This window comes from Delftia sp. BGA-UO-ETr-SB1, from assembly GCF_059567865.1.
Genome location: NZ_JCAQOW010000005.1, coordinates 1 through 111,053, shown reverse-complemented (window position 1 = coordinate 111,053; position 111,053 = coordinate 1). Strand labels below are relative to the sequence as shown.

General features: G+C 66.9%; 103 protein-coding genes and 1 tRNA gene (1 of these 104 running past the window's edge). 51 read left to right on the top strand and 53 right to left on the bottom strand.

Features of this window, described 5'->3' with window-relative positions; translation table 11 throughout:
* The 3 genes in view from phnE to phnX are tightly spaced (at most 54 nt apart) and all read left to right on the top strand, a layout consistent with a single transcriptional unit that may run on beyond the window.
* Positions 1–585: the 3' portion of a phosphonate ABC transporter, permease protein PhnE gene (phnE, locus tag AC57B5_RS10670; protein ID WP_013803443.1), read on the top strand. The gene continues 261 nt to the left of window position 1, outside the view; the window shows 585 of its 846 coding nt (coding positions 262–846); the start codon falls outside the window, past its left edge; its stop codon occupies positions 583–585.
* Between the two features lie 47 nt (positions 586–632).
* The gene (gene psrA, locus AC57B5_RS10665) at positions 633–1,721 is read left to right on the top strand and encodes an iron-containing alcohol dehydrogenase PsrA (protein WP_496399482.1); all 1,089 of its coding nucleotides are present in this window, start codon (positions 633–635) and stop codon (positions 1,719–1,721) included.
* 54 nt (positions 1,722–1,775) lie between these two features.
* Positions 1,776–2,621: a phosphonoacetaldehyde hydrolase gene (phnX, locus tag AC57B5_RS10660; protein ID WP_496399481.1), complete on the top strand. Its 846-nt coding sequence runs from the start codon at positions 1,776–1,778 to the stop codon at positions 2,619–2,621.
* A 145-nt stretch (positions 2,622–2,766) separates the two neighbouring features.
* Here phnX and fghA read toward each other — a convergent pair whose 3' ends face one another.
* Positions 2,767–3,639 carry an S-formylglutathione hydrolase gene (gene fghA / locus AC57B5_RS10655; protein ID WP_063326762.1) on the bottom strand — a complete coding sequence of 291 codons (873 nt, stop codon included), beginning with the start codon at positions 3,637–3,639 and terminating at the stop codon, positions 2,767–2,769.
* 235 nt (positions 3,640–3,874) lie between these two features.
* Positions 3,875–4,984 carry an S-(hydroxymethyl)glutathione dehydrogenase/class III alcohol dehydrogenase gene (locus tag AC57B5_RS10650; protein WP_012204334.1) on the bottom strand — a complete coding sequence of 370 codons (1,110 nt, stop codon included), beginning with the start codon at positions 4,982–4,984 and terminating at the stop codon, positions 3,875–3,877.
* 238 nt (positions 4,985–5,222) lie between these two features.
* Here AC57B5_RS10650 and AC57B5_RS10645 point away from each other — a divergent pair, with 238 nt between their 5' ends.
* Positions 5,223–6,260 (top strand): GlxA family transcriptional regulator, encoded by a 1,038-nt coding sequence (locus tag AC57B5_RS10645; RefSeq protein ID WP_012204335.1) that lies wholly within the window; start codon positions 5,223–5,225, stop codon positions 6,258–6,260.
* 11 nt (positions 6,261–6,271) lie between these two features.
* On the opposite strand, the gene AC57B5_RS10640 is transcribed toward AC57B5_RS10645, so the two are convergent.
* From AC57B5_RS10640 to AC57B5_RS10595, 10 genes are all read right to left on the bottom strand, one after another.
* The gene (locus AC57B5_RS10640) at positions 6,272–7,588 is read right to left on the bottom strand and encodes a DEAD/DEAH box helicase (protein WP_496399480.1); all 1,317 of its coding nucleotides are present in this window, start codon (positions 7,586–7,588) and stop codon (positions 6,272–6,274) included.
* 292 nt (positions 7,589–7,880) lie between these two features.
* On the bottom strand, positions 7,881–8,393 hold the full coding sequence (locus AC57B5_RS10635) for a hypothetical protein (RefSeq protein ID WP_392412876.1): 513 nt from the start codon (positions 8,391–8,393) through the stop codon (positions 7,881–7,883).
* Positions 8,390–9,052, bottom strand: a complete 663-nt coding sequence (locus AC57B5_RS10630; RefSeq protein ID WP_496399479.1) for a peptidoglycan recognition protein family protein — start codon at positions 9,050–9,052, stop codon at positions 8,390–8,392. The genes AC57B5_RS10635 and AC57B5_RS10630 overlap by 4 nt, the downstream gene beginning before the upstream one ends.
* Before the next feature lie 240 nt (positions 9,053–9,292).
* The gene (locus AC57B5_RS10625) at positions 9,293–10,603 is read right to left on the bottom strand and encodes a citrate synthase (protein WP_012204342.1); all 1,311 of its coding nucleotides are present in this window, start codon (positions 10,601–10,603) and stop codon (positions 9,293–9,295) included.
* 25 nt (positions 10,604–10,628) lie between these two features.
* Positions 10,629–10,928, bottom strand: coding sequence for an FAD assembly factor SdhE (locus AC57B5_RS10620; protein WP_012204343.1), 300 nt, complete (start codon positions 10,926–10,928; stop codon positions 10,629–10,631).
* Complete coding sequence (locus tag AC57B5_RS10615) at positions 10,928–11,632, bottom strand: succinate dehydrogenase iron-sulfur subunit (protein WP_012204344.1); 705 nt, start codon at positions 11,630–11,632, stop codon at positions 10,928–10,930. The genes AC57B5_RS10620 and AC57B5_RS10615 overlap by 1 nt, the downstream gene beginning before the upstream one ends.
* A 27-nt stretch (positions 11,633–11,659) precedes the next feature.
* Positions 11,660–13,465: a succinate dehydrogenase flavoprotein subunit gene (sdhA, locus tag AC57B5_RS10610; protein WP_012204345.1), complete on the bottom strand. Its 1,806-nt coding sequence runs from the start codon at positions 13,463–13,465 to the stop codon at positions 11,660–11,662.
* Between the two features lie 33 nt (positions 13,466–13,498).
* On the bottom strand, positions 13,499–13,864 hold the full coding sequence (gene sdhD, locus AC57B5_RS10605) for a succinate dehydrogenase, hydrophobic membrane anchor protein (protein ID WP_141829268.1): 366 nt from the start codon (positions 13,862–13,864) through the stop codon (positions 13,499–13,501).
* A gap of 36 nt (positions 13,865–13,900) precedes the next feature.
* Entirely contained in the window at positions 13,901–14,323 is a 423-nt protein-coding gene (gene sdhC / locus AC57B5_RS10600; RefSeq protein WP_012204347.1) for a succinate dehydrogenase, cytochrome b556 subunit, read from the bottom strand.
* Between the two features lie 134 nt (positions 14,324–14,457).
* A complete protein-coding gene (locus tag AC57B5_RS10595; RefSeq protein WP_012204348.1) occupies positions 14,458–15,246 on the bottom strand; it encodes a GntR family transcriptional regulator in 789 nt (262 codons plus the stop codon).
* A gap of 218 nt (positions 15,247–15,464) precedes the next feature.
* Between AC57B5_RS10595 and AC57B5_RS10590 the strand changes: the two genes are divergently transcribed.
* The 7 genes from AC57B5_RS10590 (at position 15,465) to AC57B5_RS10560 (ending at position 22,269) form a co-directional block, all read left to right on the top strand.
* Positions 15,465–16,451: a malate dehydrogenase gene (locus AC57B5_RS10590; protein WP_013803435.1), complete on the top strand. Its 987-nt coding sequence runs from the start codon at positions 15,465–15,467 to the stop codon at positions 16,449–16,451.
* A gap of 14 nt (positions 16,452–16,465) precedes the next feature.
* A complete protein-coding gene (gene tam, locus AC57B5_RS10585; protein WP_013803434.1) occupies positions 16,466–17,272 on the top strand; it encodes a trans-aconitate 2-methyltransferase in 807 nt (268 codons plus the stop codon).
* Positions 17,269–18,288 carry an HpcH/HpaI aldolase/citrate lyase family protein gene (locus AC57B5_RS10580; protein ID WP_012204351.1) on the top strand — a complete coding sequence of 340 codons (1,020 nt, stop codon included), beginning with the start codon at positions 17,269–17,271 and terminating at the stop codon, positions 18,286–18,288. Before tam ends, AC57B5_RS10580 begins: the two co-directional genes overlap by 4 nt.
* 31 nt (positions 18,289–18,319) lie before the next feature.
* Positions 18,320–18,907 carry a hypothetical protein gene (locus AC57B5_RS10575; RefSeq protein WP_013803433.1) on the top strand — a complete coding sequence of 196 codons (588 nt, stop codon included), beginning with the start codon at positions 18,320–18,322 and terminating at the stop codon, positions 18,905–18,907.
* Positions 18,908–18,970: 63 nt separating this feature from the next.
* Positions 18,971–21,562: a bifunctional aconitate hydratase 2/2-methylisocitrate dehydratase gene (acnB, locus tag AC57B5_RS10570; RefSeq protein ID WP_012204353.1), complete on the top strand. Its 2,592-nt coding sequence runs from the start codon at positions 18,971–18,973 to the stop codon at positions 21,560–21,562.
* 147 nt (positions 21,563–21,709) lie between these two features.
* Positions 21,710–21,961 (top strand): antitoxin, encoded by a 252-nt coding sequence (locus AC57B5_RS10565; RefSeq protein WP_012204354.1) that lies wholly within the window; start codon positions 21,710–21,712, stop codon positions 21,959–21,961.
* Entirely contained in the window at positions 21,958–22,269 is a 312-nt protein-coding gene (locus AC57B5_RS10560; protein WP_183021037.1) for a type II toxin-antitoxin system RelE/ParE family toxin, read from the top strand. Before AC57B5_RS10565 ends, AC57B5_RS10560 begins: the two co-directional genes overlap by 4 nt.
* Before the next feature lie 60 nt (positions 22,270–22,329).
* On the opposite strand, the gene AC57B5_RS10555 is transcribed toward AC57B5_RS10560, so the two are convergent.
* The gene (locus AC57B5_RS10555; RefSeq protein WP_496399478.1) at positions 22,330–23,148 is read right to left on the bottom strand and encodes a helix-turn-helix domain-containing protein; all 819 of its coding nucleotides are present in this window, start codon (positions 23,146–23,148) and stop codon (positions 22,330–22,332) included.
* A 131-nt stretch (positions 23,149–23,279) separates the two neighbouring features.
* On the opposite strand from AC57B5_RS10555, the gene AC57B5_RS10550 reads away from it, so the two are divergent.
* A complete protein-coding gene (locus tag AC57B5_RS10550) occupies positions 23,280–23,702 on the top strand; it encodes a hypothetical protein (protein WP_496399477.1) in 423 nt (140 codons plus the stop codon).
* A 345-nt stretch (positions 23,703–24,047) separates the two neighbouring features.
* Here AC57B5_RS10550 and AC57B5_RS10545 read toward each other — a convergent pair whose 3' ends face one another.
* Positions 24,048–24,320 carry a hypothetical protein gene (locus tag AC57B5_RS10545; RefSeq protein ID WP_496399476.1) on the bottom strand — a complete coding sequence of 91 codons (273 nt, stop codon included), beginning with the start codon at positions 24,318–24,320 and terminating at the stop codon, positions 24,048–24,050.
* Positions 24,321–24,773: 453 nt separating this feature from the next.
* On the opposite strand from AC57B5_RS10545, the gene AC57B5_RS10540 reads away from it, so the two are divergent.
* Together AC57B5_RS10540 and AC57B5_RS10535 are read left to right on the top strand one after the other, a co-directional pair.
* Positions 24,774–25,193 carry a hypothetical protein gene (locus AC57B5_RS10540; RefSeq protein ID WP_496399475.1) on the top strand — a complete coding sequence of 140 codons (420 nt, stop codon included), beginning with the start codon at positions 24,774–24,776 and terminating at the stop codon, positions 25,191–25,193.
* 177 nt (positions 25,194–25,370) lie between these two features.
* The gene (locus AC57B5_RS10535; protein ID WP_496399474.1) at positions 25,371–28,247 is read left to right on the top strand and encodes an aconitate hydratase; all 2,877 of its coding nucleotides are present in this window, start codon (positions 25,371–25,373) and stop codon (positions 28,245–28,247) included.
* A gap of 142 nt (positions 28,248–28,389) precedes the next feature.
* On the opposite strand, the gene AC57B5_RS10530 is transcribed toward AC57B5_RS10535, so the two are convergent.
* On the bottom strand, positions 28,390–29,289 hold the full coding sequence (locus AC57B5_RS10530) for a LysR substrate-binding domain-containing protein (RefSeq protein WP_496399473.1): 900 nt from the start codon (positions 29,287–29,289) through the stop codon (positions 28,390–28,392).
* A gap of 136 nt (positions 29,290–29,425) precedes the next feature.
* Between AC57B5_RS10530 and AC57B5_RS10525 the strand changes: the two genes are divergently transcribed.
* The 3 genes from AC57B5_RS10525 (at position 29,426) to AC57B5_RS10515 (ending at position 33,344) form a co-directional block, all read left to right on the top strand.
* Positions 29,426–31,129, top strand: coding sequence for an acyl-CoA dehydrogenase family protein (locus tag AC57B5_RS10525; RefSeq protein ID WP_099734246.1), 1,704 nt, complete (start codon positions 29,426–29,428; stop codon positions 31,127–31,129).
* Positions 31,130–31,204: 75 nt separating this feature from the next.
* Positions 31,205–32,209 carry a tripartite tricarboxylate transporter substrate-binding protein gene (locus AC57B5_RS10520; RefSeq protein ID WP_492805706.1) on the top strand — a complete coding sequence of 335 codons (1,005 nt, stop codon included), beginning with the start codon at positions 31,205–31,207 and terminating at the stop codon, positions 32,207–32,209.
* Positions 32,210–32,222: 13 nt separating this feature from the next.
* Positions 32,223–33,344, top strand: a complete 1,122-nt coding sequence (locus AC57B5_RS10515; protein ID WP_034391511.1) for a CaiB/BaiF CoA transferase family protein — start codon at positions 32,223–32,225, stop codon at positions 33,342–33,344.
* A gap of 7 nt (positions 33,345–33,351) precedes the next feature.
* On the opposite strand, the gene AC57B5_RS10510 is transcribed toward AC57B5_RS10515, so the two are convergent.
* Positions 33,352–35,007 (bottom strand): GDYXXLXY domain-containing protein, encoded by a 1,656-nt coding sequence (locus tag AC57B5_RS10510; RefSeq protein WP_454709379.1) that lies wholly within the window; start codon positions 35,005–35,007, stop codon positions 33,352–33,354.
* A complete protein-coding gene (locus AC57B5_RS10505) occupies positions 35,004–35,975 on the bottom strand; it encodes a DUF2157 domain-containing protein (protein ID WP_034398293.1) in 972 nt (323 codons plus the stop codon). The genes AC57B5_RS10510 and AC57B5_RS10505 overlap by 4 nt, the downstream gene beginning before the upstream one ends.
* A gap of 271 nt (positions 35,976–36,246) precedes the next feature.
* Here AC57B5_RS10505 and AC57B5_RS10500 point away from each other — a divergent pair, with 271 nt between their 5' ends.
* The 4 genes from AC57B5_RS10500 (at position 36,247) to AC57B5_RS10485 (ending at position 41,552) form a co-directional block, all read left to right on the top strand.
* The gene (locus AC57B5_RS10500; RefSeq protein ID WP_012204368.1) at positions 36,247–36,780 is read left to right on the top strand and encodes a hypothetical protein; all 534 of its coding nucleotides are present in this window, start codon (positions 36,247–36,249) and stop codon (positions 36,778–36,780) included.
* A gap of 136 nt (positions 36,781–36,916) precedes the next feature.
* A complete protein-coding gene (gene ccoG / locus AC57B5_RS10495) occupies positions 36,917–38,386 on the top strand; it encodes a cytochrome c oxidase accessory protein CcoG (RefSeq protein WP_333905942.1) in 1,470 nt (489 codons plus the stop codon).
* Positions 38,387–38,631: 245 nt separating this feature from the next.
* A complete protein-coding gene (gene ilvD, locus AC57B5_RS10490) occupies positions 38,632–40,479 on the top strand; it encodes a dihydroxy-acid dehydratase (RefSeq protein WP_496399472.1) in 1,848 nt (615 codons plus the stop codon).
* A gap of 80 nt (positions 40,480–40,559) precedes the next feature.
* Positions 40,560–41,552, top strand: coding sequence for a Bug family tripartite tricarboxylate transporter substrate binding protein (locus AC57B5_RS10485; RefSeq protein ID WP_012204371.1), 993 nt, complete (start codon positions 40,560–40,562; stop codon positions 41,550–41,552).
* Positions 41,553–41,770: 218 nt separating this feature from the next.
* On the opposite strand, the gene AC57B5_RS10480 is transcribed toward AC57B5_RS10485, so the two are convergent.
* The 4 genes from AC57B5_RS10480 to trhP all read right to left on the bottom strand — a co-directional run bounded on the left by AC57B5_RS10480 (position 41,771) and on the right by trhP (position 48,040).
* A complete protein-coding gene (locus AC57B5_RS10480; protein WP_496399471.1) occupies positions 41,771–43,933 on the bottom strand; it encodes a TonB-dependent receptor family protein in 2,163 nt (720 codons plus the stop codon).
* Between the two features lie 248 nt (positions 43,934–44,181).
* Positions 44,182–45,627 (bottom strand): aminotransferase-like domain-containing protein, encoded by a 1,446-nt coding sequence (locus AC57B5_RS10475; RefSeq protein ID WP_198822151.1) that lies wholly within the window; start codon positions 45,625–45,627, stop codon positions 44,182–44,184.
* Positions 45,628–45,659: 32 nt separating this feature from the next.
* Positions 45,660–46,529, bottom strand: coding sequence for a plasmid replication/partition related protein (locus AC57B5_RS10470; protein ID WP_374618755.1), 870 nt, complete (start codon positions 46,527–46,529; stop codon positions 45,660–45,662).
* Positions 46,530–46,651: 122 nt separating this feature from the next.
* A complete protein-coding gene (trhP, locus tag AC57B5_RS10465; RefSeq protein ID WP_071954802.1) occupies positions 46,652–48,040 on the bottom strand; it encodes a prephenate-dependent tRNA uridine(34) hydroxylase TrhP in 1,389 nt (462 codons plus the stop codon).
* 256 nt (positions 48,041–48,296) lie between these two features.
* Between trhP and AC57B5_RS10460 the strand changes: the two genes are divergently transcribed.
* Positions 48,297–48,908, top strand: coding sequence for a hypothetical protein (locus AC57B5_RS10460; protein ID WP_496399470.1), 612 nt, complete (start codon positions 48,297–48,299; stop codon positions 48,906–48,908).
* A gap of 48 nt (positions 48,909–48,956) precedes the next feature.
* On the opposite strand, the gene AC57B5_RS10455 is transcribed toward AC57B5_RS10460, so the two are convergent.
* On the bottom strand, positions 48,957–49,862 hold the full coding sequence (locus tag AC57B5_RS10455; RefSeq protein WP_496399469.1) for a LysR family transcriptional regulator: 906 nt from the start codon (positions 49,860–49,862) through the stop codon (positions 48,957–48,959).
* Between the two features lie 144 nt (positions 49,863–50,006).
* Between AC57B5_RS10455 and AC57B5_RS10450 the strand changes: the two genes are divergently transcribed.
* Positions 50,007–50,777: a sulfite exporter TauE/SafE family protein gene (locus AC57B5_RS10450; protein ID WP_454710460.1), complete on the top strand. Its 771-nt coding sequence runs from the start codon at positions 50,007–50,009 to the stop codon at positions 50,775–50,777.
* A 10-nt stretch (positions 50,778–50,787) separates the two neighbouring features.
* On the opposite strand, the gene prfH is transcribed toward AC57B5_RS10450, so the two are convergent.
* From prfH to AC57B5_RS10395, 11 genes are all read right to left on the bottom strand, one after another.
* Positions 50,788–51,387 (bottom strand): peptide chain release factor H, encoded by a 600-nt coding sequence (prfH, locus tag AC57B5_RS10445; RefSeq protein ID WP_012204378.1) that lies wholly within the window; start codon positions 51,385–51,387, stop codon positions 50,788–50,790.
* Positions 51,378–52,532: an RNA ligase RtcB family protein gene (locus AC57B5_RS10440; RefSeq protein ID WP_454709374.1), complete on the bottom strand. Its 1,155-nt coding sequence runs from the start codon at positions 52,530–52,532 to the stop codon at positions 51,378–51,380. Before AC57B5_RS10440 ends, prfH begins: the two co-directional genes overlap by 10 nt.
* Positions 52,533–52,929: 397 nt before the next feature.
* The gene (tolA, locus tag AC57B5_RS10435) at positions 52,930–54,024 is read right to left on the bottom strand and encodes a cell envelope integrity protein TolA (protein ID WP_454709373.1); all 1,095 of its coding nucleotides are present in this window, start codon (positions 54,022–54,024) and stop codon (positions 52,930–52,932) included.
* A 24-nt stretch (positions 54,025–54,048) separates the two neighbouring features.
* Complete coding sequence (locus tag AC57B5_RS10430; protein WP_047218593.1) at positions 54,049–54,474, bottom strand: ExbD/TolR family protein; 426 nt, start codon at positions 54,472–54,474, stop codon at positions 54,049–54,051.
* Positions 54,475–54,504: 30 nt separating this feature from the next.
* Positions 54,505–55,209 (bottom strand): protein TolQ, encoded by a 705-nt coding sequence (gene tolQ, locus AC57B5_RS10425; protein WP_012204382.1) that lies wholly within the window; start codon positions 55,207–55,209, stop codon positions 54,505–54,507.
* Positions 55,206–55,622: a tol-pal system-associated acyl-CoA thioesterase gene (gene ybgC, locus AC57B5_RS10420; RefSeq protein WP_016450455.1), complete on the bottom strand. Its 417-nt coding sequence runs from the start codon at positions 55,620–55,622 to the stop codon at positions 55,206–55,208. Before ybgC ends, tolQ begins: the two co-directional genes overlap by 4 nt.
* 12 nt (positions 55,623–55,634) lie before the next feature.
* Positions 55,635–56,819, bottom strand: a complete 1,185-nt coding sequence (locus AC57B5_RS10415; RefSeq protein ID WP_034391536.1) for a pyridoxal phosphate-dependent aminotransferase — start codon at positions 56,817–56,819, stop codon at positions 55,635–55,637.
* A 104-nt stretch (positions 56,820–56,923) separates the two neighbouring features.
* Positions 56,924–57,562, bottom strand: a complete 639-nt coding sequence (nusB, locus tag AC57B5_RS10410) for a transcription antitermination factor NusB (protein WP_447916362.1) — start codon at positions 57,560–57,562, stop codon at positions 56,924–56,926.
* Positions 57,559–58,029, bottom strand: coding sequence for a 6,7-dimethyl-8-ribityllumazine synthase (gene ribH, locus AC57B5_RS10405; RefSeq protein ID WP_012204386.1), 471 nt, complete (start codon positions 58,027–58,029; stop codon positions 57,559–57,561). The genes nusB and ribH overlap by 4 nt, the downstream gene beginning before the upstream one ends.
* 3 nt (positions 58,030–58,032) lie before the next feature.
* Positions 58,033–59,154 (bottom strand): bifunctional 3,4-dihydroxy-2-butanone-4-phosphate synthase/GTP cyclohydrolase II, encoded by a 1,122-nt coding sequence (gene ribBA, locus AC57B5_RS10400; protein WP_013803408.1) that lies wholly within the window; start codon positions 59,152–59,154, stop codon positions 58,033–58,035.
* A gap of 212 nt (positions 59,155–59,366) precedes the next feature.
* Positions 59,367–59,681, bottom strand: coding sequence for a 2Fe-2S iron-sulfur cluster-binding protein (locus tag AC57B5_RS10395; RefSeq protein ID WP_099752085.1), 315 nt, complete (start codon positions 59,679–59,681; stop codon positions 59,367–59,369).
* Positions 59,682–59,833: 152 nt separating this feature from the next.
* On the opposite strand from AC57B5_RS10395, the gene AC57B5_RS10390 reads away from it, so the two are divergent.
* From AC57B5_RS10390 to gshA, 5 genes are all read left to right on the top strand, one after another.
* The gene (locus tag AC57B5_RS10390; protein ID WP_496399468.1) at positions 59,834–60,265 is read left to right on the top strand and encodes a hypothetical protein; all 432 of its coding nucleotides are present in this window, start codon (positions 59,834–59,836) and stop codon (positions 60,263–60,265) included.
* Between the two features lie 179 nt (positions 60,266–60,444).
* Positions 60,445–60,591, top strand: coding sequence for a hypothetical protein (locus tag AC57B5_RS10385; protein ID WP_496399467.1), 147 nt, complete (start codon positions 60,445–60,447; stop codon positions 60,589–60,591).
* A gap of 870 nt (positions 60,592–61,461) precedes the next feature.
* Entirely contained in the window at positions 61,462–61,977 is a 516-nt protein-coding gene (locus tag AC57B5_RS10380) for a CC0125/CC1285 family lipoprotein (protein ID WP_486703752.1), read from the top strand.
* 1,037 nt (positions 61,978–63,014) lie between these two features.
* Positions 63,015–63,923: an SDR family NAD(P)-dependent oxidoreductase gene (locus AC57B5_RS10375; protein ID WP_013803405.1), complete on the top strand. Its 909-nt coding sequence runs from the start codon at positions 63,015–63,017 to the stop codon at positions 63,921–63,923.
* 270 nt (positions 63,924–64,193) lie between these two features.
* Positions 64,194–65,723, top strand: a complete 1,530-nt coding sequence (gene gshA / locus AC57B5_RS10370; RefSeq protein ID WP_034391539.1) for a glutamate--cysteine ligase — start codon at positions 64,194–64,196, stop codon at positions 65,721–65,723.
* 7 nt (positions 65,724–65,730) lie between these two features.
* Here the strand turns inward: gshA and AC57B5_RS10365 are convergent, their stop codons facing one another.
* Together AC57B5_RS10365 and AC57B5_RS10360 are read right to left on the bottom strand one after the other, a co-directional pair.
* A complete protein-coding gene (locus tag AC57B5_RS10365) occupies positions 65,731–65,943 on the bottom strand; it encodes an oxidoreductase-like domain-containing protein (RefSeq protein WP_012204391.1) in 213 nt (70 codons plus the stop codon).
* Between the two features lie 2 nt (positions 65,944–65,945).
* Positions 65,946–66,188, bottom strand: a complete 243-nt coding sequence (locus AC57B5_RS10360) for a hypothetical protein (protein ID WP_043823769.1) — start codon at positions 66,186–66,188, stop codon at positions 65,946–65,948.
* Positions 66,189–66,355: 167 nt separating this feature from the next.
* Between AC57B5_RS10360 and ylqF the strand changes: the two genes are divergently transcribed.
* Together ylqF and AC57B5_RS10350 are read left to right on the top strand one after the other, a co-directional pair.
* Positions 66,356–67,309: a ribosome biogenesis GTPase YlqF gene (gene ylqF / locus AC57B5_RS10355; protein WP_496399466.1), complete on the top strand. Its 954-nt coding sequence runs from the start codon at positions 66,356–66,358 to the stop codon at positions 67,307–67,309.
* Between the two features lie 136 nt (positions 67,310–67,445).
* Entirely contained in the window at positions 67,446–69,737 is a 2,292-nt protein-coding gene (locus tag AC57B5_RS10350) for a putative bifunctional diguanylate cyclase/phosphodiesterase (RefSeq protein WP_269197050.1), read from the top strand.
* A gap of 84 nt (positions 69,738–69,821) precedes the next feature.
* On the opposite strand, the gene AC57B5_RS10345 is transcribed toward AC57B5_RS10350, so the two are convergent.
* Positions 69,822–71,018, bottom strand: coding sequence for a M20 aminoacylase family protein (locus tag AC57B5_RS10345; RefSeq protein ID WP_034391543.1), 1,197 nt, complete (start codon positions 71,016–71,018; stop codon positions 69,822–69,824).
* A gap of 244 nt (positions 71,019–71,262) precedes the next feature.
* Between AC57B5_RS10345 and AC57B5_RS10340 the strand changes: the two genes are divergently transcribed.
* Positions 71,263–72,255 (top strand): DHH family phosphoesterase, encoded by a 993-nt coding sequence (locus AC57B5_RS10340; protein ID WP_043823772.1) that lies wholly within the window; start codon positions 71,263–71,265, stop codon positions 72,253–72,255.
* Here AC57B5_RS10340 and AC57B5_RS10335 read toward each other — a convergent pair.
* Positions 72,195–73,064, bottom strand: coding sequence for a pseudouridine synthase (locus tag AC57B5_RS10335; RefSeq protein WP_496399465.1), 870 nt, complete (start codon positions 73,062–73,064; stop codon positions 72,195–72,197). The genes AC57B5_RS10340 and AC57B5_RS10335 overlap by 61 nt on opposite strands.
* A 192-nt stretch (positions 73,065–73,256) precedes the next feature.
* Here AC57B5_RS10335 and AC57B5_RS10330 point away from each other — a divergent pair, with 192 nt between their 5' ends.
* On the top strand, positions 73,257–74,255 hold the full coding sequence (locus AC57B5_RS10330; protein WP_496399464.1) for a diaminopimelate dehydrogenase: 999 nt from the start codon (positions 73,257–73,259) through the stop codon (positions 74,253–74,255).
* Here AC57B5_RS10330 and AC57B5_RS10325 read toward each other — a convergent pair.
* Positions 74,252–75,625, bottom strand: coding sequence for an MFS transporter (locus AC57B5_RS10325; protein ID WP_013803397.1), 1,374 nt, complete (start codon positions 75,623–75,625; stop codon positions 74,252–74,254). The genes AC57B5_RS10330 and AC57B5_RS10325 overlap by 4 nt on opposite strands.
* A gap of 90 nt (positions 75,626–75,715) precedes the next feature.
* On the opposite strand from AC57B5_RS10325, the gene AC57B5_RS10320 reads away from it, so the two are divergent.
* Positions 75,716–76,063 carry a MoaF-related domain-containing protein gene (locus AC57B5_RS10320; protein WP_012204400.1) on the top strand — a complete coding sequence of 116 codons (348 nt, stop codon included), beginning with the start codon at positions 75,716–75,718 and terminating at the stop codon, positions 76,061–76,063.
* Positions 76,064–76,429: 366 nt separating this feature from the next.
* Complete coding sequence (gene cls, locus AC57B5_RS10315; protein WP_496399463.1) at positions 76,430–77,878, top strand: cardiolipin synthase; 1,449 nt, start codon at positions 76,430–76,432, stop codon at positions 77,876–77,878.
* Between the two features lie 61 nt (positions 77,879–77,939).
* On the opposite strand, the gene AC57B5_RS10310 is transcribed toward cls, so the two are convergent.
* Positions 77,940–78,782 carry an META and DUF4377 domain-containing protein gene (locus AC57B5_RS10310; RefSeq protein ID WP_013803395.1) on the bottom strand — a complete coding sequence of 281 codons (843 nt, stop codon included), beginning with the start codon at positions 78,780–78,782 and terminating at the stop codon, positions 77,940–77,942.
* A gap of 332 nt (positions 78,783–79,114) precedes the next feature.
* On the opposite strand from AC57B5_RS10310, the gene AC57B5_RS10305 reads away from it, so the two are divergent.
* Complete coding sequence (locus AC57B5_RS10305; protein WP_013803394.1) at positions 79,115–79,693, top strand: DUF2242 domain-containing protein; 579 nt, start codon at positions 79,115–79,117, stop codon at positions 79,691–79,693.
* A 22-nt stretch (positions 79,694–79,715) separates the two neighbouring features.
* Here the strand turns inward: AC57B5_RS10305 and AC57B5_RS10300 are convergent, their stop codons facing one another.
* From AC57B5_RS10300 to AC57B5_RS10280, 5 genes are all read right to left on the bottom strand, one after another.
* Complete coding sequence (locus tag AC57B5_RS10300) at positions 79,716–80,588, bottom strand: peptidoglycan DD-metalloendopeptidase family protein (protein ID WP_496399462.1); 873 nt, start codon at positions 80,586–80,588, stop codon at positions 79,716–79,718.
* Positions 80,589–80,721: 133 nt separating this feature from the next.
* Positions 80,722–82,953 (bottom strand): DUF3300 domain-containing protein, encoded by a 2,232-nt coding sequence (locus AC57B5_RS10295; RefSeq protein WP_496399461.1) that lies wholly within the window; start codon positions 82,951–82,953, stop codon positions 80,722–80,724.
* A 172-nt stretch (positions 82,954–83,125) separates the two neighbouring features.
* The gene (locus AC57B5_RS10290) at positions 83,126–83,443 is read right to left on the bottom strand and encodes a DUF2322 family protein (RefSeq protein ID WP_013803391.1); all 318 of its coding nucleotides are present in this window, start codon (positions 83,441–83,443) and stop codon (positions 83,126–83,128) included.
* Between the two features lie 91 nt (positions 83,444–83,534).
* Entirely contained in the window at positions 83,535–84,251 is a 717-nt protein-coding gene (locus AC57B5_RS10285) for a class I SAM-dependent methyltransferase (protein ID WP_496399460.1), read from the bottom strand.
* Between the two features lie 129 nt (positions 84,252–84,380).
* Complete coding sequence (locus AC57B5_RS10280; RefSeq protein ID WP_496399459.1) at positions 84,381–86,189, bottom strand: glutamine--tRNA ligase/YqeY domain fusion protein; 1,809 nt, start codon at positions 86,187–86,189, stop codon at positions 84,381–84,383.
* Between the two features lie 230 nt (positions 86,190–86,419).
* Here AC57B5_RS10280 and AC57B5_RS10275 point away from each other — a divergent pair, with 230 nt between their 5' ends.
* From AC57B5_RS10275 to AC57B5_RS10245, 7 genes are all read left to right on the top strand, one after another.
* Positions 86,420–86,785: a hypothetical protein gene (locus AC57B5_RS10275; RefSeq protein WP_154834853.1), complete on the top strand. Its 366-nt coding sequence runs from the start codon at positions 86,420–86,422 to the stop codon at positions 86,783–86,785.
* Positions 86,786–86,915: 130 nt separating this feature from the next.
* Positions 86,916–87,359: a type II 3-dehydroquinate dehydratase gene (aroQ, locus tag AC57B5_RS10270; protein WP_496399458.1), complete on the top strand. Its 444-nt coding sequence runs from the start codon at positions 86,916–86,918 to the stop codon at positions 87,357–87,359.
* Complete coding sequence (locus AC57B5_RS10265; RefSeq protein WP_496399457.1) at positions 87,356–88,240, top strand: alpha/beta fold hydrolase; 885 nt, start codon at positions 87,356–87,358, stop codon at positions 88,238–88,240. The genes aroQ and AC57B5_RS10265 overlap by 4 nt, the downstream gene beginning before the upstream one ends.
* Positions 88,233–88,643 carry an alternative ribosome rescue aminoacyl-tRNA hydrolase ArfB gene (arfB, locus tag AC57B5_RS10260; RefSeq protein ID WP_017405644.1) on the top strand — a complete coding sequence of 137 codons (411 nt, stop codon included), beginning with the start codon at positions 88,233–88,235 and terminating at the stop codon, positions 88,641–88,643. Before AC57B5_RS10265 ends, arfB begins: the two co-directional genes overlap by 8 nt.
* Positions 88,644–88,725: 82 nt before the next feature.
* Entirely contained in the window at positions 88,726–89,664 is a 939-nt protein-coding gene (locus AC57B5_RS10255) for a DODA-type extradiol aromatic ring-opening family dioxygenase (RefSeq protein ID WP_496399456.1), read from the top strand.
* 95 nt (positions 89,665–89,759) lie between these two features.
* Positions 89,760–90,425 (top strand): alpha/beta hydrolase, encoded by a 666-nt coding sequence (locus AC57B5_RS10250; RefSeq protein WP_013803384.1) that lies wholly within the window; start codon positions 89,760–89,762, stop codon positions 90,423–90,425.
* A gap of 191 nt (positions 90,426–90,616) precedes the next feature.
* Positions 90,617–91,537: a DUF3014 domain-containing protein gene (locus tag AC57B5_RS10245; RefSeq protein WP_496399455.1), complete on the top strand. Its 921-nt coding sequence runs from the start codon at positions 90,617–90,619 to the stop codon at positions 91,535–91,537.
* Positions 91,538–91,550: 13 nt separating this feature from the next.
* Here AC57B5_RS10245 and AC57B5_RS10240 read toward each other — a convergent pair whose 3' ends face one another.
* Complete coding sequence (locus AC57B5_RS10240; protein ID WP_012204416.1) at positions 91,551–92,021, bottom strand: Lrp/AsnC family transcriptional regulator; 471 nt, start codon at positions 92,019–92,021, stop codon at positions 91,551–91,553.
* A gap of 104 nt (positions 92,022–92,125) precedes the next feature.
* Between AC57B5_RS10240 and mdeB the strand changes: the two genes are divergently transcribed.
* The gene (gene mdeB / locus AC57B5_RS10235; protein ID WP_496399454.1) at positions 92,126–94,756 is read left to right on the top strand and encodes an alpha-ketoglutarate dehydrogenase; all 2,631 of its coding nucleotides are present in this window, start codon (positions 92,126–92,128) and stop codon (positions 94,754–94,756) included.
* Positions 94,757–95,091: 335 nt separating this feature from the next.
* Positions 95,092–97,272, top strand: coding sequence for a c-type cytochrome (locus AC57B5_RS10230; RefSeq protein ID WP_454709360.1), 2,181 nt, complete (start codon positions 95,092–95,094; stop codon positions 97,270–97,272).
* A gap of 68 nt (positions 97,273–97,340) precedes the next feature.
* Here AC57B5_RS10230 and AC57B5_RS10225 read toward each other — a convergent pair whose 3' ends face one another.
* Both AC57B5_RS10225 and AC57B5_RS10220 read right to left on the bottom strand, forming a co-directional pair.
* Positions 97,341–98,675, bottom strand: coding sequence for a DUF2325 domain-containing protein (locus tag AC57B5_RS10225; protein ID WP_313238418.1), 1,335 nt, complete (start codon positions 98,673–98,675; stop codon positions 97,341–97,343).
* Positions 98,676–98,798: 123 nt separating this feature from the next.
* On the bottom strand, positions 98,799–99,554 hold the full coding sequence (locus AC57B5_RS10220; protein WP_216595204.1) for a sulfite exporter TauE/SafE family protein: 756 nt from the start codon (positions 99,552–99,554) through the stop codon (positions 98,799–98,801).
* 126 nt (positions 99,555–99,680) lie between these two features.
* On the opposite strand from AC57B5_RS10220, the gene AC57B5_RS10215 reads away from it, so the two are divergent.
* Positions 99,681–100,649 carry a LysR family transcriptional regulator gene (locus AC57B5_RS10215; protein ID WP_496399453.1) on the top strand — a complete coding sequence of 323 codons (969 nt, stop codon included), beginning with the start codon at positions 99,681–99,683 and terminating at the stop codon, positions 100,647–100,649.
* On the opposite strand, the gene AC57B5_RS10210 is transcribed toward AC57B5_RS10215, so the two are convergent.
* From AC57B5_RS10210 to AC57B5_RS10190, 5 genes are all read right to left on the bottom strand, one after another.
* Positions 100,640–101,509 (bottom strand): zinc-dependent peptidase, encoded by an 870-nt coding sequence (locus tag AC57B5_RS10210; protein ID WP_492805759.1) that lies wholly within the window; start codon positions 101,507–101,509, stop codon positions 100,640–100,642. The genes AC57B5_RS10215 and AC57B5_RS10210 overlap by 10 nt on opposite strands.
* The gene (locus AC57B5_RS10205) at positions 101,506–102,354 is read right to left on the bottom strand and encodes a UDP-2,3-diacylglucosamine diphosphatase (protein WP_496399452.1); all 849 of its coding nucleotides are present in this window, start codon (positions 102,352–102,354) and stop codon (positions 101,506–101,508) included. The genes AC57B5_RS10210 and AC57B5_RS10205 overlap by 4 nt, the downstream gene beginning before the upstream one ends.
* A gap of 164 nt (positions 102,355–102,518) precedes the next feature.
* Positions 102,519–103,025, bottom strand: coding sequence for a peptidylprolyl isomerase (locus AC57B5_RS10200; RefSeq protein WP_013803376.1), 507 nt, complete (start codon positions 103,023–103,025; stop codon positions 102,519–102,521).
* 57 nt (positions 103,026–103,082) lie between these two features.
* Complete coding sequence (locus tag AC57B5_RS10195; RefSeq protein ID WP_013803375.1) at positions 103,083–103,670, bottom strand: peptidylprolyl isomerase; 588 nt, start codon at positions 103,668–103,670, stop codon at positions 103,083–103,085.
* Positions 103,671–103,814: 144 nt separating this feature from the next.
* Positions 103,815–104,348: a tetratricopeptide repeat protein gene (locus AC57B5_RS10190; protein ID WP_013803374.1), complete on the bottom strand. Its 534-nt coding sequence runs from the start codon at positions 104,346–104,348 to the stop codon at positions 103,815–103,817.
* Between the two features lie 204 nt (positions 104,349–104,552).
* Between AC57B5_RS10190 and cysS the strand changes: the two genes are divergently transcribed.
* The 6 genes from cysS to AC57B5_RS10160 all read left to right on the top strand — a co-directional run bounded on the left by cysS (position 104,553) and on the right by AC57B5_RS10160 (position 110,582).
* Positions 104,553–105,938: a cysteine--tRNA ligase gene (gene cysS / locus AC57B5_RS10185; protein WP_013803373.1), complete on the top strand. Its 1,386-nt coding sequence runs from the start codon at positions 104,553–104,555 to the stop codon at positions 105,936–105,938.
* Between the two features lie 49 nt (positions 105,939–105,987).
* On the top strand, positions 105,988–106,797 hold the full coding sequence (locus AC57B5_RS10180) for a DNA-3-methyladenine glycosylase family protein (RefSeq protein ID WP_034391589.1): 810 nt from the start codon (positions 105,988–105,990) through the stop codon (positions 106,795–106,797).
* A gap of 83 nt (positions 106,798–106,880) precedes the next feature.
* Positions 106,881–107,858, top strand: coding sequence for an acetyl-CoA carboxylase carboxyltransferase subunit alpha (locus tag AC57B5_RS10175; RefSeq protein ID WP_012204428.1), 978 nt, complete (start codon positions 106,881–106,883; stop codon positions 107,856–107,858).
* Positions 107,859–107,984: 126 nt separating this feature from the next.
* On the top strand, positions 107,985–108,992 hold the full coding sequence (gene tilS / locus AC57B5_RS10170) for a tRNA lysidine(34) synthetase TilS (RefSeq protein ID WP_496400101.1): 1,008 nt from the start codon (positions 107,985–107,987) through the stop codon (positions 108,990–108,992).
* Between the two features lie 178 nt (positions 108,993–109,170).
* On the top strand, positions 109,171–110,436 hold the full coding sequence (locus tag AC57B5_RS10165; RefSeq protein ID WP_012204430.1) for an aspartate kinase: 1,266 nt from the start codon (positions 109,171–109,173) through the stop codon (positions 110,434–110,436).
* A gap of 53 nt (positions 110,437–110,489) precedes the next feature.
* Positions 110,490–110,582, top strand: a tRNA-Ser gene (locus AC57B5_RS10160).
* 233 nt (positions 110,583–110,815) lie between these two features.
* Here the strand turns inward: AC57B5_RS10160 and AC57B5_RS10155 are convergent.
* The coding region (locus tag AC57B5_RS10155) for a hypothetical protein (RefSeq protein WP_496399451.1) at positions 110,816–111,053 on the bottom strand (238 nt) is incomplete at its 5' end.

The following is a 111,053-nucleotide window of genomic DNA, read 5'->3' as shown; positions in this document are numbered from 1 at the left end:
ACGGTGCAGATCGCCATCTGGGGCACGCTGCTTTCCGTGGTGCTTGCGCTGCCGCTGTCCTTCATCGCCGCCAGCAACCTGCATGGCTGGCACTGGCTGCGGCGCATCACGCGGCAGTTCCTGAACGTGGTGCGCAGCATCAACGAGCTGATCCTGGCGCTGGTCTTTGTCTCGGCCGTGGGCCTGGGGCCGTTTCCCGGCGTGCTGGCCTTGGCCCTGCATGGCATGGGCATGCTGGGCAAGTTCTTCGCCGAGAGCATCGAAGAGATCGACGACGGCCCGCTGCAGGCCCTGCGCAGCGCAGGCGCCACGCAATTGCAGCTCATCGTCTTCGGCGTGATACCGCAGGCCATCACGGCCTGGATCGCGGTCGTGCTCTACCGCTTCGAGGTCAACCTGCGCTCGGCCACGGTGCTGGGCATGGTGGGCGCGGGCGGGCTGGGGTTCGAGCTGGTCGGCAGCCTCAAGCTGTTCCGCTACCAGGAGACGGCCACCTGCATCGTGGTCATCACCGTGATGGTGATCGCCGCCGATCTCGTCTCCCACTGGCTGCGCCGCCGCATCCAGCAAGGCACCCGCCATTGAGGGCTGCGCTTTACCCGGCGCCCCCGTTTCATTCAAAGGACCGATTTGTGTGGACCTATCACAACCCCGTTGCCATCCATGCCGGCCCCGGCCGCCTGGACCGCCTGCCCGAGCTGCTGGCCGGGCGCGACTGCCTGCTGGTGACGTTTCCCGAGGCCGAATCCCTGGGCCTGGTGCAGCAGCTGCGCCAACGGCTGGGCAGCCAGCTGCGCGGCGTGGTGGACGGCATTGCGCCCAACCCCGATGTGCAGTGGCTGGCCCCGCTGTATGACCGCGTTCATCGCGAATACGCCGAGGTCCCGTGCATCGTGGCCCTGGGCGGCGGCAGCGCCATCGACTCGGCCAAGGCGCTGATGTGCGCCACGCCCACGCGGCGTTTCGGCGAACTGCTGCAGGCCCTGGAGCAGGGGCTGGCCCTGCCGGCCGCAGGCCACAAGGCGCTGATCGCCATTCCCACCACGGCCGGCACGGGCAGCGAGGTCACGCCCTGGGCCACGATCTGGGACCAGGCCGCTGGCCGCAAGCACTCGCTGCACCAGCACTGGACCTGGCCCGAGGCCGCCATCATCGACGCGCAGCTCATGCAAAGCCTGCCGGCCGGCGCCACGCTGGCATCGGGGCTGGATGCGCTGTCGCATGCGCTGGAGTCCATCTGGAACCGGCACCGCAATCCCGTCTCCACCACCTTGGCCGTGGGCGCCGCGCGCCGCACCCTGGCCACGCTGCCCGCGCTGATGCAAGACCTGGGCAGCCTGCCGCTGCGAAGCCGCATGGCCGAGGCTGCCCTGATGGCCGGCCTGGCCTTCTCCAACACCCGCACGGCGCTGGCGCATTCGCTGTCCTACGACATCACGCTGCGCCATGGCGTGGCCCACGGCATTGCCTGCTCGTTCAGCCTGCCGCTGGTGCTGGAGATAGCCCTGGGCGCAGACGACGAGGCCGACGCGGCCCTGCTGTCCATCTTCGATGCCGCCACGGGCGAGCTGGCCGTGCAGCGCCTGCGCAACTTCCTCGAAGGCCTGGGCGTGACCACCGATCCCGCCCACTACGGCGTGCCTGGGGATGAGTGGCAGCAGCTGCTGCAGTCGGCCGCATCCGGCCCGCGCGGGCGCAATTTCATCCGCACGCTGGAATGAACAGGCGCGTACAGCCCTCTTCTGTTTGAACCTCTTTCCTAGTCAAAAAGCACCATGAACCACACCACCGTCTCCACCGCCGCCGCCGATCTGTCGCCGCTGCAGGCCGTCATCTTCGACTGGGCCGGCACCCTGGTCGATTTCGGCTCGCTGGCGCCCACGCAGATCTTTGTCGAGGCCTTTGCCAGCTTCGGCATCACCATCACCCTGGCCCAGGCACGCGGCCCCATGGGCCTGTCCAAGTGGCAGCACATCCACGAGCTGCTGCAGGACGAGGGCATCCGCGCGCAATGGCACAAGGCCTTCGGCCAGCCGCCCGTCGACGCCGACGTGGACGCCATCTACGCCCGCTTCATGCCCATGCAGATCGCCAAGGTCGGTGAGTTTTCGGCACCCATCGAAGGCGCCCCCGAGCTGCTGGGCTGGCTGCGCGCGCAGGGCCTGAAGGTGGGCTCGTGCTCGGGCTATCCGCGTGAAGTCTTGAATCAGTTGCTGCCGCAGGCCGCCGCCAACGGCCTGGCTCCCGACCATGTGGTGGCCGGCGATGAAATGGCCGCAGGCGGCCGCCCCGGCCCCTTCATGGCGCTGGCCAATGTGCTGGCGCTGGGCATCGGCGACGTGCGCGCCTGCGTGAAGGTGGACGACACCGTGCCCGGCATCGAGGAAGGCCGCAACGCCGGCATGTGGACCGTGGCCCTGACCCTGTCCGGCAACGAAGTCGGCTACTCCCCCGCCGAACTGGCCGCCGCCCCCGCCGAAGAAGTGCGCGAACGCATGGCCCGCGCCGAGGCCAAGCTGCGCGCAGCCGGCGCCCACCACGTGATCGCCAGCGTGAAGGACCTGCCGCAGGTACTGGAGCGTATTGCGCAGGACATGCGCGCGGGGCGCATGCCTGGGTGAGACGCGCCCGTTCTATGGTCTTGTGCCCAATCTTGGAAACTGGCGCGACCAAAAAACAGGGACGCCGAGCAAGAGCCGCCTCGCGGCGATGGCGTCGTCCCCCTCCCTTGCGAAGCAAGTAGAGAGGGGGAAGGCGCGTAGCGCCTCAGGGGGTGTTCAGTTGTTCTGCATGATGGCGCAGATGGTCATCAATGAAGCTCTGGATGAAGTAGTAGCCGTGGTCGTAGCCCCCGTGGCGGCGCAGCGTCAGCGGCTGGCCGGCCTGGGCGCAGGCGGCCTCGAAGGCTTCGGGCAGCAGCTGCTTTTCGATCAGGAACTTGTCGGCCAGGCCCTGGTCCACGAGGATGCCGGCCGGGTAGGGCGCCTGGGTCTGCGCGGCCATCAGGCAGCTGGCGTCATGCGCTTCCCAGGCCTTGCGGTCATCGCCCAGGTAGCCTGAGAAGGCTTTCTGGCCCCAGGGGCAGTTGACGGGGTTGGCGATGGGCGCGAAGGCCGACAGGCTCTTGAAGCGGCCCGGATGGCGCAGCGCCAGCGTGAGCGCGCCGTGGCCGCCCATGGAGTGGCCGAAGATGCCCAGCCGCTGCGCGTCGATGGGCAGGCGTGCGGCGATCAGCGGCAGCAGCTCGCCCAGCAGATAGCTTTCCATGCGCCAATGCAGTGCCCAGGGCTTGGTGGTGGCGTCCAGGTAGAAGCCCGCGCCCACGCCGAAGTCCCAGGCATCGGCCTCGCCGGGCAGGCCTGCGCCGCGCGGGCTGGTGTCGGGCGCGATCAGCGCAATGCCCAGCTCGGCTGCCAGGCGCTGGGCGCCGGCCTTGGTCATGAAGGTCTCTTCGGTGCAGGTCAGCCCGGCCAGGTAGAGCACGGCGGGCACCTTCTCGCCGGCCACGGCCTTGGGCGGCAGGAAGACCGAGAACTTCATGTTCAGGCCGATCTCGGCGGAGAAATGCTCGTAGAAACGCTGTGCGCCGCCGAAGCAGGCATGGGCGTTCTTGAGTTCCAGGGGCGGCAGTGCGGACATGGTGTTCCTCAAAAAGAAAAATGCTACGGGCACCTTGGCAAGCGGTGCGTGCAGCATTCAAAGATGGGAGTTGATACGCTATACACGGTCAACGGCCCATGAAACTGGCGCTGCCCAGGCGAGAGGCGCCGAGCAAGAGCCGCCTCGCGGCGGGGGCGCCTAGCCGAGGGCGTCGTCCCCCTCCCTCGCGTAGCGAGTAGAGAGGGGGAAGGCGCGCAGCGCCTCAGGGGGAGCTTCAGTACACGACGACGGAGCGGATGGACTTGCCTTCGTGCATCAGGTCAAAAGCCTCGTTGATCTCCGGCAGGCCCATGGTGTGCGTGACGAAGGGGGCCAGCTGGATCTCGCCGCTCATGGCCTGCTCGACCATGCCGGGCAGCTCGCTGCGGCCCTTGACGCCGCCGAAGGCCGTGCCCAGCCACTTGCGGCCCGTCACCAGCTGGAAGGGGCGTGTGGAGATTTCCTGGCCCGCGCCGGCCACGCCGATGATGACCGACTGGCCCCAGCCGCGGTGCGCGCATTCCAGGGCGGCACGCATCACGTTGACGTTGCCGATGCACTCGAAGCTGTGGTCCACGCCCCAGCCTGTCATCTCGACGATGACCTGCTGGATGGGCTTGTCGAAATCCTTGGGATTCACGCAGTCGGTGGCGCCGAAGGTGCGGGCCAGGTCGAACTTGGAGGGGTTGGTGTCCACGGCGATGATGCGGCCGGCCTTGGCCAGCTTGGCGCCCTGGATCACGGCCAGGCCGATGCCGCCCAGGCCGAACACGGCCACGGTGTCGCCTTCCTGGACCTTGGCGGTGTTCTTGACGGCACCCAGGCCCGTGGTCACGCCGCAGCCCAGCAGGCAGACCTGCTCGGGGTTGGCATCGGGGTGGATCTTGGCCAGAGAGACTTCGGCGACCACGGTGTACTCGCTGAAGGTGGAGCAGCCCATGTAGTGGTAGATGGGCTCGCCGTTGTACGAAAAGCGCGTGGTGCCGTCGGGCATCACGCCCTTGCCCTGGGTGGCGCGCACGGAAACGCACAGGTTGGTCTTGCCGCTCTTGCAGAACAGGCATTCGCCGCATTCGGCGGTGTACAGCGGGATGACGTGGTCGCCGGGCTTGACGCTGGTCACGCCTTCGCCGACCTCGACGACGATGCCCGCGCCTTCATGGCCGAGCACGGCGGGGAAGATGCCTTCCGGGTCGTCGCCCGACAGCGTGAACGCGTCGGTGTGGCAGACGCCGGTGTGGGTGATCTTGATCAGGACCTCGCCCTTCTTCGGGGGGGCCACGTCGATCTCGACGATCTGCAGGGGTTCTCCAGCCTTGAAGGCGACGGCGGCTTTGGATTTCATGGGCGTGTCTTTCTGTCGGGGTGGCTCAGGAACGGCAGTGCGCGCGCTCCGCGAAGCCTTGAATGTAGGCCATGGCCGGGCGGCCCGGCCGCATCATGGCCGCAGCCCCAGGTGATATGTCCGAATCTGAGGGGTGCGGCCGGCTTCGGCCGGGCCTGCTGGCCGTGGGTGCTTGCGTCTTTTCGTATAGTCCGCCCCATTCTTTCCACCCTGACCGCCTCCGAGCCCGCCGTTTCCCATGGACCACCGCCACGCCAGCGCCCACCGCATCGATCTTGTCGTCTACCCCGGCTTCAAGGCGCTGGAGGCCATAGGGCCCATGTCGGTGTTCGACTATGCCAACGTGCACCTGCGCGCGCGCGGCCAGAGCGACGGCTACGAGGTGCGCGTGGTCTCGCAACGGCAAGGGCCCGTGCGCTCGGACACGCTGATGTCGCTGGAGGCCACGCATACGCTGGCCGGGCTGGAGGCTGCAGGCATGGGCTGCACCGTGGTCGTCGTGGGCTCGCGCCATATCGAGCAGGTGCTGGGCGGCTCGGCCGAGCTGGTCGCCTGGCTGGGCCGCGTGGCGCCGCGCGTGCAGCGGCTGATTGCGCTGTGCTCGGGCAGCTTCTTCCTGGCCGAGGCGGGCTTGCTGGACGGCCGGCGCGCGGCCACGCACTGGAGCGTGACGGCGCAACTGGCCCAGCGCCATCCGCGCGTGCAGGTCGATGCCGATGCCATCTACCTGCGCGAGGAAATCCGCGATGGCGCAGGCAGCCGCCAGCTGTGGACCTCGGCCGGCGTGACGGCCGGCATCGACCTGGCCCTGGCCGTGGTGGAGGAGGATTTCGGCCACGCGCTGGCGCTGGAGGTGGCGCGTGACCTGGTCATGTATCTCAAGCGCCCCGGCGGCCAGTCGCAGTTCAGCGTGCCGCTGGCGGCCCAGGCAGCGCAGCACGGCGGCGTGCAGGCCGTGCAGCAGTGGGTGATGGCCCATCTGGCCGAGCCCCTGACCCTTGCTCAGATGGCCGAGCAGGCGCACATGAGTGAGCGGCACCTGCGCCGCGTGTTCCAGCAGGAAACCGGGCAAAGCCCCACGGCCTTTGTGGAGAGCGCGCGGCTGGAGGCGGCCAAGCAACTGCTGGAAAGCCAGGCCCATCTGCCGCTCAAGACCGTGGCCGCGCGCGTGGGCCTGGGCTCGGAGCAGGCGCTGCGCCACCTGTTCGTGCGCCACCTGGGCATTACCCCGGTGGCGTACCGGGATCGCTTTGGCGGGCGCGGCGGCGCGGGCTGAACCGGAAACGCTCAGTTCTTTTTTGCGGTCTCGGCTGCTTCGGCGGCCGCGGCGCGCAGCTTGTCCTTCTTGCTGGGGCGGCGGCCCTTGATGCCGCCGTTGCCGTCCTGCGCCACCGGAGGCGGCGGCACGGGCTCGGTGGGCTCGAAGCCCGGCAACTGCTCCAGTTCAAGGTCCAGCTGGTTGCGCTTGCAGATCAGCGCCCAGTGCGCCTGGTCGGCCGGCGTCACGAAGCTGATGGCCGTGCCGTCCTCGCCCGCGCGGCCCGTGCGGCCGATGCGGTGCACATAGTCGGTGGCCGAGCGCGGCAGGTCGTAGTTGACGACCAGGGGCAGCTGGGTGATGTCGATGCCGCGCGCCGCCAGGTCGGTGGTGATCATCACCTGCCAGCGCTTGGCCTTGAAGTCGGCCAGCGCTTCCTTGCGTGCGCCCTGGCTCAGGTCGCCATGGAAGGCCGTGGCAAAGATGCCGGCCTTGTAGAGCTTTTCAGCCACCAGTTCGGCCGTGTGCCGCGTGGCCACGAAGACCAGGGCACGTTCGAGCGTGACAGGGTCGGTGCCCGCAGCGGTGTCGCCCTGCACCAGCTGGCGCAGCAATTGCGTGCGGCGGGCGCGGTCCACGGCAATGGCGCGCTGGGTGATGCTTTGCGGGCTGGCGGCATCCTGGCCTTCGGCGGCATCGACGCGGGCTTGAACGGGATCGTGCAGCAGGTCCGTGGCCAGCGATTGCACGGCATCGGGATAGGTGGCCGAGAACAGCAGGGTCTGGCGTTGCTTCGGCAGCAGGGCCAGCACGCGCTGCAGCTCGTCCTGGAAGCCCAGGTCCAGCAGGCGGTCGGCCTCGTCCAGCACCAGGTGGCGCACGGCGGACAGGCGCACGGCGTTGTGCTCCACCAGGTCCAGCAGGCGGCCCGGCGTGGCCACCAGGAAATCGGCACTGCCGCGCAGCATCATCATCTGCGGGTTGATGGACACGCCGCCATAGACCACGCCGATGCGCGGCGGCTGCTTGAGCGCGCGGCCCAGGCCGGACAGCGTCTCGCCGACCTGCTGGGCCAGCTCGCGCGTGGGCACCACGATCAGCGTGGTCAGGGTTCGCACAAAGCCGCCCTGGGCACCCTGGGCCTTGCCGCCATCCATCCAGCGCTGCAGCAGCGGCAGCAGGTAGGCGGCCGTCTTGCCCGAGCCCGTGGGCGCACAGGCCCAGAGGTCGCGGCCCGCAAGCACGGGGGCGATGGACTGGGTCTGTATGGGCGTGGGATCGACCAGGCCCAGGTCTTGGAGGCTGGAGACCAGCGCCGGGCTCAGGCCGAGGGAGGCAAAGTTCATGGTGTGCAGGGAGTGGCTGGGGCCGGAACCCCGGCGCAAGAAAGGGCCGGCCACGAGGGCCGGGGGGGCATTGTCGGCGAAACCGCGCCGCTGCGTGAAGCAGGGGGCTTGGCCCCGGCGCTCAGGCCAGGCGGCGCAGCCGGCCAGCAGGTCGTTCACCAGGCCGCCAGCCGTTGCAGCCGGGTCGGTGGAGCGTGCCTGAGCGGCTATCTGGCATCGGCCGCACGAAGCGTTGAGTAAAGCGTCAGAGCCATTGCCAAAACCGGCGCGCAAGAGAAGACCAGACCGTGACTCAAGGCGGGAGCCGGCCCAGCCTCTTCAGCTCCTTGAGCCGCCTTTCCGTGGCGCGGTCCAAGGCGTCTTGCAGCAGGTGCATCTTGCGTTTGTTGCAAGGAGCGCAGTCGTAGTAGCGTGAGGGCACTCCAAGGGGTTCAAGCTTCCTGTTCGCCTCGAAGATTCTGATTCGCCCTGTTGGCTCGATATCCATGACGATGATCTTTCCGCTCTTGAACGTGACGGACGCACCTCCGGAGCATCCGGATCTATCCATGTTTTCTTCGCTGAAATAGGCTTTTTCCGAAATTCGGCGTATATGCTGCAATGCATATCGCACATCCTCCTCGGTCAGGATCACATCGTCGCAATCGAGCCATTTTTTATCCTCCCAAGCGGGGTTGCTTGATGAGGGGGCGAAGATATTGATTTTCTGGATGTTCTTTGCAGAATACCGGGCGTCAGCAGCATGAATCGGCGAGGCCATGACCATCGCTGAAGTTATTGCCCAAAAAAATTGGTGGTACTTCATGGTGTGTTCGCAGGAAGGTTCCAGTTTGCACCTTCTGCTTCGGTCAGATTTTTCCAACTTACCTCGGGATGTTTGAAGACTTCACCGGGCGACAGTTGCATGGAGTCCTGCAGTGCTTCAACAAGCCATGTCAGTGACCGGTTCTGAGCTTGGGTCGGGGCGGGATAGAGGCCGCGCTCTCCTCGCAATCGCTCGGGGGGCAAATCCGCTTCGTTGGAGGAAGGTTTGAACCCCTTCGGCAACTCCGCTCGGCCGACCATCTCGATACCTATGGCCTCCATATTGCTCGGATAGCGTTCTCCAGGAGCCTTCAGCATCTCGATGCGGTGTACCCCTTTTGCCTTCAGTCCTTCATAGTCCCTGGCCTTGCATTTCCCCACAAGCAGGCATCTCGCCTTCAGCGGGCCCACATGGTTGGCACGCTGATAGATGGCCGCAGTCTGGTAGATGGTGCCGTCCTTGTCGATCAGGAAGTGCGCCCCATTGGCCTTCGGGTTCCTGTAGCTGTTGAGCGAAGACTGGGCCGTGTTGGCATCGGTCTGGTGCACGACGATGCCGGTGATGGCGGCGGTCCGCTTTCCTCTCTCGATGGCGGGGCTGCGCGCATTCCTGACGCGCGCATGGATGAGCATTCCGTCCTTGTTGATTTCGACAAGCATGTGAGTCCCGGGGTTGCGTTGAATGGCAGCGGGCATTGCGCTGCGGCTCCATCCCGTTTGAGGGAGGGTCAACGGCCACCTTAAGGTGGATAGGCTCAATCAATGGGCATGCCACGATAGGGAAAATGGTGTTCCTAGGACTGGTGCGGCCTTCTGGAGCGGTGGGCTCGCAAATGAAAAAAGCCCCATGCAAAGGCATGGGGCTTTTGGGGGCCGGGCCGCTGAGGCCCGGACCTGCGATCAGCGCTGGCCGATCGGCTTGACGTCGCGGGACACGGAGCCCGTGAACAGCTGGCGGGGACGGCCGATCTTGTACTCGGGGTCGGCCATCTGCTCGTTGAGCTGGGCGATCCAGCCCACGGTGCGGGCCAGGGCGAAGATGCCGGTGAACAGGTTCACGGGCACGCCGATGGCGCGCTGCACGATGCCGGAGTAGAAGTCCACGTTCGGGTAGAGCTTGCGCTGCACGAAGTAGTCGTCTTCCAGGGCGATCTTCTCGACTTCCTTGGCCAGGGCGAACAGGGGGTCCTTTTCCAGGCCCAGTTCGGCCAGCACTTCATTGCAGGTTTCCTGCATGAGCTTGGCGCGGGGGTCGTAGTTCTTGTAGACGCGGTGGCCGAAGCCCATCAGCTTGACGCCGCTGTTCTTGTCCTTGACCTGTTCCATGAACTCGCCGACCTTGGCAACGCCGCCGTTGGCCTGCAGGTATTCCAGCATGTTCAGGCAGGCTTCGTTGGCGCCGCCGTGGGCAGGGCCCCACAGGCAGGCCACGCCGGCCGAGATGGCGGCGAAGGGGTTGGTGCCCGACGAGCCGCACAGGCGCACGGTGGAGGTGGAGGCGTTTTGCTCGTGGTCTGCGTGCAGGATGAAGATGCGGTCCAGCGCGCGCTCGACCACGGGGTTCACCTTGAACTCCTCGCAGGGGTTGCCGAACATCATGCGCATGAAGTTGCCGGCGTAGCTCAGGTCGTTCTTGGGGTACATGTACGGCGCACCGATGCCGTACTTGTAGGCCATGGAGACCAGCGTGGGCATCTTGGCGATCAGGCGGATCGCGGCGATGTCGCGGTGCTCGGCGTTGTTGATGTCCATGTTGTCGTGGTAGAAGGCCGACATGCCGCCGACCAGACCCGTCAGGACGGCCATGGGGTGGGCGTCACGGCGGAAACCACGCAGGAAGAACTGCATCTGCTCGTTGACCATAGTGTGCTTGGTCACGCGCTCGACGAAGTCGGCCTTCTCGGACTCGTTGGGCAGCTCGCCGTACAGCAGCAGGTAACAGGTCTCGAGGTAGTCGCAGTTCTTGGCCAGCTGCTCGATGGGGTAGCCACGGTACAGCAGCTCGCCCTTGTCGCCATCGATGTAGGTGATGGCGGACTGGCACGAGGCGGTAGAGAGGAAGCCCGGGTCATAGGTGAACATGCCGGTCTGCGCGTACAGCTTGCGGATGTCCACCACGTCGGGACCGACGTTGCCCTGGTAGACGGGCAGCTCGACGCTGGGAGCGCCGTTGCTGAATGACAGCGTTGCTTTGTTGTCTGCGAGTTTCATTTCCAAACTTCCTTCTCTAGATTGCCTAGCCTACTAGCGGGAGAGAACCGGGCTTGCGCTTGCGCACCAGTTCCAGAACTTCCCTGATTTCTTGGGTATCGAGTTCACCTTCAGGCTCCTTGCGGCGCAAGAAGAGGTCCATCAGGTCGTTGTCTGCCAGGTCCATCAAGGCAGACAGACCGCTCGCGTGTCTCCGCGTGAGCTGGTCTCCGTAGGTGGCGAAGAACTGCGCGATGAACAGGTCGTTCTCGACCAGGCCACGCCGGCAGCGCCAGCGCAGCAGGTCTCGCTCGCGTTCGTCGAGCAGAGTATTCGTCATGGTCATCAGATGGCCCGGCGGACCATCAGTTCCTTGATCTTGCCAATGGCCTGCGTGGGGTTCAGGTGCTTGGGGCACACGTCCACGCAGTTCATGATGGTGTGGCAACGGAAGAGGCGGTACGGATCTTCCAGGTTGTCAAGGCGGTCACCCGTGGCCTCGTCGCGGCTGTCCGCGATGAAGCGGTAGGCCTGCAGCAGGCCGGCCGGGCCCACGAACTTGTCGGGGTTCCACCAGAAGCTGGGGCAGCTGGTGGAGCAGCTGGCGCACAGAATGCACTCGTACAGGCCGTTGAGCTCTTCGCGCTCTTCAGGCGACTGCAGGCGTTCCTTGGTGGGAGACGCGAAGCTGTCGTTCTGCAGGTACGGCTTGATCGAGTGGTACTGCTTGAAGAACTGCGTCATGTCCACGATCAGGTCGCGGATCACGGGCAGGCCGGGCAGGGGCTTGAGAACGATGTCGCCCTGCAGGGTCTTCATGTTCGTCAGGCAGGCCAGGCCGTTCTTGCCATTGATGTTCATCGCGTCCGAGCCGCACACGCCTTCGCGGCAGGAGCGGCGGAACGAGATGGAGGGGTCCATCTCCTTGAGCTTGACCAGGGCGTCCAGCAGCATGCGCTCGTGGCCGTCCAGCTCGACCTCGACGGTCTGCATGTAGGGCTTGGCATCCTTGTCCGGGTCGTAGCGGTAGATCTTGAAAGTGCGCTTCATTTGTCTGTTCTCTCGTGGGCTGCTGGATTAGAACGTGCGGACCTTGGGCGGCACGCTGTCCACCGTGAGGGGCTTCAGGTTCACGGGCTTGTAGTCCAGGCTGTTGGTGGCGCTGTACCACAGGGTGTGCTTGAGCCATTCCTTGTCATTGCGGCCCAGCGGGAACTCGGCGTGGTCGGCAGGATGCTCGTAGTCGTACACGGTGTGGGCGCCGCGGCATTCGTGGCGGGCAGCGGCCGAGATCATGGTGGCCTGGGCCACTTCGATCAGGTTGTCCACTTCCAGCGCTTCCATGCGGGCGGTGTTCCAGACCTTGGACTTGTCCTTGAGGGTCACGGAGCCCACGCGTTCGCGGATGGCGTTGATCTTGACTTCGCCTTCGTCCATGCTCTTTTGCGTGCGGAACACGCCGGCATGCTGCTGCATGGTGGCGCGGATGTCGCCAGCCAGGTCCTGGGCGTAGGTGCCTTCCTTGGAGTCGTCGAGCTGGTTCAGGCGCGTGAGCGTGCGCTCGGAGCCATCGGCCGGCACGGCCTTGTGGTCGCCGAAGCCGTTGACGAACTGCACGATGTGCTTGCCGGCCGACTTGCCGAAGACCAGCAGGTCCAGCAGCGAGTTCGTGCCCAGGCGGTTGGCGCCGTGCACCGACACGCAGGAGCATTCGCCCACGGCATAGAGGCCATTGACCACGTTGTTCTGCTGGCCGTCCCACACCACGACCTGGCCGTTGATGTTGGTGGGAATGCCGCCCATCTGGTAGTGGATGGTGGGCACCACGGGAATCGGTTCCTTGGTGATGTCCACGTTGGCGAAGTTGTGGCCGATCTCTTCCACCGAAGGCAGGCGCTTGCGGATGGTGTCTGCACCCAGGTGGTCCAGCTTCATCAGGATGTAGTCCTTGTTGGGACCACAGCCACGGCCTTCCTTGATTTCCTGGTCCATGGAGCGGGACACGAAGTCACGCGGTGCCAGATCCTTCAGCGTGGGAGCGTAGCGCTCCATGAAGCGTTCGCCTTCGCTGTTGAGCAGGATGGCGCCTTCGCCACGGCAGCCTTCGGTCAGCAGCACGCCCGCGCCGGCCACGCCGGTGGGGTGGAACTGCCAGAACTCCATGTCCTGCAGCGGGATGCCTGCGCGTGCAGCCATGCCCAGGCCGTCGCCGGTGTTGATGAAGGCATTGGTCGATGCCTGGAAGATGCGGCCTGCGCCACCCGTGGCCAGCAGCACGGCCTTGGCGTGCAGCTCGTACAGGTCGCCGGTTTCCAGTTCGATGGCGGTCACGCCGACCACGTCGCCCTGGGTGTTGCGGATCAGGTCCAGCGCCATCCACTCCACGAAGAAGTTGGTCTTGGACTTGACGTTCTGCTGGTACAGCGTGTGCAGCATGGCGTGGCCGGTACGGTCGGCCGCGGCGCAGGCGCGCTGCACGGGCTTTTCACCGTAGTTGGCCGTGTGGCCGCCGAAGGGACGCTGGTAGATGGTGCCGTCGGGGTTGCGGTCGAACGGCATGCCGAAGTGTTCCAGCTCGATCACGACGTTGGGCGCTTCGCGGCACATGAACTCGATCGCATCCTGGTCGCCGAGCCAGTCGGAGCCCTTGATGGTGTCGTAGAAGTGGTAGTGCCAGTTGTCCTCGCTCATGTTGCCCAGCGAAGCGGACACGCCGCCTTGCGCAGCCACGGTGTGCGAGCGCGTGGGGAAGACCTTGGACAGTGAGGCCACGGACAGGCCGGCGCGCGACAGTTCCAGCGCGGCACGCAGGCCGGAGCCGCCAGCGCCGACGATGACGACGTCAAACTTGCGCTTGGTGATGTTTGCTTTGGAGTAGCTCATTCTTAACCTTCAATCGTGGAGACCGAGTCTCTATCAGATACGCCACAGGATCTGGATGCCCCAGCCGGCGCAGCCGACGAGCCAGACCAGGGTGAAAACGTTCAGCACCAGGCGCAGGCCCACGGGCTTGACGTAGTCCATACAGATGTCGCGTACGCCGACCCAGACGTGCCAGGCCAGCGAGACGATCACGGCGAAGGTCAGGAACTTCATCCACTGCGGGGCAAAGATGCCGGCCCACAGGTCATAGCCGACGGAGCCGGTGCTGAAGATCAGCTTGGCCAGCAGCACGATGGTGAACAGTGCCATCAGCACGCCGGTGACGCGCTGCACCATCCAGTCGCGGATGCCGTAGTGCGCACCGACCACGGTGCGCTTGGAGCCGTAATTCACGGACATGGTTCTTTTTCCTTATCGTGAGGGAGAGATCGTGAATCAGTACAGGCCGAACAGCTTGGCACCCAGGATCAGGGTCAGGCCAACGCTCAGGACCAGCACCACCAGGGCCGAGGACTTGCCGAACTGCTTGTTGACGGCGTGGTGGTTCACATCCATGAACAGGTGGCGGACGCCGGCGCAAAAGTGGTGCAGGTAGGCCCAGATCAATGCCAGGCACACGAGCTTGAGGAACCATCCGAAGGGACCCGCGAAAACCGAGGTGAAGCCGTCGAAGGAGATCTCCGAAGTCAGCGACATGTCCATCATCCACAGGATGAAAGGCAGCAGGATGAACATCAGCAGGCCGCTGATGCGGTGCAGGATGGACACGATGCCGGCCGGCGGCAACCGGTAGGTGGGGAGGTCCTTGAAGAAGTTGATGTTGCGGAACTCTGGCCGCTTTTTGGCTTGCTCAGTCATGGCAGGGTACTTTCGTGGATGTAACTGCTTCGTAATCGCTCAGGGGCGGCGATGCAAAATTCTATTGCAATGCAATAAAAACAGCTTTGCTGGGAATTGCGTATTTTCGCCCGCTTCTCTGGGGAACGGATCGTTCAGCTCAGCGCGTTGCGGTAGTGATGGGTGTCGGTGCGGTACAGGCCACGGCGTAACTCCATGGGAACATCGTTGTATGTGTAAGCGGTGCGCTCCACGCTCAGCAGAGGCGTGGTGCTGGGGACATCCAGCAGCAGGGCCTGTTCTGCCTCGGGCAGGACGGCGCGGATCTTTTCGTCGGCGCGCACCATGCGCACGCCGTAGTCCAGCTCGAACATGGCGTAGGTGGGGCCCTGGTAGGCGGACATCTGCTCGGCGGTCAGGCCCTTGAAGGCGTGGCCCGGCAGCCAGATGTCTTCCAAAATGGTCGGGATTGCGGAGAACGACAGCACGCGGCGCACATGCATCACGGCGTCGCCGCTGCGCAGCGCCAGGCCGCGCGCCACGTCCGCCGATGCGCGCAGGCGCCGGCAGTCGATGATGCGGCGCTCGGCACGGCCCTCGCCCTGCTGGTCGCCGCCGTCGGGCTGCAGCTTGAGAAAGCGGTACTGCACATGCTGGGCCGCGTGGGTGGCCACGAAGGTGCCCTTGCCCTGGCGGCGCATCACCAGGTTCTCCGCGGCCAGCTCGTCGATGGCCTTGCGCACCGTGCCCTGGCTCACGCGAAAGCGCGCGGCCAGCTCCATCTCGCTGGGAATCAGTTCGCCGGGCCGCCATTCGCCTGCTTCAAGGCTCTGCAGTATCAGTCCCTTGATCTGCTGATACAAAGGGCTGAAGGCCGGGGTCGATGCGCCCGCGCCGATGGTGGGAGCGGCGTTGTCTGAGGCGAGGGGAGGCAGGACTGGCATGGAAAAGTTCGGGGTGGGGAGGCTCCCGGCGACGCAGATGAAAGACTTGGAAACAGACGTCGATCATATCTTATATAAGACATAAGACAAATTGACCGGGCTTCGAAATCGGGAGTACACTTTCGCGTTGTTTGCGGAGCACGGGCTGCTGGTTTCTGACGCTGGTGCGACCTGGCGCCGATAACACCTGATTTTTTCCCCATCCCTGGAGTTTCATCATGAGCAAGAAGCCCGTTCGTGTCGCCGTCACCGGTGCCGCCGGTCAAATTGGTTACGCCCTGCTGTTCCGCATCGCCTCCGGCGAAATGCTGGGTAAGGACCAGCCCGTCATTCTGCAACTGCTGGAGATTCCCGACGAGAAGGCCCAGAACGCGCTCAAGGGCGTGATCATGGAACTCGAAGACTGCGCCTTCCCCCTGCTGGCCGGCATCGAAGCCCACTCCGACCCCCTGCAAGCCTTCAAGGACACCGACTACGCCCTGCTGGTCGGCGCGCGTCCCCGCGGCCCCGGCATGGAACGTGCCGACCTGCTGGCTGCCAACGCACAGATCTTCACGGCCCAGGGCAAGGCGCTGAACGCCGCTGCCTCGCGCAACGTGAAGGTGCTGGTCGTCGGCAACCCCGCCAACACCAACGCCTACATCGCCATGAAGTCGGCTCCGGACCTGCCGGCCAAGAACTTCACGGCCATGCTGCGCCTGGACCACAACCGCGCTGCATCGCAGCTGGCTGCCAAGGCCGGCTTCAAGGTGGGCGACATCCGCAAGCTGACCGTCTGGGGCAACCACTCGCCCACGATGTACGCCGACTACCGCTTCGCTACCGTCAACGGTGAAAGCGTCAAGGCCAAGATCAACGACCAGGCCTGGAACAAGGACGTGTTCCTGCCCACCGTCGGCAAGCGTGGCGCCGCCATCATTGCCGCCCGTGGCCTGTCCTCGGCTGCCTCGGCTGCCAACGCTGCCATCGACCACATGCGCGACTGGGCCCTGGGCTCGGGCGGCGAATGGGTCACCATGGGCGTGCCCTCCAACGGCGAATACGGCATCCCCGCCGGCATCGTCTTCGGCTTCCCGGTCACCACCGAGAACGGCGAGTACAAGATCGTCGAAGGCCTGGAAATCGACGCCTTCTCGCAAGAGTGCATCGACAAGACCCTGGCCGAGCTGCAAGGCGAACAGGACGGCGTCAAGCACCTGCTGTAAGCCGCCGGCAAGCCATGCTCGACTGGAATCCCGCGCTTTACCTGCGTTTCGCCAATGAGCGTACGCGCCCCGCAGCCGAGCTGCTGGCGCGTGTGCCCTTGGCCCAGGCCCGCCATGTGGTGGACCTGGGATGCGGGCCGGGCAATTCCACCGAGCTGCTTGCACAGCGCTATGCCGGTGCCACGATCACCGGCATAGACAACTCCCAGGCGATGCTGGCCACCGCGCGCCAGCATCTGCCTGAGGCCCGCTTCGCGCTGGCCGACATTGCTTCCTGGACGCCCGCCCCCGGCGAGAGCGCTCCCGACCTGATTTATGCCAATGCCTCCCTCCAGTGGGTGGGGGAGCATGAAACGCTGATACCCCGCCTGTTCGCCCAACTGGCGCCAGGGGGCGTGCTGGCGATACAGATGCCCGACAACCGGCAGGAGGCCACGCACCGCGTGATGCGCGAGATCGCCAGCCTGCCCAAGTTTGCCGCCTACATCGGCGACGCCGCCAAGGTGCGTGCCGACATCCTGCCCATCCGCAGCTACTACGACCTGTTGGCCGGCCCGCAGGAGCAGGCCGGCGTCGAGGCCGGCGCCGTCGATGTCTGGCACACCGTCTACCAGCATCCGATGGACTCGGCCGGCGCAATCGTCCAGTGGCTGCGCGGCACCGGCCTCAAGCCCTTCGTCGAGGGCCTGCCCGAAGCCCTGCAGGCCGACTTCCTCACCGAATACGAAAACCGCGTGGACGCCGCCTACGGCGTGCGCGCCGACGGCCGGCGCCTGCTGGCCTTCCCCCGCCTGTTCATCGTCGCCCAGCGCAAGCCATGACCGCCGCCACGTCCACACCCTCTCGCGCACACCCGGCCCAGGTGCTGCTCGATGCGCAGGGCGGTGCCCTGCACCTGCCCGTCTGTGACCACTACAGCGGCGTGGAAGTGCGCATGCGCAAGAGTCTGCAGCTGCAGGCCGAGATGATGGCCGAGTTCGGCACCTGCGTCTTCGACGTCACGCTGGACTGCGAAGATGGCGCCCCCGTGGGCCAGGAGGCGGCCCATGCGCGCCTGGTGGCCTCGCTGGCGCGCGATGCCGCGCCCGGTGCCCGCGTGGCTGCGCGCGTGCATGCCGTGGACCACGCCAGCTTCGCGCAGGACCTGGACATCATCGTCGGCGAGGCCGGCGACCGCCTGTGCCACCTCATGCTGCCCAAGGTTGAAAGCGTGGACGACGTGCTGCTGGCCGAGCGGCATCTGGGTCGCCTGGGCTGCCGCGAACTGCCGCTGCATGTGCTCATCGAGTCGCCCGCCGCCGTGCACCGTGCCTTCGACATTGCCGCGCACCCGCGCGTGCAGAGCATTTCCTTCGGCCTGATGGACTTCGTCTCGGCCCATGGCGGCGCGATTCCTGCCTCGGCCATGGGCTCGGCCGGACAGTTCGACCATCCGCTGGTCGTGCGTGCCAAGCTGGAGATCGCAGCCGCCTGCCACGCGCACGGCAAGGTGCCTTCGCACTGCGTGGTCACCGAGTTCAGGAATCCACAGGCGCTGCAGGCCGCTGCCACACAGGCGTCACGGCGGCTCGGCTATACCCGCATGTGGAGCATCCACCCGGACCAGATCCGTCCCATCCTCGCCGCCTTCGCGCCCCAGGCCGACGAAGTGGCGCAGGCCGCACAAATACTTACCGCCGCCGAGGCCGCCGATTGGGCGCCCGTCAGCGTGGATGGTGTATTACATGACCGGGCGAGCTACCGCTATTTCTGGCAGTTGCTCACACGTGCCCACCAGACCGGCCAGGCGCTGCCCCCACAGGTGCAGCCCTGGTTTGCATCAGAATCACTTGCTTAGCCCACACCGGGAATTTGCAGGAGCCCAACGTATGAAGACAGCTATCGCCTCCATCCTGATCGCAGCCCCCTTGCTGGCCATGGGCCTGGGTGCCAGCGCCGCCGAGCCCGCCACCGCAAAGAAGGCACCGGCCAAGGCCGCTGCCAAGCCTGCGGCCAAGAAGGCCCCCGCCAAGAAGGCCACCACGGCCAAGGCCGCTGCCGGCGCTGCCGCCGTCGGCGGTGCGGCCGCCGTCGCAACTGCTGCCCAACAGCCGCTGTCCGCCGAAGACCTGGCCATTTCCGAGCGCGTGCACACCGGCCGCATCCCCTGCGAGCTGGGCGCCTTCGTCAATGTGACGGCCGACCAGGCCAACCCGGGTTACTTCAACATCGACGGCAAGGGCTTCAAGTACCACATGTCGCCCGTCAAGACCTCGACCGGCACCGTGCGCCTGGAAGACAAGCATGCCGGCGCCGTCTGGCTGCAGATCGCCAACAAATCGATGCTCATGAACCAGAAGGTCGGCCAGCGCCTGGCCGACGAATGCATGAGCCCCGATCAGCTTCAGGTGGCCGAGGCCATCAAGAAGAACCCGCCTCCCAGCCTGCTGGAAGCACCCAAGCCCGCCGGCCAGTAATCCAGGCCCGGACCTGAGCGTCCCGCAAGCAGCCCCACTTTAGAAAACCATGGAGAGAGAATCATGTTGAAAGCCTACCGTGACCACGTGGCCGAACGCGCCGCGCTCGGTATCCCCCCGCTGCCGCTGGAAGCCAAGCAGGTTGCCGAACTGATCGAGCTGATCAAGAACCCGCCCGCTGGCGAGGACGCCTTCCTGCTCGACCTGCTCACGCACCGCGTTCCTCCGGGCGTGGACGATGCCGCCAAGGTCAAGGCCAGCTTCCTGGCAGCCGTGGCCCACGGTGACATCCAGGTGGCTCTCATCTCCAAGGCCAAGGCCACCGAGCTGCTGGGCACCATGGTGGGCGGCTACAACGTGCATCCCCTGATCGAGCTGCTGGACGACGCCGAAGTCGCCGGCGTGGCCGCCGATGCGCTGAAGAAGACGCTGCTGATGTTCGACTTCTTCAACGACGTGGCCACCAAGGCCAAGGCCGGCAACGCCAAGGCCCAGGAAGTCATGAAGAGCTGGGCTGACGCCGAGTGGTTCACCTCGCGCCCCGAAGTGGACAAGAAGATCACCGTCACCGTCTTCAAGGTGCCCGGCGAGACCAACACCGACGACCTGTCGCCCGCGCCCGATGCCTGGAGCCGTCCGGACATCCCGCTGCACTACCTGGCCATGCTCAAGAACACCCGTCCCGACGCGGCCTTCAAGCCCGAGGAAGACGGCAAGCGCGGCCCGATGCAGTTCATCGACGACCTCAAGAAGAAGGGCCACCTGGTCGCCTACGTGGGCGACGTGGTCGGCACCGGCTCCTCGCGCAAGTCGGCCACCAACTCCATCGTCTGGGCCACGGGCCAGGACATCCCCTTCGTGCCCAACAAGCGCTTCGGCGGCGTGACCCTGGGCGGCAAGATCGCTCCCATCTTCTTCAACACGCAGGAAGATTCGGGCTCGCTGCCCATCGAAGTCGATGTCACCAAGCTGGAAATGGGCGACGTCATCGACGTGCTGCCCTATGACGGCAAGCTGGTCAAGAACGGCGAAACCGTGGCCGAGTTCCAGCTCAAGAGCGACGTGCTGTTCGACGAAGTGCGCGCCGGCGGCCGCATCAACCTGATCATCGGCCGTTCGCTGACCGCCAAGGCCCGCGAATTCCTGGGCCTGTCTGCCTCCACCGTGTTCCGCCTGCCCCAGGCGCCCGCTGCTTCGAACGCCGGCTTCACGCTGGCCCAGAAGATGGTCGGCCGCGCCGTCGGCCTGCCGGAAGGCCAGGGCGTGCGCCCCGGTACCTACTGCGAGCCGCGCATGACCACCGTGGGTTCGCAGGACACCACCGGCCCCATGACCCGCGACGAGCTCAAGGACCTGGCCTGCCTGGGCTTCTCGGCCGACATGGTCATGCAGTCCTTCTGCCACACGGCCGCCTACCCCAAGCCCGTGGACGTCAAGACCCACCGCGAGCTGCCTGCCTTCATCAGCAACCGCGGCGGCGTGGCCCTGCGTCCCGGTGACGGCGTGATCCACTCCTGGCTCAACCGCCTGCTGCTGCCCGACACCGTGGGCACGGGCGGTGACTCGCACACGCGCTTCCCCATCGGCATCTCCTTCCCCGCAGGTTCCGGCCTGGTGGCCTTCGGCGCCGCCACGGGCGTGATGCCCCTGGACATGCCCGAGTCCGTGCTCGTGCGCTTCAAGGGCGAAATGCAGCCCGGCGTCACCCTGCGTGACCTCGTGCATGCCATTCCCCTGTACGCCATCAAGGCAGGCGCACTGACCGTGGCCAAGGCCGGCAAGAAGAACATCTTCTCGGGCCGCATCCTGGAAATCGAAGGTCTGCCCGACCTGAAGGTGGAACAGGCCTTCGAGCTGTCCGACGCCTCGGCCGAGCGCTCGGCTGCCGGCTGCACGATCAAGCTCAACCCCGAGCCGATCAAGGAGTACCTGACCTCGAACATCGTTCTGATGAAGAACATGATCGCCGACGGCTACGCCGACGCCAAGACGCTGCAGCGCCGCATCGAGAAGGTCGAAGCCTGGCTGGCCAAGCCCGACCTGCTCGAAGCCGACAAGGACGCCGAATACGCTGCCGTGTTCGAGATCGACCTGGCCGACATCAAGGAACCCATCGTCTGCTGCCCCAACGATCCCGATGACGCCAAGTTCCTGTCCGAAGTGGCCGGCACCAAGATCGATGAAGCCTTCATCGGTTCGTGCATGACCAACATCGGCCACTTCCGCGCAGCAGCCAAGCTGCTGGGCGGCCAGCGCGACATCCCCGTCAAGCTGTGGGTGGCTCCGCCCACCAAGATGGACCAGAACGAGCTGATCAAGGAAGGCCACTACGCCGCCTTCGGCACGGCCGGTGCCCGCACCGAAATGCCGGGCTGCTCGCTGTGCATGGGCAACCAGGCCCAGGTCCGCGAAGGCGCGACGGTGATCTCCACCTCGACCCGCAACTTCCCCAACCGCCTGGGCAAGAACACCAACGTGTTCCTGGGCTCGGCCGAGCTGGCTGCCATCGCATCGCGCCTGGGCAAGCTGCCCACCAAGGAGGAGTACCTCAAGGAAATGGGCGTGATCGATGCCGACAAGTCCAGCGTCTACCGCTACATGAACTTCGACCAGATCGAAGAGTACGCGGACGTGGCCAGGGGCGTGAGCGCCTGAGTCCGGCCTGATCCGGCTCCATGAGCAAAGCCCGCTTCGGCGGGCTTTGTCTTTTGCGATGGGTCTGTCTGGGCATCTGGCATGTCTGCAAGCATGCTTTTGAGCATGTGCTAACGTGGAAACCAAGTGAACCAGTGGAGCCTCGCCATGAGCCGCCTGACCATCGACATGACCCCGCAGCAGCACCAAAGCCTCCAGGCGTCTGCCGCGTTGCAGGGCAAAACGATCGAGCAATACACGCTTGAGCGGCTGTTTCCCGGCGACGCGGATGCCGGTCAGGCGTGGCAGGAACTGGCGGCCGTGCTGGGAGAGCGCATCAATGAAGGACTTGCTGGCAAGGTCTCCGGCAAGAGCATTGGCGAGATTCTTGATGAAGAACTGGGCGAGGGGCGGCGTTGAGACATTACCGGCTCACCGCTGCGGCAGAAGCCGACCTGCGCGGCATCATCCGCCATACGCGCAGGCAATGGGGCGATGAACAGGTAAGGCAATACATCAGTGCATTGGAGCGGGGGATTGCCGGCCTGGTGGCAGGAAAGGCAGGCGTCAAGGACCTCGGCGAAGTCTTCCCCGGCTTGCGCGTGGCCCGTTGCGAACATCACCATGTGTTTTGCCTGCTGCGCGAAGATGCGCCCGCCTTGGTGGTCGCCATACTGCACGAGCGCATGGATTTGATGGCGCGGCTTGCCGACAGGCTCAAGCCTTGAGGCAGTGCACGCTGGAGTCTCCGTTGGAGGCCCGCTTGGGTGGGCTTCCTGCCTTCTGGATCAATTCGCCTTCCTCAACCGCCCCAGCACCTCCTGCGTCTGCGCATCCGCTGGAAAGAACGACTCCACGGCCAGCTCCTGCAGCGTCACATCCACCGGCGTGCCGAAGATGGTGATGGTGCTGATGAAGTTCAGCCGGCCATGGTCGGTGTCCAGCGCGAAGGGCACGGCGATGTGGCTGGCGGGTGCTGCGCCATGCGAGTCCGCTTCATCTTCCTTGAACGGGTAGGCGGCAATCTCGTCGTGCAGCGTCTGCAGCTGCGCATCCGACGTGGCGGCAATCTGCTGCTGCAGGCGGTGCAGCAGATGCGCGCGCCAATGGGCTGCGTTGGCCAGGCGCGGGCCCAGGCCTTCGGGGTGCAGGCTCAGGCGCAGCACATTGACGGGTGGCTCCAGCAGCCAGGGCGCCACGCCGGCCAGCAGCAGCGGCACGATGGCGTTGGCGGCCACCAGGTTCCAGTGCCGGTCCACGGCCAGGGCGGGATTGGGTTCATGGCCCTTGAGCACCAGGTCCACGGCCTGGCGCGCGGCGGCCAGGTCAGGGTGGTCCAGCGGCCGGGCCTGGTACATGGGCGCATAGCCTGCGGCCACCAGCAGGGCATTGCGCTCGCGCAGCGGCACGCCCAGGCGCTCCACCAGGCGCAGCACCATCTCGCGGCTGGGCTGGGCGCGGCCGGTTTCCACATAGCTCAGGTGGCGCGTGGAGATCTCGGCCTCCAGCGCCAGGCCCTGCTGGCTCAGGCGGCGGTGCTGGCGCCAGTGGCGCAGATGGTCGCCGAAGGGCGAGCGCGCGGACGGGGGATGGGCGGTGGAGGTCATGGCCCGCATCGTAGCGGCGGGGCCGGCGTGGCGGCCATGACCTGCGAGGTTATCGACCCTGTGCAGCCTGCGGCGGACCATGCAGTCCATGGCATGCACGGTGTGTGCCTGTTGCTCTCAAGGAGTTCGCCATGTCGATGTTTGCTTCCCCCCGTTTCCTGCCCCGCGTGATGTGGGCCGATGCTGCTTCCTGCGCCGCCTCGGGCGCCTTGCAACTGGTGGCGGGGCAGCCGCTGTCGGATGTGACGGGGTTGCCTCTGGCGCTGCTGCAGTCCACAGGCTGGTTTTTGCTGGGCTATGCGCTGCTGGCTGCGTGGATGGCGGCGCGCTCGCCTGTGCCGCGGCGGTTGATCGGGCTGGTCGTTGTGGGGAATTTGGGGTGGGCTGTGGGCTGTGTTGCGCTGCTGGCGTTTGGTGGGTTGGGGTTGTCTGCCTGGGGGGGGGCGTGGGTGTTGGCTCAGGCGTTGGTGGTTGTGGTGTTGGCTGAGTTGCAGTGGACTGGGTTGCGGCGCACGCGCGATGTGGTTGGCGGTGCGCGTGTTGCCATGTCATGACTACAGCGGGCTTGTTTTTTGACCCTGCCGGGCCGTTGTTTTTCGAGGCCGGGTCTCGGCCCGGCAGCCGACTGCCCTTTCTTGATTCGCCAAGAAAGGTCAGGCCAAAGAAGGCGACCCGGATGCCCGCGACCCCTTCGCTGCGCTGCGGGGCAACCTGCGTCGGGCCGCCTGCGGGGTTCGCCGTGAAACTCACTTTGCGCTGCGCGCTACGTTCAAACAATCACGGCGAGTCAGATCACGAGGCAGTCCTGTCCTTCGGCAGGACTGCAACCCCGCAGGCGGCCCGACGCAGGCGCTGGCATACGGGGAGCTGGTGCGGGCCTTCGCTGCGCTGGGCCCGGTTCAGGGGGCTGTGCTGCTTTTGACGTGGTGGGAGCAGCCCACGGCGACGACTTCGCCGCTGGTTTCGCTGGCCAGCATGTCGGCGCTGTTGCGGATGGTGCGCAGGGCGCTGGCGAGCACGTCCAGGCGGTTGCTGGTCTCGGGCGTTTCCAGCCACAGCAGGGCCATGCGGGAGAGCGCAGAGATTTCGGCACAGCCTTGCTGCACCAGGCGGTCCACCTCGGTCACGACCTGGGTGAAATGCTCGGCGCTTGGTGGGGGGCTTGTTGTCATGGCTCGGCTCTCCTTGCAAAGGTGAGGCGGGCCATCGAGAGGGATGCGATGTACATGGTTCCGTGCTCCTATTCGAGACTGAACCACCAGGCCGGGTTTTCAAGCACAGCAATGGTGGACGGGATGTTGAAAACACGAGAATAGTCGTGCGGGCAGCCTTGCGGTGAGCCCCATCCCGTCCCAAACCGTTCGGATGCAGGCAAGCGCCCACGATCCAAGCAAATCAGACGTGACAAGGCCTCGCTATCGGGGAGGCCGCTCCGCTATTCTTCAAAGGTGTTTTCAAGCACCGGCCCCGTGACAGGGGGCTGGTGCGGATTGTGGCATAGCGACTGGAGTTGCTCCAGCGGGGCTGGCATGACCTGGCAGGTCATGGACTCGGGGGCGGTGGCGGCGGAGCATCGGTGGGGCCGGCTTGCGAGGTGCAGGCCCGGCAATCCACAAGGAGTGCTGATGCCGATGTTTTCCCATGCCCGTTTCCTGCCCCGCACCCTGTGGGCCGACGCCATCTGCTGCGCCGCTGCCGGCGCGGTGCAGCTGGCCTTTGCGCAGCCGCTGGCCGTTGTCACGGGGTTGCCGCAGGCGCTGCTGCTGGGCACGGGGTGCTTCTTGCTGGCCTGGGCCTGCGTGGCTGGCTGGGGCGCGTGCCGCATGCCGCGCAGCAGGCGGCTGGTGGCCATTGCCGTGTTCGGCAACTTCGGCTGGGCCCTGGCGTGCGGCGTGGTGCTGTACAGCGGCGTGCTGGAGCCTGCGCCCGCAGGCTGGGCATGGGTGCTGGGCCAGGCGGCCATCGGCGTGGCGCTGGGCGATCTGCAGTGCGCGGGGTTGTGGCGCAGCAGGGCTTCGCTGGCCGGTTCGATGACAGCCCCGTGAAAGCCTGTCGCTTTTGCCGCGCGGACAGCGTTGTCCGCGTGTGACTATCGCCAATGGACCACAGCATCCGCGGGCACTTCTGGGCACAATGGAAATCAGAGTCTTGGTACATGCCCAGCCGCCCGGAAAAAGGCGGCGCGCATGTGCCTTCCCAGAGTTTCATCCAGGAGTCTCACGATGCGCCACGAATATGAAAACACCCTCAAATCCTTTGCTGCGGCGGGGGGCAAGAAGGGCAAGTTCTTCTCCCTGCCTGAACTGGCAAGGCAATATCCACAGGTCCGGCGATTGCCCGTGTCGCTGCGCATCGTGCTGGAGTCCGTGCTGCGCAACTGCGATGGCAACAAGGTGACGCGCGAGCATGTGGAGCAGCTGGCGAACTGGAAGCCCCAGGCCGAGCGCGTGGACGAGATCCCCTTCGTGGTATCGCGCGTGGTGCTGCAGGATTTCACGGGCGTGCCGCTGCTGGCCGACCTGGCCGCCATGCGCAGCACTGCCGCCAGGCTGGGCAAGAAGCCCAAGTCCATCGAGCCGCTGGTGCCCGTGGACCTGGTGGTGGACCACTCCATCATGGTGGACTACTTCGGCACCAAGAAGGCGCTGGACCTGAACATGAAGCTGGAGTTCCAGCGCAACAAGGAGCGCTACCAGTTCATGAAGTGGGGCATGCAGGCCTTCGACACCTTCGGCGTGGTGCCTCCGGGCTTCGGCATCGTCCACCAGGTGAACCTGGAGTACCTGGCGCGCGGCGTGCACAAGACCAAGGACGGCGTGCACTACCCCGACACCCTGGTGGGCACGGACAGCCACACGACCATGATCAACGGCATCGGCGTGGTGGGCTGGGGCGTGGGCGGCATCGAGGCCGAGGCCGCCATGCTGGGCCAGCCCGTGTACTTCCTCACGCCCGATGTGGTGGGCTTCGAGCTGTCGGGCCAGCTGCGCGAGGGCGTGACGGCCACGGACCTGGTGCTGTCGGTGACCGAGATCCTGCGCCGCGAGAAGGTGGTGGGCAAGTTCGTGGAGTTCTTCGGCGAAGGCACGCGCACCCTGGCGCTGCCCGACCGCGCAACCATCGGCAACATGGCGCCCGAGTACGGCGCCACCATGGGCTTTTTCCCCGTCGATGAAAAAACCATCGACTACTTCAGGGGCACGGGCCGCAGCAAGGCCGAGATCGAGGCCTTCGAGGGCTATTTCCGCGCACAGGAGCTGTTCGGCGTGCCGGCCGCCGGCGAGATCGATTACTCCCATGTGGTGCGCCTGGACCTGGGCACCGTGGCGCCCAGCCTGGCCGGACCCAAGCGCCCGCAGGACCGCATCGAGCTGGGCAATGTGTCGTCCAAGTTCGATGAGCTGTTCAGCGCCCCTGCGGCGCACAACGGGTTCAACCAGCCGATCGAACGGCTGGGCCGGAGCTTTCGCGTAGGCGGTGGCGGCGAGGGCGAGGTGGCGCCCGAGACGCCGGCCCATCCGCCCGGCGCGCAGCGCTCGCTGGCCGAGATGGAGGCCAACAAGCCCAAGCTGGAGGCCGCCCACAGCGAGGCACCGGTCGATGCCCCCACGCCGCCCAAGCGCCTGAGCATCGCCAACGGCGACGTGCTCATTGCCGCCATCACCAGCTGCACCAACACCTCCAACCCCAGCGTGATGCTGGCCGCCGGCCTGCTGGCCAAGAAGGCGGTGAAGGCCGGGCTCACGGTGCAGCCGCACATCAAGACCTCTCTGGCGCCGGGCTCGCGCGTGGTGACCGAGTATTTGACCGAAGCCGGCCTGCTGCCCTACCTGGAAAAGCTGGGCTTTGCGCTGGCCGGCTACGGCTGCACCACCTGCATCGGCAACGCGGGCGACCTCACGCCGGAGCTCAACGAGGCCATCACCAGCAACGACCTGGTCTGCGCGGCCGTGCTGTCGGGCAACCGCAACTTCGAGGCGCGCATCCACCCCAACATCAAGGCCAACTTCCTGGCCAGCCCGCCTCTGGTCGTGGCCTATGCCATTGCCGGCACGGTGCGCCGCGACCTGATGACCGAGCCCGTGGGCCAGGGCAAGAACGGCCGTGACATCTACCTGGGCGACATCTGGCCGACCAGCGAAGAGATCCACGCGCTGATGAAGTACGCCATGAACGGCAAGGCCTTCCGCGAGAACTACGAGAAGGTGCGCTCCGAGCCCGGCAAGCTCTGGGAAAAGATCCACGGCGTGACGGGCGCCACCTATACCTGGCCCGAGAGCACCTACATTGCCGAGCCGCCGTTCTTCGACGGCTTCCGGCTTGAGCTGGAAGCGCCCGCCGCTGGCGCCGAAGGCTCCAACCCCTACGTGGTGCACGGCGCGCGCGTGATGGCGCTGTTCGGCGACTCCATCACCACCGACCACATCTCGCCGGCCGGCTCCATCAAGGAAAGCTCGCCCGCAGGCCAGTGGCTGCTGGCCCACGGCGTGCAAAAGGCCGACTTCAACAGCTACGGCTCGCGGCGCGGCAACCATGAGGTGATGATGCGCGGCACCTTTGCCAACGTGCGCATCAAGAACCTGATGATTCCGGCGCAGGCCGATGGCTCGCGCGAGGAGGGCGGCCTGACGCTGTACCGCGACGGCACGGGCCAGGTCACCAAGATGCCCATCTACGACGCGGCCATGAAGTACCAGGCCGAGGGCCGTGCCACCGTGATCTTCGCGGGCGAGGAATACGGCACGGGATCGAGCCGCGACTGGGCCGCCAAGGGCACGCAGCTGCTGGGCATCAAGGCCGTGGTGGCGCGCAGCTTCGAGCGCATCCACCGTTCCAACCTGGTGGGCATGGGCGTGCTGCCGCTGCAGTTCCTGGGCACGGACAGCTGGCAGACCCTGGGCCTGACTGGCCAGGAGTTCGTGGAAGTGATTCCCGCCGCCGACCTGGCACCGCAAAGCGAGGCCCAGCTGGTGATCACGCGTGCCGATGGCAGCAAGCAGACCGTGGTGGTCAAGCTGCGCATCGACACGCCCATCGAGGTGGACTACTACCGGCACGGCGGCATCCTGCCGTACGTTCTCAGGCAGCTCCTTGAATGAAGTTGGAAACCCCCTGAACCGCTATGCGGCTTCCCCCTGGAAGGGGGACGACACCCTGGCGGCGGGGCTGCCCTTGCTCGGTGTCCCTCGCTTTTGGGCCACGCCAGTTTTGGACATGGTGAACTGAGCAAGGGTGTGGCGTTTATGGCTGTTGTCCCAGCCTGCCCACGCTGTCGCGCAGGTGGGCCAGCAGCGATTCGACCAGGGGCTGCACATGGCCCGGGTGCCACATGGCCTGCATCTGCGACTGCGGGTGCCGGCCCTGGATGGGCACGAAGGCCAGCCCCGGAAAGCCCACGCGCTGCAGGCAGGCCGGAACCAGGGACACGCCCTGACGCAGCGACACCAGGGACAGCACGGACAGCCAGTGCCGCACCTCGTGGTGCAGGTCGGGCGTGAAGCCCTCGCTCTGGCAGATCTGCCAGATCTGCTGGTGGTAGTCGGGCGAGACCTGGCGCGAGAACAGCACCATGCGCTCGCCCGCCAGCTGGCGCACCTGCAGCGTGCGCTGGCCGGCCAGCGCATGGCCTGCGGGCAGGCAGGCCATGAACGGCTCGCTCACCAGGGTGTGTGATTGCAGGCCGGGCGCGGGGCGCGTGGCGTGCAGCAGGCCCAGGTCCAGCCGCTCCTGTTGCAGGGAGGCGATCTGCTCTGCGCTGTTGAGCTCCAGCATGTCGATGCGCACCAGCGGGTGCCGGGCGCGAAAGCTCTCCAGCGCCTCGGGCAGCCCGCGGTAGATGGCCGAACCCACAAAGCCCAGCCGGATGCGGCCCTGCACGCCGTCGGCGATGGCGCGCATGTCCTGGCGCACGCGCTGGGCCTGTTCCATGATGTCCTGGGCCTGCACGCGCAGGTGCTTGCCGGCGGCCGTGAGCCGCACCTCCTTGCTGGTGCGCTCGAACAGCTGGGCGCCCAGCTCTTCCTCCAGCTGGCGGATGGCCACGCTCAGCGGCGGCTGGGAGATGGACAGGCGCTGGGCTGCGCGGCTGAAGTGCAGCTCCTCGGCCAGCACCAGAAAGTACCTCAGTTGTCTCAGCTCCATGGTGTTCTATCCGGTTTGACTATTAATCAATACGTTATCGATATTTGACTCGAATAGGACTGTTTCCAAGAATGGGGGCATCCCCAAGACCCGGAGCCCATGCGCCCGGTCCCGGTTCCCGCACAGGAGACAGACCATGAACCCCGAACCGCAGGCGCTGGCCGCCATGCAGTCTTCCCCCGCCCAGGCTTTCCAGGCCGTGCCCGACCGCCACGGCAGCAACCTGTACACCACCGATTCGCAGTTGCAGCCGCTGCTGGCGCTGTACCTGCCGCCCGAGGTGAACGCGCACCTGCAGCCCCATCTGGAGCGCATGGGCGCCCTGGCCGGCCGCGAGATCGACGAATGGGCGCTGACCGCCGACCGCAACCCGCCCGAGCTGGAGCACCGCGACCGCACGGGGCGCGATGCGCAGCGCATCGTCAAGCACCCGGCCTATGTGGAGATGGAGCGCATTGCCTATGGCGAGTTCGGCCTGGCCGTCATGTCGCACCGCACGGGCGTGCTGGGCTGGGATGGCAAGCTGCCGCCGCTGGCCAAGTACGCGCTGACCTATCTGTTCGTGCAGGCCGAGTTCGGCCTGTGCTGCCCGCTGTCCATGACCGACTCGCTGGCGCGCACGCTGCGCAAGTACGGCGAGCCGGCCCTGGTCGAGAAGTACTGGCCGCGCATGACGCAGCTGCGCTTCGAGGACCAGGCCCAGGGCGCCATGTTCATGACCGAGCAGGCGGCCGGCTCGGACATCTCCAACACCCAGACGCTGGCCCGCCCGGCCGCCGACGGCAGCTGGCGCCTGTCGGGCGACAAGTGGTTCTGCTCCAACCCCGATGCCGACTTCGCCATGGTGCTGGCGCGCGTGGAAGGCGCGCCGGCGGGCATGAAGGGCATCTCGCTGTTCCTGCTGCCGCGCCGGCTGGACGATGGCTCGGCCAACCACTACCGCATCGTGCGCCTCAAGCACAAGCTGGGCACGCGCTCCATGGCCAGCGGCGAGATCGTGCTCGACGGCGCCGTCGCCTACCTGGTGGGCGAGCAGGGCCGGGGCTTCGTGCAGATGGCCGACATGGTGAACAACTCGCGCCTGTCCAACGGCGTGCGCTCGGCCGGGCTGATGCGCCGTGCCGTGGCCGAGGCCGAGTACGTGGCGCGCGAGCGCCGCGCCTTCGGCAAGGCCCTGCAGGACATGCCGCTGATGCAGCGCCAGCTCGACAAGCTGCGCATCTACTCCGAGCAGGCACGCACCATGGTGCTGCAGACGGCCCAGGCGCTGCAGCGCTCGGACGCAGGCGAAGACGGCGCCTACGCGCTGCTGCGCATCCTCACGCCCATGATCAAGTTCCGCGCCTGCCGCGACGCGCGCAAGGTCACGGGCGACGCCATGGAAGTGCGCGGCGGATGCGGCTACATCGAGGAGTGGAGCGACCCGCGCCTGGTGCGCGACTCCCACCTGGGATCGATCTGGGAAGGCACCAGCAACATCGTGGCGCTGGACGTGATCCGCGCCATCAAGCGCGAAGGCTCGCTGCCCGTGCTGCGCGACCACGCGGCCCAGCTGCTGGCCCAGACCGAGGCGGCCACGGACTTCAAGGCCGCGCTGTCGGCCAGCATGGACAAGGCTGCGGCCCTGGCCCTGCGCGCGGCCGAGGAGGGCGGTGACCGCCTGGCGCGCGCCGCCGCCTCGGGCCTGTACCACTGCTTCACGGCCACGGCCATGGCCTGGGAGGCCTCGTGCACACGCAGTGCCGAACGCATGCGCTGGGCGCAGCTGGTGCTGCTGCACCGCGTGCTGCCGCGCGACCCGCTGGCGGCAGGCGACCTGCCCGAAGGCTGGACACGCTGAGCCCATCGACCGCACCGACCCAGAACACACATCCCGTCCACAGGGATGACCGCACAAGTACCGGAGACAAACACCATGCCTTGCACTGACCAGAAGCCGTCCTTCCAGAAACGCCGATTCCTGTGGGCCTGTGCGCTCGCCGCCACCGCCGCGCTGCCGGCCGCCGCACTGGCCGAGCGCTTTCCCGAGCGGCCCATCAGCTTTGTCGTTCCCTTCCCGCCCGGCGGGCCCACGGACGCCATGGCCCGCACGCTGGCGATAGCGCTGACCGAGACGCTGGGCCAGAGCGTGATCGTGGAGAACAAGGCCGGCGCAGGCGGCAACATCGGCGCCGACTTCGTGGCCCGCGCCAGGCCCGACGGCTACACCATCATGTTCGGCACCTCGGGGCCGCTGGCCATCAACAAGCACCTGTACCGCAAGATCAACTACGACCCGCAGACCAGCTTCGCGCCCATCATCCGCGTGGGCCACCTGCCCAACGTGCTGGTGGTCAACCCGGCCACCAAGGCCACCACCGTGCAGGAGCTGATCGCGCAGGACAAGGCCAAACCGGGCAGCCTGGACTATGCGTCCTCGGGCAACGGCGCCTCCTCACACCTGGCCGGCGTGCTGTTCAACAAGATGGCCGGCACCTCGCTGCAGCACATCCCGTACAAGGGCACGGGCCCGGCGCTCAACGACCTGCTGGCGGGGCAGGTGAACATGACCTTCACCGACATCCTCACCGCCATGCCCTACATCAAGGCCGGCAAGTTCAAGGCCATTGGCGTGGCCACGGAAAAGCGCTCCCAGGCCATGCCCGACATCCCCACCATCGCCGAGCAGGGCCTGCCCGGCTACGACGTGAGCGTGTTCTTCGGCGTAGTGGCACCGGCCGGCACGCCGGCCGACCGCATCGAGACGCTGAACGCGGCCTTCCGCAAGGCCCTGAGCAGCGAGCGCATCCGCAAGACCTTTGCCGACCAGGGGCTGGAGCCGGCTTCCGATCTTTCGCCAGCGGGGCTGTCGACCTTCATCGCGCAGGAGGTCACGAAATGGAAGGCCGTGGTCGATGCCTCCGGCGCGAAGCTCGACTGACGAGAGTATCCCCATGAACACAAATCAACGCGCGGGAGCGCTCCAGGGCATCCGTGTCCTCGACCTCTCCCGCATTCTTGGTGGCCCGCTGTGCGGCCAGATCCTGGGCGACCACGGTGCCGACGTGCTCAAGGTGGAGCCGCCGCAGGGCGACGATACGCGCGCCTGGGGGCCGCCGTTCCAGGACGGTGTCTCTTCCTACTACCGGGGCCTGAACCGCAACAAGCGGCTGCAGTTCCTGGACCTGTCCCAGCCCGAAGGCCAGCAGGCCGTGCTGGCGCTGATGGAGCAGGCCGACGTGGTGGTGGAGAACTTCAAGATCGGCACCATGGAGAAATGGGGCATTGGCTGGGAGCAGGTGCGCGAGCGCTTTCCGCGCCTCATCTGGTGCCGCGTCAGCGGCTTCGGCGCCGATGGCCCGTTGGGTGCCTGGCCCGGCTATGACGCGGCCATCCAGGCCATGACGGGGCTGATGAGCGTCAACGGCGAGGCCGGCGGCGATCCGCTGCGCGTGGGCCTGCCGGTGGTGGACATGGTCACGGGCATGAACGGCGTCATCGGCGTGCTGCTGGCGCTGCAGGAGCGCCAGCGCAGCGGCCTGGGCCAGCTGGTCGATGTCTCGCTGTACGACAGCGGCATCTCGCTGCTGCACCCGCATGCGGGCAACTGGTTCATGAGCGGCAGGACGCCGGGGCGCTCGGGCAACGCCCATCCCAACATCTACCCCTACGACAGCTTTGCCACGGGCACCACGCCGGTCTTCCTGGCCGTGGGCAACGACCGCCAGTTCCGCCTGCTGTGCGAGCACCTGGGATGCCCGCAACTGGTGGCCGACGAGCGCTTTGCCACGGCCGGCCAGCGTTCCCACCACCGCGATGCGCTCAAGCCGTTGCTGGAGCAGGCCTTGCAGGCCAGCGACGGCCCCGCGCTGGCCGATGCGCTGATGGCCATCGGCGTGCCCGCCGCGCCCGTGCTGGGCGTGGACGCGGCGCTCAACCACCCGCATACCCTGCACCGCGAGATGGTGGTGGAGATGGAGGGCGGCTACCGGGGCCTGGGCGCGCCCGTCAAGCTCAGCCGCACGCCGGCCAGCTACCGGCATGCGCCGCTGGCCGAGGGCGACAGTTTCGAGTGAGCTGCATTCAGGGCACGATGGGGCGCAGTTGCGCGTCAGCCATGCCCACCAGCAGCGCACGCCCGTCGGGCTCCACGCGGAACTCGCCGTAGCGGGCCTGTTCCCAGCGCTGGCCATCGCCTTCGCGGAAGTACCAGGCATCGGTCACCAGCGTCCACCGGCCGCCGCGCGGGGTGAGTTCAAAGCGCTGCTCGCCCGGCGCCAGCGGCTCGCTGGCCGTGCCGGTGCGCAGCCACTGCACCACGCCCTGCTCATCGAGCTTGCCGATGGCGTAGAGGCGTCCGCTGCGCAGGTTCTCTTTCTCTACGTCCCTGTCCTCGGAAGGCAGGCGGAAGTTCAGGCGCATGTAGTCGCCCTGCATCAGGGAGCGCGGGTCCACGGGCGCCAGTTCCACGAACACCTTGCGGCCCTGGGCGATGGTGCGCTCCTTCTGCGCAATGCCGATATTGGCCACCGCCAGCGTGCAGGCCGCCGTCAGTACCACCAGCCACGGCGCCCAGCGCTGCAGGGGCACGGCGCGCGATGCGGCGGCGGTCTCCGCGCTGCCTGGCAGCGCTGTGGCGCGCGGCCCTGCCCAGGCCAGCAGGCCCAGCAAGGCGCCGCAGCCGGCCAGCACCATGGCTTTGGTGGCCAGTGGCCAGGCCAGCTGGTAGTAGAAGCTGCCCACGATCCAGGCCGCAGCCAGGGCGGCCGCTGCGGCCTGCCGCCAGCGGCCGCTGGTGCCGGTCACCGCCAGCGCCAGCAGGCAGGCGCCCAGCCAGGGCAGGAAGGCACTCAGCACGGCCAGCACCATGGCAGCCACGGCGGCGCGCGGCTGCCGCAGCGTGGGCCATGCGCGCTGGGCGAACCAGGCGGCTGCCAGGGCCAGCACGGCCGAGCCGGCCTGCGTCAGAACGCCCATGGAGATGTTCGGGGCGGCTTCCTGCGCCAGCTCGCCCGCCAGGCCGCCGCCCAGCGCGCCGGCCACCATGAAGCTCCTGCCGGACAGAAAGGCCAGGCCAGCCAGTACCGCCAGCAGCCAGCCCGTGGCAAAGGGCTCCAGCGCCGCCGCCATGCGGGTCTGTGCCGCAGACTGCCCCAGCGCGCGCCACTGGGCTGCCAGCAGCAGCATCCAGAGCAGCAGCGCCGCATGCACGATGACCCAGGTCGGCAGGCCTGCGTACAGGGTGGATGGATCGTTGTCCGGCCAGAGCATGGTGCAAAACAGCAGTGCGCAGGCGGCGCCCAGCAACACGCGCAGCCAGGGCCTTGGAATGGCGGCCGTGCAGGCCAGCGCAATGGCCAGGCCTATCGCGCCCGCAGCCTGCCCCGACAGGTCGCGCGCCAGGCCAAAGCCCAGCAGGCCGGCGCCGGTCAGCATGGCAGGCAGGGCCAGCTGCTCCAGGAAGACGGGCAGCTCCTCGGCGCGCAGCACGGCCACGGCTGCGGCCAGCATCATGGCGCCGATCACATAGGTGCCGGCGCCGCGCTCTATCCAGTCGGACAGGGCAAACGCAAACAGAATCAGCAAGGGCAGAAGGGCCAGCCAGGCGCCCAGCGCCGTGAGCAGCACCACCGCCCAATGGCGGTCGTTGGCGGCAGGGCGGCGGTCCTGCAATGCGGCAGGCGGCAGGATGCCCTGGTCCACGGCCTGGCGCAGCAGGGTGTCGTGTTCGTGGCTCATTGAAGGCCTCCTTCCGCGTTGCGTGACATTCGAAGCACCAGGCTGACCGTGGCCGCCAGCAGGCACGCAGCGCCCAGGCCGACGAGCAGCAGCATGCCCGTGAAGTCCGCCCCCAGTTTTTCCAGCAGCAGATAGACCAGGCCGCACACCAGCAGCACGTTCAGGCCCAGCGCCGCACCGCTGAGCAAAAAGATATCGAAATGCCTGCGCAGGCCCGCCAGCGCCGCCGCGCCTGCCAGCAGCACCAGCCCCAGCGGGTACTGCGGCGCCACCGTGCTGTGGAACAGCCCGCTGATGGCAGTGGAGGTGATCATCGCCAGCGCCAGCGCGCCCGCGCCGCGCAAGGCCCACAGCCCCGCGCCCGTGAAGCGCCGCAGGGCCGGTGCCATGACCGCGGTGACGGCAAGGGCGGCGCCCAGGGCCACGGCATGCACGCCCAGGTCGCGCGACTCCACTTCCCAGAACTGCGGCGTATGGGCCTGCGCCCACAGCGCAATGCCCGTCATGGCAACCACCACCCAGGGCACCCAGACGCCATCGCTGCGCGCCGCCAGGGCCAGCGGCAGGGTCAGCGCTGCCCACAGCGCAAACAGCTGCCAGGGGTCCGCTCCCGTCTGGTAGGTCTGCCCGAAAAAGGCGAACAACGCACCCGTGCCCAGCAGCGCCAGCACCGACAGCGGCACGCGCGCCGCCGCGCGCCATGCCGCGCCAAGACACATCACGAGCACGAAGCCCTGCAGCAGGGCAAAGCGCTGCATGCGGCCCATGCTCTCCCAATTGGCGGCAATCCACAGCACGATGCCCAGCCCGCCCAGCGCCGCGCCCAGCAAGGCCACCACGGGCCACAGGCGGGTTCTGAGCGCAGCCGGTTCCTGCTCGAATCCCGCCAGTGCAAACAGCTGCACGGCGGCCTTGCGGTCCAGGCCATGTTGGCGGACAAGGTCATGCAATAGGGGGCGCAGGTTCATGGTGCGGACGTTCCTTGGCTTGAAGAGTCGGATGCCCGACTGTGCCAGAACCTCGCGTGCATGGATGGCGGCGCAGGACGGCATTCCGGCGAGCCGGGGGAGCCGTGGGAAGATCGCGGCCAGAGTCCTGCCATCCTCTTGCCATTGCTCCTTTGCCCAATCCTGCCGACATGCCTTTCCTGCCTGCCCCTTGCTCCGGTGCGCAAACGCACCAGCACCAGCACCAGCACCAGCACCCGCACCCGCACCCACAACCTGCAGGGCAGGCGCGATGAAGCGCGGCGATGCGCTGGACGGGCAGATCGAGTGGCAGCCGGTCACCCGGCCTGCCGCCATCGCGCTGACGGCCTTTGCCGCCTGGATCATCTGGGGCCACTTCTTCAGCCAGGGGCACTGGCTGCTGCTGCTGGACAACGCCAACCTGGCACTGCACGAAGCCGGGCATCCGCTGGTGGCCCTGTTCTCGCAGCATCTCTCGGTCTACGGCGGCACGCTGTTCCAGCTGCTGTTCCCGGCCCTGTTCATGCGCCATTTCCACAGGCAGGGCCAGCGCACGGGCTGGATTGCCGCGCTGATGTGGCTGGGAGAGAGCCTCATGAACGTGGCCCACTACATGAAGGACGCGCGTGCCCAGGTGCTGCCGCTGGTGGGCGGGGGCGACCATGACTGGACGGAGATCTTCAGCCGCTGGGGCGTGCTCCAGGCCGATGTGCGCATCGGCACGCTGACGGCGCTGCTGGGTCTGTGCCTGGTGCTGTGGGGGCTGCGGCTTGCCGTTGCGGCGCTGCGCTCGCCGCAGGCCTGACCCGCCATCTGATACGGTCGAATCCGCTGCATCTGCTGCTACCGCCGGGGCAGGGCGCTGGGCATAGTCCAGGCAGTCCCCGGCAATTCATGACAAGCCCGCATCAAGGGCGCACCGGCCGGGGCGAGGGCCCCGCATGTCAGAACGACCGAAACCGCTTCCCGATGAAACCGCCGCAGCCCCCCGGCCGCGGCCCGCGCCACGCAAGGTGATTCCCATCACCGACGCCAGCGCGGATTCCCCGCTGTTCGAATCGCGCAGGAAGATCCAGCCGCGCTCCATCACGGGGCGCTTCACCCATTGGCGCTGGGCCATGGTCTGGCTCACGCAGCTGTTCTTCTATGGCATTCCCTGGCTGCAGATCCATGGCCGGCAGGCCCTGCTGTTCGACCTGGAGCAGCGGCGCTTCTACGTCTTCGGCTGGCTGCTGTATCCGCAGGATTTCATCTACCTGGCGGTGCTGCTCATCGTCTCGGCGCTGGCGCTGTTCCTGTTCACCACGGTGGCGGGGCGGCTGTGGTGCGGCTTTTCCTGCCCGCAGACGGTCTACACCGAGCTGTTCATGTGGGTGGAGCGCCGGCTGGAGGGCGACCGCAGCGCGCGGCTGCGGCTGGACGGCAGCGGCTGGGGTGCGGAGAAGATCGCGCGGCGCGGCGGCAAGCATGCGCTGTGGCTGCTGATCTCGCTGTGGACGGGGCTGACCTTCGTCGGCTACTTCGTGCCCATCCGCAGCCTGCTGCCCGAGGTGCTGGCGCTCACCGGCGCATGGCAGATCTTCTGGGTGCTGTTCTATGCGCTGGCCACCTACGGCAACGCGGGCTTCCTGCGCGAACAGGTCTGCAAGCACATGTGCCCCTATGCGCGCTTCCAGAGCGCCATGTTCGACAAGGACACCCTGGTCGTCACCTACGACACCGCACGCGGCGAATCGCGCGGCCCGCGCCACAAGGGGGTGGACTACCGGGCCCAGGGGCTTGGCGACTGCATCGACTGCACGCTGTGCGTGCAGGTCTGCCCGGTGGGCATCGACATACGCGACGGCCTGCAGTACGAATGCATCGGCTGCGGCCTGTGCATCGACGCCTGCAACAGCGTCATGGACCGCATGCATTACCCGCGCGGGCTGATCCGCCTGTCCACGCAGAACGGCGTGGCCCGGGGCTGGCGCCAGAGCGAGCTGGTGCGCCGCATCTTCCGCCCGCGCGTGCTCATCTACGGCACGGCGCTGGTGGCCATCTCCACGGCCATGGTGGCCAGCCTGGCGCTGCGCACGCCGCTGAAGGTGGACGTGGTGCGCGACCGGGGCACGCTGTCGCGCATCGTGGCCGGCGGCCAGATCGAGAACATCTACCGCGTGCAGATCGGCAATGCCACGGAGCAGGACCAGCGCTATGTGCTGTCGGCCTCGGGCATCGAAGGCCTGCGCGTGGCTTCTGAGACCGAGGTGGACGTGGGCGCGGCCCAGGACCGCTGGGTCGTGGTGCGGCTGCAGGCGCCCTATGGCGCGGCCGGCCCTGGCTCGCACGGCGTGGAGATCACGGCCACGGCGGTGGGTGATCCGGCGCTTACCAAGCAGGCGCACAGCACGTTCCTGGTTCCGCGCTGAAGGGCTGGTTGGATGGATTGATTCAGGAGTACAGCGCAGTTGTTGTGCACGATGCCTGGTCCGCTGCAGCGCGGACTGGCATCGGTTTTGAGGCCCCGGAAGTTTGTTCCGGGGCCTTTTTTTCCGTCCATCTGGCGCCGAAGGGCGGCCCCCCAGGCGACTCCCGGGAGACACGATCTGGTGTAAATGCTCATAGGGAAATCCGCAGACCCCGCTATGGTGGGCGGCTGTTTTCCGTCCCGCGTATGAACAAGAAACCTGCCTCCCCCGACAACGTCTTTTCCGAGTCCAGCGCCTCCGCATCGCTGGCCGCCTCCACCACCACAACCAGCACCACCGGCAGCAGCCCGGCAGCGGCCACGCCCACGCCCTTTCGCTCCGCCCTGATCCGCTCCGGCACCATCCGTGCCACCACGCGCAGCTTCCTGCATGCCCTGGGCCAGGACGACGAAGACATGGAGCGCCCGCACATCGGCGTGTTCCACACGGGCGGGGAGATGAGCCCCTGCAACCTCAACCTGCGCGACCAGGCCCAGCATGCCAAGACCGGCATTTATGCCGGGGGCGGTACGCCGCATGAATGCCCGGTGGTGTCGGTCAGCGACGGGCTGACCATGGCGCATTCGGGCATGCGGTTCTCGCTGGTCTCGCGTGAGCTGATCGCCGACAGCGTGGAGGCCTCGGTGCGCGGCCACCAGTGGGATGGCATCTTCGCCATCGGCGCCTGCGACAAGAACCTGCCGGGGCTGATGATGGGCATGGTGCGCTGCAATGTGCCCAGCGTCTTCGTGCATGGCGGCTCGGCCCTGCCGGGGCAGGCGCCCGGCGTGCACGGGCGCGACCTGAACGTGGTCGATACCTACGAGACCATCGGCCAGGTGCTGGCCGGCACCGCCACGGCGCAGGACCTGGAGGCCATGAGCCGCGCCTGCCTGCCCACGGCCGGCGCCTGCGCTGGCCAGTTCACGGCCAACACCATGGGCATGGTGAGCGAGGCGCTGGGCCTGGCGCCCATCGGCTCCAGCATGGTGCCCGCCGTGTTCAGCGAGCGCGCACCGCTGATGCGCCGCGCCGCGCGCCAGCTCATGCAGGCCGTGTGGGCCAGCGCCGAAGGCGGCGGCCCGCTGCCGCGCGACATCATCACGCGCCGGGCGCTGGAGAATGCATGCGCCGTGGTCAGCGCCACGGGCGGATCGACCAATGCCGCCCTGCACCTGCCGGCCATCGCGCACGAGGCCGGCATCCGCTTCCACCTGGACGACGTGGCCGAGATCTTCGCGCGCACGCCGCTGATCGCCGACCTGCGTCCCGGCGGGCGCTTCCTGGCGCGCGATGTGTACTACATCGGCGGCGCCGGCGTGATCCTGCGCACGCTGATGGAGCAGGGCTTTGTCCACGGCGATGCGCTCACCTTCACGGGCCGCACCCTGGCCGAAGAACTGGCCGATGCCGCGCCGCCCGATGGCGAGGTGGTGCGCACGCCCGGCAACCCCATCACGCGCGACGGTGGCCTGACCGTGCTCAAGGGCAATCTCTGCCCCGATGGCGCGCTGCTGAAGACGGCCGGCCTCAAGACCCTGGTGCACCGGGGCCCCGCGCGCGTCTTCGAGTCCGAGGAACAGGCCCAGGCCGCCGTGCAGGCCATGCAGTATGCGGCGGGCGATGTCATCGTCATCCGCAACGAAGGCCCGCGCGGCAGCCCCGGCATGCGCGAGATGCTGGGCATCACCGCGCTGCTGTATGGCCAGGGCATGGGCGACAAGGTGGCCCTGCTGACCGATGGGCGCTTCTCTGGTGCCACGCGCGGCCTGTGCATCGGCTACGCAGGCCCCGAGGCCGCCGACAACGGCCCCATTGCCGCGCTGCGCGACGGCGACCTCATCGCCATCGACGCCCGCGCCGATGCGCGCAGCATCACGGTGGAAATCGGCGAGGCGGAACTGGACGCACGTCTGGAACAATCGGCCGCCGCGCGCCGCCAGGCCCCGCCGCTGGGCGGCGTGCTGGAAAAATACGCGCTCACCGTGCGCCCGGCCCACCAGGGCGCGGTCACGCATTCGGGCCAGGTGGTCTGGCTGCGCGACGACAGTTGAAGCCGCCGGGCTGGCACGCATTTCCCCGCTGTTCCCCCACTGTTTTTTTCAGAGTTTCAATTTCAACCGGAGACATACGCATGAACATCGACCGCCGCCAATGGCTGGGCACCGCTGGAGCGGGTGCGCTGCTGGCCAGCCTGGGCCAGCAGGCCTGGGCGCAGGCCCAGGGCCCCATCGAGACCCTGAACATCATCACCGGCTTCGCGGCCGGAGGCACCTCGGACGCCATCTGCCGCCGCGTGGGCACCAAGCTGTCGGGCTATGCCAAGACCGCCGTGGTGGAAAACCGCACCGGCGCGGGCGGGCAGATCGCCATCAGCTACGTCAAGGGCCGGCCCGCAGACGGCGCCACCCTGCTGCAGACGCCCACGTCCATGCTGTCCATCTACCCGCACATCTACAAGAAGCTGCCCTATGACCCGGTGGCCGACCTGGCGCCGGTCACCGTGGGCTGCATCTTCGACTTCGGCTTCGCCGTCGGCCCCGCCGTGCCCGCCAGCGTGACCACGGTGCCCGAATTCTTCGCCTGGGCCAAGGCCAACCCCGCAGGCGCCAACTTCGGCTCGCCCGCTCCCGGCTCCACCCCGCACTTCATCGGCGCCCTGCTGGGCCAGCATGCCGGCGTGGACTTCAAGCACGCCGGCTACCGCGGCACCCAGCCGGCGCTGCTGGACATGCTGGGCGGCAACGTCTCCGCCGTCTGCGGCCCCGTGGGCGACATGCTGCAGCACCTGGCCGGCGGCAAGATGCGCATCCTGGGCGTCAGCGGCGCCAAGCGCAGCCGCTTCGCACCCCAGGTGCCCACGCTGGTGGAGCAGGGCTACAAGGACATGGCGCACAGCGAATGGTTCGCCTTCTTCGTGCCCGCCAAGACGCCTGCCGAGACCGTGCAGCGCCTGAACGGCCACATGCGCAAGGCCCTGGCCACGCCCGACGTGGTGGACAGCCTGGCCACCTTCGGCCTGGACGCCCAATCCTCCACCCCCGCCGAACTGGCCGCGCTGCTGCAGTCCGAACTCGCCAAATGGGGCCCCATCGTCAAGCGCGTGGGATTCACAGCAGAGGGCTAAAAAGACCAAAACGGGCCGAGCGAAGCGAAGGCCCGCCCCATGCCCACTCCCCGTATGTCAGCGCAGGTTGCCCGCAGCGAAGCGGAGGGTCGCGGACATTCGGGTCGCCTTCTTTGATCTGACCTTTCTTGGCGAATCAAGAAAGGGCAGTCGGCCGCCGGGCCGAGACCCGGCCTCGAAAAACAACCACCCGGCAGGGTCAAAAAAGACCGAAGTATTTAGAACGGCAACGTCCCCTGCAAATACAACGTCCGAGGCATCCCCACATACTTGCCCCCGTTGTTGTCCGTAGACCGCGTGTAGTACCTGCGATCGAACAGATTCTTGACCCCCACGGCCACCCGCAGATTGCTCAGCGACTTGCCAAAGTCATAGCCCGCACGCAGGCCCACGGTCGCAAACCCGGGAATATCACCCAGCCGCCCCGCAGCATCTTCCTGCGTCACATACTGCGTGCCCGACCCCGGAGAGCGCTGCTTCGATTGCGCGGCCAGGTCCGCATTCAGCGTCCACTGCCCCAGCGCATAGCGCGCCCACAGCTGGCCCGTGTGGCGCGAGTACAGCGGCAGGTCGCGCCCCGCGAAATCGCCAGCGCGCGAGACAGCCTCGGTATAGGTGTAGGACACACCCGCCGTCAGCCCCTTGAGCGCGGCATTCCACTGGCCCAGGTCGTAGCGCAGCGAGGACTCGATGCCGCGGTGGCGCGTGGCGCCCAGGTCGGTCCAGATGCCGTCCACGCCCACGCGGGTCAGCAGCAGTTCCTTGTCGAAGTCGATGTTGAACAGCGTCAGCTCGGCGTTCAGCGCCGGGCTGTTGTAGTGCGTGCCCACCTCATAGGTCTTGGCCGATTCGGGATGCAGGCCGCGCTCGGTCTGGGCCAGTTGCGCGTACTGCTGCGGTCCGAAGGACTTGCCCGCGTTGGCGAACAGCGACCACTGCGCATTCATGCGGTAGAGCACGGACAGCGTGGGCAGGAACTCGCTTGCATCGGCCTTGGGGAACAGCTGACTGGTGACGGTGCTGCCATCGGCGCCCAGGTTGCTGACGTTGTTGAAGGAGTTGATGCGTTCGTAGCGCACGCCGGGCGTGATGGTCCAGTTGCCGATGTCGATGCGGTCATCGATGTAGAAGGCATGGGCCGTGGTGCCGCCCTGGCTGGTCTGGTAGGGCGTGATCGGCAGGGCCATGGCGTTGGCCATGGTGGCGGGGTTGTAGTAGGCGGTGCGCAGCGCGACCTCGGAACTGCTTTCCTTGAGGTAGCGGTAGCCCACGCTGACTTCCTGCACCACGGAGCCGGTCTCGAACAGGCGCGAGTAGCGCGGCTCGATGCCGAAGTAGTGGTAGCTGCGCGGCGCGGCCGTCAGGCGGCGCTGGTTGGCGTTGTCCTGCTCGATGTAGCTGCCGCGGAACGAGTCCACGTAGTAGCCCAGCACCTCGAAGTTGTTGCGCCCGTCCTTGTGGTTGTACTTGAACGAGGCATCGGTGCGGCGGCCGTCGAAGCTGTCGTAGGAGCGCGTGGACTGGAACGGGTCGGCCGCGTACTGCGCCGTCGTCAGGCCGCCGGGCATGCGGCCCGAGCCCTCGAAGTGGTGCAGCGAGACGGCGATGTCGTCCTGGGCCGAGATGCGGTAGGCGCCCTTGAGCAGGATGTCGTCGATGTCGGTCTTGTCATTGCCTGCGCGCCAGCCGTCGCCATGCGTGCCCGAGTACAGCAGGGCCAGGCCCAGGCCGGATTCGTTGGTGCCGCCCACGAACAGGCTGGGCGTGGTCTTGGCATTGCCGCCGTGGCTGTAGATCTCGGTGCCCACCGAGGCCTCGGCCGCGAAGGTCTTGGGAATGGCGCGCGTGACGAAGTTGATGATGCCGCCCACGTTCTGGGGGCCGTAGCGCACCGAGCCCGCGCCGCGGATCACATCCACCGACTCCAGGTTGCCCAGCGACACGGGCGCCAGCGACAGCTGGGGCTGGCCGTAGGGCGCGTAGGAGACGGGCACGCCGTCCATCAGCACATACGAGCGCGGCGACAGGCGCGCCGTCAGGCCGCGCACGCCGATGTTCAGAGACACGTCGCTGCCGCCCGTGCCGTTGCTGTCCTGCACCTGCACGCCGGGCACCAGGCGCAGCACGTCGCGCAGGCTGGAGGAGCCGGTTTCCTCGATGCGCGCCCGTTCGACGATGGTGCGCGCGCCGGCATGGTCCAGCACCTTTTCCTCGGTGGGGTTGTCCAGCCAGTTGCCCGTGACGGTGATGGCGGACAGGCCGGCCTCGGGCGCGGTGGTGGCGGGGGATGGCGCCTGTGCCGACGCCTGCAGCGACAGCAGGGCGGCGGCGACAGCGGCCGCGCAGCGTGTGAGCGTGGCGCAGTGATTGCTGGAAACCATGGAAAACTTCCTTTGTGCCTCTGGGATTGGTGCAGCGCTGAAGGGTCGGCTGGCAGGCTGCAGGACGCGTGGCGGCGGGCGAGGCGGAAGCAGGAGACAAGGACCGGTCAGCATGCATGGCGGCGATGCCGGTTCGGGGTGCGAGTCTAAATGAGAATCATCCAGCTTGCACCAGGCTGACAGCAGCTGTGCCGGGCCGCGTTGCCCGGGCGCTACAGCGCAGCAGGTGCTGCCAGCGCAGCGGGCGCTTACCTTGCTGCTTTTGCTGTTGGAAGGGGCTGCATTGCGCGGGCCAGCTCGCCCAGCGTGGCCAGGGCCTGCCCGGTCTCGTCGCTCCAGTCATGGCCGTAGTTCAGCCGCAGGCAGTGGCCGAAGGCCTGCGAGGCCGAGAAGATCGGCCCCGGCGCCACGCTGATGCCGCGCGCCAGCGCCGCGCGGTGCAGGGCCAGCGCATTGCAGTACGGTGGCAGCTCTATCCACATGAAGTAGCCGCCCTCGGGCCGCGTGGCCCGCGTACCCTGCGGAAAGTGGCGGGCAATGGCCGATGCCATGTGGTCCCGCTGCAGGGCCAGGCTCTGGCGCAGGCGGCGCAGGTGGCGGTCGGCGCCGCCGCTTTCCAGGTAGTCGGCCAGCGCCTGCTGGGTGGGCGCATTCGTGGCCAGCGTGGTGGTGAGCTTTTGCCGGGCCACGGCGCGCGTGAAGCGCCCCGGCGCGGCCCAGCCCGTGCGCCAGCCCGGCGCCAGCCATTTGGAGAACGAGCTGCAGTGCAGCACCCAGCCTTCGGTGTCGAAGGTCTTGGCCGGCGGCGGGCGGCGCTCGCCGAAGTACAGCTCGCCGTACACGTCGTCTTCGATCAGCGGCACGCGGTGGCGCGTGACCAGCTCCACCAGTGCGCGTTTGCGCGCCTCTGGCATGAGGCTGCCCAGCGGGTTCTGAAAGCAGGTCATCAGCCAGATGGCCTGGGGCCGGTGGCGCTGCAGTGCTGCCTCCAGCGCAGCCAGGTCCATGCCCTCGCCCGGATGGGTGGGCACCTCGATGGCCGACAGGCCCATGCGTTCCAGCGCCTGCAGCGCGCCATAGAAGCAGGGCGATTCGATGACCACGGCGCCGCCGGGCCGCGTGACGGCGGCCAGGCACAGGTTCAGAGCCTCCAGCGCGCCGTTGGTGATGACCAGGTCGGCCGGCGTCAGCGCCAGGCCGTCGGCCAGGTAGCGGCGTGCGATCTGGCGTCGCAGCGCCAGGCTTCCGGGCGTGAGGTCGTCGATGGCGCTGCGCGGGTCGGCCTCGCGCGCGGCATGCGCCAGGCACTGGCCCAGGCGGCGCAGCGGGAACAGGCCCGGCGAGGGAAAGGCCGAGCCCAGGGGCACGACATCGCGGTCCATGGCCGACTCCAGCACCTCGAACACGCGCTCGCTCACATCGACCACCGCAAAGCTGTCGCCCTCGGGCGAAGACGGCTCGGTAGGCTCGGGCGGCGCGCTGCGCGGGCGCTGGGCCACGAAGTAGCCCGATCGCTCGCGCGCGCGCACCAGGCCGCGCGCCTCCAGCAGGTAGTAGGCCTGGAACACCGTGGAGGCGCTGACGCCGCGCCGCTCGCTGGTCTGGCGCACCGAGGGCAGCTTGTCACCTGGGCACAGAACGCCTGCGGTGATGGATGCCTCGATATCGTCGGCCAGCTCCTGGTAGCGCGTCATGGCGGCGTGCGTGCTTGGGGGCGGGCGCCGCTTCAGCCTTGCTCGGCCAGCAGTTCCTGCAGCGCCTTGATCTGCTGGCGCAGGCGCTCGTTCTCGGCTTCGAGTTCGTTCACGCGCTGCTGCAGCTCCTCGGGCGAGGCGGTCACGGCCGTGCCTTCGCCGTCGGCCGCTTCGGCTTCGGGCTTGGCGGCCTTGGGCTTTTTCTTGGCATCGCGCACGCGCTTGGCGGCCTGCTTGAGTTCGTCGGCGCCTGCGGCGGCCACGGCCTGCTGCTCGTCCACGGGCAGGCTGGCGACCACGGCGGCGGTGCTCAGCGAGATGTCGCCCGAGCGCACGGCGGCCACCACTTCGGGCGCGGCCTTTTGCTGGATGGTCTCGATCAGCTTGACCTGGCTGCTGGACAGGCGGGCCACGCGGGCCAGGGCCTCGCGCGTGTCCAGGGCCTCGTCGGGCACCTTGGCCACGCTGGCCAGGGCGGCGGCGACCACGGGGTCGGTCTCGCCTTCCCAGGGGGCTTCACCTTCGGCCTGGGGCGCATCGGCCTTGGCGGCCATCACGGCAGCGGCGGCGGCCGAGCGGCGCGTGGCAATGATCTCGCGCTTGCGCAGCGCCAGCACGCCGCGCTGGAAGTCGGACACGCTGCGGCGGCCCAGGTGCTGGTCGATCATCCACAGGTGCACGTCGTCCATGTTCTTGAACTGCGTGGCCTGCACGGTGTTGAAGGGCAGGCCGTGCTTTTGGCAGATGGCGTAGCGGTTGTGGCCGTCGATGAGCAGGTCGTTCCAGAGCACGAGCGCGTCGCGGCAGCCTTCGGCCACGATGCTGCGCTCCAGCGCGTCGAGTTCATCGGGGGTCAGCGGGTCGATGTAGGCCTTGAGTTCTTCGTTGACGACGATGTCCATGGCAGTGCAGAAATGAGGAATGAAAGGAACGGCGGCCGCTCCAGGCCATTGCAGCAATGGCCCTGGACAGCCGCCAGGAAAAAATCAAGGGCAAGGAGGGCAGGGCGGCCTGCGCCCCGGCTTCACAGCAGGCGCGAGATCAGCGCACCCTCGGCCGGCGCATCCAGCGGAATGCGCACGCGGATCGGGTTGCCCTGGGCGACCTGCACGGGTTCGCCGTCGAGGTTGAACATCTTCTCCAACAGCACCTGGCGGTTGCCCTGCGGGTGGATGATCTCCAGCGTATCGCCCACCGAGAAGCGGTTCTTGGTCTCCACCTCGGCCATGCCGTCGGCATAGCTGCGCACCTCGCCCACGAAGTGGCTGCGCTGCAGCACCGAGTGGCCGGTCTCGTAGTTCTGGTAGTCCTGCGAGGGACGGCGCTCCAGCAGGCCGCCCGTGTAGCCGCGGTTGGCCAGGCCTTCGAGCTCGGTGATCAGGTGCGGGTTGAAGGGGCGGCCGGCCACGGCATCGTCGATGGCGCGGCGGTAGACCTGGGCCGTGCGGGCCACGTAGTACAGGCTCTTGGTGCGGCCCTCGATCTTGAGCGAGTCCACGCCGATCTTCACCAGGCGCTCCACATGCTCCACGGCACGCAGGTCCTTGGAGTTCATGATGTAGGTGCCGTGCTCGTCTTCCATGATGGGCATCAGCTCGCCGGGGCGGCCCTTTTCCTCCAGCAGGTAGACCTGCTCGGCCTTGGGGTGGCGCGCGCCGTCGCCGCAGGTGCTGGTGAACTGGCTGTCGGCTTCCTCGCGGGCCTTCTCGAAGCTGAAGTCCTGCTCCATGGTCTGGGCCAGGGCCTCGCCGGTATTGGGATCCACGGCCGCGTCATGCGTCTTGTAGTCCCAGCGGCAGGCATTGGTGCAGGTGCCCTGGTTGGGATCGCGCCGGTTGAAGTAGCCCGACAGCAGGCAGCGGCCCGAATAGGCGATGCACAGCGCGCCGTGCACGAAGACCTCGATCTCCATGTCCGGGCATTCCTGGCGGATCTTCTCGATCTCGTCCAGCGACAGCTCGCGCGACAGGATGATGCGCGAGACGCCGGCCTTCTGCCAGAACTTCACCGTGGCCCAGTTGGTGGTGTTGGCCTGCACCGAGAGATGGACCTCGGTCTCGGGCCACTTTTCCTTGACCATCATGATCAGGCCGGGGTCGGCCATGATCAGCGCGTCGGGCTTGCACTCGATCACGGGCTCGATGTCGCGGATATAGGTGCGCACCTTGTCGTTGTGGGCGATCAGGTTGCTGGTGACGAAGAATTTCTTGCCCCGCGCATGCGCCTCGGAGATGCCCTGGGCGATCTGTTCGAGGCGGAATTCGTTGTTGCGTGCGCGCAGGCTGTAGCGGGGTTGCCCGGCGTAGATGGCGTCGGCGCCAAAGTCGTAGGCCGCACGCATCTTGTCGAGCGAGCCGGCCGGCAGCAGCAGTTCGGGGGCTTTGAGGGTCATGATCCTGCTATTGTCCCGCATCGCGCTTTTCACTGCGGCATGGTGTGGCTCCCGCTTGCTTGAACTACCGTGGCTGCCTCGGCATGCGCAAGTACCTCGGGAGGCCTGGTGCGCAGGTATCACAGGTGATGCTCGGAGTGGTGTCCTGCGGAGCTTGTCAATGCGGCATGGAGCCGATTTACCCTGCTCTTCTAAACCTTGGTTTATGGGAAATTAGGTAACTTGCAGGTGGGGCTGGGGCTTTTATGGATGGTTTGATTTTAATTTCCTGATTCCTATGAATAATATTCTAAGATTGATAACCTTTGTTATCTGTTCCTTTGGTCTTGTTGCATGCTCTTCCTACGGAGAAAATGGGTGGATAAAGGAAGTGGATGCAGGGAAAAAGTTGGAAATAAAAGATCCCATAAAATTCAAGGCAATTATGGGGTCTGAGGAGAATGGGGTGCGTTATCACGGATTGATGCCCGGAATCTACAAGGCTGAAGCCGAAGATGATTTGGGGGTGTTTTATCGAGGGGAAGGCTTGGCAGTTTTCCTGGACAGAGATTTTACAGCGACAGACGATGTGTATACGCGAGAGGCGGGGGGATTCTGGCTGGCGAAGAACAAGCGATTGAGTGTGGGCTTCAGGCTTTATCGATTGAACGGTGGCGGGGCAGCTGGCGGGAATTCCTCGGCTGTCCATGAGTCTGTTGCGCGCGCCATTATTTACAGTGGTCAAAATTTCTCCATTGCGCAAGCTGGGCTGGCGGGTGCTGTAGGCGGTGCGCTGGTGAGTGCGATTGTGGGAGCTAATGGGTCGACTTCGGGAAATTGGGTCGGACAATTTGTTCCGATTCAATATGATCAAAATCAAGTGGAGCAAATATTCTTGATGTTGGAATAATCTACTCAAGGTGCCTGCGCGCATCTGAGTGAGCATGGATCTTGAGAGTTAACTGACCGCCAGTCCCTTCAGATGCACCAGCAACTGCCTTGCATGGGCGGGCAACTGGTCTTCCCGGGCCGTGCACAGCAGCAGCTGGCGCCGAGCCCAGGCATCGCACAAAGGCACGGCGCGGGCGCCGCTGGCCGGGGCCAGGCGCTGCGCGGCTGCCTCTGGCATGACGGCCACGCCCACGCCCTGGCCCACCAGCTGGCAGATGCTGTCCAGGTGCTGCAGCTGGGCGCGCCAGCGCAACTGCCCTCCCGACGGCCCTTCCAGCAAGGCGGCCTGCTGGCGCACCAGCACCTGCAGGGCGGCATCGTGCGGCAGGCCTACCCAGTCTTCGGTCAGCAGGTCCTGCAAGGCCAGCCGTTTGCGCCGGGCCAGGCGGTGGCGGCGCGGCAGCACGGCCACCAGCGGGTCGGGGCGCCAGGGCGTGGCCTGCAGGCCGCGCAGGTCCTGGGCATCGCTGGCCACGCCGATGTCGCACAGGCCCTGACGCAGCCGGTCCAGCACTTCGGCGCTGCGGCATTCCTGCAGCTCCAGCGCCACGCGCGGATGGCCGCGCAGGAATCCGGCCACGGCCAGCGGCAGGTGCTCGCTCACGGCCGAGGTGTTGCCGCATACGCGCACATGCCCGGCCAGGCCCGCGCCGTACTCGGCCATGTCGCCGCGCAGGCGTTGCATCCGGGCCAGAACGTCACGCGCATGCTGGCCCAGCGTGTGGCCGGCCGCCGTGGGCCGCACGCCGCGCGCCTGGCGCGCGAGCAGGGCGCAGCCCAGTTGCGCCTCCATGCCGCGCACGCGCTCGCTGGCCGAGGCCAGCGTCATGTGCGCGCGACCGGCCGCCGCCGTGAGCGTGCCGCAGTCGAGGATATGGACGAACAGCTGCAGGTCGGTGAGGTCGAATCGCATGGACTAAGGTGCTGAAGGATCAGGCCATGCCTGAGCCTTGGTTTGAAGATTCCCGATTGTGATCCCTGTGGTGGTGAGCGAGCATGGCGCCATGAGGTTCAGGAAAGGCCTGAGCCAGGTCAGTGAAAGTGCAGGGTGGCCGTGATGTGGGATGCGTGGTGGGTGCTGGCGGCGGCGGTGGCCGTGTTCGGGCTGGCCGGTGTCGTCAAGGGAGTGGTGGGCCTGGGCCTGCCCACGGTGTCCATGGCGCTGCTGGCGCTGTTCATGCCGGCCGGGCAGGCGGCGGCCTGGCTGCTGCTGCCGTCCCTGGTGACCAATGTGGTGCAGATGCGGCCCATGCCATCGCTGCGGCCTTTGCTGCGGCGCCTGGGCTGGATGCAGCTGGGCATTGTCGCGGGCACGGTGGGCGGCATGCTGTGGTGGGGCCCGGTGGGCGAGGCCGCCGTGGCGCGCACGACGCTGGGCGTGGCCCTGGTTATTTATGCCCTGTGGGGCCTGTGGGGGCCGGACCTGCAGTTGCCGAAGAGGCATCAGGCCTGGCTGGGCCTGTTGTGTGGTCTGTTGACGGGCGGGATCACGGCGTTGACCGGCGTGTTCGTGGTGCCGGCCGTAGCCTTTTTGCAATCGCTGGCGCTGGGCCGGCAGGCGCTGATGCAGGCCATGGGCCTGTGCTTCACGGTGTCCACGCTGGCGCTGGGCGCGGGCATGGCGCTGGCGCAGGGGCCGGGCCATGCCGCTTCGTCCTGGACGGGCTGGGGGGCCACGGCCTTGGTTTCCGCGCTGATGCTGCTGCCCGCCCTGGCCGGCATGGCCTGGGGCGAGCGGCTGCGCCAGTCGCTGTCGCCCCAGGTTTTCAAGCGCGTGCTGATGCTGGGCCTGCTGGCCCTGGGCATCTACATGTGCGCCAGGGGCTAGCCCCGGGCGTTCAGGCGCGGAACACCTTCACGGGGCTGCCGCGCTCCACCTCCCAGTGCTGCTGGCTGCGCGTGCGCCGGGCCTGGCCCTCGCCCTGCGCGTTGAGGCGCGCCAGCTTCAGGGCCAGCAGCTCGCGCGCCAGCCGCTTGTTGGCGTGCTGGCTGCGCTCGCTCATGACCTTCACCGAGATCCCGCTGGGCACATGCAGGGCATGGACGGCGGAGTCCGTGGTGTTGACATGCTGGCCGCCCTTGCCCGAGGCCTTGCAGGCCTGGAAGACGATCTCTCCATCGGCCGGCAATTGCCGGGGCGGCTCGCACTTCTGCACGGCAACAAACCAGTTCCTGCGCGGGTGGTGGGGCCGCAGGGGACTGTCGAAGACCCACTGGATGGTGCCCAGCCAGGCGCCCAGCGTGCCGTGAAGCAGGCCGGTGTCGCCCTCGCAGCGCAGCAGCACGGACTTGTAGCCGGCCGGCGTGGGCGTTTCCTCCAGCACGTCCACTGCGATGCCGCTGGCGGCGCAGTCGCGCAGCAGCTCGCGCAGGGTCAGGCGCACGGCATGCTCGCACTCGGCGGGGCCGTGGGATGCGGTCAGCTGGATCAGCAGCATTGCATGGCTCCCTTCTTGTAGGTCAGCAGGGGGCGCAGCCGCGCCACCAGTTGCACCAGGCCGGCTTCCTGCAGGCTGGCGACCACGGAGTCCACGTCCTTGTAGGCCTGGGGGGCCTCCTCGTAGACCAGTTCGCGGTCGGCGCAGACCACGGCGCTGCCGAATTGGGTGCGCAGCAGCTCGTCCAGCGTGAAGCGCGGGCGCAGGCGGCCCATGCAATCGGTGCGTGCCCACTTGCGGCCCGCGCCGTGTGCCAGCGAGTGCAATGCCTCATCACGCCCGGCCACGGGCCGCACAAGATAGCTGTAGTCGCCGCGCGAACCCGGAATCACCACCAGCCCCTGGTCGGCCGGCGTGGCGCCCTTGCGGTGCAAAAAGCCATCCTCGCCGCGCCAGTGGTGGGCGATCACGTGGTTGTGGGTGATGTCCAGCAGGGCCTGGCCGCGCGTGCGCAGGGCGCGCAGCAGGCGTGCCGCAATGCTGGCGCGGTTGAGCTGGGCGAAGGCGATGGCGGCCGCGTGCTGGCGCAGGTACTGCGGGGCGTCATCGCTGCTGGCGGCCAGGCCGTCGTGGCTGAAGGCCTCCACATGGGCGCGCAGGATGGCGCCGCCCAGCCCGCGCGAGCCGCTGTGCACCATGAGGTGCACGCGTTTCCTGTCGAGCGCGCCGTCCTCGTACAGCGTGTCCACCACCTGCAGTTCGGCAAAGTGGTTGCCGCCGCCAATGGTGCCCAGGCTGTCCTGCAGATACGCCAGGTCGGCCACGCCGCTGGCCTGGGCGATGTGCTCCAGCTGCTGCATGTCCACGGCGTCCAGCAGTTCCTGGGGCAGGGGGCCGTCGATGTTGCCCACCGCCTTTTCCAGCTTGGGGGCCGAGGTCTTGTGCGCCGCCAGCTCCGTGCTGTACAGCGACATGCCGCAGCCGATGTCGCTGCCGACCAGGGCCGGGTAGAAGCGGCCCACGGAAAAGAAGGCCGCCCCTACCGGGTAGCCCCGGCCCGGGTGCAGGTCGGGCAGGCCCACGGCGGCGCGCATGCCGGCCAAGTTGCGGGCCGTCGTTTGAAGTTGTTGGATGGCGGCGTCTTCAATCCAGACGCCGCGGTTGGCGAACACCTCAATGTAGGTGTCCGAAAGGGAATTGCCCATGAATGGCTTTCGATCGAGTGCTTGGGGCACATTCCGGCAGATGCGGAATGCGCAATGGGCAGTCGCCGCAAGCTCGATAGACAGGCATCAGGAAAAGCGCACGCGCAGCCGAAAGCCGGGCCTCAGGGGGCCGGAAATCAGGTCTGCAGCGTGGCCTGGAGGCGCTAGGGCTTCAAGCGTGCACGACTGCAAAGGGACGTGTCGAATGGGACATGGGTTCTCTCCTTTGCGATGGTGGACGGGTGCCGCGAATGCGGCGAAGACGGGGATGCTAGGGACAAGCGGCCGGTGCCGCAAGCGAAGTCGCAGGCGCGTGGCGGATTGCATACAACGCAAGATGGAAAAAGCCCCGCAGGCAGGTACCGGCGGGGCCTTTTGATGAAGGGCCTGTGGCCGTTCAGTCCTGCGGACGGAATCCGATGACCAGGTCCGAAGGCACGCGGCCATCGATGTCGCGCGGCAGCGTCTCGGTCTTTTGCAGCGCGCGGATGACGGCATCGTCCCAGGCCTTGTTGCCGCTGGACTTGGCAATGGTGGCGCCGGTGATGGTGCCATCGGGCGCGGTGCGCACGCGCACCTCGGCCCGCGGATTGCCGCTGATGGCGTCCGGGTAGACGATGTTGGGCTTGACGCGCGCGGCCACCTTGGCGCCATAGCCGGCCGAGGGGCCTCCGGCCGAGCTGCCCGAGCCACCGCTCTTGCTGCCACCTGCGCCTTCGCCGGCCGAGCCGCCGCTGCCGGCCAGGCCCTGCATGCGGCGGATGTTCTCCAGGCGGCGTGCCTCGGCTTCCTTGGCCTCGCGGGCCTCCTTGGCGGCCTGTTCCTTCTTGCGCTTGTCCTCGGCGGCCTTCTTCTCGGCTTCGGCCTTGGCGGCCTTTTCCTTGTCGGCCTTCTCGGCTTTCTCGCGCTCGGCCTTGTCCTTGGCGGCTTTTTCCTTGTCCGCCTTTTCCTTTTCGGCCTTGTCCTTTTTCTGCTGCTCGAGCTTGTCGCGGCGGTCCTTCTCGGCTCTTTCCGCCTTCTCGCGCTCGGCCTTGTCCTTGGCCGCCTTGTCGGCCTTTTCCTTGTCCAGGCGCTCCTGGCGTTCCTTCTCGCGCTGCTCACGGGCGGCCTGTTCGGCGCGCTCCTTCTTTTGCTGCTCGATCTTGCGCTTCTTCTCCAGCGCGATCTCAGCCTCGCGGTCGTCGTCCACCGCCTGCGGCTTGGGAGGTGGGGGCGGTGCAATCACGGGCGCGGGCGGCGGCGGTGGCGGCTGGGGAACAGGCTCGGGTGCAGGTGGCGGCGGTGGCGCAGGCACGGGCAGGGCGGGAGCGGGTGCGGCCGTGGACCAGAACTCGGCCTCGACCATGGGCTCGTCGGCCTGCTTCGGGGGGCGCACGGTCCACAGCATGGCGGCCACAAGCAGCCCGTGCGCGGCCACGGCCATGGCCCACGAGCGCGTGCGGCCGCGCGTGCGCGGCGGTGCGAACTGGTCGTGGTCTTGCAGGTTGGGCATGGGATCGAAGGCGGGCGGCGCTGCTTACTGGGAGGACTTGACGCCGAAGGCCACGCGCTTGACGCCGGCCGCCTGAAGCTCGGACATGGCGGCCATCACGGTCTCGAAGGGCAGCTTCTTGTCCGCCGAAATCAGCACGGCGCTGTCGTCGCTTTGCTGGTCCTGCCAGCTCCTGGCGGCTGCGCCCAGCTCCTTGAGCGTGACGGTCTTGTCGGTGCTGCCGGCCTTGATGCGGATGCCGCCGTCCTTGTCGATCATCACGTCGGCGCGCTTCGGGGGCGTGCGCGCGGCCTTGCCGGCGCTGGGCACGTTGATGGAGCCCGGCGTGAGCATGGGGGCCGTCACCATGAAGATGATGAGCAGCACCAGCATCACGTCGATGAAGGGCACCATGTTGATCTCGTTGACGGTGCGGCGGCTGCGGCCGCCGCGCGAGGCTACTGCGGGCATGTGCTCACTCCTTGCTGGCTTTGAGCGACTTCAATGGCCGGACGGGGTGCTGGAGCCGGTCGCACCCACGTTGCGCTGCAGGATGTTGGAGAACTCTTCGATGAAGGTTTCCTGCTGGCTGGCCACGCGGTCGATCTGGTGGGCATAGCGGTTGTAGGCCGTGACGGCCGGGATGGCGGCGAACAGGCCCATGGCCGTGGCCACCAGCGCCTCGGCAATGCCGGGGGCCACGGTGGCCAGCGTGATCTGCTCCATGTTGGCAAAGCCGGTGAAGGCGTGCATCACGCCCCAGACCGTGCCGAACAGGCCGATGTAGGGAGAGACCGAGCCCACGGTGCCCAGGAAGGACAGGCCCGACTCGACCTCGTCCATCTCGCGCTGGAAGCTGGCGCGCATGGCGCGGCGCGTGCCGTCCATCAACTGGTTCACATCGGCGATGCGGCGCTCGCGCAGCTTCTGGTACTCGCGCATGCCGCTGGCGAAGATGCGTTCCATGGGGCCGCCCTGCTTGGCGTGGTGGGCCGCCGAGGCGTAGAGATCGTTGAGGCTGGTGCCCGACCAGAAGTCCTGCTCGAAGCCGTCGTTGAGCGAGCGCACGCGCTTCAAGGTCTGCGACTTGCGAAAGATGGTGGCCCAGCTGGCCACCGAGGCGCCCACGAGGATCAGCATGACCAGCTGCACGACCCAGCTGGCCTGCAGCACGAGGCTGAGTATGGACATGTCATGGGAGTTCATGAGAGTTGCTCCAGGATGCGGTTCGGAATTCTTGCGGGGCGCATGGTCGAGCCATCCACCCATCCAATGCGGATCGTGCCTTCGCACAACAGGGGCGGCGGCGCATTGCCATCGCCGGCGGATGCCAGCAGCGCCTGCTGCCGTATTGTCAGCGAAGCGCGCCCGCTGCTTTGCAGCTCGGCGGTAACAAGGAGTTGGTCATCGAGCCGGGCCGCCCGCAGGTATTGCAGCTGGGCCTGGGTTACGACAAACATGCCGCCCGTTTGTTCCCGCAACTGCTGCTGGCCTATGCCCAGGGCGCGCAGCCACTCGGTGCGGGCGCGCTCGAAGAACTTCAGATAGTTGGCGTAGAACACGATGCCGCCGGCATCGGTGTCCTCCCAGTAGACGCGGATGGGAAATTCGAAGGCCATGTGCGGCGGGCCTCAGGCCAGCAGGCGCTGCAGGCGGCGCACGGCCTCCTGCAGCTGTTCCATGGAGTTGGCCGTGGAAAAGCGCACGAAGTCGGCGGTCTCGAACGTGCCGAAGTCGCGGCCCGGCGTGATGGCCAGGTGGGCGCGCTCCATGACGGCGTAGGCAAAGTCCCAGCTGCCCTGGACGCCGAGCCTGGCGGCAGCGGCACGGCAGTCGGCCCAGGCGTAGAAGGCGCCGTCGGGCTGCACGGGCACGGGCAGGCCCAGGGCCTCGAGCGCAGGGATGAAGAAGTCGCGCCGGGCCTTGAATTCGGCGCGGCGGCGTTCGTACTCGGCAATGGACTCGGGCTCGAAACAGGCCAGGGCGGCGCGCTGCGAGACGGTGCTGGCGCAGATGAAGAGGTTCTGCGCCACGCGCTCGACCACGGGCACCATGGCCTCGGGCACCACCATCCAGCCCAGGCGCCAGCCCGTCATGTTGAAGTACTTGCTGAAGCTGTTGATGCTGATCACGTCCTCGCCCAGCGCCAGCGCGGTCTGGCCGAAGGCGTCGTCATGCGACAGGCCCAGGTAGATCTCGTCGATGATGGTCAGCCCGCCCCGGGCGCGCACCACGTCGAGGATGCGGCGCAGCTCGGCCGGCGCAATCGAGGTGCCGGTGGGATTGGAGGGCGAGGCCAGCAGCACGCCGCGCGTGTGCTCGTTCCAGGCGGCCTCGACCTTGTCGGCGCTCAGCTGGTAGCGTTCGGCCGCCGTGGTCGGCACCATCACGGCCCGGCCTTCGGCTGCGCTCACGAAGTGGCGGTTGCAGGGATAGCTGGGGTCGGGCATGAGGATTTCGTCGCCCGCGTCGATGGTGGCCAGGCAGGCCAGCTGCAGCGCGGCCGAGGCGCCGGCCGTGACCACGATGCGCCGCGCCGGCACATCCACGCCGAAGCGCTGCGCATACCAGTGGCTGATGCGCTCGCGCAGCTGGGGCAGGCCCAGGGCCGGCGTGTACTGCGTGGCGCCGTCCTGCACGGCGCGCGCTGCGGCCTCCTGCACCAGCGGGGGCGCGGTGAAGTCGGGCTCGCCGATGTTCAGGAAGATCATCGGCGTGTCGCTGTCCGCGCAGCCGCGCGCCATCTCCTGCGCCGCCTTGGCGATCTCCATCACGTAAAAGGGCTCAATGCGGTCGGCGCGGGTCGAAAACTTCATGACGGGTGAAATCCTGGAAGAGGCGCCCGCGCCCGGCAGGCGCGGGCGGGCCATGGATGGCCGGATGCGGCGGGGCCTGTGCCCCGAAGACCCGAGGCGCGGCGTCAGCCGGCGGCCTGGTCGGCAGCGTCGTCTGCTGCTGCGTCCGTGGCGGCATCTGCTGCCGCGTCGGTGGCCGTGTCTGCCTTGGTGGCGGCGGGCTGCGCGGGCGCGGAGCCCTTGCCCGCACGGTCATGCTCGACTTCGGCCGCGCGCAGCGTGGGCGCCAGGCCGTTGAGCACGGCGTTCACGTATTTGTGGCCGTCGGTGCCGCCGAATTCCTTGGCCAGCTCGATGCACTCGTTGAGCACCACGCGCCAGGGCACGTCGGGGCAGTGCTGGAATTCATACACGCCGATCCACATGCTGGCGTGCTCGATGGGCGAGATCTCGGCCATGGTGCGGTCCAGCTTGGGGGCGATCAGCGCGTCCAGATCCACCTGGGAGTTGATGCAGCCGCGCAGCAGCGCGTCGTAGTGCACCGAGTCGGCCTTGTGAAAGCCGGACAGGTCGCGCGTGAAGCGGTCGATGGCCTCCACGTCGTTGCCGCCCACCAGGTGCTGGTACAGCGCCTGCAGCGCGAATTCACGCGCGCGGCTGCGGTTGGACTTGGAGGCGGCCTTGCGCGCGCCGGTGCTGGTCAGGCCGCCGCGGCTTTGGCGGGGAGGGCGGCCCGAGGCCGGTGTGGATTGTTCGTCGCTCATGTTCGGGCTATGGTTTGGAGCAGGTTGGCCATCTCCACGGCGACCCGGGCCGCGTCGCGTCCCTTTTCGGTCTGGCGCGCGATGGCCTGCTCCGTGTTCTCGGTGGTGATGATCGCGTTGGCGATCGGCAGCTGGTAGTCCAGGGCCAGGCGCGTGACACCCGCGCCCGATTCGTTGGCCACCAGCTCGAAGTGGTATGTCTCCCCACGGATGATGCAGCCCAGCGCCACCAGGGCGTCGTACCGGTCGGACTCGGCCATCGCCTGCAGCGCCACGGGCACTTCCAGGGCGCCGGGCACGGTGACGTGGTCGATGTTTCCGGCCTGCACGCCCAGGGCCAGCAGCTCTTCGCGGCAGGCCTGGGTCAGGCTGTTGGTGATGCTTTCATTGAAGCGGGCCTGGACGATGCCGACGCGCAGCTGCGCGCCGTCGAGGTTCTGGGCCTGGCCCTTTTCTGCGTTCAACATTTCTTATTCCTTGGGGATGTAGCCGCTGATTTCGAGGCCGTAGCCGGCCATGCTGGGCAGGCGGCGCGGCTGGCCCATGAGCTGCATGCGCTGCACGCCGCATTCGCGCAGGATCTGCGCGCCCACGCCATAGGTGCGCAGATCCATGCGGCCGCGCTCGGGGGCCTGGGCGGCACGGGCGCTGCCGTCGAACTGGGCCATCAGCTGGTCGCCGGTCTCGCCGCAGTTGAGCAGCACGGCCACGCCGTGGCCCTGGCGGGCGATGTATTCGAGGCTGGAGTCCAGGCTCCAGGAGTGCAGGGTGCGGCCGGTCTCCAGCGCGTCCAGCACGGACAGCGGCTCATGCACGCGCACGGGCACGGGGGTGTCGGCTTCCCACTGGCCCTTGACCAGGGCCAGGTGCACGGATTGGCTGGGCAGATCGCGGAAGGCATGGGCGATGAACTCGCCATGCGCCGTCTGCAGCGGGCGCGTGCCGACCTTGCTGAGCAGGGATTCGTTGCGGCTGCGGTACTGGATCAGGTCGGCAATGGTGCCGATCTTCAGGCCGTGCTCGGCAGCGAACAGCTGCAGGTCGGGCAGGCGGGCCATGGTGCCGTCGTCCTTCATGATCTCGCAGATCACGGCGGCGGGGCTGCAGCCGGCCAGGGCGGCGAAGTCGCAGCCAGCCTCGGTATGGCCGGCGCGCATGAGCACGCCGCCGTCGACGGCCTGCAGCGGGAAGATATGGCCGGGCTGGACCAGGTCCGTGGGCTTGGAGTCCTTGGCCACGGCGGCCTGCACGGTGCGCGCGCGGTCGGCGGCGGAGATGCCGGTGGTCACGCCCTCGGCCGCTTCGATGGAGACGGTGAAGGCCGTGCTGTACACGGTGCCGTTGCGCGCGGCCATGGGCGGCAGCTTCAGGTATTCGCAGCGCTCGCGCGTGAGCGTCAGGCAGATCAGGCCGCGGCCGAAGCGCGCCATGAAGTTGATCGCCTCGGGGGTGACATGGTCGGCGGCCAGCACCAGGTCGCCTTCGTTCTCGCGGTCTTCCTCATCAACGAGGATGACCATGCGGCCCGCGCGCATGTCGGCAATGATGTCTTCCACCGGCGAGATGGGCACGGGGGACGTGGAGTTGTTCATGGAGTGCCTTCTGGAGGAGCCGGGTCGTGCGGACGGGGCGCGGCACACGCGCCGGCTCCCTCGGCCTGGCTGGCGTCAGAAGTGGGCTTCCAAAGAACGTGTGGCGCGGCGCAGCCGCTGTCGGCAATCGGCATGACCCGGAATGACCTTGCGAAAGCGCACATTCTATTCCAGCGGCCATCGGCCGCAGGCGGCGCGGGCTTTGGCCGGATTCAGGGGCCTAGGTCCTGCAGCACCACATCGCCTTCGGGATAGGCGATGCAGGGCAGCACGCAGCCCTCGGCCCGCTCCTCGCGCGTCACGCCCGGCCATTCGATCTCGTAGCGCACGCTGCCCGAGACCAACTGCCCGATGCATGTGCGGCAGGTGCCGTTGCGGCAGGAACTGGGCCAGTCCACGCCACCCTGCTCCAGCGAATGCAGCAGCGGCTGGTCGGCCCAGGCATCGACCTGCAGGCCGCTGGGCGTGAGGCGGGCGGTGAAGAAGGGCGGGGCAAAAGGGGAGGAGGCGGGGGAGTCCTGGCTCATGGTTATCAAGGGGGAATCAGGGGGGATCAGCAATTCGGTGGGGCGAAGGGTGTTTGTACCCTGTCTCGGGCCATGTCTGGCGCCAGGGGGCTGGGTTGGGGTGGGTCTCCCGGACAGCGGTCAGCGGTCGGCGGTGCGCTAGGCTTGGCGCCATGCATATCAAGCCCTACCTCCTGCCTGTGGTTGTTTTCCTGCTGGTCGGTCCCGGTGTGGGCGTGCTGACCGTGGTGCTTGTGGGCGCGGACGGTGTGCCGTCCCTTTCGGTGAACTGGCTACTCGTCCTGTTTGGCTATGGCATAGGAGCTGTTCCTGCCGCTTTGGCGGGCGTGATCTATGTGGTCGGCTGGCCTCTCAGGGGCCTGCTCCAGGTACTGAGCACCAGGGAGTTCGGCGCCGTGCTGGGTGCGGTGAGCGGTGTCGCTGCGCTGGCGGCATGCTTTGCAGCGACCTCCGGCACGCCGTTTCCCAAATCCCTCAGCGTCTATGTCTTTCCCCTGGTTGCCGGTGGCGTCTGCGGGGCGCTTGCAGCGCATGCGCGAGATGAGGCCTATGGGGGAGTGGGCTCGACTAGGGCTGAGTATTAGTTGGCTTGGTGACGAATGGGCAATTGGATATATGGTGATGCGACGAGTTGTGACCCGATCCGCATTGATCAATCCCAGGTCCTTGCAGGCGAGCTGCGCCTTCTCATCCTTCAACATATCAAGGAGCCAGGAGCGGATTTCGCCCATCAAGCAATGGGAGAGACAGAGGCCATCGGTGTGTGACTGTGGTTGCAGAGATGCTGCAGATGATCCAGCCGACGGTACGCCGGCACCTGGAGCTCCTGAAGCATGCGGGATTTCTTCATGCGACGAAGTTTTGCAAGTGGATTTTCTATTCCAGGGATGAGATCGTGCTGGACGGATAAAAGTCCTGGCTATGCAGCCAGATTTGATGCGCGAAGGCATCGAAATGGACAGTGGTGTCCCGGGCGGATGCCTGGTGATGCTCTGCTGGGGTGTTTAGGACTTCATGCGGAGTCTGCTGATCGGTTAAATGGACATCGCCGAAAAACCCCTGTGGCTCGCAACAGTGCCACCTTGTCGGTCATCTTGTGCTTGGGCGCCTGCCTGTTTTCTCGCAGCAGCTGCACTTCGATGTGGGTGTCGTGCTAGTCATCGCGTGCAGTTCTGCGGCGTGTGTTCTGGGCTGTTGTACCTAAATGAGGGGATGCAAGGCTGGCAGTCTTATGCTTGTGTCTGCAGCTGCATCAGCGTACGGTTTGGTCATTATCTTCTTGTTCATCGTGTTCTTGCGCGAAAAGCCGTCATTTGCGACCTGATGTGCTATTTTGACAATCTCATAGGCATTGCGATTCCGTCCGGCAATGTGCTTCGTAAACTGTGTGGAGGCTCTCAAGGCCTGCGCTACGCCTTGCTTGCCATGTTGGGTTTCAGTATTGCTTTCTTCATTTTGGCATATCTGCGAATAGGTCCCATGTCACCACTGACTTCTTTTGCTTGGCGTTCAGCTAAGCAGTTTCTTTCATCACTTAGGAGATTTTAGAAATGGAGCGCTGATTCAGGAGATGCGTGGATGCTGCGATTTGTGGCATTGCTTATGCAATCGCTTCTGGTCAATGCAGGGTGGGGCTCTGCATCTATGCATCTGGCGTTGGCAATCTTTCGCTTGTCGCCCCATTGGTCCGGTTTGAAGTTTGAAGGTGCAGATGTAATGGCCTCAGGCGGGGTTGGATGGGCATCGCTTTTGTGCTATAAACTGGCTTGGATAAATTTTGTTGCAAAATTTGCGTAACGTTAATTTGATTTATATGAAAAAACTAAGTGCTATTGTTTTTGTATGTCTTTTGTCTGGGTGTGCTACGCCATATCAGCCATATAGCTATTTGGGTGGTGGTGGGTATAAGGATGTCCAATTAAGTGAAAATAGTTTCAAAATTACCGTTGAAGCTAATGGTTATACAAGTAAAACTCAGGCGTCGGATTTGGCGTTGCTTCGTGCGGCAGATTTGACGCTAGAGAATGATTTTAAGTATTTTGTGATAATTGGCTCTGCGGATGAGGGAGGTGGAGCGGTATACGCAGCCCCCGCAACCACGTCAATAAATATGTATGCAAATAAATATGGAGCCACAGGAACTGCTCAAACTTACGGGGGGCAAACATTTTATGTGGCATTCCCTGCTCCTGTCTTAACCATATTGTCGTTCAAAGATAAGCCAGCCATATCGGGTATGGTTTACGATGCGCAAATTACATCGCGCTCACTTAAAAATCAAATGAATATCAAGTGATTTTATTTGAATAATTGAGTATTGCAGTGCATGGATGGCTAAAAGCATCAAATCTATCATGATATTGTCGGCTTGATAGCGCCATTCATGCCCTCATATGCGGAATCTGACATGAACTGCACTTTTCCCTGACTTTGCTTCGGATTCATTGATTCCGCTAGGACTTTCATTTGAAGCAATCGCTTCAGTGACTGGGCGTGCAACTACAATAATTTTCTAAAGAACTTAACTGTTTGTGATGGAATAAGTATCTGGAGAGTTTTTAAATATCAATAGTGCATAGTGTCGAAAAATTGATGGGATCTACTTGAATTTACTTTGCCAATCGATGGATATGGTCTTATTTTTAAGCGATTCAAGCCATGGCTGAAATTTACTGGGAGGGGCTTCGTCTCGGTTTGCGTGGGTCATTGTTGTCTTTGCAAGGCTGACCTGGGCTCGTGAAACGCCTGATTGAGGCTGTTGAACGGGCTCCAGAGCCTGCTGACTGCCTGTTTTTTGAGCAATTGGCCGGCTTGCTTGTCAAATCAATGACTTATGTTGCGAATTTGGCATTTTTGGCGGCTTGTCCACATGCTTGTCCAGTCCGAATGGGGGTAAATGCGTACATGCGGGTTGCGCGGTGGATAAGCGGGACGCGGCCCGAAAATCCGGGGTCTTCTGCCTGTTTTTTAAGCGGATTGCATGTTTTCCTTTTGAATCAATGACTTGTGTGGCTTATCCCGCCCGCTGTGAAAGTTGTTCACAAGATTGTTCAGGGTGAGACGGGATAAGTCGGGCAGACGACTTGTGGATTTGATTAAAAAATAGGCAAAAGAAAAAAATCCATTCAAAACAACCGCTTGGGTCACCAGTCCCGGGCCAGCACATGGTTGTCCACAGGCTTGTCACGCAATGGTGGGGACAAGGCTGGCGGCCCTGCCGCAGTCGCTTGGGCAACCGGAATGAAGGCGGCGTCCGTCTACATTGCTGGGTGACCGGCGCCTTGCCATCCGGCGGGCGGAGCCGGCATCCAATGCAACAAAGGGAGCATCTCCATGGCGATTGAGTTTGAGGGCCGCGTGGCCATCGTGACGGGGGCCGGCGGCGGCCTGGGGCGTCTGCATGCGCTGGCGCTGGCGGCGCGCGGCGCCAAGGTGCTGGTCAATGATCTGGGCGGCGCGGTGGATGGCAGCGGCGGCTCGGCCACGGCGGCCCAGGCCGTGGTGGACGAGATCCGCGCGGCGGGCGGCCAGGCGCTGGCCAACGGCGCATCGGTCACCGATTTCGCGGCCGTGCAGGCCATGGTGCAGCAGGCCGTCGATGCCTGGGGCCGCGTGGACATCCTGGTCAACAACGCCGGCATCCTGCGCGACAAGAGCTTCGCCAAGATGGACATGGATGATTTCCGCCTGGTGGTGGAAGTGCACCTGATGGGCGCCGCGCATTGCTGCAAGGCCGTGTGGCCGCACATGCAGGCGCAGAACTACGGGCGCATCGTGATGACCACCTCGTCCACGGGCCTGTACGGCAACTTCGGCCAGGCCAACTACGGCGCGGCCAAGCTGGCCCAGGTCGGCCTCATGCAGACGCTGGCGATCGAAGGCGCCAAGCACGGCATCCATGTGAATGCGCTGGCGCCCACGGCGGCCACCCGCATGACCGAAGGCCTGATGCCCGAGGCCGTGCTGGCCGCCCTCAAGCCCGAGGCCGTGGTGCCCGCCATGCTGGTGCTGGCCCACGAAAGTGCGCCCACACGTACCACGCTGTGCGCAGGCGCGGGCGGCTTCGAGGCGGCCTTCATCACGCTGACCGAAGGCGTGTATCTGGGCCAGGGCGATCAGGTGCCGGAGCAACTGGCTGCGCAACTGGCCCAGGTGCTGGATCGCAGCGGCGAACAGGTGCCCGCCAGCGGCGCCGCGCAGGGCACGCTGGAAGTGGGCAAGGCCATGGCCGCGGCCCGTTGATGAAGCGAGGGCCGGCAAGTGATTTCACCGCTGGCCGGCCTGCCCTTGCCCGGCGTCAAGGCAGGGCCGGCCGGGAGGGCGAAACTCTGACATATTCCTTTCGCTCGCGGCGGTGCCATGCGGGGCAACAGGCCAAAACGCGTGGTTAAGCGGACAGGCGCCATCGCGTTTCCTGCCGTTTCTCTATCATTCGGCGTCCGGGTCGGGTCCGCCGGGAATCCTGGTGGTTTCCGTGTGGGCCGGTGCCCATCAACGAATCGGTAAACAAGAATGAAAACATCGCAGGCATCCATGGCGGTTCCCGATCCCCAGCGGCTCAAGGGCATACGCCGTGGCATAGAAAAGGAGGGCCTGCGCGTGCTGCCTTCCGGCAGCCTGGCGCTGACGCCGCATCCCCTGGCACTGGGCTCGGCGCTCACGCATCCGCACATCACCACCGACTACAGCGAATCGCAGATCGAGCTGATCACGGGCGCGCGCCTGGGCGTGCAGGAATGCCTGGACGAGCTGGTGCAGATCCACCAGTTCGTGCTGCGCAGCCTGCGCGATGCGGGCGGCGAGATGCTGTGGTCGTCCAGCATGCCCTGCCAGCTGCCCACGGACGAGACGATTCCGCTGGCGCGCTATGGCTCCTCGCATTCGGGCCGTTCCAAGAGCGTGTACCGCATGGGCCTGGGCCATCGCTATGGCCGGCGCATGCAGACGATTTCGGGCATCCACTACAACTGGTCGCTGCCCGGCGTGACCAGCGACCAGTATTTCTCGCTGATCCGCAATTTCCGGCGCCATGCCTTCGTGCTGCTGTACCTGTACGGCGCATCGCCCGCGCTGTGTCCCTGTTTCGTCGAGGGGCGCGAGCATGGCCTGAAGCCGCTGGGCAATACGGGCCAGGCGCTGTACCTGCCCCATGCCACCTCGCTGCGCATGGGCCGCCTGGGCTACCAGAGCGATGCGCAGGCGAGCATCAACGTCAGCTACAACGGCCTGGAAGGCTATGCGAATTCGCTGCATGAGGCGCTGACCCATCCCTACCCGGCCTACGAGATGCTGGGCGTGCGCAATCCGGGCGGCGACTACAACCAGCTGGGCACGGGTCTGCTGCAGATCGAGAACGAGTTCTACGGCACCATCCGCCCCAAGCGCACCGTCAGCCGTGGCGAGCGTCCGCTGCATGCCCTGCGCGAGCGCGGCGTGGAGTATGTGGAAGTGCGCCTGATGGACCTCGATCCCTTCGAGGATGTGGGCATTGCCGCCCCCACCATGCGCATGCTGGACGTGTTCCTGCTGCACTGCCTGAATGCCGACAGCCCGCCCGATACGCCGGCCGAGATCGCCGAACTCAAGCACAACCAGCACCTGACCGCCGAGCGTGGCCGCGAGCCCGGCCTGCAGCTGGTGCGCGCGGGCCGCGAGGTGCCGCTGCGCGACTGGGCCCATGAAGTGCTGGACCAGTGCCGCCCCTATGCCCAGGCGCTGGACAGCACGCACGGCACGCAGGATTACAGTGCCGCGCTGGCCCAGGCACTGGAGCGCCTGGAGCATCCCGAGCGCACGCCGTCGGCCCATGTGCTGGGCGAGCTGACGGGCGAGTACGGCAACAGCTTCTCGCGCTTCACGCTGGCCCGTTCCGAGCAGGCCCGCGATTCGCTGCTGGCCCTGCCCTGGAGCCAGGCGCAGCAGCAGCGCTTCGAGCAATGGTCGGCGCAGTCCGTGCAGGACCAGCGCGACATCGAGGCCGCAGACACGCTGTCCTTCGAGGAATGGCGCCTGCGCTACATGTCGCCCGAGAACCTGCGCTGACCGTGCCTCAGCCAGGTCCGCCGCTCAGGGCCTGGCCTGCATCCTCGCACCAGAACAGCACGGCGTCGTAGAAGCCTTCCCAGACGCAGCCGTTGCAGCCGCGGCCGCAGCAACTGGTGGGCTGGGGCGGCGCCGGGCGCAGTGCAATGCCTGCAGCCTGGGCGCGCTGCTGCCAAAGCCCGATCTGGGACAGCGCCTGCTCCAGCGGGCCCTGCACCATGCTCAGCGCCGCGCCTTGCTGCGGCGCACCACAAACAGCACGATGAAGGCCGTGCCCAGCAGCAGGGCGAACCAGCCGACCAGGTACGACTGGGCCATCATCTGCACGATGCCCCCGGGTGCCATGAACTGCGGCGCCAGCAGAATCACCAGGCCGATCACGGCGCAGGTCACTCCCTTGATCAACAGTTCGATGTCGGCCTTGCGCGAGGCGGAGCGGGAAGAGGGGGTATCGGGCAAGGACATAGGCAGTGAGGCGGGGCGTAAAAGCGGGGGACAATTGCGGCTTGCGCAAGAAAGAATGAAGCCTGCGGTTTGCGCTGGGGCGCAGCGCGCCGTTCCATCCTGTCTGCGCAAGCCATGAATTATCCTTGCGCCCCTGCCAGTTCCCCCGTTTCCCAGAAAGTAATCCCATGGCCATACAGTGGTTCCCCGGTCACATGAATCTCACGCGCAAGGTGATCACCGAGCGCGTCAAGGAAATCGATGTGGTCATCGAAGTGCTGGATGCGCGCCTGCCGGGGTCGAGCAGCAACCCGCTGCTGCAGGAGCTGACGGGCCACAAGCCGCGCCTTCAGGTGCTCAACAAGCAGGACCTGGCCGATGCCGCGCGCACGCCGCTGTGGCTGGACTGGTACAACGCCCAGAGCGACACGCGCGCCATTGCGCTGGACGCTTCCGAGCCCGCACCCACGCGCCGGCTGATCGAGGCCTGCAAGCTGCTGGCCCCCAACCGTGGCGGCATGGCCAAGCCCATGCGCGTGCTGATCTGCGGCATTCCCAACGTGGGCAAGTCCACGCTGATCAACTCCATGAGCGGCAAGCGGCAGGCCAAGACGGGGGACGAGGCCGGCATCACCAAGCTGGAGCAGCGCATCGTGCTGGCCGACGACTTCTACCTCTGGGACACGCCCGGCATGCTGTGGCCGCGCATCATCGTCGAGCAAAGCGGCTACAACCTGGCCGCCAGCGGCGCCGTGGGCCGCAACGCCTATGACGAGGAACTGGTGGCGCTGGAGCTGCTGGGCTATCTGCAGAAGAACTACGCGGACCTGCTGGAGGCGCGCTACAAGCTGGGCCTGGACAACGAACGCATTGCCGCCCTGCATGACGACGAGCTGCTGGACGCCATCGGCCGGCGGCGCGGCGCCATGATGAGCGGCGGACGTGTCAATCTGCAAAAAGCTGCCGAGCTGGTGCTCACGGATTTTCGCGGAGCGATCCTGGGCCGCATCACGCTGGAGACGCCCAACGAATACGCGCAGTGGCTGGCCGTGGGCCAGCAACGCGATGCCGAGCGCCAGGCCCGCAAGGACGCCAGCAAGGCGCGCAAGCGCCCCCCGCGCGAGCGCAAAAGCGCGCCCTGAGGCACCGCCGGCCGGCGCCGGCATACCCCGTTTGGTGCAAGAGGGCGTCCGACCGGGGCGGTGGCACAACCACCACAGCCGCAGGCGGCGCCGACCGCTAGCATGTTGAGTGTTCTTTCTCTGTTGGGGCTTTTTCATGCGGCGTCATCGAGTCGAGGCGGAAATCCATTTGTCCCTGCGCCGGGTCGTTCTGGTCGGCAGCCTATGGATCACCAGCCTCACCGTGCTCCTGGCCATGGCGCTTCTGACGCAGGACCCCGTTCCCTGGCCCAGCGTGCGGCTGAACCTGGTTGCCGCCGGCGTGAGCTTCGGCGCCGTGCTGCTGGGCTGGCGCCGGCACTGGAAGCTGGCCTCCAATCTTCTGGTCTGGGGCACCTGGGTGGCAGCCGTGACCGTGGTGGCTGCCACGGGCGGCGTGCAAAGCAGCTCGGTGCTGGCCTTTCCGGCCTTGCTCGTCATGTGCGCCTGGGTGCTGGGCGTGCGCACCACGCTGGCCATGCTGGTACTGTCCGTGCTGGCCATGGCCGTGTTCTGGGTGGCGGGCCGCGAGGGGGTTGACTGGATAGGCCAGCGCGAGACCTCGCCCGTGTTCTCCATGCTGTACTTCGTGGGCATGCTGGGGCTGACGGGCACGGTCACGCTGATGGCAAGGCGCAGCCTGATCCGCCGTGCCCAGGAACTGCAGGACACGCTGGGCTCGCTGGAGCAGCACCAGGACGATCTGCGCAAGTTCTACCGCGCCGTGGAGCAGAACCCCGAGAGCATCGTCATCACCGACGTGCACCAGAACATCGTCTACGTGAACGAGGCCTTTCTGCAGCGAACCGGCTTTGCGCGCAACGAGGTCCTGGGCCAGCCCACGCACCGCTACTCCACCATGGGCCTGGACGCGCCGGCCTGGGAAGAGGCCTTGCACCAGCTGGGCCGGGGCGCGCTGTGGCGCGGCCAGATGACCAACCGCACGCGCCAGGGCGAGGACCTGCCCGAGGCCGTGCTGGTGGCGCCCATACGCGCCTCGGACGGCAGCATCGTCAACTATGTGGAGCTCAAGCAGGACCTGTCCGAGCGCATGCGCGCAGAACGCCAGATCCATGCGCTGGCGCATTTCGACGCGCTCACCGGCCTGCCCAACCGCCTGTCGCTGACCCAGCGCCTGCGCGCGCTGGCGCGCGAATTCCGCGAGGGCGGCAAGGGCGGCGAGCCGCGCCACGGCCTGCTGCTGCTGGACATGGACCGCTTCACGGCCTTCAACGATGTGCGCGGCACGGTGCGTGGCGATGCGCTGCTGGGCGCGCTGGCGCTGCGCCTGGCCGATGCCCTGCCCGACGGCGTGCTGCTGGCCCGCATGGGTGCCGACGAATTCGCCGTGCTGCTGGAGAAGGCCGGCCAGGAGGCGGCCGAGGTCGACCAGCACATGCGCGCCCTGGCACAGGTGCTGCAGGACGCTCTGGAGCGGCCGCTGTGGCTGGAGGAAACCGGCGAGGAAGTGCAGGCCAGCTGCAGCATTGGCGCGGCCAGCTTTGCCGCCTCGCGCACCGACAGCGGTGGCCACGATGTGCTGCGCCGCGCGGGCGTGGCCCTGCACCAGGCCAAGCAGGCCGGGCTGGGCCAGGTCGTCATCTTCCAGCCCGACATGGCCGAGGCCGTGGGCAAGCGCTTTCGCATCGAAAAGGACTTGCGCCGCGCCATTCCTGCCGGCGAGCTGCAGCCCTATCTGCAGTCCCAGGTGGACCACATGGGGCGCTGTGTGGGCGCCGAGGTGCTGGTGCGCTGGAACCATCCGCGCCTGGGCATGGTCGAGCCCGGTGATTTCATTCCCGTGGCCGAGGAATCTGACCTGATCGTGCAACTGGGCGACTGGATGCTGGAGCAGGCCTGCCGCATGCTGGTGCGGCCCGAGTTCGTGCAGCAGGGCTGGCGGCTGTCGGTCAACGTCAGCTGGCGGCAGTTCCGCCAGCCCGACGTGGTGGACAAGCTCAAGCGCACCCTGGCCGCAACCGGGGCCGACCCGCGCCGCCTCACGCTGGAGGTCACCGAAAGCGTGGTCATGCGCGATGTGGACGAGGCGCGCGAGCGCATGGCCGAGCTGCAGCTGCTGGGCGTGGAGATGGGGCTGGACGACTTCGGCACCGGCTATTCATCGCTGGCCTATCTGCAGCGGCTGCCGTTCCGTGAACTCAAGATCGACAAGTCCTTTGTGCAGGACTGCCATACCTCGCCGGGCAATGCCGCCATGGTCGAGGCCATCCTGCTGCTGGCCAGACGCCTGCGCCTGCGCGTGGTGGCCGAAGGAGTGGAGACCGAAGAGCAGGCCGGCACGCTGCGGGCCTGGAACCAGGACGTGCTGTTCCAGGGCTACCACTACGGCCGGCCGCTGCCGGCGGTCGAGTGGGTGGATCTGCAACTGGGGGCGCCTGCCGGCGTGTGAAAGCCGGCGTGAGGGCCTGCGTGTGAGGGCCAGCGCAAGAGCCCGCGTGTGAGGGCAGGCCCAAGAGCCTGCATGTGACGGCGTTCAGGTCCTGGACTGTTCCAGCCAGCGGCGCGCCAGCAGGTCCCAGAAACGTGCTCCGCGCCCCAGGTTGTCGTCGTTGAAGTCGTAGCCGGGGTTGTGCAGGCCCACGCCGGGCTCGCCCGTGGCGGGGCCGTTGCCTATCCAGCCATAGGCGCCGGGCACGGCCTCCAGCATGAAGCCGAAGTCCTCGGCCGTCATGGCCGGCAGGATGTCGGCGTGGGTGCGGTCCTCGCCCACCGCTTCGCGCATCACCTCGGCCATGAAGCGGGCCTCGTGCGCGTGGTTGGTGGTGTTGGGATAGCCGGGCTTGAGAATGAACTCGGCGCGGCACAGATGGGCCGCTGCCACATGCTCGCTGATGCGCTGCATGCCTTCGATGAACATCTGCTGCGTCTCGGTCCTGAGCGCGCGCACCGTGCCGAAGATGCTGGCCTCGTCGGGAATGATGTTCTCCACCGTGCCGCTGGTGATCTTGCCCACGGTGAGCACGGCGCTGTCCAGCGGATCGGTGCTGCGCGACACCAGGCTCTGCAGCTGGCCGACGATGGCGCAGGCCACGGGAATAGGGTCCAGCGTGGTGTGGGGCATGGCAGCGTGCCCGCCCTTGCCGTGCACGCGGATCTCGAAGCGCAGCGTGGAGGCCATGATGGGCCCCACGCGCACCGCCATCTCGCCGGCAGGCAGGGCAGGCCAGTTGTGCAGCGCGAACACGGCCTCGCAGGGGAAGCGGTCGAACAGGCCGTCTTCCATCATGGCCTTGGCGCCTGCGCCGCCTTCCTCGGCAGGCTGGAAGATCAGGTGCACCGATCCATCGAAATCCGGCTGCTGCGCCAGCAGCGTGGCCGCGCCCAGCAGCATGGTCGTGTGGCCGTCATGGCCGCAGGCATGCATGCAGCCCGGGTTCTGGCTGGCGTGGCCGAAGGCGTTGAGCTCCGTCACCGGCAGCGCATCCATGTCGGCCCGTATGCCGATGCTGCGGCCCGGGTTGGCGGCGCTGCGCCCCCGGCCGTGGATGCTTGCCACCACGCCGGTCCTGCCCAGCCCGCGGTGCACCTGCAGACCCAGCGCCATCAGGTAGGCCGCCACCTTGTCGCCGGTGCGGTGCTCCTCGTAGCGCAACTCGGGGTTGGCATGCAGGTCGTGGCGGAACTTCAGCAGGGAGCCGAGGTGGGGGGTGATGTCGGGTGTGGATCGCATACAGGGGCCGCGGCGGCCTGCACGCCCAGCGGGTCCGCAGGCGGTCGCAGCAATTCAATGACAAGGCGGACATGATAGGTCCTGGGGTTTGCCTGCGGCGCCTGCCGGGGCGATAGGCCTTGTCCTGCCCAGGCTTTGCGCTACGTTCCTTGCGAGCAGCCCGCGCAATGCCCGGCTGCCCAGGATGCCCGGGCGCTGGAGCAAGTGCAGGGGAATGGCGCCAGGACCGACAATCGACCCCATCATGAAAAACACCATCCTGCCCCTGCAATTGTTCGTGCGCCCCGAGCATGACGATCCCCAGCCCCTGATCCTCTACCATGGCCGCCGCTGCCCGGACGGCTACGGCGCGGCACTGGCGGCCTGGCTGTACTACGGCGGGCAGGCCGAATTCCGGGGCCTGGACCATGGCGAGATCCAGAAGGCCGACGACCTGGGCGAGCTGGCCGGCCGCGCCGTCTACGTGCTGGACTTCGCCTTCGAGCCCGAGCTCATGGCCGAGATCGAGTCGCGCGTTTCCAAGCTCGTGGTGCTGGACCACCACAAGAGCGCTGCCGAAAAGCTGAGCGGCTACCAGTGCCGCTGCGGCGTCGTGCACTTCGACATGAACAAGTCCGGCGCGCGCCTGGCCTGGGAGTTCTTCCAGGCCGACAAGCCCGTGCCCGGCCTGATCCGCTTCATCGAGGACCGCGACATCTGGAAGTGGGAATTCGCCGAGAGCGCGGGCTTTCTCGCGGCGCTGGACATGGAGCCGCGCAGCTTCGAGCGCTGGGCCGAGATCGCGGCCTTCACGCCCGAGCAGGAAGCCGCCTTCATGGCGCGCGGCGGCGCCATGGACGAAAAATTCCAGAAGCTGTGCGCCGACATTTCCGAGGCGGCCCAGCCCCTGGTCTTCAACGGCATGCAAGGGCTGATGGTCAACTGCCCCGGCATGTTCCACAGCCAGGTCGGCGACCTGCTGGCGCGCCAGAGCGGCAGCTTCGCGCTGATGTGGCATGCCAGCACCAAGGGCGTGAAGATCGGCCTGCGTTCGCGCTCGGAGTTCAACTGCATTCCGCTGGCCGAGAGCTTTGGCGGCGGTGGCCATGCCCAGGCCTGCGGCTTCAAGATGGGCAACGAACGCCTGGTGGAGCTGCTGTCTGGCGTGCTCAAGGCCGATGCCTCGGCCGACTACGCCTACGTGGCAGCGCCGCTGATGGAGCAGCCTGAAACGGGCGCGCCTGCCGAAGCTGTCTGATCCGGCTGTGCCGTCGCCGGCAGGCCCGCACAGGCCTGCCAGCCGGGAAGGGCGCACAGCGCGCGCCAGTGCTGCACATCGGCCACATGGCCCAGTTGCCGCCAGTCGGCCTCGAAGCGCAGCGTCTCGCCCGTCATCGGGTGCGCCAGCTCCAGCGCATGGGCGTGCAGCCACAGCCGCTGCAGGCCCAGCCGCTCGGCCCACCAGCGGTTCAGCGGCCCCTTGCCATGCGTGGCGTCGCCAATGATGGGATGGGCCACATGCTTGAGATGGCGGCGTATCTGGTGGCGCCGGCCCGTGGCGGGCAGGGCCTCGACCAGTGAAATCCGTGTGGCCGCGTGGCGCGGGTCAAAGGCCTCGGGCCATTCCAGGCGCGCCAGGCAGCGCAGCGAAGTCTGTGCGGGCTGGGCTGGCGCGTCCTCGGGCGCATCGTCGGGCCTGAGCGCGTGGTCCACCTCCACCGCATCCGGTAGCCAGCCCCGCACCAGCGCCAGGTATTGCTTGCGCATTTCCTGCCCGGCAAAGGCCTGGCCCAGCCGCTGGGCGGCCTGGGCATGCAAGGCCATGACCAGCACGCCGCAGGTGCCCTTGTCCAGCCGGTGCGCGGGGTACACATGGCAGCCCAATTGGTCGCGCAGGGTCTGCAGCACAAAGCGCGTCTCGTGCGCGTCCAGTCCCGTGCGATGCACCAGCCAGCCTGCGGGCTTGTAGACCGCCACCAGATGCTCGTCGCGCCAGAGGATGTGCAGCGGCGCGTCGTCGGGCTCTGGCGGCTGGGCCAGGGAGGGGATGGATGAAGGCTGGAACATGAGGGCGTGAGTGTAGGCGCTGTCCGCCCACCGCCATGCAGGCCCCGTGCACTACCCCCGTGCAGGGCAACGCAGTGCTGCCTGCCATTGCACGACTGGCGGCTTCAGGGCGATGCAAGATCGCGCCTGGTTCCGCGCCGCCGCGTGAACCGGAGTTTCTGAACCCCTCTCAAACGCAACGCACCACACCGCATGGACCATCGCAGCACCGCTCCCATCCGCATCGCCATCGTCGGCCACGGCAACCTGGGCCGTGGCGTGGAGGCGGCCATTGCCCGCAACCCCGACATGGTGCTGGCCGGCATCTACACCCGCCGTGATCCGGCCCGGCTGCGTCCGCTGCAGCCCGGCACGCCCGTGCATGGCATGGACAGCCTGCTGGCCCATCGCACCGGCATCGACGTGCTGGTGCTGTGCGGCGGCTCCAAGGACGACCTGCCGCAGCAGACGCCCGCGCTGGCCGCGCATTTCAGCCTGGTGGACAGCTTCGACACCCATGCGCGCATTCCCGAGCATTTCGACCGGGTGGATGCCGCCGCCCGCGCAGCCGGCACCACGGCGCTGATCTCGGCGGGCTGGGACCCGGGCATGTTCTCCCTGCAACGCCTCATGGGCGAGGCCCTGCTGCCCGATGGCGCCACCTACACCTTCTGGGGCAAGGGCCTGAGCCAGGGGCACTCGGACGCCATCCGCCGCATTCCCGGTGTGGCCGGGGGCGTGCAGTACACCATTCCCGTGGACGAGGCCGTGCAGCGCGTGCGCAGCGGCGTGCGGCCCGAACTGTCTGCGCGCGAGCGGCACCGGCGCGAGTGCTTTGTGGTGCTGGAGCAGGGGGCCGATGCTGATGGCGTGCGCCAGGCCATCGTCGGCATGCCGCATTACTTTGACGAATACGACACCACGGTGCATTTCATCAGCGCCGAGGAACTTGCCCGTGACCATGCGGCCATGCCGCATGGCGGATTCGTCATCCGCAGCGGCCGCAGCTCGCAGGGGCTGCACCACTCCATCGAATACCGCCTGCAGCTGGACAGCAATCCGGAATTCACGGCCAGCGTGCTTGTGGCCTATGCGCGCGCCGTGCACAGGCTGCAGCAGTCGGGGCAGACGGGCTGCAAGACCGTGTTTGACGTGGCGCCCGGCCTGCTGTCGCCCAAAACTGCGCAGCAGCTGCGGGCCGAGCTGCTTTAGCCCTGGCCCACGCGGGCCGCGTCTTCCAGCCGGTCCACATCACGCAGCGGCTTGAACAGGGTCATCCAGCTGCCGACCACGCCCAGCGTGCACAGGCTGCCCACCACGGCAGCCGGCACGGCGCCCAGCCAGGCGGCGCTGGTGCCGGCGCGGAATTCGCCCAGTTCGTTGGACGAGCCGATGAACAGCATGTTCACCGCGTTCACGCGCCCGCGCATGGAGTCGGGCGTGGAAAACTGCACCAGGGCCGAGCGGATGTAGACACTCACCATGTCGGCCGCGCCGGCCAGCATCAGGGCGGCCATGGACAGCCAGAACCAGTGCGACAGCGCAAACACCAGGTTGGCCACGCCGAAGATGGCCACGGCGGCGAACATCACGCGGCCCACATGGCGCTGGATGGGACGGGCCGACAGCCACAGGCCCATGGCCACCTCGCCCACGGTCATGGACGAGCGCAGCAGGCCCAGGCCTTCGGGGCCGACCTTGAGCACCTCGTGCGCATACACGGGCAGCAGGGCCACCACGCCGCCCAGCAGCACGGCGAACAGGTCCAGCGAAATCGTGCCCAGGATGATGGGGCGCGTGCGGATGAAATGGATGCCTTCGCCAAAGCGCTGCCACAGCGAGCCGCCCGCCGGCGCCATGGCCCCGGCAAAGCGCACGGGCACCGTGCCCAGCAGCAGCACGGCCAGCACCAGGGAGACGCCGCAGACCGCATAGGTCAGCACGGCGCCGCCCCAGGCGTAGAGCACTCCGCCCAGCACAGGCGCCGCAATGGCGGCCGTGCGCATCAGCATGCTGTTGGTGGCCAGCGCCTGGGCCAGCTGCTCGCGCGGCACGATCTGCGGCAGCAGGCTTTGCAGGGCCGGCCCCGTGAAGGCGCGGCTGCAGCCGAACAGCACCAGCACGGCATAGATCCAGTGCACATCGTGCGCGGCCGCGCCCTCGTGCCAGGACAGCCACAGCAGCAGCAGGGAGCACAGGGCAGCCACGGTCCAGCTGCCCGACAGCAGGCGCTTGCGGCTCATGCGGTCGCTGAGGTCGCCGGCCGGAATCAGCAGCGCCAGCATGGGCAGGAACTGGGCCAGTCCCACGTAGGCCAGGGACATGGGGTCGCGTGTCAGGTCATACACCTGCCAGGCCACGACCACCGCCTGCATCTGCTGGGCGAACATGGACAGCATGCGCGCCATGACGAAGGGGACGAAGGCGCTGCTGCGCAGGCCGGCAGCGGGGCTGTCGGCCGATGAGGGGGGAAGCGGGGAGGAGGGCAAGATCGGATATCCGTGGAGGAGCACGCGCAGTATCTGCGAAATGCCGGCGCCTTGCTGGCCGTTGTGCCCGCTCCACGCTGCCGACGAAGGCATGCGGTCTGCTCCCACAAACACCCGCGGCGCGGCGCGAGAATATGCCATCACGGGTCAGGCCAGAACCCCGCATCAGAGGAGCAACACACCATGTCCATGTTGTCCATGCAATACGCCGGCACATTGATCGGGCGCGAGGCGGTCATCGACTTCCCCGACAGCAAGGCTGATGTGCGGTACACGCCGCAAGGCCAGATGGTCTGGCATGTGGTCGATTCCCTGGGCCATGTATCCGATGGCTGCGAACGGCTCAGCTACCTGCAGGTCAGCGACAGCCTGCACTTCCTCAACTGGATCGAGAAAACGGGCTTCACCGTCAGCCAGGTCATCGACACGGCCCAGGGCACGGTGCAGGCCTTCTGGTCGTTTGCCGACCCGGCCAGCGAGGGCGGGCACCGCTCGTCCATGTTCGTCGAAGGCCGTTTCCGCTTCCGTTGAGGCGCCCGCCTGCACGGCGCAGCCCGGCCGCGTGAAACATTGCGGCATCTGCGCGATCTGCCTGTTTTTTCAGCGCCTGCGGCAAACCCATGGCTGGCGCGGCAATGCAGGGTTGTCCCGAAGCTTGTCCACAGGCAGGCCCACAGTCGCTGGGCATAACCGTCACGCTGCGGTCATTTTCGTCATGTAGCGGAAAAGTTCCTGGAATGTGGGTGTGCACTATCGTTGAATCCAAGGATCGGCGGGTGCATGGAATTCCGGTACATTGCCTGAGGCGAGGCCGGCCGCGCGCAGATCCAGGTTTGCCGCCGTGAAACATCCCTTCCGCCCAATCCCGTCCGCAGGTCCCCCGGCTATGCTGGCTGCATGACCTGGCTGTTTCTTGCATTGCATCTGCTGCTCATTGCAGGCTTTGGCTTGCGCATCCTGCTGCGCGACGATGTGCGGCCCGACGTGCGCATGGGCTGGCTCACCGTCATCGTGCTGCTCCCCTATGCGAGCTGCGCGCTGTACTACCTGTTTGGCGAGGTGACGCTGCGCCGCCGAGGCCGGGCCCGGTACCGCAAGGTGCAGGACTTTGCGCCCGGCGCCCCGGTCACGGGCAGCGGCGTGCCGGTGGCGGGCATCGCTCCGCAATGGCAGGCGGCCTTTGGCTATGCGGCGTCCATCAACCGCTTTCCCGTACAGCCGGGCCATGCCGCGCAGCTCATGGCCGATGGTGCCCAGGCCCGCGCCCGCATGCTGGCCGACATGGAGGCCGCCCGGCACGAGATCAACGTGCTCTACTACATCTGGCTGGCCGATGACACGGGAACGGCCATGGCCCAGGCTCTGGTGCGCGCGGCCCGGCGTGGCGTGGTCTGCCGCGCCATGGTGGACGGGCTGGGCTCGCGCGCGCTGCTGCGCTCCGACCTCTGGCAGCAAATGGCGCAGGCCGGCGTGCAACTGGCCGTGGCCCTGCCGGCCAGCCACCCGTTCAGGGTGATGTTCACCAGCCGGCTGGACCTGCGCAACCACCGCAAGATCACCGTGATCGATGGTGCCATCACATACTGCGGCAGCCAGAACTGCGCGGACGAGGCCTTCGCCGTCAAGGCCCGCTACGCGCCCTGGGTCGATATCATGCTGCGCCTGCAAGGCCCGGTGGTGGCGCAGATGCAGCAGGTCTTTGCCAGCGACTGGGCGCAGGCGCGCAGCGCAGACCATGGACTGTCCATGCCCCTGACCGCCGAACCCGAAGCGGGGCCGGCCGACACGCCCGCCGAAGGCTTTGCCGCCGTCGTCATTGCCGAAGGCCCGGCCGAGCGGCCGCGCTCCACCTCGCAGCTGGTGTCCACCCTGCTGGCCAGTGCGCGGCGCGAAGTGGTGATCTCCACGCCCTATTTCATCCCCGATGCCACCGTGCTGGAGGCCCTGTGCGCCGCCGCCTGGCGCGGCGTGCAGGTCACGCTCATCCTGCCGGCGCGCAACGATTCCTGGATCGTGGGCGCGGCCAGCCGCAGCACCTACCGCTACCTGCTGCGGGCCGGCGTCATCCTCCATGAATTCCGCCCCGGCCTGCTGCATGCCAAGACCCTGTGCGTGGACGGGCAGGTGGCCCTCGTGGGCTCCACCAACCTGGACCTGCGCAGCTTCGACCTGAACTTCGAGAACAACGTACTGCTGCAGGACGAGGCCGTGACCCGCGCCATCCGTCAGCGCCAAGCCGACTACATCCGCCAGTCCGACCGCATCACCGCCGCCCAGGTCCACGCCTGGCACTGGGGCCGTCGCATCTGGAACAACCTGCTGGCAATGCTGAGCCCGGTGCTGTGAGCCTGCAAAGAAAAAGGCCTGCGCGATGCAGGCCTTCAGGGCTGTTGGGAGGCAGGCGCGCTCAGCGGCCCACGCGCTCGCTCTCGACCACCATGTCCAGCACATAGGCGTAGGCCGATGCGTCGGCGGGCACGTTCTGGCGCTTGTAGCGCTGGATGCGCAGCACGTTGCGGATGCCGGGTTCGTGCTTGTAGCCCTCGATCTCGCTGTAGAAGTTCTCCCACTCGCCGGTGGAGGTCTTCACGCCGTTGTCGCCGTAGCGGATCTCGCGCACGCGCAGGCACTGGAAGTCCTTGATCAGCGGGTGATTGCAGGCCGTGCGTTGGGGTGCCACTTCCAGGAAGATGCGCTCGCCGGCGCTGCCGTACTGGGTCTGGGCCGTGGGCGAGCCGTCGAACTGCCAGCGCGTGCCATCGATGAAGGTGAGCGTCAGGCGCGCAGGCTGCTTGCCTTCGCCCAGTTGCACGGACCATTGCTTGGCCGTGGGCAGGATGCGGGCCACCTTTTGCTCCAGCGCCATCAGTTGGTCGTCATCGCAGGCCATCAGCGTGCTGGCGGCGCGTTGGGTGGCGATGCGGTTGCCTTCGGTGCGGTAGCCCGTGGTCACCACGTTGCACAGGTTCTTGACGGCCAGGCGCTGGTCGGCGAATTCCAGTTGCAGGGGCCGCTTGCGCGAGGCGGCGGTCAGGAACCAGCTCTGGTCCTCGGTGCCCTGGGGCGTGAAGGCCTGGCGAAGATTCCAGTGGTAGGCGGTCAGCGATTGGGCATCACCGGGTGGGCCGGCAGGGGCCGACGCCTGGGTCTTGGCGCCTTCTTCGGCATTGCCACCCTTGTCGATATGGCTGCAGGCGCCGAGCCCCATGGTGACGATCACGGGCAGGCACCAGGTCCAGCTTGGCTTCATGTTGAATTCCTTGGTTGATGGGTACGGAGACAGGCTCAGGCGCGGCGGGCTGGTGGCAGCCCTGGCGCGGCATGTGCCGCGCCGGCCCTGGCCGAACCGGGGCACCATAACGCAGATGCGCGGCGGCGCCTGTCAGAACGGGGCGCTATTCACATTCCTTTGCATCTATTTGATGCAGGCGGAAAAAACGGATTGCTGCAAAGTTGCCGGCCGATGCGTTGCGCTCAGGTGAGAATAGGCGGCCAGCCGCCATGCCATCCGCAGGCTGCGGCGCCGGAGCAAGGAGCAGGTTCGTGTATCGACGTTGGAGTGCAGCAAACAGGGTGCGTGGCATGCGCTACGCGGGAGCTTTGGCCATCATTGCAATGCTTGCGGGCTGCGGCTCGACCATTCCCCAGCATGTGCCCGTGCAGGAGAGCTTCGGCTCCACCGAGACCTTCTCGCGCATGTTCGATGCCTCGCCGGCCCAGACCTGCGAGGCCGCGCGCCGCGCGCTGCTGAGCCAGGGCTACATCGCCATGGCGCGCACGGCCGAACTCATAGAGGGCAGCAAGAGCTTCCAGCCCGACCCTGAACTGAACCTGCAGATGAACATCCGCGTGGTCTGCGTGCCCGAGACGGCCGATGGCCAGGTCAGCATCGGCTTTGTCACGGCGCTGCAGGACCGCTATACCTTGAAGAAGAGCGCCAACTCGGCCAGCCTGGGCGTGGGTGCGCTGGGGTCGGTGTCGCTGCCGTTCTCCTCGGGCAGCGACTCCATGGTCAAGGTGGGCAGCGAGACGATTGCCAAGAGCGGTTTCTACGACAGCTTCTTCGAGCTGGTGTCGCGCTACCTGGCGCAGGACCGCGAGTCCATCGCCGTGCCCACGCCCGTGGCGCCGCAGAACACCATTCCCTCGGCCAACCACTGACGCCGGCGGGCGCCGGCCCGGTTCACGCCGCCAGGAATAGGGCCGGGTCCACCATGGCGCGGTTGAGCATCACGCCCCAGTGCAGGTGCGGGCCGGTGACACGGCCCGTGGCGCCGACCTTGCAGAAGGCATCTCCCGTGTCCAGCTGATCGCCCAGCTTGCACTGCACGCTGCTCAGATGGCAGTACATGCTCAGCAGGCCGCCGCCGTGGTCCAGCCACACGGTGCCGCCGTTGAAGAAATAGTCGCCCACATCCACCACCTTGCCCGGCAGCGGCGCGACGACGTTGGTGCCCGTGGCTGCCGCGATGTCCATGCCGCTGTGCGGATTGCGCTGCTGGCCGTTGAACACGCGGCGCAGGCCGAAGCTGCTGCTGCGGCGGCCCGGCACGGGCTGGCGCATGCGCAGGTCGCCAGGGCGTGCAGGCGGCTCGGTGAACAGCGCCATGATGGTCTGCTGGTGGGCGCGCTCACGCTGGTAGCGGGCATCGTCCTCGGGTGACAGGTCCACGGTCTTGGGCGAGACCTTCAGGCGCTGCTCGGTGTATTTCTTGTCGCGCACTTCGTAGGGCAGGGTGCGCGGTGCGCCTTCGCCCTTCACCGTCACGCCATGCGTGCCGGGCGCCACCGACAGCGCAATGCCGACCACGGCCGTCCATTCGATCATGTCGCCCACCACCAGCACGGGCACGTCGCCGGCCAGCACCTGGGGGCGCTGGGCGGCTGGCCCCAGCGACAGGCGGGCCACGCCACCGGGCACGCGGCTGTCATGCGGCCAAGGGGATTCCCCGGAGGCCGCAGCGGCCCAGGCCGGGACCATCAGGCCGGCGCCCGAGGCGCACAGGGATTGCACAAACAGTCGGCGGGAGCGGGAATTCGTCGTCGGTATCTGCATGAGGGAAGCGGGGGGGGGGCTGTGGTCGAGCGCCCCATTGTCCGCCATGCCAGCGCGCCAGCTTGCCAACGCCTCAACGCCTCAACGCCTCAACGCCATGACGCCATGGCATTCAAATGCGCTTGCGGGCCGCTCAACGGTCCCGGCGCTCGTCGCGCCCGCCGCGCCGCTCCTGTGGGCGGGCCGCGTTGGCCATGCGCTGCTGTTGCTGGCGTTGCTCCTGCTGTGCGCGGGCCTGCTGCTGCTGGGCACGCGCCTGTGCCTGGGCCTGCTGTGCTTGCTGGGCCTGCATGCGTTGCTGCTGGGCAGCCTCGAACTGCTGCTGTCTTTGCTGCTGCGCCTGCCGCTCCTGCATCTGGGCCTGTCTTTGCGCCTGCTGCTGGGCCTGTTGTTGGGCCTGCATCCTGGCCTGCATCTGCTCCTGTGCGCGTGCCTGCTGCATTTGCTGCTGGCGCGCCTGGTCCTGGGAGCGCTGCTGCAAGGCCTGGCGATCGCGCTCGGCCTGTTGGCGGGCCTGGGCTTGCGCCTGAACCTGGGCCTGGTCACGCGCCTGATCCCGCATCTGCGCCTGGGCCTGCATCTGGGCCTGGCGCTGCTGTTGCTGGCGCGCCTGTTCCTCGCCGCGAAGGCGGGCGGCCTGCGTCTCCATTTGCTGCTGTTGCTGCTGGCGCTGGCGCGCTGCATCGGCCATGGAGCGGTCGCGGTCCTGCCTGTCCTGTGGCCTCATGCCCTGCTGCGTGGCTGCGGAAGACCAGGAAGGCACGCGGGAGTCGCGGCCCCTGTCACCCTGCATGGCTGCCGCAGGCAGTGCGGGCGCAGGTCGCTGCGCGGCGCCCGGTGGGGATGAGGGGGCCGATTGCGCAGACTGAGGGGACTGCGGCCACTTGCCGAACTGGCCCGGCTGCGAGGCCGGCACCGGGTTCATCCGGGGCTGCAGCGAGGCCTGGGGCCGGTCATCGGGCCTGAGGCCCGGGCGTCCGCGATCGGCGCCATCGTGCCGGGCAAAGCCCTGGGCGCCGCCGGGCGGCACCATGCCTTGGGTGGACGGGGGCGGGCCGCCCTGCGGCGGCCTCAGGCCCAGGCGTTGGGGCATGCCGGAGTGCGCTGCGGCGGCGGCGCCGGCCATGCCTGCGGCACCGGCCAGGGCCGCAGCGGCCATGCCGCCTGAACGTGGGTCACCGGAGCGTGGGTCGCCCGAGCGAGGATCACCACCTTGCTGCGGGAAATCAGGGCGGCGCGGCTCGAAGTGCGGGTTGTTCGCGATGTGGGTGACGTTGCCAACGTTGTTGATGTGCGTGTTGTGGATGTTTTGCACCACCGTGGTCGAGCGCGAGACGTAGGTGTTGTTGTTGTAGATCACGGCCGGGCGGCGCGAGGGCGGTGGTGGCGGTTCGTTGCGGTGCCAGCGGTAGCCGGGCTCGCCCCAGCGCATGCCCCATGAGTTCCAGCCCCAGGGGCGGCGGTCCACGGACTCGGCCAGGATCACGCCTGCGCCGAAGCCGATCAGCCCCGCCACCACGGGCGCGGCCGAACTGCCCACGTATACGGGTTGCGGCGCCACGATGGGGCGGTATCCGCCGTACATCGGCACCGGCTCGCCATAGACCACGCCCGGGTCGTACTGCGGCACATAGACGGTGTCAGGCTGGGCCGGTGCGATCTCGATGAATTGCGGCGGCGTGTCGATCACCGGCACGGGCAGCATGGACGACAGCGGCTCGCCCACGGCCTGCGGTGCGGGCTGGGGCACGGGGGGCGGGGCATCGGCCGTGGCCACGGCCACCTTGAGCCGGCTGGAGTCCTTGAGCGTGCCGGCCTTGTAGGCGCGCTGGCGCATCACCTGGATGGCGTTCATCACATCGGCCGGATCGTTGTAGTAGGCCTTGCCCAGGGCCGTGGTCCAGGGAACGTTGGATGACAGCTGCGCCAGCACATTGGGAAACTGCGCCAGCGACTTGACCGAAGGGTCCCAGTCCTGGCTGTTGACGGCGTTTTGCAGTTCCTCGGGCTTGAGGCCGGGGTTCTGCCCCATCCACACCTCGGCGGCGCCGACCTGGTCGGGATAGGTGGAGGCGGCTAGCACCTGGGCCACGAGCTTGTCGGGGTACAGCGCAATGGGCGCCACCATCTGATAGAGCGTCTCGGCCGAAGGCGGCACATAGGCCACGGGCGTGGCGACGGGCTGGGCGCTTTCGGTGGCAGGCGGCAGCGGCGCGCTGGCGGCCTGCGGGGGCTTGTCCTGGGATTCGTTGCAGGCGCTCAGCGCCAGGGCGGCGGCCAGGCCCAGCACGCTCAGGCGCAGGGCACCAGCGTGGGAAGTTGAGCGGGCCGTGGTGCGTGCTGTGGGCACGGCTGATTGCAGCATTGCGTTCTCCTGGGCAGGAACGCCTTGCGCGCCGAAGCGGCAAGGCACATGTCATTTGAACGCCAAAGTGCGCGCTGCGTTGACACCGGCGTGTCAGCCGATGCCCCCAGTGCGCGCAACTTCTGTGACGCGGTGTTTACCCAGGCTGAATCAGGCGGCGCTCAAGCTGCGCTCAGGCCGCGATCAGGCGGGCCTGGTAGCTCTCGGCACCCTTGGACCAGGCCAGCAGGCGGTCGATGTTGGGATGCTTGCCGGGGAAGGCGATGGCGTCCTGCGTGTGCTCGGCATACCACTCCAGGCCCAGCTCTGCGGCGGCCGGCGTGATGCTGCCGCCGTACAGCGCGGCCAGCGCGTGGTACACGGCCAGCGAGCCGGTCTGGCCGGGCTTGTTCTCGATGGTGGCCACGACCTGGCCCTGGGCATCGGCCAGCTGCAGCGCGGCGAGGTGGGTGACGGTGGGCAGTTGCTGAAGGCGTGCGGAGAAGTTCATGCTGAAAGGCTAATCAAAGGGAAAAGAGTGAAAGGGACGGGTCAACCGACGCCGGGCGTTCTGGTGTTTCAGTGGCTGAGGGGTTCAGTGGTCAGGCCTTGAAGGCAATCCAGGCACACCAGAACAGGCTGGAGAAAAAGCGCTTGGGCTGCACGAAACCGGCCTGGGCCAGCAGCTGCTCCACCGCCTCTTCCGAGGCCGGTGGAACCGCGCCCTGCCGGATTTTGCCGAGTTTCGCATGGACAGCGGCCTCGTCCACGCCCGCCATGCGCCAGCGCATGGCCCAGGCTTCGAGGAACAGCGGCTCGCTGTCATAGCGGTGGCGGTTGCAGGCCAGGATGAAGGGCGCCCCCGGCGCCAGTCGCGCCGACAGGGCCTGCAGCAGCTGCAGCTTGTCCGCGTCGTCAGGGACGTGGTGCAGCACGCCGATCAGCGTGGCCGCGTCGAACACCGTGCCGGCCGGCAGGTCCTGCACGGCGCAGGGAGCTGCCTGCACCTGGGCTGAGAGCCCCGCCGCGGCGATGCGGTCCATGGTCTGGTCCAGCATGGGGGCCGAGGGGTCGGCAGCCGTGAATTTCCACTGCGGCCTGAGCCGCGCCGTGGCCAGGATTTCCTGGCCCGTGCCACCGGCGCCGCCAATCAGCACGGACTTCGGGCCGGCATCCAGGCTGGCGGCCAGCAGGCAGGCCGCCAGTTCGTGGCAGGCGTCGTAGCCGGCCAGTGCGATGCGGCTTTGCGTTTCGTACTCGGCCGCGCGGGAGGTGTCGAACTTGGCGGCGGAAGCCGCCTGTGGCAAGGCTTGGTTCATGGCCTGGCATTGTGCTGAGGCCACGGTCCCTGCAAAAGCGCCGATGTGCGATGGCCCACCCCTGCAAAGCAGGATGGTGGGCCATCTTCGGGGAGCAGCGGTGCAGGTGCCCGTCAGCGGGCCATGCGCCTACTTGCCCCAGGAGTCCTTGAGACCCGTTGCGCGGTTGAACACGGGCTTGCCCGGTGTGTGGTCCTTGCGGTCGGCCACGAAGTAGCCGAAGCGCTCGAACTGGAACTTGTCGTCAGGCTGCGCGTTGGCCAGCGAAGGCTCCACATAGGCGGTCACCACCTTGAGGCTGTCCGGGTTGAGCAGCGTCAGGAAGTCCTTGCCGCCCGCATCGGGCTGCGGGTCGGTGAACAGGCGGTCGTACAGGCGCACCTCGGCCTGCACGCCGTCGGCCACGCCCACCCAGGTGATGGCGGCCTTGACCTTGACACTGTCCGCACCCGGCGTGCCGCTCTTGGTGTCGGGCACCACGGTGGCCAGCACCTTGGTGACGTTGCCCTCGGCATCCTTCTCGCAGCCCGTGCACTCAATCACGTAGCCGCCCTTCAGGCGCACCTTGTTGCCGGGGAACAGGCGCTTGTAGCCCTTGGGCGGCACTTCGGCGAAGTCCTCGCGCTCGATCCACACCTCGCGGCCCAGCGTGAAGCGGCGCACCGGCACCTGCTGGCCTTCGGCGGCGTGGGGCAGGGCGGGCAGCTCGCAGGCTTCCAGGTGTTCGGCGCTGCCGAAGACCTCGGCCCAGTTGGTCAGCTCCAGCTTGAGCGGGTCCAGGGCCACCATGCCGCGATGGGCCTGGTTCTCCAGGTCCTCGCGCAGGCAGCCTTCCAGCGTGGAGTAATCGATCCAGGCGTAGTCCTTGGTCACGCCGATGCGCTCGCAGAAGGCCTGGATGCTCAGGGGCGTGTAGCCACGGCGGCGCAGGCCGACGATGGTGGGCATGCGCGGATCGTCCCAGCCGCTGACGATGCCGTTGTCCACCAGGTGCTTGAGCTTGCGCTTGCTGGTGATCACATAGGTCAGGTGCAGGCGCGAGAACTCGTACTGGCGCGGCTGCGGCGCGGCGATCAGGCCGCCTGCGCGCAGGTGGTCCAGCAGCCAGTCGTAGAACGGGCGCTGGTCCTCGAACTCCAGCGTGCAGATGCTGTGGGTGATGTGCTCCAGCGCGTCCTCGATGGGATGGGCGAAGGTGTACATCGGGTAGATGCACCACTGGTTGCCGGTGTTGTGGTGCTCGGCATGGCGCACGCGGTAGATGGCGGGATCGCGCAGGTTGATGTTGGGCGATGCCATGTCGATCTTTGCGCGCAGCACGGCAGCGCCATCGGGCAGCTTGCCGTCGCGCATTTCGCGAAAGCGCGCCAGGTTCTCGGCCACCGTGCGGCTGCGGAACGGGCTGTCCACGCCGGGGCGCGAGAAATCGCCGCGGTTGGCCTTCATGTCGTCGGCGCTTTGCTCGTCCACATAGGCCAGGCCCTGCTCGATCAGGTACTCGGCTGCGCGGTACATGAAGTCGAAGTAGTTGCTGGCGAAGTACAGGTTCTCGTGGCCGTCGGCTTCCTTCCAGCCGAAGCCCAGCCAATGGACGGCATCGATGATGCTGTCCACGTACTCCTGGTCTTCCTTCTCGGGATTGGTGTCGTCGAAACGCAGGTGGCAGGCACCTTCGTAGTCGCGCGCCAGGCCGAAGTTCAGGCAGATGGCCTTGGCGTGGCCCACGTGCAGGTAGCCGTTGGGCTCGGGCGGGAAGCGTGTGCGGATCTTCGCCACGTCCACCTGGCCCTGGTTGTGGTGGTCGCCATCACCGGGGCTTCCACCCCAGCGGCGCTGGGCGTGGGTACCGTTGGCCAGGTCGGCCTCGATGATTTGGCGCAAAAAGTTACTCGGTTTGACCGGATCTTTGGAGATGGGGGAGGCGTCAGCAGAGCTCATCGCAGCATTGTAGGCGCCCGCCTGCAGACCCGCTCCGGACGGCTTTCGGACAGCCGCGCCAGCCAAGGGTTGAGGCATTTGGAAACAAACTTGTATAAAAGCCTGCCATCCGTAGACCCCTCTCGCGCGTTGAGAATGCAGGGCGTATGCCGTCCCCCTGTGCCAAAGTGGGGGAAGGCGGCACCAGCGGCAATGCCTGCCACGCCTGTCCAACTTCGAGGAGAGACACCATGACAACGACAGCTTCCCCGTGGGTTGCAAGAGCAGCAGCAGCCGGCCTCGCATTGGCCGCCCTGGTGGCTTCGGGCGCCGCCCAGGCCCGGGGCGATGTGCACTGGTCCATCAGCCTGAATTCGCCGGGCATGTATGGCCCGCCCGTCTATGTGGCGCCGGCCCCCGTCTATGTGGCGCCGCCCCAGCCCATCTACTACGCTCCCCCGCCTCCGGTCTACTACGCGCCGCGCGCCGTCTACCGTGCTCCGCCCGTCGTGGTCGTTCCCGGCTACGGATACGGCTATGGCGGCGGCTACCGGGGTGGATACCGTGGCGAGTACCGCCATGGCCATGGCCACGGGCATGGCCACTGGCGCCGTTGATCTGAGCTGAGCCGCGCTGAACCGACGCTTGCCGCCCCTTGGGGCGGCTTTTTCCGTGGTGCCTGCGCCAAGACCGGGCCGGGGATGGCCCGCATAATCCAGCCCGTTGGAAACCTGGAGTGTCCCCGCCGTGAAAACCGTCTATGTCCTCAATGGCCCGAACCTGAACCTGCTGGGCCTGCGTGAACCCGCCATCTATGGCTCCCAGACCCTGGCCGATGTGCGTGCGCTGTGCGAAGCCGCCTGCGCGCGCTACGGGCTGGCGCTGGAATTTCGCCAGAGCAACCATGAAGGCGAACTGGTGGACTGGGTCCACGAAGCCGGCCGTGTGCACGCCGAAGGCCGCCTGGCCGGCCTGATCTTCAACGCCGCCGCCTACACCCACACCAGCGTGGCCTTGCTGGATGCCGTCAAGGGCACGGGCGTGCCGCTGGTGGAGCTGCACATCAGCAACGTGCATGCGCGCGAGAGCTTCCGCCACCACTCCTACCTGGCGGCCGCCGCGCGCGCCGTGATGTGCGGCTTTGGCGTGGCCGGCTACGGCCTGGCCATTGACGCCGTGGCCCAGTGGTGAATACGCCCGCCGCCATTGAGCGCCTGCGCGCCCAGGCGCGGCGCCTGACCACGCCGCTGTCTGCCGCGCAGCCCGAAGACGGGTACATGGTCTGGCATGTCTGGGGCGAGGCACGCGCGGGCGAGCTGCCCATCGTCATGCTGCACGGCGGCAGCGGCAGCTGGACGCACTGGCTGCGCTGCATGGACGCACAGCTGGCCCAGGGGCGCCAGCTGTGGATACCCGACCTGCCCGGTTTCGGTGATTCCGATGGCGTGCCGGGCGGGCAGGATGCCGACACCCTGGTCGAGCCGCTGCGCCAGGGCCTGCGGCAACTGCTGGCCGATGGCGGTGCGCCCGCCGCCCCGCTGTGCGATCTGGTCGGCTTCTCTTTTGGCGGCATGACGGCCGGCATGCTGGCCGCCGCCGACGGCACGCTGGCCCGGCGCCTGGTGCTGGCCGGGGCGCCCGGCATGGGCGTGGGCAAGGGCCTGGCCGTGCGGCTCAAGGGCTGGCGCCACCTGGCCACGCCCGAGGCGCAGGCCGTGGCCCACCGCTACAACCTGCAGGCGCTGATGCTGCATGACGCCGGCCTGATCGACGAGGACACGCTGGCCCTGCATGTGCTCAACGTGGAGCGTGACCGCCTTCCGCGCCGCCGCCTATCGCACACCGACGTGCTGGCGCGTGCCCTGCAGGCCGTGGACGGCCCCGTATGGGCCATCTATGGCGAGCACGACGCGCTCTACCCGGGCCCGATGATGCAGGAGCTGGCCCAGGCCTTTGCACGCCATGCGCGCGACTTCCGCGGCCTGGCGCTGGTGCCCGGCGCGGGCCACTGGGTCATGCATGAGCGTCCCGATGCCTTTGTGGCGGCATTGACCGCTGCGCTGGATGCCTGAGCGCATGCGGCCCATCGAGCTGCACGAGGTGCAGTGGACCGCCATGCGCGCCCAGGGCGCAGGCGGCCAGAACGTGAACAAGGTCTCCAGCGCCGTGCACCTGCGCTTTGACGTGCGCGCCTCGCGCCTGCCCGAGGCCGTGCAGCAGCGCCTGCTGGCCCTGCGCGACGGCCGCATCACCAACGAGGGCGTGGTCGTCATCAAGGCACAGCAACACCGTACGCAGGAGCAGAACCTGCGCGCCGCGCTGCAGCGGCTCAACGTGCTGGTGGCCGCCGCCTATCCCGAGCCCATCCTGCGCCGCGCCACCCGGCCCACGCTGGGGTCGCAGCGGCGCCGCCTGGAAAGCAAGAGCCGGCACGGCGCCACCAAGGCCCTGCGCGGGCGCCCGCGCGACGATTGATTCGGATTGGCCCGGCCAGCGCAACAATGTGTGCTGCCGCTGGCGGCTTGGCGCGGCGCCCGGGCGTCCCTACATTAGGGGAATGCAAGACTCCCACGCTCCCCACTCTCCCCGGGTTTCCTCCGCTGCCGGTGCCCGGCTGCCCGTGCTCTATATCTCCCACGGCTCGCCCATGTTCGCGCTGGAGCCGGGTGAAACCGGCCCCGTGCTCGCGCAATGGGGCAGGGCGCTGCGCCAGGCCCACGGCCCGCTGCGCGGCGTGGTCGTCATGTCGCCGCACTGGATGTCGCAGGGCGTGGAAGTCATGACAGGCGCCACGCCCTCCACCTGGCACGACTTCGGCGGCTTTCCGCCCGCGCTCTACGAACTGCAATACCCGGCCCCCGGCGCGCCGCAACTGGCGCAGGAAGTCATGGACCGCCTGCAGGCCGCAGGCATTGCCGCCAGCGCCAACGCGCAGCGGCCCTTCGACCACGGCGCCTGGGTGCCGTTGATGCATTTGCTGCCGGATGCCGACCTGCCCGTGGTGCAGCTGTCCCTGCCCGCCTCGGCCGGGCCGGCCGAAACCCATGCGCTGGGCGCAGCCCTGGCGGGCTTGCGCGATGAGGGCGTGCTCATCGTTGGCTCCGGCAGCATGACGCATAACCTGGGCGAATTCCGGGGCGGCACGGGCGAGGCCACGGTGCGTGTGGACGACGCCGTGCAGGCCCTGCGCAGCCAGGATGGCCTGCAGGACGACCATGCCGTCGGCGGCTCCAGCGCCTCCTCGCCCTACGTGCAGGATTTCAGCCGCTGGATCGAATCGCGCCTGCAGGCGCAGGACCTGCCCGCGCTGCTGGACTACCGCACCCGCGCGCCTTCGGCCCGGCGCGCCCATCCCAGCGAAGAGCACTTCATGCCGCTGTACTTCGCGCTGGGCGCGGCCGGCGCGACAGCGCGGCCACGGTATCTGAGCCGCGAAGTCATGTATTCCATCCTGGCCATGGATGCGATGGCCTTCGAGGACGCGCAGGCGGCATAACCTCCTGCTGCCGCGGACTTGGCGAGGCGCCACAATGGCGCGTTGCCCGGGACCACCCCGGTCCTGGAAATCGCTAAAAAACCAAGGAGTCCGTGATGATCGACCTGCCTCTGGTGGCGCTGGAGCGCCCCGCACAACCCGCGCCGGGGCAGCAGCCCTGGCTGCTGGTGCTCATGCATGGCGTTGGCAGCAATGAGCAGGATCTGTTCGGCCTCGCATCGTTCGTGCCGCCGCAGTTCCACGTGCTCAGCCTGCGCGCTCCGTTTTCCATGGGTCCCTCAGCCCATGCCTGGTTCCAGTTCACGGTGGATGCCAACGGCACGCGCCACATCCACGCATCGCAGGAAGAGCACAGCCGCGCCCTGGTGGCCCAGACCGTGCAGCAGGCCGGTGCGCGGCTGGACATCCCTGCCCAGCGAACCGTGGCGGGCGGCTTCAGCCAGGGCGGCATCATGGCGCTCAGCCTGCTGCTGACCCAGCCCGCGCTGCTGCGCGCCGCCATGTGCTGGCACAGCCGCCTGCTGCCCGAGGCCTTGCCGCACCAGGCCCCTGATGCGGCCTTTGACGGCAAGTCGCTCTGGGTCAGCCACGGCACCTACGACAACGTCATTCCGCTGACCAGCGCCCACGCCATTCGCAGCCACGTGCAGCGCCTGCCGCTGCAGCTGAGCTACCACGAGTACCCGAGCATGCATGAGATCCGCCCCGACGAGCTGCAGGCCGCCATGGCCTGGCTCCAGGATCTGGGCACGCAGGGCTGAGACGGCCGCGTAAGCCGGGTAACGCGTTGTTGCCGGGCGCGCACGATGGCCTGCGCAGAGAGCGCGGCGGCTTATAAACACAAGGCAGGGGCCGGTGTCAGCAAAGCCGGGGAACCCTGGTTGTGCTTTGCTGTCGCACGTCCTGCGGCAACTGAGCTGCCAGCCCCCTGCCCAAGCCAAAGGACCCATCCATGCCAGAACGCGATCCCCAAGACTTCCGCCCCCGCGCCAGATCCTCCGGCCCATCGGCTTTCGGCATCGCCGCAGCGGTGCTGGCGGCTGCCGCCCTGGGGGGCGCGGCCTGGTGGTACTGGTGGCGTCCCGCCCCCGTGCCCGAGGCGCCGCCGGAAGTGGCGCAGGCGCCCGCCCAGTCCACCCAGCCCTCCGAACCTGAACCCGTCCCCGCGCCCGAGCTGACCGAGCCCCAGAACCCTGTCGATGCGCTGGAGCAACCCGCCCCCGGCCTGCCCGCGCTGCAGGACTCCGACGCCCATGTCACCCAGGCCCTCAACGGCCTGCTGGGCCGTGACAAGGCAGGCAGCTTTCTGCAGATGGACGGCTTTGTGCGCCGCGCCGTGGCCACCGTGGACAACCTGACCCGCTCCCAGGCCCCTGCACGGCTTTGGCCCGTGCACCCGGCGCCTCAGCGTTTCACGGTGGAGGGCGCGGCGGAGGCTGGTGAGGCGCAGGCCATCGCCCCCGCCAACGCCGCACGCTACAAGGCCTTCGTGACCTTTGCCGAGTCCATTCCCATGGACGGGGCCGTCAAGCTCTATGCCCGGCTGTATCCCCTGTTCCAGACCGCCTATGAAGACCTGGGCTATCCCAGCCGCTATTTCAACGATCGCCTCATTGCCGTCATAGACCACCTGCGCGCCGCGCCCGAGCCCGCGGGCCCGGTGCAGGTACGGCTGACCAAGGTGGAGGGCGAGGTGCCCTCCATCCAGCCCTGGGTGCGCTACGAATACGCCGACCCTGAGCTGCAGGCCCTGTCCAGCGGCCAGAAGATGCTGGTGCGCGTGGGCCTGGACAACGAGCGCCGCCTCAAGGCCGTGCTGGGCGAGTTGCGCCGCCGCATCGCCACCGGCGAGATGGCCAAGCCTGCGGGCTGAGTCGGGATTCGGATCAACCCGCCGCAGGCAGTGGCAGGGCGGTCTTGTACCGCACCTGCTTGAGTGTGAAGCTGGAGCGGATCTTCTCTATGCCCGGAATCGGGGTGAGCTGCTCCACGATGAAGCGCTCCAGCGCTCCGATGTCGGCCAGCGCCACGCGGATCAGGTAGTCGGCGTCGCCGCTCATCAGGTAGCACTCCATGACCTCGTCGTGCTCGGCAATGCGGCGCTCGAAGTCGGCCAGCGATTCCTTGGCCTGGGACTTCAGGCTGATGTTGATGAACACATTCAGCCCCAGCCCCAGCGCCGACGCATTGGCCAGCGCCACATAGCGCGCGATCACGCCGGCCTTCTCCAGTGCCTTGACGCGCGCCAGGCAGGGCGAGGGCGACAGATGCACGCGCCGCGCCAGCTCCACGTTGGACAGCGAGCCGTCCGTTTGCAACTCGGCCAGAATGCGCAAGTCGATGGTGTCCAGTTTCATGTGCCGGATTTTATGTAGATACCGGCATGAAATGCTGGAATATGGCGTTTTCCTTATCCATGAACGGCTGCTCATGCCGGCCTGCCAGTCCTAAAGTGGCGGACATGAACGCACCCACGCCACTGGCCGCGCTGGCCGATATCGATACCGATCCCCAGGAAACCGCCGAATGGCGCGAGGCCTTTCTGGCCCTGGTCGCCACAGAAGGTCCGCAGCGCGCGCGCTTCGTGCTGGAAGAGCTGGCGCGCATGGCGCGCGAGCAGCGCCTGGGCTGGCAGCCTGACCTGAACACGCCCTATGTGAACACCGTGGCGGCGCAGCAGCAGCCGGTGTTTCCGGGCGACCTGGCCATCGAGGAGCGGCTGGCGTCCATCATGCGCTGGAACGCGCTGGCCATGGTGGTGCGCGCCAACCAGGCCTATGGCGAGCTGGGCGGCCATATTGCCAGCTATGCCAGCGCGGCCGACCTGTTCGAGACCGGGTTCAATCATTTCTTCCATGCCCGGGAGGGACTTGAGCCGGGACAGCACCGGGGCGACCTGGTGTTCTTTCAGCCGCACAGCGCGCCCGGCGTGTATGCGCGGGCCTTCCTGGAAGGGCGGCTGACCGAGCAGGACCTGCAGCACTACCGCCAGGAGATCAGCGCGCCGGCCGCTGGCGCGCAAGGCCTGTCCAGCTATCCCCATCCCTGGCTGATGCCCGATTTCTGGCAGTTCCCGACGGGCTCCATGGGCATAGGCCCCATCAGCAGCATCTACCACGCGCGCTTCATGCGCTATCTCACGCACCGCCGCCTGCTTGACTGCCAGGAACGCAAGGTCTGGGGCGTGTTCGGCGACGGCGAGATGGACGAACCCGAAAGCATGAGCGCCCTCACGCTGGCCGCGCGCGAGGGGCTGGACAACCTGGTCTGGGTGGTCAACTGCAATCTGCAGCGGCTGGACGGCCCGGTGCGCGGCAATGGCCGCATCGTCGATGAACTGGAGCGGCTGTTTGCCGGCGCGGGCTGGAACGTGGTCAAGCTGCTGTGGGGCAGCGACTGGGACGGGCTGTTTGCGCGCGACCTCACCGGCACCCTGGCACGCACGCTGGGCGGCACGGTGGACGGGCAGATGCAGACCTTCGCCGCCAAGGACGGACGCTACAACCGCGAGCATTTCTTCGGACAGAACCCCGAGCTTGCCGCCCTGGCCCAGGGCCTGACGGACGAGCAGATCGACCGCTTGAAGCGCGGCGGCCATGACCTGGTGAAGATCCATGCGGCCTATGCAGCGGCTGCCGCCCATCGCGGCCAGCCCACGGTGATCCTTGCCCATACCAAGAAGGGCTACGGCATGGGCTCGGCCGGGCAGGGCAAGATGACCACGCACAGCCAGAAGAAGCTGGACGAGTCCGACCTGATCGAGTTCCGCAACCGCTTCAACCTGCCGCTCAGTGACGAGCAGGCCAAGGGCCTGGCCTTCCACAAGCCTGCCGATGACAGCGCCGAGATGCAGTACCTGCGCGATCGCCGCACGGCCCTGGGCGGCGCACTGCCGCGCCGCGAAACCGTGTGCGACCGCGTGCCCGTACCTGCCCTGGACCAGTACGCGCAGTTCGCGCTGGCGCCTGCCGGCAAGGAGATGAGCACCACCATGGCTTTCGTGCGCATGCTGGGCGGCCTGCTCAAGGACGCGCAGCTGGGTCCGCGCATCGTGCCCATCGTGGCGGACGAGGCGCGCACCTTCGGCATGGCCAACCTGTTCAAGCAGGTGGGCATCTACAGCAGCCTGGGGCAGCGCTACGCGCCCGAAGACATCGGCTCGGTGCTGTCCTACCGCGAGGCGCTGGACGGCCAGATCCTGGAGGAGGGCATCAGCGAGGCCGGCGCCATCGCCAGCTGGACGGCGGCAGCCACCAGCTACAGCGTGCACGGCATGGCCATGCTGCCGTTCTACATCTACTACTCCATGTTCGGCTTCCAGCGCGTGGGCGACGCCATCTGGGCGGCGGCCGACCAGCGGGCGCGCGGCTTTCTGCTGGGCGCCACCTCGGGCCGCACCACGCTGGGCGGAGAAGGCCTGCAGCACCAGGACGGCTCCAGCCATCTGGTGGCGGCCACCATTCCCAACTGCAAGGCCTGGGACCCCGCGCATGCGGGCGAGCTGGCCGTGATCCTGGACGCCGGCATGCGCGAGATGCTGGTCGAGCAGCGCGACGTTTTCTACTACATCACCCTGATGAACGAGAACTACGCCCAGCCCGACCTGCCACCGGGCGCGGCCGAAGGCGTGCTGCGCGGCGGCTATGTGTTCAGCCGCTTTGGCGATGCGGGCCGTGCCACGCAGCATGTCACCTTGCTGGGATCGGGTGCCATCCTCACCGAAGTGCTCAAGGCCGCCGAGCAATTGGCCAGCGAGGGCATGGCCGCCACCGTGGTCAGCGTGACCAGCTGGAGCGAACTGGCGCGCGATGGCGTGGCCTGCGAGCAGCGCATGCTGGCAGGTGAGGCACCTGGCCAGCCCTGGATCGCCCAACTGCTGGACGGCACGCAGGGCCCGGTGATTGCTGCCACCGACTATGTGCGCGCCGTGCCCGAGACCGTGCGCGCCTTCCTGCCCGCAGGCAGGCGATTCCTCACCGTGGGCACGGACGGCTTTGGCCGAAGTGACACGCGTGCCGCGTTGCGCGGCCACTTTGGCGTGGACGCGCACAGCGTGGCGCAGGCGGCGCGCCGCTGCAGTCAGGCGGTCTGAGCCCGGCGGGCGAGCCGCCACCCCATACACTGACGGATACACCGACGGTGAAATCAGCGGCCCCTTGCGGGCCGCTTTTTCGTGCGCACCCGAGAAGGCTGCGCGCGCTTTTTCCTTGCATTGATTAAGCCCGCGTTAAATGCGCTATTGGCTTATCGTTTTCGTCGGCTTGCATGGAAAAAATAGGGAGATACCACTAGAATTCGTATATATAAGAAGATATTGCGCAAAGAGATTGTCATTTGCTGCAATGGCTGCAGGCGTTGGGTTGAATATCTCGTCAATATCCGTTTTTTCCTCTTTCAATAATAATTCATTTCAGTGGATCGAAGACGATGAAACTCTCGCTCAAGCAAGGCCTGCTGTGCGTGGCCGCGCTGTCGGCCGCCGCCTGGCAACTGGCCATTTCGGCGCCGGCGCCCGGAGTGGACCATGCGCAAATGCCACAAATCATTGATGACCTGCCTGCCGATTACGCGGCGGACCTGACGGAGGAGCAAAGAACCCTGGTCGATCGCGGCCGATATATCGCACGCCTGGGAGATTGCGTTGCCTGCCACACCGGCAATAAATCCCAGCCCATGGGTGGTGGGCTGGCGCTGGAGACGCCATTCGGCAAGATCTATTCCACCAATATCTCGCCCGACGCCGATACGGGCATGGGCAAATACAGCTTCGAGCATTTCGACCGCGCCATGCGCAAGGGCGTCGCGGCCGATGGCCGCAACCTGTACCCGGCCATGCCCTATCCCTCCTACGCCAAGATGACGGCCGAGGACATGCAGGCCCTTTACGCCTATCTGTTGCAGGGCGTGGCGCCCGTGAAGGCGGCCAACAAGGAGTCCGACCTGGGCTTTCCCTTCAACCAGCGCTGGGGCCTGGCGCTGTGGAACTGGGTGTTTCTGGATGACACGCCCTTCCAGCCCCAACCGCAGCAAACTGCCCAGTGGAACCGGGGTGCCTACCTGGTACAGGGCCTGGGCCACTGCGGCGCCTGCCATACGCCGCGCGGCGTGGGCTTCCAGGAAAAGACCATGACCGGCGAGGGCGGCAAGGGCGAGTATTTCCTGGCCGGCGAGACCGTGGAGAACTGGCGCGCGCTGAGCCTGCGCAATCTGTGGACACCCGAGGAAACCGCCCAGTTGCTCAAGACCGGGCGCAACAGCCACGGCACGGTCTCCGGCAACATGGTCGATGTGGTGCAGCACAGCACGCAGTACATGAGCGATGCGGACCTGCTGGCCATTGGCACTTATCTGAAGTCGCTGCCCGCAGGCAAGAACGATCTGCCCATGCAGGTGGCCCAGGGGCCGGGGCCGGTCATCGCCCCGCATCCGGCGTCGCAGGCTTCCGTGCATGCGCCGTCCGCCACGCCGGCAGTGTCTTCCGACGTGCCTGCCGATCTCTACGCCAGCCGGGGTGGCCTGGGCTATCTGCAGTTCTGCGCCGACTGCCACCGTGCCGATGGCGGTGGCGTGAAGGACGTGTTCCCGCCGCTGGCCGGCAATTTCTCGCTGCAGTCGCAGGACCCGTCCACCCTGATCCATCTGATGCTGGTGGGCTGGAAGGCGCCCGTCACGCAAAGCCATGCGCGGCCGCTGACCATGCCGGCCTTTGCACAGCTCAAGGATGCGGAGATTGCCGACATCCTCAACTTCGCCCGCAAGAGCTGGGGCCGTGCCAATGCGCGCGAGATCCATGCCAGGGAGGTGCAATCCATGCGCAAGCAGCTCGATGCCAAGGGCGAAAGCGCACGCCCCTTCGAGACGCCGCGCCTGGCCGCCATGCTGGACGAATCCAACGCGAAGCAACTGGTCTACGGCGCCCGCCTGAACATAGAGACGCGTGACCTGCTGCCCAGGAATGTGGGCAATGCGCTGAACTGCGCCAGCTGCCACCTGAACGCGGGCACGGTGGCCGATGGTTCGCCCTATATCGGTGTCTCGGCCTTCTTCCCCGGCTATGCGCCGCGCGCGGGCCGCGTCATCACGCTGGAGGATCGCATCAATGGCTGCTTCCTGCGCTCCATGAACGGCAAGCCGCTGCCGCTGGAGTCCGACGAGATCAAGGCCATGGTCGCCTACTTCGACTGGATGCGCCGCGAAACCAAACCCGAAGACAAGGTCGAAGGCCGGGGCGTGGGCAAGATCAGCCAGTCCATCGTGCCCAACGTGGACAACGGCAAGAAGGTCTATGCGGCCCAGTGCGCGGTCTGCCATGGCGGCGAGGGCGAGGGCGTGAAGAATGCCAAGGGCCAGTGGGTCTATCCGCCGCTGTGGGGTGACGAGTCCTTCAACATCGGCGCGGGTATGGCGCGCACCTACACGGCAGCGGCCTTCGTCAAGCGCAACATGCCCATCGCCTTCCATGGCAACTTCCCGCTGGGCCAGGGCGGCCTCAGCGACCAGGAGGCCGTGGACGTGGCCGAGTACTTCAGCCACCAGCCGCGCCCGGACTTTGCCAACAAGCACAAGGACTGGCCCAAGGACAAGAAGCCGGCCGATGCGCGGTACTGAGGTGCTGAGGTGCTGATGGAATCCTGAAAACACAAGGCCCGGCGCTGGGCCCGCGCCACGCGGCACCATCAACCGTGGCGCAGGCAAAAGTGTGATGCGCTGGTGGTGCGGGTTCCCGCGTCGGGCGGTGCCAACTCGCGCGCCACGGTGGCCGCGAAGCTGGCCAGGCTGGCCGTGCGCAGCGCGATGAAGGGCACGCCATGCCGCTCGCTGAGGCGCTTGAGGTTGACCACGGAATCATGGTCCACGCAGTCCACGGGGAACACCACCAAGTCGACGCGGGGCAGCTGCGCGGCCAGCAGGCCCTTGCGCGTCTCCAATCCGCCGTCGTGGTGCAGGAACTCGCCGCCATGGCGCTGTACATGGTCGCGTATGGCAGGGGTGGAGCTGGGGCGCCCGCCCACGTAGAGCAGCTTGCGGCCCTGCAGCGCCTGCTGCTGCGCGGCATCGGGGGCCTGGGGCTGGGTGGCGGCGCGATGCAGTTCCTTTTCGGCGGCGGCCAGTTCCTCGGCCAGCCATTGCACGCGCTGCTGCAATTGCTCGGCCATCTGCTGCAGGCGGCCAGCCTCGGCCCAGGCCTGTTCGGCAGCGCGTTCTGCACGCTCGCGCCGTTCGGTGTGCATGCCGACCAGGGCGCCGGCATCGGCGGGGCGGGTCTCGCCTCCAGGGGCTGCCCCTGCCCTGAGTTGCGACAGGCGGGCTTCGAAGTCCAGGGACTGCTGGCGCAGCTGGCCGGCCAGCGCATCACGTTCGAGCTGGGATTGGTGGTGGCGCTGGCGTTCGCGTTCCAGCTTGTCCTGCAGTTCCAGGTTTTCCTTTTCCAGTGCCACGAAGCGCTTGAGTTCATGCCGGTTGGCCGATCCCATCAGGTGCGACAGCATGTGCACCTCGCCAAAGGCCATTTGCCGCAGCGCAAAGCTGGTGCACTTGTGCGTGAGCAGGGCCCAGTAGGCGCCCGGAATCTCGCCCTGCTGCCAGGCCTGCTTCCACGCGGCCTCCAGTGCAGCCTCGTCCTGGGCGGCGGCAAAGCCCTTGATCACGGCGGCATGGCGCTGGTCCAGCGCCTTGTGGATGGCCTTGGACAGGTCGCCGTTCTCATGCGCCAGGCCCACGGCCTGGTGGTGCAGTTCCAGGTCGGTCTTGCCCTTGATATCCATGTGCCGGCCCATCAGCTTGCGCAGCTCGGCCGGGCTCAGGCAGGTGCCTATCACCGAGCAGTGCAGATGCGTGTCCAGCTGGTAGAGCCGGGTGCGCGCCTGGGCGTGCGCTGCGCCGCCATGCTCTTCGCGGACATGGTCGTGCCCGCAGCACTGGCCGTCCCCGGACTGCAACGCGCCGGCCGACACGGCGGCGCCCAGGGCGGCCATGCCGCCTGCGCTGAGTTTGAAGGGGGGCGTCAACATCGGAAGGCCTCTCATGGAAGGGCTGGTGCAGTTCGTAATATACGATGAAGCATAGCGAGGCGTGTGCCAGAGGTTCACATAGTTGACTGCCGTTGGCCGATGGAGTGTGGGCGCGCGGCGCGCTCAGGCCACGCGCTGCAAAAGTACGGGCACGGAAGACGCCAGCAGCGCCACGCCGGACAGGCACAGCAGGCCCAGCACGATCTGCCGGAACCGTGCCTCGCTGATACCGATATAGAGCCTGGAGCCCAGCAGCGATGGAATGAGCATGGCCGGCGCCACGATGGCGAACAGCGGCAGCATGCTGCGCGTGACCATGCCGGTGCCCAGGTAGGTGGCCATGGTCACGGCCAGCATGGACAGGTTGAAGTTCTGGATGACGGAGCGCTGCTCATCCTTGGGGTAGCCGCGCAGCGTGCACCACAGCGTGGGCAGCGTGCCCGTGAAGCCGCCCAGTCCGCCCATCACGCCGCCCGCCAGGCCCACGGCACCATCGGCCAGGCGGCCGCCGCGCGCCAGCCTGGGCAGCCGTGCCGACAGCAGCATCACCGGGCACCACAGCACCAGCATGCCGCCCAGCAGGGCCTTGAACCAGGCCATGTCCAGGTGCGGCAGCAGCAAGACGCCCAGCGGAATGCCGGCAAGACCGCCCAGGATGAAGGGCAGCAGCTTTGCCAGCGCAAACCCGCGCCGCACGGTGATGGCCGACAGCACCTGGCCCAGCAGCGAGCCGAAGACGGTGAGCACGGCCGCATCGCGCGGCTCCAGCACCCAGGCCCAGAACGACATGGCCACCATGCCGAAGGCAAAGCCCGACAGGCCCTGCACGAATCCGGCCGCCGCCGCGCCCAGCGCGATGATGAAAAACATGCCATCCATGGTCTGCCTGGTCCTTTCGTTTTGGGTGTGCAAGACGCATGAATTCTGGAGCGCGTGCATAAGCAGAAATTCGTTTGTTTTTATTGTTCAATATGGTTTTGCTTATGCCGCACCACGCCTGAATCCATGCCGCAAAACCGCACTGCATCGTCCGCTGCCCAACTGGCCCACCGCATGGCCACGCGCCTGAAGATGAAGCATTTGCTGCTGCTGCGCTCCATCAGCGAGCTGGGCACGCTGACCCGCGTGGCCGAGCGCATGGCCACCAGCCAGCCCGCCGTGACCCAGGCCCTGGCCGAGCTGGAGTCATTGTTCGGCGCGCCGCTGTTCCTGCGTTCTGCGCGCGGCATGGAGCCTACGGAGCTGGGCGCGCTGGTGCTGGCGCGCGCCCGGGGCATGCTGGCCGATCTGGACCATTGGGCCCACGACATCGAGGCCGTGGGGCAGCAGCGTGCGGCGCACCTGCAGGTGGGTGTCATCCCCTTTCTGCCGGCGCGCATGCTGGCCGATGCCATCGGCAGGACGCGGCCGCAAGGCCGGCGCATCACGGTCACGCTGCATGAGGACACCAGCGACCGCCTGCTGCAAAAGTTGCGCGCACATGAGCTGGACTGCGTGATTGGCCGCGCCTCGGCTGTGCTGGACATGAGCGGCATACGGCACAGCGTGCTTTATGAGCAGGAGCCACGCCTGATCGCCCACCGCAGCCTGGCCGCGCGGCTGGGGCGCCGGCCTCTGCAGTGGGCCGAACTCACGGGGCTTGACTGGGTGCTGGGCCAGCGCCGCACGCCCATGCGCGAGCAGATCACCGACTTTTTTCTGCGCGCGGGCGTGGAGCCGCCGCCGCCGTTTGTGGAAACGCTCTCGGCCAAGGTGATCGGCGAGCTGGTGGCGGCCAATGAGCGGGCCGTGTCCATCGTGCCGGCCGACATTGCCGAGGAACTGGTGCGCATCGCGGGCGTGGGCATCGTGCGCCACCGTTTCGGCTGGACCCTGCCACCCATCACCCTGTTCGAGCGCAAGGCGGGCGGGCAGTACGAGGAGCAGCGCCTGTTCGCCCAGGCCCTGAAGGAGGTTTGCTCCGATCAGGGTTGACTGGTGGCCGGCTTGAAGAGCGCAGCCAGCAGCGGCGCCAGCGTGGGAAATTCCAGGGCAAAGCGGGCGCGGTCCACGAAGAAGGCCTCGCAGGCCACGGCGAAGAATTCGGCGGGCGCCGTGGCGCCATAGCCGTCCAGCCAGGGCCATTCGCCACCAAAGCGCTCGGCGATGGTGATCTGCTCACGGAAGGCGTCGTAGGCCGGTGCCCAGGCGGCCTGCCATATCTCGCGGGCCTGGCGCGCGGAGCTGCTGCCCATGAAGCCCGGCGGCAGGGGTGGGCAGCCATCGGCGCCGCCGTTGCGCATGTCGATCTTGTGGGCGAATTCGTGGATCACCACGTTGGCGGGCTGGCCGCCGTGGCCATGGTGGCTGGCATGCGACCCGCGGCCTGCGCCAATGGCCTGCCAGCTCAGCATGACGGGGCCGCCATGCATGGCCTCGCCCATGATCACTTCGTCGTAGTCGTGGATGACGCCGGCCTCGTCCATGCTCTGGCGCCGCGCCACGGCATCGCCCGGGTGCACCACGATGCCGACAAAGTCGTCATACCAGGACAGCGCGCCCTGTGGCTCGCCCCAGTGCAGCAGGGGCAGGCAGGCCTGGGCGGCAATCTCCAGCGCCATGGCGTCGCTGACTTCCAGGCCATGGGCGCCGTGGAAGCGCTTGCGCTGCAGGAAGACGGCGGCCAGGGCGCGCAGCTTGGATTGCTCCTCCAGCGTCAGCGACGCGAGAAAGGGGTAGGCGGCCAGCGTGGACAGCCACAGCGGCGCGGGAATCTCGGGCACCGGCGACACCGTGGAGCGTGCGCGGCGGCCCAGTCTGCGGACCCAGCGGCCCAGGTGTTGCCAAAGGCTCATGGCGGGCTGGCCTGTTCAAGAACGTCGGACAGTGGCAGGCGCTGCAGGCCCATGCCGCGCTCCCAGCGCAGCACCTCGGCGCGGGGCACGGGCGCCGCCAGATCCCAGTCGCTGAGCACGATGCGCCGCAGGCCATCGCCCAGGTCATGGTCGGCCGGGCGGTGCGTGTGGCCGTGGATCAGGGTGGCGGCACCTGCGGCATGCAGCCAGCTGCGCGTGGCCTGCGCGTCAAGGTCGGCATAGGTGGGCATGGCGGCGCCATGGCCGTCCGATTCCCGCTTGCGCGATTCGCTCTCCTGCCGAATGCCGCGTGCCTGGTCGCGGCGCACCTGCAGCGGCTGGGCCAGGAAGCCAGCCTGCCAGGCGGCCGAGCGGGCCATGGCGCGAAAGCGCTGGTAGTCCACATCGTCCAGGCACAGGGCATCGCCATGGCTGAGCAGGATGCGCTGGTCGCCGCAGTCAAGCACGGTGGGATCGGCCAGGGTGGTCGTGCCGCACAGCGCATCGAACTGCGCGCCGGTCAGGAAGTCGCGGTTGCCCTGCATGAAGAACAGCGGCGTGCGGGTGGCTGCCGCGCGCATGGCGGTGGCGCATTCGGCCTCGAAGCTGCCCGGCTCCAGCAGGGCGTCGTCACCCACCCAGACCTCGAACAGGTCGCCCAGCAGAAAGACGGCATCGGCCCGCGTGGCGGCCAGGTACTGCCGGAAGGCCTGCACGGTGGCGGGCTCGCTGGCCTGCAGGTGCAGGTCCGAGATGAACTCCAGCGTGCGCCAGCCCGCAGGCAGTGTCCACTCGGCCGCAATGGGCGGCACGGGAAGAGGGCGGGGCGCGGCGGTCTGGGCCATGGGACGGGGCACCCGGCAAGGGCGCTGCATGAAGGGCTGTAGGAGCCTTGGGACGGCTCTGGAGCGGGTCTGTTGTCCATGCGCACGGCCTGGTGCCATACGCATGGACAACAGGGCGGCCGGACCCGAAAGGGCACGGCCGCCCCGTGTGCGCAAGCGCCTGATTACAGGGCCACGGCCTTTTCGATGATCACGTCATCCTTGGGCACGTCCTGGTGGCCGCCGTTGCGGCCGGTCTTCACGCCACGCAGCTTGTCCACGATCTCGGTGCCCTTGACCACCTTGCCGAACACGGCATAGCCCCAGCCCTGTGCGCTGGGCGAGGTGTGGTTCAGGAAGCCGTTGTCGGCCACGTTGATGAAGAACTGGGCGGTGGCAGAGTGCGGGTCGCCGGTACGGGCCATGGCCAGGGTGTACTTGTCGTTCTTCAGGCCGTTCTTGGCCTCGTTCTCGATGGGAGCGTCCGTCTCCTTTTGCTTCATGCCGGGCTCGAAGCCGCCGCCCTGGATCATGAAGCCATCGATGATGCGATGGAAGATGGTGTTGTTGTAGTGGCCCTTGTTCACATAGGCCAGGAAGTTCTCTGCGCTCTTCGGGGCCTTGGCGGCGTCGAGTTCGATGGTGATGACGCCGTGGTCGGCGATGTGGAGTTCGACTTGGGGATTGCTCATGGCGATTCCTTGTTGGATGGAGGGGAAGGGCGTGCCACGCAAGGCGCGGCGCGCGGTTTACTTGACTTCGGTGGCCGAGAGGATGGTCACCGGCTTGGTGGGTACATTCTGGTGCATGCCCTGGTTGCCCGTGGCCACCGTGCGGATTTTGTCCACCACGTCCATGCCCTGGACCACGCGGCCGAAGACGGCGTAGCCGTGTCCATCGGGCTTGGGCGCGTTGAGCATGTCGTTGTTCACCACGTTGATGAAGAACTGCGAGGTGGCCGAGTTGGGGTTGCCCGTGCGCGCCATGGCGATGGTGCCCCGGTCATTCTTGAGGCCGTTGTCCGCTTCCAGCGGAATCGGCGCGCGCGTGGGCTTTTCCTTGAGGCTGGCATCCATGCCGCCGCCCTGGATCATGAAGCCGTCCATCACGCGGTGGAACACCGTGCCGTCATAGTGCTTGTCGCGCACGTACTGCATGAAGTTGGCCACGGTCTTGGGTGCCTTGGCTTCGTTCAGCTCCAGCACGATGTCGCCCATGCTGGTCTTGATCTGCACCTTGGGCGTGGCGTTCTGCGCCATGGCGGGCAGGGCGGTGAAAAGGGAAGCGGCCAGGGCCATGCCGGCCAGGGAAAGCGACGCAATGCGGCGTGTGGTCATGCGAATCTCCTGTGAAAGCCAAAGGGCTGGGGGATGGAGTGGGGAAAACCGGGCAGGTTCCTGCGGGTGCGCGCCAGGCATGGCAAGACCCGATCGACCGCCGCACGCGCGCTGGCGCAAGGGCTGCGCGCGTGGGCCGGGGGCCTACTTGGCGGCGGTGACGGGTGCCAGCAGGTCGCGCAGCAGCTTGAGCTTGGGGCGCACGCTGGCCGCGCGGCCATCCAGGCCTTGCGCCTTGGAGTAGGCCTCGTAGGCCAGGCGGGCATGGATGTCGCCCAGGTTCTCGTAGGCGACGCCGTAGTTGGGGTTGTTGCGCACGGCGGATTCGAGCGCGGAGCGCGCCTTGTCGAGCTGGTTCTGGCCGGCATAGATGACCGCCAGATTGTTGTAGGGCTCGGGCAGCTCGGGGTAGTCCTCGATGAGCTGGTTCAGCGCGGCGATGGCCTCGTCCGTCTTGCCGCTGTCGGTCAGTGCAACGGCCTTGAGAAAGCGCATCTGCGGGTCGCGTGCGTTCTTGGCCAGATAGGCATCGGCGCGTGCCAGCGCCTGGGTGCTCTTGCCGTTGCGCAGCAACTGATTCACTTCCGTATAGTCGTCGGCGTGGGCGTGGCCTGTTGCGAGCAGGGCCGCCAGTGCCGCGAGGCGCAGGGCGGAGCGAAACGAGTTGCGTAGAGGCATGTAGGTGCTTTCGGGGCCTCGGGGGAATGCCCCGCGGCGCGGGCTTATACTGCGGTCAATTGTAGCTGAGGGGTGTGCTGGGTCACACGGGCTCTGCGCCTGCCGCTCCTGCTCCCTGCTGAGCATGCCTGCATCGGCGCCAAGGGTCCGGCGGCGCGTGGGACGCGCCCCCTGCAGCGACCCTTTCTCCCCTGATAAACATCCATGAGTTTGCGTATCTACAACACGCTGTCGCGTGCATTGGAAGCGTTTTCGCCAATCGAACCGGGCCATGTGCGCATGTATGTGTGCGGCATGACCGTGTACGACCTGTGTCACCTGGGACACGCACGCTCCATGGTCGCTTTCGATGTGGTGCAGCGCTGGCTGCGTGCCAGCGGCCATCGCGTGACCTATGTGCGCAACATCACCGACATCGATGACAAGATCATCCGGCGCGCCGTCGAGAACGGCGAGACCATCCGCTCGTTGACCGACCGCATGATCGACGCCCTGCACCAGGACGCCGACGCCCTGGGCATCGAGCGCCCCACGCATGAGCCGCGCGCCACCGAATACGTGCCGCAGATGCTGTCCATGATCGGCCGTCTGCAGGACAAGGGCCTGGCCTATCAGGGCACGGATGGCGACGTGAACTTCGCCGTGCGCAAGTTCCCCGGCTACGGCAAGCTGTCGGGCAAGTCGCTGGACGAATTGCAGGCCGGCGAACGCGTGGCCGTGCAGGACGGCAAGCAGGATCCGCTGGACTTCGTGCTGTGGAAAAGCGCCAAGCCCGCCGAGCCGGAAGAGGTCAAGTGGGCCAGCCCCTGGGGCGTGGGCCGTCCCGGCTGGCACATCGAGTGCTCGGCCATGGGCTGCGAGATGCTGGGCGAGAGCTTCGACATCCACGGCGGCGGTGCCGACCTGCAGTTCCCGCACCACGAAAACGAGATCGCCCAGAGCGAAGGTGCGACCGGCAAGCCGTTCTCGCAGGTCTGGATGCACAACGGCTTCATCAACGTGGACAACGAGAAGATGTCCAAGTCGCTGGGCAACTTCTTCACCATCCGCGACGTGCTCAAGGAATACGACGCCGAGACCGTGCGCTTCTTCGTCGTGCGCAGCCACTACCGCAGCCCGCTGAACTACAGCGACGTGCACCTGAACGACGCACGCGGCGCGCTCAAGCGCCTGTACACGGCGCTGAGCCTGGTCGCGCCTGCCGAGGTTGCCATCGACTGGAATCATCCCGCTGCCGCACGCTTCAAGGCGGCCATGGACGAGGACTTCGGCACGCCCGAGGCCGTGGCCGTGCTGTTCGAGCTGGCTGCCGAAGTCAACCGCAGCAAGAGTGCCGAGACGGCGGGCCTGCTCAAGGCATTGGCCGGCTGCCTGGGGCTGCTGCAGGGCGACCCGCAGGCCTTCCTGCAGGCAGGCACTTCGGAGATGGATGCCGGCGCCATCGAGGCGCAGATTGCCGCACGCGCAGCCGCCAAGGCGGCCAAGGACTGGGCCGAGGCCGACCGCATCCGCAAGGCGCTGCTGGAACAGGGCATCGTGCTCAAGGACTCCCCCGCAGGCACGACCTGGGAGGCAGCCGCAAAGGGCTGATCCGTATGCCTTGCCAGATGTGCCGCGCCAGGTGCGGGGAGGTGCTTTGATGGCCTCCGCCAAACCCCTGGACACCATGGATTTCGAGCAGTTGCCGCTGGTGGCCGATCTGCCCGTGCCCGAACAGCAACCGGCCCCGCTGCCGATGGTGACGCTGGGCGCGCGCGCAGGTTCGGCGCCTGCGGCCGCCGCTGCCGCTGCCTCCGCTCCCAAGGCCAAGATATCCCTGCCCGCACCGCCCGAGGGCGCCCCGGCCTACTGGGCCGAGGCCTGCCGCCAGCTGGTGCGGCGCGATCGCGTGATGAAGCGCCTGATTCCGCGCTTTGCCCACCTGGCCCTGCAGCCCGGCGGCGATGCCTTCGCCACGCTGGCGCGCTCCATCGTGGGCCAGCAGATCTCGATGAAGGCTGCGCAGACGCTGTGGAACAAGTTCGCGCGCCTGCCCGCCCGCATGGCGCCTGACCTGGTGCTCAAGCTCAAGGTGGACGACATGCGCGCCGTGGGCCTGTCTGCCCGCAAGGTGGACTACCTGGTGGACCTGGCCATGCACTTCACCGAGCACCGCCTGCACCAGGACGACTGGCAGGGCATGAGTGACGAAGCCATCGTGGCCGAACTCATGTCCATCCGAGGCGTGGGCCGCTGGACCGCCGAGATGTTCCTCATCTTCTACCTGCAGCGGCCCAATGTGCTGCCGCTGGACGATGCAGGCCTGATCTCGGGCATCAGCCAGAACTATTTTTCGGGCGACCCCGTCAGCCGCAGCGAGGCGCGTGAGGTTGCCGAGGCCTGGAAGCCGTGGTGCACCGTGGCGACTTGGTATATTTGGCGCTCGCTCGAACCGCAGCCTGCAGCCTGAAGACAAACCGATCACACCCGATCAACCCCCGTTTTCCGGCCGGAACGCATGCACCGTGCCTGGCTGGGACAAGGAGAAACAAGTTGGCGAAAAAGAACTTTCTGGATTTTGAGCAGCCCATCGCCGAGCTCGAATCCAAAATCGAGGAACTGCGCTACGTGCAGACCGAAAGCGCAGTCGATATCTCGGAAGAGATCGAGCAGCTCAGCAAAAAAAGCCTGCAGCTGACCAAGGACATCTACAGCGACCTCTCGCCCTGGCAGATCACCAAGATCGCGCGCCATACCGAGCGTCCCTACACGCTGGACTATGTGCGCGACTGCTTCACCGACTTCATCGAGATGCACGGCGACCGGCACTTCGCCGACGACCAGTCCATCGTGGGCGGGCTGGCGCGCTTCAATGGCATTTCCTGCATGGTCATCGGCCACCAGAAGGGCCGCGACACCAAGGAGCGCACGCTGCGCAACTTCGGCATGACGCGCCCCGAGGGCTACCGCAAGGCCCTGCGCCTCATGAAGACGGCCGAAAAGTTCGGCCTGCCGGTCTTCACCTTCGTGGACACGCCTGGCGCCTTCCCCGGCATCGAAGCCGAAGAGCGCGGCCAGTCCGAAGCCATCGGCCGCAACATCTACGAAATGGCCCAGCTGCAGACCCCCATCATCACCACCGTCATCGGTGAAGGTGGATCGGGCGGCGCCCTGGCCATTGCCGTCGCCGACCAGGTGCTGATGCTGCAATACGCCGTCTACTCCGTGATCAGCCCGGAAGGCTGCGCCTCCATCCTCTGGAAGACCGGCGAAAAGGCCCAGGACGCTGCCGATGCCATGGGCATCACGGCCCACCGCCTCAAGGCCCTGGGCCTGGTGGACAAGATCGTCAACGAGCCCGTGGGCGGCGCCCACCGCGACCCCAAGCAAATGGCCGCCTTCCTCAAGCGCGCGCTGGGCGATGCCTATCGCCAGCTGGCGGACCTCAAGCCCAAGGAACTGCAGGACCGCCGTTACGAGCGCCTGCAAAGCTACGGACGCTTCGCCGATACCAAGGCCGACAACCGCTGAAGGCCTGCGCCACGCTCTGGCACACTGAACGGCTCCCCCTGGGAGCCGTTTTCTTTTTGCGCCGGGACTCGGCCTGAGTCCTGACATACCTGATCCAAGCCTGTGGAAATTCCGATCACCGACCCGCTGCGCAATGTTCCGGCAGCCGCTCCAGATGCTGCGCCGGGTGCCGCTTTGGACGCGGCAATCCATCGCTTTGCGCCGCAACTGCCGCTGGCCGTGGCCTTCAGCGGCGGTGCGGACTCCACGGCGCTGCTGCTGGCCTGCGCCGAGCGCTGGCCGGGCCAGGTCGTGGCCATCCATGTGCACCACGGTCTGCAGTCGGCGGCCGATGCCTTTGTCGGCCAGTGCGAGAAAGTCTGCGCGCAGCATGCCGTTCCTTTGAAGATTCGCCGCGTGGACGCGCGCCACGCGCCGGGCCAAAGTCCTGAGGACGCCGCACGCCAGCTGCGCTACGCAACGCTGATAGAGGCCGCCCGCGAACCCTGGCCTGGGCAGGGCGCTGGCGGAGAGCCCTTGCCGCCCGTTCGCAGCATGGCGCTGGCGCAACATGCGGACGACCAGGTCGAGACGCTGCTGCTGGCTCTGTCTCGCGGCGCCGGTGTGGCCGGGTTGGCCGCCATGCCGGCGCAGTGGAGCAGGGCGGATCTCGAATGGCATCGTCCGCTGCTTGATCTGCCCGGACAGGCCCTGCGTGACTGGCTTGCGGCGCGTGGCCAGGCGTGGGTGGAAGACCCGACCAATGCCGACGCGCGCTATACGCGCAATCGCATCCGCGCCCAGTTGCTGCCCGCGCTGCAGCAGGCCTTTCCCCAGTTTCGCGCCACGTTCGCGCGCAGCAGCCGGCATTGCGCTGAGGCGGCCGAGCTTCTGCAGGAGATGGCGCAGGCCGATCTGGCCGCCATCGGCAGCCCCCCCGGCATCACCGCCTTGCAGGCGCTGAGCCCCGCGCGCCAGGCCAATGTGCTGCGCCACTGGCTGCGCAGCGTGCATGCCACCACGCCCAGTGCCGCGCAGCTCGATCAGCTGCTCGCGCAGATCGGCGTTTGCCTTACGCGAGGCCACCGCATCCATCTCAAGATGGGGCGGGGTTTTGTGCGGCGCCTGGGGTCGGTGCTCGATTGGTACAATTGACGAGTTTTGGTCCAACTTTGTACGAAAACCGGCGGCGCGCCAAAACCAAACGGCTTGCGCAAGACGGGTCCGGGCGGACATTTCGCTTCATGCGCAGTCCTCTCGAACATCCTGGCTTGCACAGGCATCCCTCTGTCGTACAGCGCCGTGGCAAGCAGTTTCGTCACCCTGATATCCAATGGCACTGATCGTTCATAAATACGGCGGCACCTCGATGGGCTCGACAGAGCGCATCCGCAACGTTGCCAAGCGCGTGGCCAAGTGGGCTCGTGCCGGTCACCAGATGGTGGTCGTCCCCAGCGCCATGAGTGGCGAAACCAACCGTCTGCTGGGCCTGGCCAGCGAGCTGGCTCCCGGCTCGGCCAAAACGGCGTACTACCGTGAACTCGACATGCTGGCCTCCACGGGCGAGCAGGCGTCGTCGGCACTGCTGGCCATTGCGCTGCAGGCCGAAGGCGTGGAAGCCATCAGCTTCTCGGGCTGGCAAGTTCCCGTGCGCACCGACAGCAGCTTCACCAAGGCACGCATCGAGTCCATCGACGACAAGCGCGTTCGCGCCGAACTCGACGCTGGTCGCGTGGTCATCATCACGGGCTTCCAGGGCATCGATCCCAACGGACATGTCACCACGCTGGGCCGTGGCGGCTCCGACACCTCGGCCGTGGCCGTGGCTGCGGCGCTGAAGGCGGCCGAGTGCCTTATCTATACCGACGTGGACGGCGTCTACACCACCGACCCGCGCGTGGTGCAGGCCGCCAAGCGCCTGAACACCGTGAGCTTCGAGGAAATGCTGGAAATGGCCAGCCTCGGCTCCAAGGTGCTGCAGATCCGCTCGGTGGAATTTGCCGGCAAGTACAAGGTGCCCATGCGCGTGCTCTCCAGCTTCACGCCCTGGGACATCGACCTGGAGGAGGAATCCACCTCCGGCACGCTGATTACTTTTGAGGAAGACGAAAAAATGGAAAAGGCCGTCGTATCCGGCATCGCATTCAACCGCGGCGAAGCCAAGATCTCCGTTCTCGGCGTGCCCGACACCCCCGGCATCGCCTACGGCATCCTGGGTCCGGTGGCTGATGCCAACATCGAAGTCGATGTGATCATCCAGAACATCAGCAAGGAAGGCAAAACCGACTTCAGCTTCACCGTCAGCCAGGGCGACTACCAACGCGCCATGGAGCTGCTGCGCGACAAGGTCGTGCCCGCCCTGGGTGCCACCGAAGTCGTCGGCAACCCCAACATCGCCAAGGTCAGCATTGTCGGCATCGGCATGCGCAGCCATGTGGGCGTGGCATCCACCATGTTCCGTGCACTGAGCCAGGAAGGCGTGAACATCCAGATGATCTCCACCTCCGAGATCAAGACCTCCGTCGTCATCGACGAGAAGTACCTGGAGCTGGCCGTGCGCGCCCTGCACACCGCCTTCGGTCTCGACAAGCCGGAATAAAATCATCGTTTTGCCGAAACCGGCAAAAAAGCACGTTACAATAACGTCATTCCGGAAACGTGACCGAGTGGCCGAAGGTGCTCCCCTGCTAAGGGAGTATGGGGTGTAGAGCCTCATCGAGGGTTCGAATCCCTCCGTTTCCGCCAAGATAGAAAAAAGCCACCCGCAAGGGTGGCTTTTTTTATGAGAGGGTTGCTTCGGCGGCCTGATCCGGTGGTTGGAGCTGATGCTCTGGTTGCTGCGGTAGGGTTCTTGTTGTTGGCGGGTTGAAAAAACGTGCTACAATGCAAGGCTGTGCTGAAGAGAAGCGATGCAGATCGCTGGTGTTGAAAAGATCGAAGAAATTTGATTGCAACGACGCTAAAAACTGTGCTAGAATTCAAGGCTTCGCTGATCGCAGCGAGTCGGAAGTAAAGAAGAAATTCTCTGCTTCGATCCTTAAAAATATACAGCCGATAAGCGTGGGCGTTTGAGGCGAACAGCCAAGTTCTTTGGAACTCGGCTCTTTGAAGCCAAAAACGCTCATGAGAATAGAAGTGAAGTTCACTTCAATTCCGTTTTTATGAGTTAGTCGAAAGACTTTAAATTTCAAGATCGAACTGTAGAGTTTGATCCTG

What these genes read in the sequence shown, in the direction of transcription:
- AC57B5_RS10335 (WP_496399465.1), bottom strand. Translation starts at nt 73,064, where the DNA reads ATGTTCCAGCCTTCATCCATCCCCTCCCTGGCCCAGCCGCCAGAGCCC.
- AC57B5_RS10510 (WP_454709379.1), bottom strand. Translation starts at nt 35,007, where the DNA reads ATGAGCCACGAACACGACACCCTGCTGCGCCAGGCCGTGGACCAGGGC.
- AC57B5_RS10225 (WP_313238418.1), bottom strand. Translation starts at nt 98,675, where the DNA reads ATGTTGACGCCCCCCTTCAAACTCAGCGCAGGCGGCATGGCCGCCCTG.
- trhP (WP_071954802.1), bottom strand. Translation starts at nt 48,040, where the DNA reads ATGCGGGACAATAGCAGGATCATGACCCTCAAAGCCCCCGAACTGCTG.
- AC57B5_RS10350 (WP_269197050.1), top strand. Translation starts at nt 67,446, where the DNA reads ATGCGGCGTCATCGAGTCGAGGCGGAAATCCATTTGTCCCTGCGCCGG.
- AC57B5_RS10195 (WP_013803375.1), bottom strand. Translation starts at nt 103,670, where the DNA reads ATGACCACACGCCGCATTGCGTCGCTTTCCCTGGCCGGCATGGCCCTG.
- AC57B5_RS10220 (WP_216595204.1), bottom strand. Translation starts at nt 99,554, where the DNA reads ATGGATGGCATGTTTTTCATCATCGCGCTGGGCGCGGCGGCGGCCGGA.
- ylqF (WP_496399466.1), top strand. Translation starts at nt 66,356, where the DNA reads ATGGCCATACAGTGGTTCCCCGGTCACATGAATCTCACGCGCAAGGTG.
- AC57B5_RS10450 (WP_454710460.1), top strand. Translation starts at nt 50,007, where the DNA reads ATGTGGGATGCGTGGTGGGTGCTGGCGGCGGCGGTGGCCGTGTTCGGG.
- nusB (WP_447916362.1), bottom strand. Translation starts at nt 57,562, where the DNA reads ATGAGCGACGAACAATCCACACCGGCCTCGGGCCGCCCTCCCCGCCAA.
- AC57B5_RS10190 (WP_013803374.1), bottom strand. Translation starts at nt 104,348, where the DNA reads ATGCCTCTACGCAACTCGTTTCGCTCCGCCCTGCGCCTCGCGGCACTG.
- AC57B5_RS10365 (WP_012204391.1), bottom strand. Translation starts at nt 65,943, where the DNA reads ATGGTGCAGGGCCCGCTGGAGCAGGCGCTGTCCCAGATCGGGCTTTGG.
- fghA (WP_063326762.1), bottom strand. Translation starts at nt 3,639, where the DNA reads ATGTCCGCACTGCCGCCCCTGGAACTCAAGAACGCCCATGCCTGCTTC.
- AC57B5_RS10620 (WP_012204343.1), bottom strand. Translation starts at nt 10,928, where the DNA reads ATGACCATGACGAATACTCTGCTCGACGAACGCGAGCGAGACCTGCTG.
- AC57B5_RS10440 (WP_454709374.1), bottom strand. Translation starts at nt 52,532, where the DNA reads ATGGGCAATTCCCTTTCGGACACCTACATTGAGGTGTTCGCCAACCGC.
- AC57B5_RS10415 (WP_034391536.1), bottom strand. Translation starts at nt 56,819, where the DNA reads ATGAAGTTTTCGACCCGCGCCGACCGCATTGAGCCCTTTTACGTGATG.
- AC57B5_RS10565 (WP_012204354.1), top strand. Translation starts at nt 21,710, where the DNA reads ATGAGCCGCCTGACCATCGACATGACCCCGCAGCAGCACCAAAGCCTC.
- gshA (WP_034391539.1), top strand. Translation starts at nt 64,194, where the DNA reads ATGAAAACATCGCAGGCATCCATGGCGGTTCCCGATCCCCAGCGGCTC.
- AC57B5_RS10275 (WP_154834853.1), top strand. Translation starts at nt 86,420, where the DNA reads ATGACAACGACAGCTTCCCCGTGGGTTGCAAGAGCAGCAGCAGCCGGC.
- AC57B5_RS10475 (WP_198822151.1), bottom strand. Translation starts at nt 45,627, where the DNA reads ATGACGCGCTACCAGGAGCTGGCCGACGATATCGAGGCATCCATCACC.
- AC57B5_RS10240 (WP_012204416.1), bottom strand. Translation starts at nt 92,021, where the DNA reads ATGAAACTGGACACCATCGACTTGCGCATTCTGGCCGAGTTGCAAACG.
- AC57B5_RS10645 (WP_012204335.1), top strand. Translation starts at nt 5,223, where the DNA reads ATGGACCACCGCCACGCCAGCGCCCACCGCATCGATCTTGTCGTCTAC.
- sdhA (WP_012204345.1), bottom strand. Translation starts at nt 13,465, where the DNA reads ATGAGCTACTCCAAAGCAAACATCACCAAGCGCAAGTTTGACGTCGTC.
- AC57B5_RS10340 (WP_043823772.1), top strand. Translation starts at nt 71,263, where the DNA reads ATGAAAAACACCATCCTGCCCCTGCAATTGTTCGTGCGCCCCGAGCAT.
- AC57B5_RS10460 (WP_496399470.1), top strand. Translation starts at nt 48,297, where the DNA reads ATGAATAATATTCTAAGATTGATAACCTTTGTTATCTGTTCCTTTGGT.
- AC57B5_RS10545 (WP_496399476.1), bottom strand. Translation starts at nt 24,320, where the DNA reads ATGACAACAAGCCCCCCACCAAGCGCCGAGCATTTCACCCAGGTCGTG.
- tam (WP_013803434.1), top strand. Translation starts at nt 16,466, where the DNA reads ATGCTCGACTGGAATCCCGCGCTTTACCTGCGTTTCGCCAATGAGCGT.
- tolA (WP_454709373.1), bottom strand. Translation starts at nt 54,024, where the DNA reads ATGCCCAACCTGCAAGACCACGACCAGTTCGCACCGCCGCGCACGCGC.
- acnB (WP_012204353.1), top strand. Translation starts at nt 18,971, where the DNA reads ATGTTGAAAGCCTACCGTGACCACGTGGCCGAACGCGCCGCGCTCGGT.
- sdhD (WP_141829268.1), bottom strand. Translation starts at nt 13,864, where the DNA reads ATGTCCGTGAATTACGGCTCCAAGCGCACCGTGGTCGGTGCGCACTAC.
- AC57B5_RS10325 (WP_013803397.1), bottom strand. Translation starts at nt 75,625, where the DNA reads ATGCCTTCGTCGGCAGCGTGGAGCGGGCACAACGGCCAGCAAGGCGCC.
- AC57B5_RS10330 (WP_496399464.1), top strand. Translation starts at nt 73,257, where the DNA reads ATGGACCATCGCAGCACCGCTCCCATCCGCATCGCCATCGTCGGCCAC.
- AC57B5_RS10375 (WP_013803405.1), top strand. Translation starts at nt 63,015, where the DNA reads ATGGCGATTGAGTTTGAGGGCCGCGTGGCCATCGTGACGGGGGCCGGC.
- AC57B5_RS10515 (WP_034391511.1), top strand. Translation starts at nt 32,223, where the DNA reads ATGAACACAAATCAACGCGCGGGAGCGCTCCAGGGCATCCGTGTCCTC.
- AC57B5_RS10640 (WP_496399480.1), bottom strand. Translation starts at nt 7,588, where the DNA reads ATGAACTTTGCCTCCCTCGGCCTGAGCCCGGCGCTGGTCTCCAGCCTC.
- AC57B5_RS10230 (WP_454709360.1), top strand. Translation starts at nt 95,092, where the DNA reads ATGAAACTCTCGCTCAAGCAAGGCCTGCTGTGCGTGGCCGCGCTGTCG.
- AC57B5_RS10485 (WP_012204371.1), top strand. Translation starts at nt 40,560, where the DNA reads ATGAACATCGACCGCCGCCAATGGCTGGGCACCGCTGGAGCGGGTGCG.
- AC57B5_RS10300 (WP_496399462.1), bottom strand. Translation starts at nt 80,588, where the DNA reads ATGCAGATACCGACGACGAATTCCCGCTCCCGCCGACTGTTTGTGCAA.
- AC57B5_RS10470 (WP_374618755.1), bottom strand. Translation starts at nt 46,529, where the DNA reads ATGGACATCGTCGTCAACGAAGAACTCAAGGCCTACATCGACCCGCTG.
- AC57B5_RS10280 (WP_496399459.1), bottom strand. Translation starts at nt 86,189, where the DNA reads ATGAGCTCTGCTGACGCCTCCCCCATCTCCAAAGATCCGGTCAAACCG.
- AC57B5_RS10630 (WP_496399479.1), bottom strand. Translation starts at nt 9,052, where the DNA reads ATGCTTGTCGAAATCAACAAGGACGGAATGCTCATCCATGCGCGCGTC.
- AC57B5_RS10430 (WP_047218593.1), bottom strand. Translation starts at nt 54,474, where the DNA reads ATGCCCGCAGTAGCCTCGCGCGGCGGCCGCAGCCGCCGCACCGTCAAC.
- AC57B5_RS10295 (WP_496399461.1), bottom strand. Translation starts at nt 82,953, where the DNA reads ATGCTGCAATCAGCCGTGCCCACAGCACGCACCACGGCCCGCTCAACT.
- ybgC (WP_016450455.1), bottom strand. Translation starts at nt 55,622, where the DNA reads ATGGCCTTCGAATTTCCCATCCGCGTCTACTGGGAGGACACCGATGCC.
- arfB (WP_017405644.1), top strand. Translation starts at nt 88,233, where the DNA reads ATGCCTGAGCGCATGCGGCCCATCGAGCTGCACGAGGTGCAGTGGACC.
- AC57B5_RS10250 (WP_013803384.1), top strand. Translation starts at nt 89,760, where the DNA reads ATGATCGACCTGCCTCTGGTGGCGCTGGAGCGCCCCGCACAACCCGCG.
- AC57B5_RS10575 (WP_013803433.1), top strand. Translation starts at nt 18,320, where the DNA reads ATGAAGACAGCTATCGCCTCCATCCTGATCGCAGCCCCCTTGCTGGCC.
- AC57B5_RS10395 (WP_099752085.1), bottom strand. Translation starts at nt 59,681, where the DNA reads ATGAGCCAGGACTCCCCCGCCTCCTCCCCTTTTGCCCCGCCCTTCTTC.
- prfH (WP_012204378.1), bottom strand. Translation starts at nt 51,387, where the DNA reads ATGCTGCTGATCCAGCTGACCGCATCCCACGGCCCCGCCGAGTGCGAG.
- AC57B5_RS10455 (WP_496399469.1), bottom strand. Translation starts at nt 49,862, where the DNA reads ATGCGATTCGACCTCACCGACCTGCAGCTGTTCGTCCATATCCTCGAC.
- AC57B5_RS10540 (WP_496399475.1), top strand. Translation starts at nt 24,774, where the DNA reads ATGCCGATGTTTTCCCATGCCCGTTTCCTGCCCCGCACCCTGTGGGCC.
- AC57B5_RS10590 (WP_013803435.1), top strand. Translation starts at nt 15,465, where the DNA reads ATGAGCAAGAAGCCCGTTCGTGTCGCCGTCACCGGTGCCGCCGGTCAA.
- AC57B5_RS10360 (WP_043823769.1), bottom strand. Translation starts at nt 66,188, where the DNA reads ATGTCCTTGCCCGATACCCCCTCTTCCCGCTCCGCCTCGCGCAAGGCC.
- sdhC (WP_012204347.1), bottom strand. Translation starts at nt 14,323, where the DNA reads ATGACTGAGCAAGCCAAAAAGCGGCCAGAGTTCCGCAACATCAACTTC.
- AC57B5_RS10245 (WP_496399455.1), top strand. Translation starts at nt 90,617, where the DNA reads ATGCCAGAACGCGATCCCCAAGACTTCCGCCCCCGCGCCAGATCCTCC.
- cysS (WP_013803373.1), top strand. Translation starts at nt 104,553, where the DNA reads ATGAGTTTGCGTATCTACAACACGCTGTCGCGTGCATTGGAAGCGTTT.
- AC57B5_RS10635 (WP_392412876.1), bottom strand. Translation starts at nt 8,393, where the DNA reads ATGAAGTACCACCAATTTTTTTGGGCAATAACTTCAGCGATGGTCATG.
- AC57B5_RS10500 (WP_012204368.1), top strand. Translation starts at nt 36,247, where the DNA reads ATGAAGCGCGGCGATGCGCTGGACGGGCAGATCGAGTGGCAGCCGGTC.
- AC57B5_RS10180 (WP_034391589.1), top strand. Translation starts at nt 105,988, where the DNA reads ATGGCCTCCGCCAAACCCCTGGACACCATGGATTTCGAGCAGTTGCCG.
- AC57B5_RS10480 (WP_496399471.1), bottom strand. Translation starts at nt 43,933, where the DNA reads ATGGTTTCCAGCAATCACTGCGCCACGCTCACACGCTGCGCGGCCGCT.
- AC57B5_RS10205 (WP_496399452.1), bottom strand. Translation starts at nt 102,354, where the DNA reads ATGGCCCAGACCGCCGCGCCCCGCCCTCTTCCCGTGCCGCCCATTGCG.
- AC57B5_RS10595 (WP_012204348.1), bottom strand. Translation starts at nt 15,246, where the DNA reads ATGCCAGTCCTGCCTCCCCTCGCCTCAGACAACGCCGCTCCCACCATC.
- AC57B5_RS10165 (WP_012204430.1), top strand. Translation starts at nt 109,171, where the DNA reads ATGGCACTGATCGTTCATAAATACGGCGGCACCTCGATGGGCTCGACA.
- AC57B5_RS10255 (WP_496399456.1), top strand. Translation starts at nt 88,726, where the DNA reads ATGCAAGACTCCCACGCTCCCCACTCTCCCCGGGTTTCCTCCGCTGCC.
- AC57B5_RS10580 (WP_012204351.1), top strand. Translation starts at nt 17,269, where the DNA reads ATGACCGCCGCCACGTCCACACCCTCTCGCGCACACCCGGCCCAGGTG.
- AC57B5_RS10625 (WP_012204342.1), bottom strand. Translation starts at nt 10,603, where the DNA reads ATGAAACTCGCAGACAACAAAGCAACGCTGTCATTCAGCAACGGCGCT.
- AC57B5_RS10550 (WP_496399477.1), top strand. Translation starts at nt 23,280, where the DNA reads ATGTCGATGTTTGCTTCCCCCCGTTTCCTGCCCCGCGTGATGTGGGCC.
- AC57B5_RS10310 (WP_013803395.1), bottom strand. Translation starts at nt 78,782, where the DNA reads ATGAAGCCAAGCTGGACCTGGTGCCTGCCCGTGATCGTCACCATGGGG.
- tolQ (WP_012204382.1), bottom strand. Translation starts at nt 55,209, where the DNA reads ATGAACTCCCATGACATGTCCATACTCAGCCTCGTGCTGCAGGCCAGC.
- phnX (WP_496399481.1), top strand. Translation starts at nt 1,776, where the DNA reads ATGAACCACACCACCGTCTCCACCGCCGCCGCCGATCTGTCGCCGCTG.
- AC57B5_RS10290 (WP_013803391.1), bottom strand. Translation starts at nt 83,443, where the DNA reads ATGAACTTCTCCGCACGCCTTCAGCAACTGCCCACCGTCACCCACCTC.
- AC57B5_RS10530 (WP_496399473.1), bottom strand. Translation starts at nt 29,289, where the DNA reads ATGGAGCTGAGACAACTGAGGTACTTTCTGGTGCTGGCCGAGGAGCTG.
- AC57B5_RS10200 (WP_013803376.1), bottom strand. Translation starts at nt 103,025, where the DNA reads ATGAGCAATCCCCAAGTCGAACTCCACATCGCCGACCACGGCGTCATC.
- AC57B5_RS10505 (WP_034398293.1), bottom strand. Translation starts at nt 35,975, where the DNA reads ATGAACCTGCGCCCCCTATTGCATGACCTTGTCCGCCAACATGGCCTG.
- mdeB (WP_496399454.1), top strand. Translation starts at nt 92,126, where the DNA reads ATGAACGCACCCACGCCACTGGCCGCGCTGGCCGATATCGATACCGAT.
- AC57B5_RS10320 (WP_012204400.1), top strand. Translation starts at nt 75,716, where the DNA reads ATGTCCATGTTGTCCATGCAATACGCCGGCACATTGATCGGGCGCGAG.
- AC57B5_RS10285 (WP_496399460.1), bottom strand. Translation starts at nt 84,251, where the DNA reads ATGAACCAAGCCTTGCCACAGGCGGCTTCCGCCGCCAAGTTCGACACC.
- AC57B5_RS10555 (WP_496399478.1), bottom strand. Translation starts at nt 23,148, where the DNA reads ATGACCTCCACCGCCCATCCCCCGTCCGCGCGCTCGCCCTTCGGCGAC.
- ilvD (WP_496399472.1), top strand. Translation starts at nt 38,632, where the DNA reads ATGAACAAGAAACCTGCCTCCCCCGACAACGTCTTTTCCGAGTCCAGC.
- AC57B5_RS10210 (WP_492805759.1), bottom strand. Translation starts at nt 101,509, where the DNA reads ATGAGCCTTTGGCAACACCTGGGCCGCTGGGTCCGCAGACTGGGCCGC.
- AC57B5_RS10215 (WP_496399453.1), top strand. Translation starts at nt 99,681, where the DNA reads ATGCCGCAAAACCGCACTGCATCGTCCGCTGCCCAACTGGCCCACCGC.
- cls (WP_496399463.1), top strand. Translation starts at nt 76,430, where the DNA reads ATGACCTGGCTGTTTCTTGCATTGCATCTGCTGCTCATTGCAGGCTTT.
- AC57B5_RS10345 (WP_034391543.1), bottom strand. Translation starts at nt 71,018, where the DNA reads ATGCGATCCACACCCGACATCACCCCCCACCTCGGCTCCCTGCTGAAG.
- AC57B5_RS10615 (WP_012204344.1), bottom strand. Translation starts at nt 11,632, where the DNA reads ATGAAGCGCACTTTCAAGATCTACCGCTACGACCCGGACAAGGATGCC.
- ccoG (WP_333905942.1), top strand. Translation starts at nt 36,917, where the DNA reads ATGTCAGAACGACCGAAACCGCTTCCCGATGAAACCGCCGCAGCCCCC.
- AC57B5_RS10390 (WP_496399468.1), top strand. Translation starts at nt 59,834, where the DNA reads ATGCATATCAAGCCCTACCTCCTGCCTGTGGTTGTTTTCCTGCTGGTC.
- ribH (WP_012204386.1), bottom strand. Translation starts at nt 58,029, where the DNA reads ATGTTGAACGCAGAAAAGGGCCAGGCCCAGAACCTCGACGGCGCGCAG.
- ribBA (WP_013803408.1), bottom strand. Translation starts at nt 59,154, where the DNA reads ATGAACAACTCCACGTCCCCCGTGCCCATCTCGCCGGTGGAAGACATC.
- AC57B5_RS10650 (WP_012204334.1), bottom strand. Translation starts at nt 4,984, where the DNA reads ATGAAATCCAAAGCCGCCGTCGCCTTCAAGGCTGGAGAACCCCTGCAG.
- AC57B5_RS10535 (WP_496399474.1), top strand. Translation starts at nt 25,371, where the DNA reads ATGCGCCACGAATATGAAAACACCCTCAAATCCTTTGCTGCGGCGGGG.
- AC57B5_RS10525 (WP_099734246.1), top strand. Translation starts at nt 29,426, where the DNA reads ATGAACCCCGAACCGCAGGCGCTGGCCGCCATGCAGTCTTCCCCCGCC.
- AC57B5_RS10305 (WP_013803394.1), top strand. Translation starts at nt 79,115, where the DNA reads ATGCGCTACGCGGGAGCTTTGGCCATCATTGCAATGCTTGCGGGCTGC.
- AC57B5_RS10520 (WP_492805706.1), top strand. Translation starts at nt 31,205, where the DNA reads ATGCCTTGCACTGACCAGAAGCCGTCCTTCCAGAAACGCCGATTCCTG.